General features: G+C 70.4%; 98 protein-coding genes and 5 pseudogenes (2 of these 103 cut by a window edge). 56 read left to right on the forward strand and 47 right to left on the reverse strand.

Translation table 11 applies throughout. The features are described 5' to 3' along the window. Window positions 1-208, reverse strand: the 5' portion of a protein-coding gene (locus ACTMTI_RS08555; RefSeq protein WP_441119334.1) for a hypothetical protein. Its footprint begins 77 nt before the window's first position; 208 of the gene's 285 nt are visible here — the first part of the coding sequence; the start codon lies at window positions 206-208; its stop codon lies off the left edge, out of view. Window positions 209-426: 218 nt separating this feature from the next. Between ACTMTI_RS08555 and ACTMTI_RS08560 the strand changes: the two genes are divergently transcribed. Beyond that, the gene (locus ACTMTI_RS08560) at window positions 427-1,077 is read left to right on the forward strand and encodes an NIPSNAP family protein (protein WP_441119336.1); all 651 of its coding nucleotides are present in this window, start codon (window positions 427-429) and stop codon (window positions 1,075-1,077) included. A gap of 39 nt (window positions 1,078-1,116) precedes the next feature. On the opposite strand, the gene ACTMTI_RS08565 is transcribed toward ACTMTI_RS08560, so the two are convergent. Beyond that, entirely contained in the window at window positions 1,117-1,923 is an 807-nt protein-coding gene (locus ACTMTI_RS08565) for an SDR family oxidoreductase (protein WP_441119338.1), read from the reverse strand. A 67-nt stretch (window positions 1,924-1,990) separates the two neighbouring features. On the opposite strand from ACTMTI_RS08565, the gene ACTMTI_RS08570 reads away from it, so the two are divergent. The 5 genes from ACTMTI_RS08570 to ACTMTI_RS08590 all read left to right on the forward strand — a co-directional run bounded on the left by ACTMTI_RS08570 (window position 1,991) and on the right by ACTMTI_RS08590 (window position 6,029). Continuing rightward, window positions 1,991-2,719 (forward strand): enoyl-CoA hydratase family protein, encoded by a 729-nt coding sequence (locus tag ACTMTI_RS08570; RefSeq protein ID WP_441119340.1) that lies wholly within the window; start codon window positions 1,991-1,993, stop codon window positions 2,717-2,719. 8 nt (window positions 2,720-2,727) lie between these two features. Then, a complete protein-coding gene (locus ACTMTI_RS08575) occupies window positions 2,728-3,504 on the forward strand; it encodes a CoA transferase subunit A (protein ID WP_441119543.1) in 777 nt (258 codons plus the stop codon). Next, entirely contained in the window at window positions 3,488-4,210 is a 723-nt protein-coding gene (locus ACTMTI_RS08580; protein WP_441119341.1) for a CoA-transferase subunit beta, read from the forward strand. The genes ACTMTI_RS08575 and ACTMTI_RS08580 overlap by 17 nt, the downstream gene beginning before the upstream one ends. Further along, window positions 4,207-5,241: an NAD(P)H-dependent flavin oxidoreductase gene (locus tag ACTMTI_RS08585; protein ID WP_441119343.1), complete on the forward strand. Its 1,035-nt coding sequence runs from the start codon at window positions 4,207-4,209 to the stop codon at window positions 5,239-5,241. The genes ACTMTI_RS08580 and ACTMTI_RS08585 overlap by 4 nt, the downstream gene beginning before the upstream one ends. Window positions 5,242-5,303: 62 nt before the next feature. Beyond that, on the forward strand, window positions 5,304-6,029 hold the full coding sequence (locus ACTMTI_RS08590) for a tyrosine-protein phosphatase (protein WP_441119344.1): 726 nt from the start codon (window positions 5,304-5,306) through the stop codon (window positions 6,027-6,029). A 30-nt stretch (window positions 6,030-6,059) separates the two neighbouring features. Here the strand turns inward: ACTMTI_RS08590 and ACTMTI_RS08595 are convergent, their stop codons facing one another. The 3 genes from ACTMTI_RS08595 to ACTMTI_RS08605 form a co-directional block, all read right to left on the reverse strand. Continuing rightward, window positions 6,060-6,731, reverse strand: a complete 672-nt coding sequence (locus ACTMTI_RS08595; protein WP_441119345.1) for a pentapeptide repeat-containing protein — start codon at window positions 6,729-6,731, stop codon at window positions 6,060-6,062. A gap of 49 nt (window positions 6,732-6,780) precedes the next feature. After that, window positions 6,781-8,259: a glycoside hydrolase family 3 protein gene (locus ACTMTI_RS08600; protein WP_441119346.1), complete on the reverse strand. Its 1,479-nt coding sequence runs from the start codon at window positions 8,257-8,259 to the stop codon at window positions 6,781-6,783. A 350-nt stretch (window positions 8,260-8,609) separates the two neighbouring features. Beyond that, window positions 8,610-9,773, reverse strand: coding sequence for an acetyl-CoA C-acetyltransferase (locus ACTMTI_RS08605; RefSeq protein WP_441119348.1), 1,164 nt, complete (start codon window positions 9,771-9,773; stop codon window positions 8,610-8,612). A 96-nt stretch (window positions 9,774-9,869) separates the two neighbouring features. Between ACTMTI_RS08605 and ACTMTI_RS08610 the strand changes: the two genes are divergently transcribed. Together ACTMTI_RS08610 and ACTMTI_RS08615 are read left to right on the forward strand one after the other, a co-directional pair. Next, on the forward strand, window positions 9,870-10,538 hold the full coding sequence (locus ACTMTI_RS08610) for a TetR/AcrR family transcriptional regulator (RefSeq protein ID WP_441119349.1): 669 nt from the start codon (window positions 9,870-9,872) through the stop codon (window positions 10,536-10,538). Continuing rightward, window positions 10,535-11,215: a DNA alkylation repair protein gene (locus ACTMTI_RS08615; protein ID WP_441119350.1), complete on the forward strand. Its 681-nt coding sequence runs from the start codon at window positions 10,535-10,537 to the stop codon at window positions 11,213-11,215. The genes ACTMTI_RS08610 and ACTMTI_RS08615 overlap by 4 nt, the downstream gene beginning before the upstream one ends. Before the next feature lie 43 nt (window positions 11,216-11,258). Here the strand turns inward: ACTMTI_RS08615 and ACTMTI_RS08620 are convergent, their stop codons facing one another. Next, window positions 11,259-12,098 (reverse strand): LysR family transcriptional regulator, encoded by an 840-nt coding sequence (locus tag ACTMTI_RS08620; RefSeq protein ID WP_441119545.1) that lies wholly within the window; start codon window positions 12,096-12,098, stop codon window positions 11,259-11,261. An 85-nt stretch (window positions 12,099-12,183) separates the two neighbouring features. On the opposite strand from ACTMTI_RS08620, the gene metE reads away from it, so the two are divergent. After that, window positions 12,184-14,325 (forward strand): 5-methyltetrahydropteroyltriglutamate--homocysteine S-methyltransferase, encoded by a 2,142-nt coding sequence (metE, locus tag ACTMTI_RS08625; RefSeq protein WP_441119352.1) that lies wholly within the window; start codon window positions 12,184-12,186, stop codon window positions 14,323-14,325. Between the two features lie 3 nt (window positions 14,326-14,328). Here the strand turns inward: metE and ACTMTI_RS08630 are convergent, their stop codons facing one another. Together ACTMTI_RS08630 and ACTMTI_RS08635 are read right to left on the reverse strand one after the other, a co-directional pair. Continuing rightward, complete coding sequence (locus tag ACTMTI_RS08630; protein ID WP_441119354.1) at window positions 14,329-14,904, reverse strand: GNAT family N-acetyltransferase; 576 nt, start codon at window positions 14,902-14,904, stop codon at window positions 14,329-14,331. A gap of 102 nt (window positions 14,905-15,006) precedes the next feature. After that, window positions 15,007-15,993 (reverse strand): quinone oxidoreductase family protein, encoded by a 987-nt coding sequence (locus ACTMTI_RS08635; protein ID WP_441119355.1) that lies wholly within the window; start codon window positions 15,991-15,993, stop codon window positions 15,007-15,009. 84 nt (window positions 15,994-16,077) lie between these two features. Here ACTMTI_RS08635 and ACTMTI_RS08640 point away from each other — a divergent pair, with 84 nt between their 5' ends. Next, window positions 16,078-16,689 (forward strand): CGNR zinc finger domain-containing protein, encoded by a 612-nt coding sequence (locus ACTMTI_RS08640; protein ID WP_441119357.1) that lies wholly within the window; start codon window positions 16,078-16,080, stop codon window positions 16,687-16,689. A 96-nt stretch (window positions 16,690-16,785) separates the two neighbouring features. Here ACTMTI_RS08640 and ACTMTI_RS08645 read toward each other — a convergent pair whose 3' ends face one another. From ACTMTI_RS08645 to ACTMTI_RS08670, 6 genes are read right to left on the reverse strand one after another with little or no spacing between them, the layout of a single operon-like run. Then, window positions 16,786-17,628 carry a phosphotransferase family protein gene (locus tag ACTMTI_RS08645; protein ID WP_441119358.1) on the reverse strand — a complete coding sequence of 281 codons (843 nt, stop codon included), beginning with the start codon at window positions 17,626-17,628 and terminating at the stop codon, window positions 16,786-16,788. Between the two features lie 58 nt (window positions 17,629-17,686). Beyond that, window positions 17,687-18,604 carry a carbohydrate ABC transporter permease gene (locus ACTMTI_RS08650; protein WP_441119359.1) on the reverse strand — a complete coding sequence of 306 codons (918 nt, stop codon included), beginning with the start codon at window positions 18,602-18,604 and terminating at the stop codon, window positions 17,687-17,689. Continuing rightward, entirely contained in the window at window positions 18,604-19,515 is a 912-nt protein-coding gene (locus ACTMTI_RS08655) for a carbohydrate ABC transporter permease (protein ID WP_441119361.1), read from the reverse strand. The genes ACTMTI_RS08650 and ACTMTI_RS08655 overlap by 1 nt, the downstream gene beginning before the upstream one ends. Continuing rightward, the gene (gene ngcE / locus ACTMTI_RS08660) at window positions 19,512-20,927 is read right to left on the reverse strand and encodes an N-acetylglucosamine/diacetylchitobiose ABC transporter substrate-binding protein (protein WP_441119362.1); all 1,416 of its coding nucleotides are present in this window, start codon (window positions 20,925-20,927) and stop codon (window positions 19,512-19,514) included. The genes ACTMTI_RS08655 and ngcE overlap by 4 nt, the downstream gene beginning before the upstream one ends. Before the next feature lie 19 nt (window positions 20,928-20,946). After that, the gene (locus tag ACTMTI_RS08665; RefSeq protein ID WP_441119364.1) at window positions 20,947-21,681 is read right to left on the reverse strand and encodes a sugar isomerase domain-containing protein; all 735 of its coding nucleotides are present in this window, start codon (window positions 21,679-21,681) and stop codon (window positions 20,947-20,949) included. Next, window positions 21,682-22,551, reverse strand: coding sequence for a MurR/RpiR family transcriptional regulator (locus ACTMTI_RS08670; RefSeq protein ID WP_441119365.1), 870 nt, complete (start codon window positions 22,549-22,551; stop codon window positions 21,682-21,684). Window positions 22,552-22,630: 79 nt separating this feature from the next. Between ACTMTI_RS08670 and ACTMTI_RS08675 the strand changes: the two genes are divergently transcribed. Continuing rightward, window positions 22,631-23,575, forward strand: coding sequence for an N-acetylglucosamine kinase (locus tag ACTMTI_RS08675; protein ID WP_441119366.1), 945 nt, complete (start codon window positions 22,631-22,633; stop codon window positions 23,573-23,575). Window positions 23,576-23,584: 9 nt separating this feature from the next. Here ACTMTI_RS08675 and ACTMTI_RS08680 read toward each other — a convergent pair whose 3' ends face one another. Continuing rightward, the gene (locus ACTMTI_RS08680; RefSeq protein WP_441119368.1) at window positions 23,585-24,001 is read right to left on the reverse strand and encodes a TIGR03668 family PPOX class F420-dependent oxidoreductase; all 417 of its coding nucleotides are present in this window, start codon (window positions 23,999-24,001) and stop codon (window positions 23,585-23,587) included. Window positions 24,002-24,061: 60 nt separating this feature from the next. On the opposite strand from ACTMTI_RS08680, the gene ACTMTI_RS08685 reads away from it, so the two are divergent. After that, complete coding sequence (locus tag ACTMTI_RS08685; protein WP_441119369.1) at window positions 24,062-24,949, forward strand: hypothetical protein; 888 nt, start codon at window positions 24,062-24,064, stop codon at window positions 24,947-24,949. Here the strand turns inward: ACTMTI_RS08685 and ACTMTI_RS08690 are convergent. Continuing rightward, window positions 24,942-25,559: a MerR family transcriptional regulator gene (locus ACTMTI_RS08690; protein WP_441119370.1), complete on the reverse strand. Its 618-nt coding sequence runs from the start codon at window positions 25,557-25,559 to the stop codon at window positions 24,942-24,944. The genes ACTMTI_RS08685 and ACTMTI_RS08690 overlap by 8 nt on opposite strands. A gap of 15 nt (window positions 25,560-25,574) precedes the next feature. Next, window positions 25,575-26,423, reverse strand: a complete 849-nt coding sequence (locus ACTMTI_RS08695; RefSeq protein ID WP_441119371.1) for a LysR family transcriptional regulator — start codon at window positions 26,421-26,423, stop codon at window positions 25,575-25,577. A gap of 181 nt (window positions 26,424-26,604) precedes the next feature. On the opposite strand from ACTMTI_RS08695, the gene ACTMTI_RS08700 reads away from it, so the two are divergent. The 3 genes from ACTMTI_RS08700 to ACTMTI_RS08710 all read left to right on the forward strand — a co-directional run bounded on the left by ACTMTI_RS08700 (window position 26,605) and on the right by ACTMTI_RS08710 (window position 29,191). Further along, window positions 26,605-27,675 carry a thiolase C-terminal domain-containing protein gene (locus tag ACTMTI_RS08700; protein WP_441119372.1) on the forward strand — a complete coding sequence of 357 codons (1,071 nt, stop codon included), beginning with the start codon at window positions 26,605-26,607 and terminating at the stop codon, window positions 27,673-27,675. 86 nt (window positions 27,676-27,761) lie between these two features. Beyond that, the gene (locus ACTMTI_RS08705; protein ID WP_441119373.1) at window positions 27,762-28,295 is read left to right on the forward strand and encodes an RNA polymerase sigma factor; all 534 of its coding nucleotides are present in this window, start codon (window positions 27,762-27,764) and stop codon (window positions 28,293-28,295) included. Then, window positions 28,292-29,191, forward strand: coding sequence for a hypothetical protein (locus ACTMTI_RS08710; RefSeq protein WP_441119374.1), 900 nt, complete (start codon window positions 28,292-28,294; stop codon window positions 29,189-29,191). The genes ACTMTI_RS08705 and ACTMTI_RS08710 overlap by 4 nt, the downstream gene beginning before the upstream one ends. A gap of 43 nt (window positions 29,192-29,234) precedes the next feature. Here the strand turns inward: ACTMTI_RS08710 and ACTMTI_RS08715 are convergent, their stop codons facing one another. Beyond that, window positions 29,235-29,909, reverse strand: coding sequence for a ThuA domain-containing protein (locus ACTMTI_RS08715; RefSeq protein ID WP_441119375.1), 675 nt, complete (start codon window positions 29,907-29,909; stop codon window positions 29,235-29,237). Between the two features lie 141 nt (window positions 29,910-30,050). Here ACTMTI_RS08715 and ACTMTI_RS08720 point away from each other — a divergent pair, with 141 nt between their 5' ends. After that, window positions 30,051-30,905 (forward strand): RNA polymerase sigma-70 factor, encoded by an 855-nt coding sequence (locus ACTMTI_RS08720; RefSeq protein ID WP_441119547.1) that lies wholly within the window; start codon window positions 30,051-30,053, stop codon window positions 30,903-30,905. Window positions 30,906-30,930: 25 nt separating this feature from the next. Continuing rightward, window positions 30,931-31,692: an SDR family oxidoreductase gene (locus ACTMTI_RS08725; protein WP_441119376.1), complete on the forward strand. Its 762-nt coding sequence runs from the start codon at window positions 30,931-30,933 to the stop codon at window positions 31,690-31,692. Here the strand turns inward: ACTMTI_RS08725 and ACTMTI_RS08730 are convergent. Next, window positions 31,682-32,254, reverse strand: coding sequence for a TetR/AcrR family transcriptional regulator (locus ACTMTI_RS08730; protein ID WP_441119377.1), 573 nt, complete (start codon window positions 32,252-32,254; stop codon window positions 31,682-31,684). The two genes, ACTMTI_RS08725 and ACTMTI_RS08730, sit on opposite strands and share 11 nt — an antisense overlap. A 216-nt stretch (window positions 32,255-32,470) precedes the next feature. Between ACTMTI_RS08730 and ACTMTI_RS08735 the strand changes: the two genes are divergently transcribed. From ACTMTI_RS08735 to ACTMTI_RS08755, 5 genes and pseudogenes are all read left to right on the forward strand, one after another. Then, a complete protein-coding gene (locus ACTMTI_RS08735) occupies window positions 32,471-34,120 on the forward strand; it encodes an FAD-dependent oxidoreductase (RefSeq protein WP_441119378.1) in 1,650 nt (549 codons plus the stop codon). After that, a complete protein-coding gene (locus ACTMTI_RS08740; protein ID WP_441119379.1) occupies window positions 34,117-35,562 on the forward strand; it encodes an ATP-binding protein in 1,446 nt (481 codons plus the stop codon). Before ACTMTI_RS08735 ends, ACTMTI_RS08740 begins: the two co-directional genes overlap by 4 nt. A 157-nt stretch (window positions 35,563-35,719) precedes the next feature. Further along, window positions 35,720-37,227 (forward strand): annotated as a pseudogene (locus ACTMTI_RS08745) (AbgT family transporter). A gap of 19 nt (window positions 37,228-37,246) precedes the next feature. Further along, the gene (locus ACTMTI_RS08750; RefSeq protein ID WP_441119380.1) at window positions 37,247-38,380 is read left to right on the forward strand and encodes a M20 family metallopeptidase; all 1,134 of its coding nucleotides are present in this window, start codon (window positions 37,247-37,249) and stop codon (window positions 38,378-38,380) included. Between the two features lie 184 nt (window positions 38,381-38,564). Next, the gene (locus ACTMTI_RS08755) at window positions 38,565-39,206 is read left to right on the forward strand and encodes a carboxymuconolactone decarboxylase family protein (protein WP_441119382.1); all 642 of its coding nucleotides are present in this window, start codon (window positions 38,565-38,567) and stop codon (window positions 39,204-39,206) included. Between the two features lie 26 nt (window positions 39,207-39,232). Here the strand turns inward: ACTMTI_RS08755 and ACTMTI_RS08760 are convergent, their stop codons facing one another. Beyond that, window positions 39,233-39,628, reverse strand: a complete 396-nt coding sequence (locus tag ACTMTI_RS08760; protein WP_441119383.1) for a nuclear transport factor 2 family protein — start codon at window positions 39,626-39,628, stop codon at window positions 39,233-39,235. Window positions 39,629-39,831: 203 nt separating this feature from the next. Here ACTMTI_RS08760 and ACTMTI_RS08765 point away from each other — a divergent pair, with 203 nt between their 5' ends. Together ACTMTI_RS08765 and ACTMTI_RS08770 are read left to right on the forward strand one after the other, a co-directional pair. Beyond that, a complete protein-coding gene (locus ACTMTI_RS08765; protein ID WP_441119385.1) occupies window positions 39,832-40,392 on the forward strand; it encodes a carboxymuconolactone decarboxylase family protein in 561 nt (186 codons plus the stop codon). Beyond that, on the forward strand, window positions 40,389-41,918 hold the full coding sequence (locus tag ACTMTI_RS08770) for an NAD(P)-binding domain-containing protein (RefSeq protein ID WP_441119386.1): 1,530 nt from the start codon (window positions 40,389-40,391) through the stop codon (window positions 41,916-41,918). The genes ACTMTI_RS08765 and ACTMTI_RS08770 overlap by 4 nt, the downstream gene beginning before the upstream one ends. Here the strand turns inward: ACTMTI_RS08770 and ACTMTI_RS08775 are convergent. Together ACTMTI_RS08775 and ACTMTI_RS08780 are read right to left on the reverse strand one after the other, a co-directional pair. Then, window positions 41,915-43,051, reverse strand: coding sequence for a carboxylate-amine ligase (locus tag ACTMTI_RS08775; RefSeq protein ID WP_441119388.1), 1,137 nt, complete (start codon window positions 43,049-43,051; stop codon window positions 41,915-41,917). The two genes, ACTMTI_RS08770 and ACTMTI_RS08775, sit on opposite strands and share 4 nt — an antisense overlap. A gap of 206 nt (window positions 43,052-43,257) precedes the next feature. Then, on the reverse strand, window positions 43,258-44,721 hold the full coding sequence (locus tag ACTMTI_RS08780) for an alpha/beta hydrolase (RefSeq protein WP_441119390.1): 1,464 nt from the start codon (window positions 44,719-44,721) through the stop codon (window positions 43,258-43,260). A gap of 261 nt (window positions 44,722-44,982) precedes the next feature. On the opposite strand from ACTMTI_RS08780, the gene ACTMTI_RS08785 reads away from it, so the two are divergent. Together ACTMTI_RS08785 and ACTMTI_RS08790 are read left to right on the forward strand one after the other, a co-directional pair. Further along, entirely contained in the window at window positions 44,983-46,041 is a 1,059-nt protein-coding gene (locus ACTMTI_RS08785) for an LLM class flavin-dependent oxidoreductase (protein ID WP_441119391.1), read from the forward strand. Window position 46,042: 1 nt separating this feature from the next. Then, window positions 46,043-47,536, forward strand: a complete 1,494-nt coding sequence (locus tag ACTMTI_RS08790) for an AMP-binding protein (RefSeq protein WP_441119392.1) — start codon at window positions 46,043-46,045, stop codon at window positions 47,534-47,536. On the opposite strand, the gene ACTMTI_RS08795 is transcribed toward ACTMTI_RS08790, so the two are convergent. Then, window positions 47,537-48,130, reverse strand: coding sequence for a TetR/AcrR family transcriptional regulator (locus ACTMTI_RS08795; RefSeq protein ID WP_441119393.1), 594 nt, complete (start codon window positions 48,128-48,130; stop codon window positions 47,537-47,539). 91 nt (window positions 48,131-48,221) lie between these two features. On the opposite strand from ACTMTI_RS08795, the gene ACTMTI_RS08800 reads away from it, so the two are divergent. Continuing rightward, the gene (locus ACTMTI_RS08800; protein WP_441119394.1) at window positions 48,222-49,361 is read left to right on the forward strand and encodes a cytochrome P450; all 1,140 of its coding nucleotides are present in this window, start codon (window positions 48,222-48,224) and stop codon (window positions 49,359-49,361) included. Here the strand turns inward: ACTMTI_RS08800 and ACTMTI_RS08805 are convergent. Beyond that, window positions 49,348-49,515, reverse strand: a complete 168-nt coding sequence (locus ACTMTI_RS08805) for a hypothetical protein (protein ID WP_441119396.1) — start codon at window positions 49,513-49,515, stop codon at window positions 49,348-49,350. The two genes, ACTMTI_RS08800 and ACTMTI_RS08805, sit on opposite strands and share 14 nt — an antisense overlap. 135 nt (window positions 49,516-49,650) lie before the next feature. Next, window positions 49,651-50,559: a cyclase family protein gene (locus tag ACTMTI_RS08810; RefSeq protein ID WP_441119398.1), complete on the reverse strand. Its 909-nt coding sequence runs from the start codon at window positions 50,557-50,559 to the stop codon at window positions 49,651-49,653. Between the two features lie 30 nt (window positions 50,560-50,589). Between ACTMTI_RS08810 and ACTMTI_RS08815 the strand changes: the two genes are divergently transcribed. Beyond that, a complete protein-coding gene (locus tag ACTMTI_RS08815) occupies window positions 50,590-51,756 on the forward strand; it encodes a serine hydrolase domain-containing protein (RefSeq protein ID WP_441119400.1) in 1,167 nt (388 codons plus the stop codon). A 5-nt stretch (window positions 51,757-51,761) separates the two neighbouring features. On the opposite strand, the gene ACTMTI_RS08820 is transcribed toward ACTMTI_RS08815, so the two are convergent. Together ACTMTI_RS08820 and ACTMTI_RS08825 are read right to left on the reverse strand one after the other, a co-directional pair. Further along, complete coding sequence (locus ACTMTI_RS08820) at window positions 51,762-52,499, reverse strand: SDR family NAD(P)-dependent oxidoreductase (protein ID WP_441119549.1); 738 nt, start codon at window positions 52,497-52,499, stop codon at window positions 51,762-51,764. Next, a complete protein-coding gene (locus tag ACTMTI_RS08825) occupies window positions 52,499-53,089 on the reverse strand; it encodes an isochorismatase family protein (RefSeq protein ID WP_441119401.1) in 591 nt (196 codons plus the stop codon). Before ACTMTI_RS08825 ends, ACTMTI_RS08820 begins: the two co-directional genes overlap by 1 nt. A gap of 161 nt (window positions 53,090-53,250) precedes the next feature. Between ACTMTI_RS08825 and ACTMTI_RS08830 the strand changes: the two genes are divergently transcribed. The 7 genes from ACTMTI_RS08830 (at window position 53,251) to ACTMTI_RS08860 (ending at window position 62,246) form a co-directional block, all read left to right on the forward strand. Further along, a complete protein-coding gene (locus ACTMTI_RS08830; protein ID WP_441119403.1) occupies window positions 53,251-54,999 on the forward strand; it encodes a protein kinase domain-containing protein in 1,749 nt (582 codons plus the stop codon). 57 nt (window positions 55,000-55,056) lie between these two features. Then, window positions 55,057-55,416, forward strand: coding sequence for a Zn-ribbon domain-containing OB-fold protein (locus tag ACTMTI_RS08835; RefSeq protein WP_441119405.1), 360 nt, complete (start codon window positions 55,057-55,059; stop codon window positions 55,414-55,416). Beyond that, a complete protein-coding gene (locus ACTMTI_RS08840; protein WP_441119406.1) occupies window positions 55,413-55,736 on the forward strand; it encodes a VOC family protein in 324 nt (107 codons plus the stop codon). Before ACTMTI_RS08835 ends, ACTMTI_RS08840 begins: the two co-directional genes overlap by 4 nt. Before the next feature lie 15 nt (window positions 55,737-55,751). After that, the gene (locus tag ACTMTI_RS08845; RefSeq protein WP_441119408.1) at window positions 55,752-57,269 is read left to right on the forward strand and encodes a class I adenylate-forming enzyme family protein; all 1,518 of its coding nucleotides are present in this window, start codon (window positions 55,752-55,754) and stop codon (window positions 57,267-57,269) included. After that, the gene (locus ACTMTI_RS08850) at window positions 57,266-59,281 is read left to right on the forward strand and encodes an acetate--CoA ligase family protein (RefSeq protein ID WP_441119409.1); all 2,016 of its coding nucleotides are present in this window, start codon (window positions 57,266-57,268) and stop codon (window positions 59,279-59,281) included. Before ACTMTI_RS08845 ends, ACTMTI_RS08850 begins: the two co-directional genes overlap by 4 nt. Then, the gene (locus tag ACTMTI_RS08855; RefSeq protein ID WP_441119410.1) at window positions 59,268-60,017 is read left to right on the forward strand and encodes a glucose 1-dehydrogenase; all 750 of its coding nucleotides are present in this window, start codon (window positions 59,268-59,270) and stop codon (window positions 60,015-60,017) included. The genes ACTMTI_RS08850 and ACTMTI_RS08855 overlap by 14 nt, the downstream gene beginning before the upstream one ends. A 276-nt stretch (window positions 60,018-60,293) precedes the next feature. Further along, window positions 60,294-62,246: a CHAP domain-containing protein gene (locus tag ACTMTI_RS08860; RefSeq protein ID WP_441119411.1), complete on the forward strand. Its 1,953-nt coding sequence runs from the start codon at window positions 60,294-60,296 to the stop codon at window positions 62,244-62,246. 53 nt (window positions 62,247-62,299) lie between these two features. On the opposite strand, the gene ACTMTI_RS08865 is transcribed toward ACTMTI_RS08860, so the two are convergent. The 3 genes from ACTMTI_RS08865 to ACTMTI_RS08875 are packed head-to-tail and all read right to left on the reverse strand — an operon-like array spanning window position 62,300 to window position 65,186. Then, entirely contained in the window at window positions 62,300-63,127 is an 828-nt protein-coding gene (locus ACTMTI_RS08865) for a TIGR03619 family F420-dependent LLM class oxidoreductase (RefSeq protein WP_441119413.1), read from the reverse strand. Next, window positions 63,124-64,086, reverse strand: coding sequence for an acyl-CoA dehydrogenase family protein (locus ACTMTI_RS08870; RefSeq protein ID WP_441119414.1), 963 nt, complete (start codon window positions 64,084-64,086; stop codon window positions 63,124-63,126). The genes ACTMTI_RS08865 and ACTMTI_RS08870 overlap by 4 nt, the downstream gene beginning before the upstream one ends. Continuing rightward, window positions 64,083-65,186, reverse strand: a complete 1,104-nt coding sequence (locus ACTMTI_RS08875) for an acyl-CoA dehydrogenase family protein (protein WP_441119416.1) — start codon at window positions 65,184-65,186, stop codon at window positions 64,083-64,085. The genes ACTMTI_RS08870 and ACTMTI_RS08875 overlap by 4 nt, the downstream gene beginning before the upstream one ends. A gap of 65 nt (window positions 65,187-65,251) precedes the next feature. Here ACTMTI_RS08875 and ACTMTI_RS08880 point away from each other — a divergent pair, with 65 nt between their 5' ends. Beyond that, window positions 65,252-66,298, forward strand: coding sequence for a helix-turn-helix domain-containing protein (locus ACTMTI_RS08880; RefSeq protein WP_441119417.1), 1,047 nt, complete (start codon window positions 65,252-65,254; stop codon window positions 66,296-66,298). On the opposite strand, the gene ACTMTI_RS08885 is transcribed toward ACTMTI_RS08880, so the two are convergent. Together ACTMTI_RS08885 and ACTMTI_RS08890 are read right to left on the reverse strand one after the other, a co-directional pair. Further along, window positions 66,276-67,241 (reverse strand): alpha/beta hydrolase, encoded by a 966-nt coding sequence (locus ACTMTI_RS08885; RefSeq protein ID WP_441119419.1) that lies wholly within the window; start codon window positions 67,239-67,241, stop codon window positions 66,276-66,278. The two genes, ACTMTI_RS08880 and ACTMTI_RS08885, sit on opposite strands and share 23 nt — an antisense overlap. A gap of 139 nt (window positions 67,242-67,380) precedes the next feature. Continuing rightward, a complete protein-coding gene (locus tag ACTMTI_RS08890; protein WP_441119420.1) occupies window positions 67,381-68,037 on the reverse strand; it encodes a type 1 glutamine amidotransferase domain-containing protein in 657 nt (218 codons plus the stop codon). A gap of 73 nt (window positions 68,038-68,110) precedes the next feature. On the opposite strand from ACTMTI_RS08890, the pseudogene ACTMTI_RS08895 reads away from it, so the two are divergent. The 3 genes and pseudogenes from ACTMTI_RS08895 to ACTMTI_RS08905 all read left to right on the forward strand — a co-directional run. Further along, window positions 68,111-69,082 (forward strand): annotated as a pseudogene (locus ACTMTI_RS08895) (LysR family transcriptional regulator); the annotation flags it as partial. 17 nt (window positions 69,083-69,099) lie between these two features. Beyond that, window positions 69,100-69,197 (forward strand): annotated as a pseudogene (locus tag ACTMTI_RS08900). A gap of 187 nt (window positions 69,198-69,384) precedes the next feature. Beyond that, window positions 69,385-69,582, forward strand: a complete 198-nt coding sequence (locus ACTMTI_RS08905) for a hypothetical protein (protein ID WP_441119422.1) — start codon at window positions 69,385-69,387, stop codon at window positions 69,580-69,582. 323 nt (window positions 69,583-69,905) lie between these two features. On the opposite strand, the gene ACTMTI_RS08910 is transcribed toward ACTMTI_RS08905, so the two are convergent. Next, window positions 69,906-70,439, reverse strand: a complete 534-nt coding sequence (locus ACTMTI_RS08910; RefSeq protein ID WP_441119424.1) for a DUF2690 domain-containing protein — start codon at window positions 70,437-70,439, stop codon at window positions 69,906-69,908. Window positions 70,440-70,949: 510 nt separating this feature from the next. Here ACTMTI_RS08910 and ACTMTI_RS08915 point away from each other — a divergent pair. The 3 genes from ACTMTI_RS08915 to ACTMTI_RS08925 all read left to right on the forward strand — a co-directional run bounded on the left by ACTMTI_RS08915 (window position 70,950) and on the right by ACTMTI_RS08925 (window position 79,786). Beyond that, a complete protein-coding gene (locus tag ACTMTI_RS08915; protein ID WP_441119426.1) occupies window positions 70,950-75,032 on the forward strand; it encodes a BTAD domain-containing putative transcriptional regulator in 4,083 nt (1,360 codons plus the stop codon). A gap of 433 nt (window positions 75,033-75,465) precedes the next feature. Then, window positions 75,466-79,209 carry an SGNH/GDSL hydrolase family protein gene (locus tag ACTMTI_RS08920; RefSeq protein WP_441119427.1) on the forward strand — a complete coding sequence of 1,248 codons (3,744 nt, stop codon included), beginning with the start codon at window positions 75,466-75,468 and terminating at the stop codon, window positions 79,207-79,209. Between the two features lie 37 nt (window positions 79,210-79,246). Continuing rightward, window positions 79,247-79,786 (forward strand): hypothetical protein, encoded by a 540-nt coding sequence (locus ACTMTI_RS08925; protein WP_441119429.1) that lies wholly within the window; start codon window positions 79,247-79,249, stop codon window positions 79,784-79,786. A 242-nt stretch (window positions 79,787-80,028) separates the two neighbouring features. On the opposite strand, the gene ACTMTI_RS08930 is transcribed toward ACTMTI_RS08925, so the two are convergent. Next, on the reverse strand, window positions 80,029-81,033 hold the full coding sequence (locus tag ACTMTI_RS08930) for an ArsR/SmtB family transcription factor (RefSeq protein WP_441119431.1): 1,005 nt from the start codon (window positions 81,031-81,033) through the stop codon (window positions 80,029-80,031). A gap of 1,484 nt (window positions 81,034-82,517) precedes the next feature. Here ACTMTI_RS08930 and ACTMTI_RS08935 point away from each other — a divergent pair. The 3 genes and pseudogenes from ACTMTI_RS08935 to ACTMTI_RS08945 all read left to right on the forward strand — a co-directional run bounded on the left by ACTMTI_RS08935 (window position 82,518) and on the right by ACTMTI_RS08945 (window position 85,472). Then, complete coding sequence (locus ACTMTI_RS08935; RefSeq protein ID WP_441119433.1) at window positions 82,518-83,732, forward strand: alpha/beta hydrolase family protein; 1,215 nt, start codon at window positions 82,518-82,520, stop codon at window positions 83,730-83,732. Window positions 83,733-84,212: 480 nt separating this feature from the next. After that, a pseudogene (locus tag ACTMTI_RS08940) lies at window positions 84,213-84,490 on the forward strand (LysR family transcriptional regulator). Window positions 84,491-84,539: 49 nt separating this feature from the next. Next, entirely contained in the window at window positions 84,540-85,472 is a 933-nt protein-coding gene (locus tag ACTMTI_RS08945) for a zinc-dependent alcohol dehydrogenase (protein ID WP_441119435.1), read from the forward strand. A gap of 62 nt (window positions 85,473-85,534) precedes the next feature. Here ACTMTI_RS08945 and ACTMTI_RS08950 read toward each other — a convergent pair whose 3' ends face one another. Further along, window positions 85,535-85,750, reverse strand: coding sequence for a hypothetical protein (locus ACTMTI_RS08950; protein ID WP_441119437.1), 216 nt, complete (start codon window positions 85,748-85,750; stop codon window positions 85,535-85,537). Window positions 85,751-85,876: 126 nt separating this feature from the next. Between ACTMTI_RS08950 and ACTMTI_RS08955 the strand changes: the two genes are divergently transcribed. Beyond that, window positions 85,877-87,580 (forward strand): serine/threonine-protein kinase, encoded by a 1,704-nt coding sequence (locus ACTMTI_RS08955; protein WP_441119439.1) that lies wholly within the window; start codon window positions 85,877-85,879, stop codon window positions 87,578-87,580. Between the two features lie 11 nt (window positions 87,581-87,591). Here the strand turns inward: ACTMTI_RS08955 and ACTMTI_RS08960 are convergent, their stop codons facing one another. The 3 genes and pseudogenes from ACTMTI_RS08960 to rph form a co-directional block, all read right to left on the reverse strand. Then, complete coding sequence (locus ACTMTI_RS08960) at window positions 87,592-88,002, reverse strand: sensor histidine kinase (protein ID WP_441119559.1); 411 nt, start codon at window positions 88,000-88,002, stop codon at window positions 87,592-87,594. A gap of 91 nt (window positions 88,003-88,093) precedes the next feature. After that, a pseudogene (locus ACTMTI_RS08965) lies at window positions 88,094-88,531 on the reverse strand (sensor domain-containing protein); the annotation flags it as partial. A 59-nt stretch (window positions 88,532-88,590) separates the two neighbouring features. Next, on the reverse strand, window positions 88,591-91,239 hold the full coding sequence (gene rph / locus ACTMTI_RS08970; protein ID WP_441119441.1) for a rifamycin-inactivating phosphotransferase: 2,649 nt from the start codon (window positions 91,237-91,239) through the stop codon (window positions 88,591-88,593). A gap of 282 nt (window positions 91,240-91,521) precedes the next feature. Here rph and ACTMTI_RS08975 point away from each other — a divergent pair, with 282 nt between their 5' ends. The 6 genes from ACTMTI_RS08975 (at window position 91,522) to ACTMTI_RS09000 (ending at window position 96,553) form a co-directional block, all read left to right on the forward strand. Beyond that, window positions 91,522-92,712, forward strand: coding sequence for a cytochrome P450 (locus ACTMTI_RS08975; protein ID WP_441119443.1), 1,191 nt, complete (start codon window positions 91,522-91,524; stop codon window positions 92,710-92,712). A gap of 214 nt (window positions 92,713-92,926) precedes the next feature. Beyond that, window positions 92,927-93,652: a cytochrome P450 gene (locus tag ACTMTI_RS08980; protein WP_441119551.1), complete on the forward strand. Its 726-nt coding sequence runs from the start codon at window positions 92,927-92,929 to the stop codon at window positions 93,650-93,652. A gap of 22 nt (window positions 93,653-93,674) precedes the next feature. Next, on the forward strand, window positions 93,675-94,484 hold the full coding sequence (locus tag ACTMTI_RS08985; RefSeq protein WP_441119445.1) for an oxidoreductase: 810 nt from the start codon (window positions 93,675-93,677) through the stop codon (window positions 94,482-94,484). Between the two features lie 25 nt (window positions 94,485-94,509). Further along, a complete protein-coding gene (locus ACTMTI_RS08990; protein WP_441119446.1) occupies window positions 94,510-94,707 on the forward strand; it encodes a ferredoxin in 198 nt (65 codons plus the stop codon). Next, window positions 94,704-95,897 (forward strand): NAD(P)/FAD-dependent oxidoreductase, encoded by a 1,194-nt coding sequence (locus ACTMTI_RS08995; RefSeq protein WP_441119447.1) that lies wholly within the window; start codon window positions 94,704-94,706, stop codon window positions 95,895-95,897. The genes ACTMTI_RS08990 and ACTMTI_RS08995 overlap by 4 nt, the downstream gene beginning before the upstream one ends. Further along, complete coding sequence (locus tag ACTMTI_RS09000) at window positions 95,894-96,553, forward strand: TetR/AcrR family transcriptional regulator (RefSeq protein WP_441119449.1); 660 nt, start codon at window positions 95,894-95,896, stop codon at window positions 96,551-96,553. Before ACTMTI_RS08995 ends, ACTMTI_RS09000 begins: the two co-directional genes overlap by 4 nt. Window positions 96,554-96,951: 398 nt before the next feature. Here ACTMTI_RS09000 and ACTMTI_RS09005 read toward each other — a convergent pair whose 3' ends face one another. Further along, window positions 96,952-97,758 (reverse strand): helix-turn-helix transcriptional regulator, encoded by an 807-nt coding sequence (locus ACTMTI_RS09005; RefSeq protein ID WP_441119450.1) that lies wholly within the window; start codon window positions 97,756-97,758, stop codon window positions 96,952-96,954. Between the two features lie 86 nt (window positions 97,759-97,844). Between ACTMTI_RS09005 and ACTMTI_RS09010 the strand changes: the two genes are divergently transcribed. After that, entirely contained in the window at window positions 97,845-98,573 is a 729-nt protein-coding gene (locus ACTMTI_RS09010; protein WP_441119452.1) for a dienelactone hydrolase family protein, read from the forward strand. Here ACTMTI_RS09010 and ACTMTI_RS09015 read toward each other — a convergent pair. The 3 genes from ACTMTI_RS09015 to ACTMTI_RS09025 are packed head-to-tail and all read right to left on the reverse strand — an operon-like array spanning window position 98,561 to window position 103,201. After that, entirely contained in the window at window positions 98,561-99,301 is a 741-nt protein-coding gene (locus ACTMTI_RS09015; protein ID WP_441119453.1) for an ABC transporter ATP-binding protein, read from the reverse strand. The two genes, ACTMTI_RS09010 and ACTMTI_RS09015, sit on opposite strands and share 13 nt — an antisense overlap. Before the next feature lies 1 nt (window position 99,302). Continuing rightward, the gene (locus ACTMTI_RS09020) at window positions 99,303-101,957 is read right to left on the reverse strand and encodes an ABC transporter permease subunit (RefSeq protein ID WP_441119454.1); all 2,655 of its coding nucleotides are present in this window, start codon (window positions 101,955-101,957) and stop codon (window positions 99,303-99,305) included. Next, window positions 101,954-103,201: an ABC transporter substrate-binding protein gene (locus ACTMTI_RS09025; RefSeq protein WP_441119455.1), complete on the reverse strand. Its 1,248-nt coding sequence runs from the start codon at window positions 103,199-103,201 to the stop codon at window positions 101,954-101,956. The genes ACTMTI_RS09020 and ACTMTI_RS09025 overlap by 4 nt, the downstream gene beginning before the upstream one ends. Window positions 103,202-103,330: 129 nt before the next feature. On the opposite strand from ACTMTI_RS09025, the gene ACTMTI_RS09030 reads away from it, so the two are divergent. Next, complete coding sequence (locus ACTMTI_RS09030) at window positions 103,331-104,419, forward strand: alcohol dehydrogenase catalytic domain-containing protein (RefSeq protein WP_441119456.1); 1,089 nt, start codon at window positions 103,331-103,333, stop codon at window positions 104,417-104,419. A gap of 7 nt (window positions 104,420-104,426) precedes the next feature. Here the strand turns inward: ACTMTI_RS09030 and ACTMTI_RS09035 are convergent, their stop codons facing one another. Next, complete coding sequence (locus ACTMTI_RS09035; protein WP_441119458.1) at window positions 104,427-105,656, reverse strand: Gfo/Idh/MocA family protein; 1,230 nt, start codon at window positions 105,654-105,656, stop codon at window positions 104,427-104,429. A gap of 99 nt (window positions 105,657-105,755) precedes the next feature. Here ACTMTI_RS09035 and ACTMTI_RS09040 point away from each other — a divergent pair, with 99 nt between their 5' ends. Next, a complete protein-coding gene (locus ACTMTI_RS09040) occupies window positions 105,756-106,853 on the forward strand; it encodes an ROK family transcriptional regulator (protein WP_441119460.1) in 1,098 nt (365 codons plus the stop codon). Here the strand turns inward: ACTMTI_RS09040 and ACTMTI_RS09045 are convergent. After that, window positions 106,850-107,368 (reverse strand): TetR/AcrR family transcriptional regulator, encoded by a 519-nt coding sequence (locus ACTMTI_RS09045; protein ID WP_441119461.1) that lies wholly within the window; start codon window positions 107,366-107,368, stop codon window positions 106,850-106,852. The genes ACTMTI_RS09040 and ACTMTI_RS09045 overlap by 4 nt on opposite strands. Before the next feature lie 100 nt (window positions 107,369-107,468). Here ACTMTI_RS09045 and ACTMTI_RS09050 point away from each other — a divergent pair, with 100 nt between their 5' ends. Then, the gene (locus tag ACTMTI_RS09050; protein ID WP_441119462.1) at window positions 107,469-109,682 is read left to right on the forward strand and encodes an MMPL family transporter; all 2,214 of its coding nucleotides are present in this window, start codon (window positions 107,469-107,471) and stop codon (window positions 109,680-109,682) included. A gap of 56 nt (window positions 109,683-109,738) precedes the next feature. On the opposite strand, the gene ACTMTI_RS09055 is transcribed toward ACTMTI_RS09050, so the two are convergent. The 3 genes from ACTMTI_RS09055 to ACTMTI_RS09065 form a co-directional block, all read right to left on the reverse strand. Beyond that, on the reverse strand, window positions 109,739-110,230 hold the full coding sequence (locus ACTMTI_RS09055; protein ID WP_441119464.1) for a cupin domain-containing protein: 492 nt from the start codon (window positions 110,228-110,230) through the stop codon (window positions 109,739-109,741). A gap of 77 nt (window positions 110,231-110,307) precedes the next feature. Next, window positions 110,308-112,281: a protein kinase domain-containing protein gene (locus ACTMTI_RS09060; protein ID WP_441119465.1), complete on the reverse strand. Its 1,974-nt coding sequence runs from the start codon at window positions 112,279-112,281 to the stop codon at window positions 110,308-110,310. Between the two features lie 107 nt (window positions 112,282-112,388). Then, window positions 112,389-112,475 carry the end of a serine/threonine-protein kinase gene (locus ACTMTI_RS09065; protein WP_441119467.1) on the reverse strand. 1,257 nt of this gene lie beyond the right edge of the window, so the window shows 87 of its 1,344 coding nt (coding positions 1,258-1,344); its start codon lies beyond the right edge, outside the window; its stop codon occupies window positions 112,389-112,391.

Below are 112,475 nucleotides of genomic sequence, written 5' to 3' on the forward strand. Positions count from 1 at the left end.
TCGAGTAACCCTCGCCGCGGTTGCCGCCGAAGACGTCGCCGATGTTGTTGCCGGACTGCGCCGAGCCGCTGTTGCTGCTCCAGTTGCCGGACCAGGTGCGGCCACGCCAGTCGTCGGACCAGTCGTCGGCATGAGCGGGGAGAGCAAGTAGTGCGCCGCCGACGGCCGCGGCAACGATGGCCGCGGCGGCGCACACTCTTTGGATCACTTCTGCTCCTTCGCCGGCAGGGGAAGCCCTTCAGGGCGGCGGGCACCATGGACCCGGGCACACCACCGCCCCCTTTGACCGTTCCTCGACCCCGGGGGATCAAGGCCGATGCGAGCCTATAACTCTGTGTTGTCGAAAAGTAGCATTGAGTAATCAGAATATTGTTCGACCCATATGCTGACACGGGATGTCAGTGACCCGGGAATAGCGTCCGCGGCATGATCTACGAACTGCGGCGGTACACGCTTCATCCGGGGCGGCGCGACACCTTGATCGAGCTGTTCGAGCGGGAGTTCATCGAGGCGCAGGAGGCGACCGGCATGCGGGTCGCCGGCTCCTTTCGCAATCCGGACGCGCCCGACATGTTCCCCTGGCTGCGCGCCTTTCCCGACATGTCCGCCCGCCGCGCGGCGCTGGAGGCCTTCTACTCCGGGCCCGTGTGGCTGGCCAACCGCGACGCCGCCAACGCCACGATGATCGACTCCGATGACGTGCTCCTCCTCCGCTCCCTGGCGGAGCCTCCCGCGTGGGAGCGGCCGCCGGTCGGCACGGCCGAGTCGCCCGCGGCGCTGTACGTCGCCACGATCTACCACGTCGAGGACGGCTTCGCCGAGTTCTTCGCCCGGGAGGCCGCTCCGGTGCTGGCCGAGGCCGGCGTGCCGGCGATCGCCTGCTTCGTGACCGAGCACGCGGAGAACACCTTTCCGCGCCTGCCCGTCCGCACCGGGGAGAAGGTCTTCGTGTGGTTCGCCCGCTTCGACACCCCGGGGGACGAGCGGGAGGTGGACCTGCCGCTGCTGAAGCCCCGGCTGACCGCCGCTCCTGAGCGGATCCGGCTGCGCCCCACCGCCCGTTCGGCCATGCGGTGACCCTGACCGCGCCACCGGCATGCGCGGCCCGGCCGTTGCCTACGCGTCCGGCGCGTCGCTGCTCCCGCGGCGGCTCGGCCCGGACGCGGGTGAGGGGGCCGCGGCCAGGTGGCGCCAGTGGGGCACCTCGCCGCCGCCGTCCACTCGTATCTCGGCGCCCGTCACGTAGCCCGGCGCGGCCAGCCACAGGCAGGCCTGCGCCACGTCGGCGGGCGTCGCCGGCCGGCCTGCGGGGATCGCCGCCCCAAGGCCCCCGTCCCCCTGATCGCCGTAGTGGTCACCGGCGCTCTCCGTGGCGGCCAGTCCGACGACGACCGTGTTGACCCGCACGTCGGGGGCCCATTCGGCGGCCAGGCAGCGGGCCAGATGGTGCAGCCCGGCCTTGGCGGCGCCGTACGCGGAGGTGCCGGGCGAGGGACGCGCGCCACTGGAGCTGCCGATCATTACGATCGCCCCGCGCGCGGCGGCCAGCAGGGGATAGGCGGACTGCGCGACCAGCAGCGGGGCCGTCAGGTTGAGCTCGATGACGCGGGCGTGCAGGCGCGGGGAGGTGCCGGCCAGCGGCGCGTACGGCGACCCGCCCGCGTTGTTGACCACCACGTCGAGCCGGTCGAACCCCGAGACGAGCCGCTCGACGTCCTCCGGGACCCGCACGTCGGCCCGCACGAACCGGATCCGTCCCACGCCCGGCCCGCGTTCGGTCCCCGGAACCGCCTGCTCGTGCCTGGCGCAGATCGTCACGTCGGCGCCCGCCTCGCGGAAGGCCCGGGCGATGCCCACGCCGATGCCCTTGGTGCCGCCCGTCACCAGGACGGACTTGCCCGTGTAGTCGTAAGTCACGGTCACGGGTGCTACCGTACCAAGCAAGCGTTAGGTGCAACCAGGCTGCGGGACAGGGAGATGGGGCGGGGGCATGGGAATCACGCTGCGGGCCGGGCCGATCGCCGAGGTCGTGGTCGACGCGCCACCGGTGAACGCGTTGACCGTGCGGGGCTGGGAGGAGCTGGCGCAGGCCGTACGGGCCGCCGGGGACGACCCCGATACCAGGGTCGTCGTGCTGAGGGCCGAAGGGCGCGGGTTCAACGCAGGGGTCGACATCAAGGAATTGCGGGACGCGGAGGGGCATGAGGCGCTGGTCGGGGCCAACCGGGCGTGTTATGCGGCGTTCGCGGCGGTCTACGAGTGCACGGTGCCCGTCGTCGCGGCCGTGCACGGGCACTGCCTGGGCGGCGGCGTCGGACTGGCCGGCAACGCCGACATCATCGTGGCCGCCGAAGACGCCTACTTCGGGCTGCCCGAAGTCGACAGGGGCGCCCTGGGGGCGGCCACGCATCTGGCCCGGCTGGTGCCGCAGCACCTGATGCGCGCCATGGTCTACACGTGCAGAAACGTGACGGCCGCCGAGTTGCGCGCGTTCGGGTCGGTGCTGGAGGTCGTGCCGCGCGACAAGCTGCGCGACGCGGCGATGGAGGTGGCGGCCCAGATCGCCGACAAGGACCCGTACGTGATCCGCCGCGCCAAGGAGTCGCTCAACGGCATCGACCCGGTGGACGTCAAGCGCAGCTACCGCTTCGAGCAGGGCTTCACCTTCGAGCTCAACCTCATGGGCGCCGGTGACCGGCACAGGGAGCGATTCAGGTGACCAAGGTGATGTCGGCCGAGGAGGTCGCGGGCGAGCTGGAGAGCGGGATGACGGTCGGGATCGGCGGCTGGGGCTCGCGGCGCAAGCCCATGGCATTGGTGCGCGCCATCCTCCGCTCCCCCGTCCGCGACCTGACGATCATCTCGTACGGGGGCCCGGACGTCGGCATGCTCTGCGCGGCGAAGAAGGTACGCAAGGTCGTGGCCCCGTTCGTCACGCTCGATTCGATCCCCTTGGAGCCGCACTTCCGGCGGGCCAGGCAGGCGGGGCAGATCGAGTTCACCGAGTACGACGAGGGGATGTTCATGTTCGGGCTGCTCGCGGCGGCGCACCGGCTGCCGTTCCTGCCGACGCGCGCGGGGCTGGGCTCTGACGTGCTGCGGGTCAATCCGGGGCTGAGGACGGTGCGGTCGCCGTACGAGGACGGGGAGGAGCTGGTCGCGGTGCCCGCGCTGACCATGGACGTGGCGCTGGTGCATGTCAACCGGGCGGACTCGCGGGGGAACGCGCAGTATCTGGGGCCGGATCCGTACTTCGACGATCTCTACGCCAAGGCGGCGGATCGGTGCTTCGTGTCGTGCGAGCGGGTGGTCGACACGGCGGACCTGCTGAAGGAAGGGCCTGTGCAGTCGCTGCTGATCAGCCGGTCGATGGTGGCGGGCGTGGTGGAGGCGCCCGGCGGCGCTGGGTTCACCTCCTGCGAGCCGGACTACGGGCGGGACGAGGCGCTGCAGCGGCGGTACGTGGAGACGCCGTGGGAGGAGTTCGATGGCCAGCAGGGCTGACGTGTGCGTGGTGGCGTGCGCGGAGGCGTTCAGGGGCGACGGGGAGATCCTGGCGGCCGGCATCGGCGGGGCGGTCACGGTGCTGGCCGCGCGGCTGGCGCGGCTGACGTTCGAGCCGGAGCTGCTCACGCACGACGGGGTCTGCCTGCTCACCGGCGACGTGCCCGCACTGGGGCAGGCGCCCGAGGTGGTCGAGGGGTGGCTGCCCTTCCGCGAGCATCTGTGGCTGGTGCTGAACGGGCGCCGGCACGTCATGCTCGGCGCGAGCCAGATCGACCGGTACGGGAACACGAACATCTCCTGCATCGGCGACTGGGCGCGGCCCAAGGCCCAGTTGCTGGGCGTACGGGGCGCGCCGGGGAACACGCGCTGCGACCCGACGAGCTACTGGATTCCCCGGCACTCCCCCAAGGTGTTCGTGCCGCAGGTGGACCTGGTCAGCGGCATCGGAACCGACCGGGGCGCCTTCGAGCTGCGTCGCGTGGTGACGAACCTGGCCGTGCTGGACTTCCGTACCCCTGATGGCGCGATGCGGCTGGTGTCGGTGCATCCCGGAGTGAGCGCGGACGACGTGGTGGCGGCGACCGGCTTCGACCTCCACGTTTCCGAAAATGTCGCCACGACTCGGGAGCCGACCACCGAGGAGCTACGCGTCCTCGACCGGCTCGACCCGGAACGCGCGCGCGACCGCGAGGTGCCGGCGTGAAGACCGCGCTGACCTCCCTGGTCGGATGCCGGCATCCGATCGTGCAGACCGGGATGGGGTACGTCGCGGGCGCCCGGCTGGCGGCGGCCACCTCGCAGGCGGGCGGGCTGGGCGTGATCGGCGCCGCCACCATGCCGGTCCCCGAGATGACCGCGGCGATCCGGCGGGTGAAGGAGCGGACGGACGCGCCGTTCGGCGTGAACATCCGGGCCGACGCCGACGACGCGGCCGAGCGGGTCGAGGTCATGATCAGGGAGGGCGTGCGGGTGGCGTCGTTCGCGCTGGCGCCCAAGAGGGAGCTGATCGCCCGGCTCAAGGACGCCGGGGTGGTGACGATCCCGTCGGTGGGGGCGCGGCGGCACGCGGAGAAGGTGGCGTCATGGGGCGTGGACGCGGTCATCGTGCAGGGCGGAGAGGGCGGCGGCCACACCGGGCCCGTCGCCACGACGCTGCTGCTGCCGCAGGTCGTGGACGCGGTGGACATCCCGGTGATCGCGGCCGGCGGGTTCTTCGACGGACGGGGGCTGGTGGCGGCGCTGGCGTACGGGGCGTGCGGGATCGCCATGGGGACCCGGTTCCTGCTGACCAGCGACTCGCCGGTGCCCGACGAGGTGAAGAAGGTCTATCTGGCGGCGCGGGAGACCGTCGTGACCACCAAGGTGGACGGGGTGCCGCACCGGGTGCTGAGCACGCCGTTCGTGGCCTCGCTCGAACGGTCGCGGCTGGTCAGGGCCGTGGTGAACGGGGCCAGGTTCAAGCGGCTGTCGGGACTGTCGTGGGCGGCGCTGATCCGCGAGGGACGCCGGATGCGGCACGGGCGGGAGCTGAGCTGGGCGCAGGTGCTGCAGGCGGCCAACACGCCGGTGCTGCTGCGGGCCGCCATGGTCGACGGGCGGGCGGATCTCGGGGTGATGGCCTCGGGGCAGGTCGTGGGCGTGATCGACGACCTGCCGTCGTGCCAGGAACTCATCGACCGCATCGTGGCCGAGGCCGAGGCGACCCTCGCACACATGGCCAGAACATCCTCCTAGGGTGCCGGTGCTCCGCCATCGAGGCACCACGATGGTGATCACCACGAATTAGAGTGATCCGCGTGAGGAGACATATCACGTTCGATCGCCTGCACAACTTCCGCGACCTCGGCGGCTACTGCGCAACCGACGGCCGCACGGTGCGGTGGGGCCGGTTGTTCCGGTCGGACTCCCTGGCCAAGCTGGAGGGTGCGGACTGGGACCGTTTTCGCGGTCTCGGCATCCGTACGGTGATCGACCTTCGGTATCCCTGGGAAATCGAGGCAAGGGGCCGGGTGCCGCGGCACGAGCAGCTGACGTGGTTCAACTTGAGCATCGAGCACCGGCCCTATGATCAGGCCGAGATCGACCCGGACGTCGATCCCTGGCGTTTCCTCGCCGACAGGTACGCGGAAGTCGCTCATGACGGGGTCGAGGAGCTGCGGCAGACCCTCGAGGTGATCGCCGCCGACAGCGGGCCGCTCGTCTTCCACTGCGCGTCGGGCAAGGACCGGACCGGCCTGGTGGCCGCCCTCGTCCTCGCCCTGCTGGGCGTCTCGGAGGACGACATCGTCGAAGACTTCGCGTTGACCGAGCTGGCCACGGACCGGCTGATCGCCGACTGGCGGGCCGCCAACCCGGGGCGCGAACTGCGGTGGCCCGGCTATGGCCGAGCCCCCGCCGAAATCATGCGGATGTTCCTGTCCGACCTCACCACGGCGCACGGCTCGATCCAGGCGTACGCCACCGAGCGGCTGGGGATCGACAAGGAATTGCTCGCGGAGCTCCGCAGTCGTCTCCTGACCTGACGTCGCCGGTCGTGCCAGGCCGGGCAGGCGTCAGACCACGGTGATGCCCCGGGCGGCGAGGATGGCGTTGGCCTGGGTCTGGTTGATGATCGCGCCCGCGAACGCCCGCAGCTTGGCGTCGTCCGGCTGACCCAGATCGGCTCCGCGCAGGTCCGCCTTCGCGAACTTCGTGTTCAGCAGCCGGGTGCCGATGAGCCGGCAGTCGCTCAACGTGGCCTCGGTGAAGTCGCACCCCGACAGGTCCGCGTCGTCGAAGCGCACCCCCTCGATGAGCTCCCCGCGCAGCGAGCACCCGCCCAGGTTGGCCAGGGTCAGGTTGGAGCGGGCGAGCTTGAAGCCGGTGCCGCGCGAGGCGGTGAGCGCGGCGCCGATCATGCGGCACCCCGTGAAGCTCACGTCCGTCAGCAACGCCCCGCCGAACTGGGCCGACGACAGGTCCACGTCCGTGAACGACACGTCGATGAGGTCGGCGTCGTTGAAGCGGGTGCGCATCCCGCCCCCGCCCGTGAACACCGCCCCGTCGAGGTCGGCCTTGCGGAAGTCGGTCTGCTCCAGCACGCAGGACTCGAAGCGGGCCCCCGCCAGCGAGGCTCCCCACAGATCGGTCTCCGTGAGATCGCAGCCGCGGAACACGTGCGTCTCCCCGGACGGGAGCCGGTCGGTCAGCGCTTTGCGTGAGAGGTCCTCGCCGTCGAAGTTCACGGTGTCAGAGACTAACGGTGCCGGAGACCCGCCGTCGAAGATCGTGCCGTCAGGCGCCGCCGGTCAGCGCCTCCGCCGCGGCCTGACCGCAGACCCTGGCGGAGCCGTACGTGGCGATGTGGACGGCGCCCAGGTCCGAGCGGACGGGCAGCCCCATCTCGACCACCACCGCGTCCGGGCGAGCGCTGAGCAGGTGCCGCAGCGCCTCCTCCTGCCAGGCATGGCGGTGCGCGTCGCGGACCACGATGACCAGCGGCCGGCCGGCGGCCGCCCCGATCAGGCGTTCCAGCGCGGCTCCGGTCGCCTCCCCCACCGCCAGCCGGGTGACCGCGGTGCCCGGCAGCAGCCGGGTGAGCGGCTCGCCGACGCCCCACGGGGTGTTCTTGTCGATGGCCAGGTTCATCTCCGGGGCCAGCTCCACCACGTACGCGGCCGAGGTGAGCGGCAGCACCGGAGCGGTGGACCTGCGGGTGATCCTGATGGCGCGGCGGGCCGCGGTGAGGCCGAGGTCTCCGTCTTCCGGCAGGTGGCTGCCCGAGGAGGTGGCCCAGGCGGCCAGCTCGCGGACCCGGCGAGCGGCGTCGGCCAGTCGCTCCTCGGGCAGCAGTCCTTGGGTCACCGCCGTGGCGATGGCGTCGCGGACCTCGACGGCCACCGCCTCGTCGGCCCGTTCGCCGCCGATGCAGATCGCGTCCGCTCCGGCGGCTATGGCGCGGGCCGCGGCGCCCCCGATCCCGTACACCCCCGACACGGCGGCCATCTCGATGCCGTCAGTGATGATCATTCCTTGGAAGCCCAGCTCCTCGCGCAGCAGCCCGGTGAGGACCTTGGGGCTGAGCGTGGCGGGCAGCTCGGCGTCGTACGAGGGCACCAGGAGGTGGCCGGTCATGACGGCCTTGACGCCTTCCTTGATCGCCTCCCGGAAAGGGAACAGCGCGTCCTCGATCCCGTCGTCGGCCACCACGGGCACGCCATGGTGGGAGTCGATCGAGGTGTCGCCGTGCCCTGGGAAGTGCTTGGCGCAGGCGGCCACGCCGGCCGACTGCAGGCCGCGGACGAACGCCCGGGTATGCCGGGCGACCAGCTCCGGCTCGGCCCCGAACGCCCGCAGGCCGATGACCGGGTTGTCCGGGTTGGAGTTCACGTCGGCCGACGGGGCGAAGTCGATCGTGATGCCGGCCGCGGCCAGGTCCCCGCCGAGGTCCCTGGCCACGGCCTCGGTCAGGGCCTCGTCGTCCACGACGCCGAGCGCGTACCCGCCGGGGCGGCTGCTGCCGGTCGCCACCTCCAACCTGGTCACCTCGCCGGACTCCTCGTCGGTGCCGACGAGCACCGCGGGGTTCTCCGCACGCAGCGCGGCGGTCAGCCGGGCCACTTGGGCGGGGTCGGCGATGTTGCGCGAGAACAGCACCACGCCCGCCAGTCCGTCGCCGAGCCTGCGACGGATCCAGTCGGGAGCGGTCTGTCCCGCGAAACCAGGAAAGAGGACGGCGTCGGCAAGGCGACGCAGGTCACCACTCAGGGGCATGCCATGAATCTAATAGGAAAGTTTCCTATTTGCTAGAGGTATTTTCTGACGTCAGTCCATTCCCTTCGGTGAGGAGACTCCGCCACTGTGCGGACGGGCGCGCCCCGCCGGTCTACAGGGTCCACCGCCCGGCACGTCGCCGCTGAACACCACCAACCCCGGCGCGTTCGGCGCCAGGATGCGGGCGCACTCCTGATGACGGCGGCGCAGGAACGCCGGCGCGCGCCATGCCGCCCGGGCGCCTGGGGTCGGCGCTGAGGGGATTGACGGCTGACCGCGTCCAGAGGACCACGTCGTCGGGCATCGGCTCGCCTGAGGCGACACCCCGGGTGAACGGGCCGGCTATGCCCTCATCGTGCCGGGTCCAGCCGCTCGATGATGGTGACGTTCGCCTGACCGCCGCCCTCGCACATGGTCTGCAGGCCGTACCTGCCGCCGGTTCGCTCCAGCTCGTGCAGCAGCTTGACGGCCAGCACGGCGCCGGTCGCGCCGAGCGGGTGGCCGAGCGCGATGGCGCCGCCGTTGGGGTTGACCCTGGCCGGGTCGGCGCCGGTCTCCTTGATCCAGGCCAGCGCGACGGAGGCGAACGCCTCGTTGATCTCGATGACGTCGAAGTCGTCGATCGACATGCCGGTCATGCCCAGCGCGTGGACGGTGGCGGGGATCGGGGCGTCGAGCATCGTGATCGGGTCAGCGCCGCGCGCCGAGAGGTGGTGTACGCGGGCGCGCGGGGTCAGCCCGTGGTCGCGTACCGCCCGGGGTGAGGCGACGAGCAGGGCGGCGGCGCCGTCGGAGATCTGCGAGGCCAGCGCGGCGGTCAGCCGGCCTCCTTCGGCCAGGGGCTTGAGCGCGGCCATCTTGGCGAGCGTGGTGTCCCTGCGCGGGCCCTCATCCGCGGCCACGCCGTCGAAGGGCACGATCTCCCGCCGGAAATATCCGGCATCGATGGCGTGCAGGGCGCGCCGGTGCGACTCGTACGCGTACCGCTCCATCTCCTCGCGCGAGATGTCCCATGTGGCGGCGATCCGCTCCGCGCCGGTGAACTGGGAGACCTCCTGCGTGCCGTACCGCGCCGTCCAGCCCTTGGAGCCCGCGAAGGGGGTCTCGTGCCCGAGTGGGCGCCCGGCCAGCATCGCGGACGAGATGGGGATCATGCTCATGTTCTGCACGCCGCCCGCCACCACCAGGTCGTTCGTGCCGGACAGCACGGCCTGGGCGGCGAAGTGCAGCGCCTGCTGCGAGGAGCCGCACTGGCGGTCGATCGTGACGCCGGGCACCTCCTCGGGCAGCCCGGCGGCCAGCCAGCAGGTGCGCGCGATGTCCCCGGCCTGCGGCCCGATCGTGTCCACGCAGCCGAAGATCACGTCCTCCACGGCCGACGGGGCGGCGTCCGAGCCGTCCATCAACCCCTTGAGCACGTGCGCCCCGAGGTCGGCGGGATGGGTCCGGCCCAGGCCACCGTTCCTGCGCCCCACGGGGGTGCGGACGGCGCCGACGATGTACGCCTCACTCACCCCAGCATCGTAGCAAGCGCTTGGTCGAGCGGGGAATGCCTGATGAGCTGGAGCTGTTGGGTGAACAAGCGATTGCCTGGGGGCCATAATGGTGTCGTGACCACGCGAAAGAACTCCGGCACCACCACACCGGCGAAGCGCCAGCGCGCGACCTCATCGGGGTCGGCGTCAGAGCGCCGTGACCACCTCGTCAAGCTCGCCGCGGAGCTCTTCGCGCGCAAGGGCTTCCAGGCCACGACAGTACGCGAGATCGCCGACGAGGCGGGCATCCTCTCAGGAAGTCTCTACCACCACTTCGACTCCAAGGAGTCGATCGTCGACGAGGTCCTGTCCACCTTCCTCGACGACCTCATCGCCCGCTACCGCGCCGCCATCGACTCCAGCGCCGACCCCCGCTCGGTGTTGTCGGAGATGGTCCGCATCGGCTTCAGCACCCTGGAGCCGCACCGGGCCGCGATCACCGTGATGCAGAACGACTGGAACTACCTGCGGCAGTTCGAGAAGTTCAACTACCTCGTCAAGGCCGAGGACGAGGTCGAGCAGATCTGGGTGACGCAGATCAAGGCGGGCCAGGCGGCCGGGCAGTTCCGGTCCGACGTGGACCCCAAGCTGACCTACCGCATGATCCGCGACACCATCTGGGTGGCGGTGCGCTGGTTCCGCCCTGGCGGCAGGCTCAACACGGCCGGCCTGGCCGAGCACTACATCACCGTGCTGTTCGACGGCATCGCGACGGGCGAGCGCACGACCCAGCCCAAGGGATGAGCCTCGGCAAGGCGGTGCGGCTGGCACTGCAGCAGGTGGCCGAGCCGGACAAGGCGGAGGTCATGCGGGCCTACATGAAGTCCGCGATGCCGTTCCTGGGCGTACAGTCGACGCCCAGGAAGGCGGCACTCAAACGGGTGTTCGCCGAGCACCGCCTCGAGAGCGCGCCGGAGTGGCGGCGGGCCGTGCTGTCGCTGTGGCGCGAGGCCGAGTTCCGCGAGGAGCGGTACGCCGCCATCGAACTGTCCGGATACCACTACTACCGGCCGTACCAGACGCTCTACACGGTGCCGATGTACGAGGAGATGATCGTCAGCGGCGCCTGGTGGGACGTGGTGGACGAGCTGGCCACGCACCGGATCGGGGGGCTCCTGGCCGCCTACCCCGACCCGATGCGGCCGCTCATGCTGGAGTGGGCGCACGACGACGACCTGTGGAAGCGGCGCACCGCGATCCTGTGCCAAAACCGGTTCAAGCAACGCACGGACACGGCCCTGCTGTACGCGTGCATCGAGCCGAGTCTGTCGGACAACGACTTCTTCGCGCGCAAGGCCATCGGGTGGGCGTTACGCGAATACGCCAAGACCAATCCCAGCGAGGTGATCCGCTACGTGAAGGCCAAGGGCATCTCCGGCCTGAGCCGGCGCGAAGCGCTGAAGAATCTGCCGCTCGCCTGAACCCTCGGCATGAGGACGTCGAGTCCGCGGTGGCCCTGTCCGGTCACCTCGTCCACAGCGCGTCCTGGACCGCCTGGACCAGGGCCATCAGCTCCGGCGTGACGCGCTCCTTCGACCAGGCCAGGGCGTAGGTGATGCGCAGGTCGCCCGCGTCGAGCGGCACGAACCGTACGTCGTCCCGCCTGATGGCCCTGACCAGCAGCTGCGGGATCGGCAGCAGTCCGGCGCCCGCGGCAACCAGGTCCAGCGCGGCGGCGAAGTCGTCGTCGGCCACCATGCGCGAGCGGCCCGGCAGGCCCGCCCACGGGCGGCTGCCCGGCGTGAGCAGCACCTGACCGTGCAACTCGTCCGCGGCGACCTTGGTCCTGGGCGCCAGCCGGTGCCCGGCGGGCACGGCGAGGTGGTCGACGGTCACGTGGAAGCGGGCGGCCGTGACGAACTGCGCCGGCGCCGGGGTGGACAGGATCGCGGCCGAGACCTCGCCGTCCGCCAGCGCCTGCGCCGCCGCTCCCCGGCCCGCCACCGTGAGCTCCACGCCGATCGACGGGGTGCGGCCCGCGAGCCGCCTGACGATCCGCGCCGCCAGCGTGCCGACAAGTGGTGGATAAGCAAGGTGAATAGTCGGCCTGGCCAATCGGGCCGCCTCGGCGGTGAACGCCTGGGCCGACTCCAGCACCTGCTCCGCGTACGGCAGCAGCGCCTTGCCCGCGGCCGTGAGCCGCACCTCGCGGGCGGTCCGCTCGAAGAGCCTGACCCCGGCGGCGCGTTCGAGCCTGGTGATGGCCTGGCTCATGGCGGGCTGCGACATGCCCAGGTCGGCGGCGGCCCGCGAAAAGCTCATCCGTTCCGCGACCCGCGCGAAGCAGTGGATCTCCCTGAGCATAAGCAGCACCAATACATGGTGCACGACTCGCCGGGTACTCGGCACGATCACAGCCATCTGTCCGACGTCACAGGGAGTTGAGAAGATGTCGCCGTTCCCCAAGTCCACCGTGCTGGGGTACCCGCGGATCGGGCCGCGGCGGGAGCTGAAGCGGGCGCTGGAGTCGTACTGGGACGGGCGCTCGACCAGGGCCGAGCTCGACCGGGTGGGCGCCGAGATCAGGGAGCGGACCTGGCGCAGGCTGGCCGAGCTCGGGCTGGAGGGGCTGCCGTCCAACACGTTCTCGCTCTATGACCAGGTGCTGGACACGGCGGTGCTGCTCGGCGCGGTCCCCGCGAGGTATCAGGAGGCGGACGACCCCTACTTCGCGATGGCCAGGGGCACCGCGGGGCTGGCGCCGCTGCGGATGACGAAGTGGTTCGACACGAACTACCACTACATCGTGCCGGAGATCGGCCCCGGCACCGTGTTCAGGCTGGACGCGAGCAAGCCGCTCGGCGAGGTGCGGGAGGCGCGGGCGCTCGGGTACGAGACGCGGCCGGTGGTGGTGGGACCGGTGACGTTCCTGCTGCTGGCCTCGGCGCTGGACCGGCTGGAGGAGGTGCTGGACTGCTACGCCGAGCTGCTGGCCGCGCTGGCGGCCGAAGGGGTCGAATGGGTGCAGCTGGACGAGCCCGCGCTGGTGGGCGACCGGACACCGGAGGAGCTGGCCGCGGTCAGGACCGCTTATGAGCGGCTGGGAAGTGTGAGCGCGCGGCCCGGGCTGTTCGTGGCCTCGTACTTCGGCGATCTCGGCGAGGCGCTGCCGGTGCTGGCCGGCACGCCGGTGGAGGCCATCGGCATCGACCTGGTGCGCGGCGGCGTCCCCGTCGCCGACCTGACCGGCAAGACCGTGGTCGCGGGCGTGGTGTCCGGGCGCGACGTGTGGCGGACCGCGCCGGAGCGGGCGCTGGCCGCGCTGGCCGCCGTACGGGCCTCGCGGGTGGTGGTGAGCACGTCGTCCTCGCTGCTGCACGTGCCCTACTCCGTGGAGGCCGAGCCGGAGCTGGACCCGGCGCTGAGGGCGCGGCTGGCCTTCGCGGAGCAGAAGGTGGCCGAGGTGGTGGCGCTCGCCGCCACCGGCTTCCACGGCTCCGCGCCCGCCGGGCCCTCCGTGCCGCTGCCCGGCCCCGTGGTGGCGGAGGAGCGCAGCCCGTACGCGGTGCGCGCCGCGGCGCAGGCCGAGCACCTGCGGCTGCCAGCGCTGCCGATCACCACGATCGGGTCGTTCCCGCAGACCGGCGAGCTCCGCGCCGCCCGCGCGGCGGTGGCGGCCGGCACGCTGTCGCAGGAGGACTACGAGCGCCAGGTCGAGGCCGAGATCGAGCGGGTCATCCGGGTGCAGGAGCGGCTCGGGCTCGACGTCCTCGTCCACGGCGAGCCGGAGCGCAACGACATGGTCCAGTATTTCGCCGAGCACCTCGACGGCTTCGCGGTCACCAGGAACGGCTGGGTCCAGTCGTACGGCTCGCGCTGCACCCGGCCGCCGATCCTGCACGGCGACGTCGGCCGCCCGGAGCCGATCACGGTGCGGTGGGCCACGTACGCGCAGTCGCTCACGGACAAGCCGGTCAAGGGCATGCTCACCGGGCCTGTCACGATCGTGGCCTGGTCGTTCGTCCGCGACGACCTGCCGCTGCGCGACGTGGTGTTCCAGGTGGCGGACGCCATCGGGGAGGAAGTGCGCGACCTGGAGGCCGCCGGGGTGTCGATCATCCAGGTGGACGAGCCCGCGCTGCGCGAGCTGCTGCCGCTGCGCCGGGCGGCGCAGGCCGACTACCTGGAGTGGGCGGTGGCAGCGTACCGGCGGGCCACTTCGGGGGCGAGCGATCGCACGCAGATCCACACGCACCTGTGCTACTCCGACGCCGACCAGATCCTGGCCGCCATCGACGGGCTGGACGCGGACGTGACCACGATCGAGTCCGCCCGCTCCGGGGCGCGGATCCTGGGTGCTGTGGGGTCGTTCGGGCGGGGGCTCGGACCGGGCGTCTACGACATCCACTCGCCGCGCGTGCCCGGCGCGGAGGAGGTCGAGGACCTGCTGCGCAGGACGCTGAAGGCGCTGCCGGCGGAGCGGGTCTGGGTCAACCCGGACTGCGGGCTGAAGACGCGGACGTACGAGCAGGTGGAGGCGGCGCTGGCCAACGTGGTCACCGCCACCCGCCGGCTGCGGGACGAGCTGTAGAGCTCAGGCGGGACGTTCGGCGAAGCGCGCACCGTAACGCTCGGTGAACTCCTCGATCGTCATGCCGAACAGCACCTCGTCGTCGTAACGGCCGTTGGCGTAGCGGCTCCTGCGCCGGCGGCCTTCCTCGACGAAGCCCAGCCGCCGGTGCAGGGCCAGCGACGGCTCGTTGGAGCTGTAGACCCAGGCCTCGGCCTTCTGGAAGCGACGCTCGAAGAACATGTAGCGCAGTAGGAGCACGATGGCGTCGCTGGCGTAGCCCTTGCGGTGGTGCGGGGTGCCGATGGCGATCCCGTACAAGAAGGTGCCGTGGTCGCGATCGACCTGGTGGGTGTTGATCGACCCGACCGGGACGTCGCCGTCCCTGGTGGCGATCACCAGGGAGAACTCGTCGAGGTCGAGCTGCTCCTCGGCCTGCTCGGTGGACTGCTTCTTCGCGTAGGCGGCGGAGGTGGGTGGATGGAGGCGCCAGCCGTTCCTGACCGCGTCGGAGTCCTCCTCGAAGGCGTGGAACGCCTCCCAGTCCTCGGGCTCTCTGGCCCGCAGGCGTACGCGCTCGCCCACCCATGCCGACGTCATGTCCGGCAGCAAAGCATGCCGCTACGGCGGATCGCCAACGATTTTCCGCCGGGGACACCTCGTCTGCAGCGGTGAAACGCCGGGGCCCGGTCCCGGGCGTGCTCAGTCCTGGTGCACAGCGAGCACGATCTTGCCTCGGTTGTCGCGTCGTTCCAGGCGCTCGTGGGCCTCGCTCGCCCGTTCCAGCGGGAAGACCGCCTCCACAGGGATCCGATAGGCGCCCGCGGCGACCCGTCCTGCGATCTCCCGCAGGTCCCCGCGGGGATCGTAGCCGTACTCCAGCAGGTTGGTGAGCTGGAAGCCGAGGATGGTGGCGTTCTTCGGATAGAAGTCGCGGGTGTCGATGGTGCTGGGCGCCAACGCGACGTTGGCCAGGGCGACCACGCGGCCGCCGTAGGCGACCTGCCGGAGGCTGTGCGCGAAGACCTCGCCGCCCACGGCGTCCACCACGACGTCCGCGCCGCGCCCGCCGGTGAGGCGCATGACCTCCGTGACCGCCTGCTCGCCCTGGTGGGTGGAGGTGTCGACAGTCTCGTGGGCGCCGAGTCCGGACGCCCAGGCGGTCTTGGCGGGCGAGCCCGCCACGGCGATGACCCTGGCGCCCGACTCCGCGGCGATCTGCACCGCCGCGCTGCCGACCCCGCTCGCCGCGGCGTGCACCACCACCGTCTCGCCTTCGGCGAGCCTGGCCAGGTGGCGCAGGCAGTACCAGGCGGTGAGCCAGGCCGTGGGCAGGGCGGCGGCCTCGGTGACGTCGACCCCGTCGGGCAGCACGCTCACCCTGGCCGCGGGCACGGCCGCGAGTTCGGCGTAGAGTCCCGCCCCTATCGCCATGACGCGCTGCCCGACCTCAATACCGCCCACTCCCGCTCCCACCGCGGCCACGGTCCCCGCGCCCTCCAGGCCCGGGATCAGTGGCGGGCGTCCCGCACGGTGGTAGGCGCCCGTACGAATGAGCGCGTCCGCCCTGTTGACGCCCGCTGCTTCGACTCGCACCAGTACCTCGCCCGGCCGGACCACGGGATCCGGCACCTCTACGGGGATCAGGACCTCGGGGCCGCCGAACTCGTCGATCCGCACCGCGCGCATACCGTCCTCATTTCCTTGACACCTATTGAACAGGTGTCATCATGTGACACCGCCTGAACAGGTGTCAAGCAGTACGATCAGGACATGACCCGTACGCCTGTCCCAGACGATGCCCTGCTGGCGTTCCCGTTCATCGGCGGGCGCCCCTGCCTCGACTTCGTCGCCACGCTTGGCAAGCGCCACTCGGTCGCCGTAGAGCGGCTTCCCGACGCGGCTTCGTTCGACCGCTGGATCGCCGAGTCCGGCCTGCGTCCCGAGGCGCGTCCGCGCGCAGAGGAGCCGACGACCTCGAAGGAGGATCTGGCCGAGGCCCGGGTACTGCGCGAGGCGCTCTATCGGCTGCTGACCGCCGCCATGCACGGCCGGGCCCCGGATCCAGCCGACGTCGCCGAGGTCAACGCGGCCGCTGCGCGCCCGGATCTCGCACCCCAGCTCGCCTGCACCGACGCGGGGCTGACCGTGTGCAGGGCGGCGAACGACGGCGCGTCCGCCGTCCTGGCGACCGTGGCTCGCGATGCGGTGCTGTTGGCCGGTGGGCCGCTCATGGGCCGCGTCAAGGAATGCGAGAACCCCGACTGCTCGCTGCTGTTCCTGGACGACTCCCAGGCACGGCGGCGCCGCTGGTGCTCCATGGATCGCTGCGGGAACCTGGCGAAGATCGCCGGCTATCGTTCGCGCCACCGGGGCACCCGCTGAGCGCGCCGCAGACACTCACGAGCCCGGCACGGCCGCCGATCACCCCATGAGAGTCCCGTACCGTCCGCCGGCCGGTGTACGGATCGGTGCGGCGACCTACGAGAACGTCCAGGCCAAGTGGCTCAGGGCGGCGTCGGCGTAGTGGCGCGGGCCGGAGCTCAGACCGTACGCGAGGTCTTCGATCAGTTTGCACCGGGCGTGGAAGAGCACCCTGGCGCGGTCCTCCTCGTCCAGGTCGAAGGCGTAGTGCGACACCGTGAGGTCGAAGACTTCCGGGCCCAGGTCGCGGTAGATCAGGGCGAAGTCGTGGGCCGGGTCGGTGATGGCCGCATCCGTCCAGTCGATGATCCCGGTGATGGTGCTCGTTTCCGCGTCCACCAGGACGTGCTCGCTGCCCAGGTCGTTGTGGCAGAACCGGAGCGCGGGCGGCTCGGCCGGCGGCGGGGTGCGGAGGAAGCGCTCCACCAGGGGTCGCTCGGACCGGGGCACGTGGTCCTCGATGTCGCGGTAGTCGAGTTCGGCGTCATGCAGTTGCGTCGGCGCCGGGTAGACGTCCCGGGGCGCCAGTTCGCGCAGCTCCTCGGAGGCCGTGTGCAGGGCGGTCAGGAATCTGCCGAGCTGCTCGGCCAGGCGCTTGGGGTCGCGGACCGGGTGCTGGCCGAGGGGGTCGCCGGGCAGCTTGCGGTACGCGATCACGCCGGACTCCTCGTCGGCGAAGACCATGTCGGGGACCGGCAGCGGGGACAGCTCCCTGACGGCCGCCAGGCGGGCGACCTCCTGGCGGGTCGTCTGGGGGTCGGCCGCCTTGCTCCGCCGTACCACGAGCTCGTCGTTGACTTCGTACACGAGGTTGTCGAGGCCATGGCCCAGCCGGCTGATGGTACGGATCTGGTAGCCGGGAAGGTGGCGGGCCAGCAACGTGCGGATGTCGCTAGTCACATCCCGCAGCTTAAGCCCGGCATGTCCGGCATGGCGGCTATATAGCCGTCCCCGTCTCCTACTTCAGCGCTCCCGAGGTCAGGCCGGACTGGATCTGGCGCTGGAAGACCGTGTAGATGATCAACATGGGGAGGATGGCCAGGGTCAGGGCCGCGAACATGGCCGACCAGTCCTGGTCATATCCCGCGGCAGCCGAAATGTCGGCGATGCCTTGAGGGAGCACCCACATCTCCCGGTCCTGGAGCAGCACCAGCGGCAGCTGGTACTGGTTCCACTGGCCCAGGATGTTGAAGATCGTGATGCTGACGATGCCGGGCCTGGCCATCGGCAGCATGATCTGGAAGAACACCCGGGTGTGGGACGCCCCGTCCACCATGGCCGCCTCCGCCACCGCCGTCGGCAGCGTACGGAAGAACGCCGACAGGAAGAACACGGTGAACGGCATCGAATAGGCGATGTAGACCAGCACCAGCCCGGCATGCGTGTTCAACCCGATGAACGGCCCGACCAGCGGCACGTTCCCCATGTTCTGCACCACGAAGAACAGCGGCGTCAGGGCCAGGTAGACGGGGAAGGCCAGCCCGGAGACGAACAACAGATAGAACGCCCGGTTGCCCCGGAACGGATAGCGAGCCAGCACGTACGCCGCCATCGACCCGATGAGCATCGTGCCGAACGTGCTGAACGACACCACGATGACGCTGTTGAGCAGGTACTGACCGATGTGGAAGTTGTTCCAGGCCCGCTCGAAGTTGTCCCAGCGCAACGCGGCCGGCAGTGACCAGGCGTCACCGAAGATCTCTTCCTCGCTCTTGACCGACGCCAGGAACGTCCACAGGATCGGCACCACCACGAGGACGGTCCACACCACGAGCGCGAGGTGCGACAGCAGCCCGAGCGGGCCCAGCCGGCGCCGGCGTTCCTGGCGGGCGAGTTTGCGGGAGTTCGCCACGGTCCACGAGGTCATCGATGTCATCAGTACTCAATCCGTTCGCGCCGGGACAGGCGAAGCGAGATGATCGCGAATCCGACGGTGAAGAAGAACATCACGACGCCGAGCGCCGAGGCGTAGCCGAACCTGAAGTGTTCGAAAGCACTGCGGTAGATCTCGGTGGCCATGACCGTGGTCGCCCTGTCCGGGCCGCCGTGCTGGAGGGTCATCACCCACACGATCGCGAACACGTCCAGCGCGAGAATGCCCAGATAGACCCAGGCCACCTGGACGGTGTCCCACAGCAGCGGCAGCGTGACGCGGAAGAACAGGGTGACCCGGCCCGCACCGTCGATCTGCGCCGCCTCGAACATGTCCTTGGGGATGGAGGCCAGACCGGCGGAGAACAGCACCACGTAGAAGCCGACCGCCTGCCAGACCATCACCCCCAGCACCGACCAGAACGCCACGTCCCGGTCGGACAGGAACCCGACCGGATCGAACCCGAGCGCCATCAGCGGCGCGTTCAGCATGCCGCTGCCGTCCGGGCGGAACACCTGCTGGAACAGCACGGCCACCACGGCGACCGCCAGGACCTGCGGAAAGAAGAACACCACCCGGTAGAACTTCGACCCACCGATCCCGGCGTTGCTCTGCGCTCCGCCCACGTTGAGCAGGAAGGCGAAGAACAGGGCGATGACGATCGTGATCAGCGGCAGCAGGACGAGCAGCGCGCCGTTGTGCGTGACCGCCTGCCAGAAGACGCTGTCGTTGAACAGCCGCTTGAAGTTGTCCAGGCCGATGAACGCAGGCGTGGCCGTCACGCCGCGCCAGTCCGTCATCGCGATGTAGAACGCCTGGAGGTACGGCGAGATCACATAAACCAGGTAGAGAATCACCGGGGCTGCCAGGAACGAGGTGATGAACAGCCCACGGCGATACCTGTTGAACATCATGTGCGCTTGTACTTCTTGATCGAGGAGTCGTTCTTGATCTCGTCGGCCTTCTTCTGGATGCGCTCCAGGTACGCGTCCGGCTTGAGCCCGCCGGACATGAGCTCGCCGGTGGCGGCGATGGCCTCGTCCTTGAGCTGGGCGTACCAGTTGAACCAGCGGTAGTAGACGGTGTTCGTGCCCGCGTCGGCGACGGCCTTGGAGGCGCTCGTCACGCCCGGTGAGATCTCACGGCCCTCGGTCGCGCCCTTCACCACGGTCATGGTGCGCACCAGCTCGCTGAAGTCCCCGGCCGCCTTCTTCGACACCATGGCCCGCAGGTATTCCATGCCCGCCTGGGGATGGGCGCTCTTGGCCGAGACGATGAAGTTCTCGCCCGGCTGGGTGTGCAGGGTGCCGTAGGGCATCTTGTCCGAGCTGGTGAAGTCGGGGATCGGGAACATCCCATACTCGAAGTCGGGCGGGGTGGTGGTCTTCTGCTCGTTCTCCAGCCAGGAGCCGGAGGGCAGCATGGCGACCTTGTACTTGTTCTGGGCGGTCTGGGTCTGCACGTGGTCGAGGCCGGTGGTGCCCTCCATGAGGTATTTGGCGCCGACCTCGGCCCAGGCCGTGGCGGCGGTCTTCATGGCCTCGGTGGTCCAGGCGCCGTCTTCGAGGTTGTCGATGTTGACGAGCACCTCGTTGCCGCCGATCTTCGCGGCCATCGTCAGCAGCGGCTCGTAGAGATACTGCGGGAACTTTCCGGCATAGGTGAAGGGCGCCATCTTCCCGGACTTCTTGATCGTTTCGCAGAGCTTGAGGAACTCGTCCCAGGTCTTCGGGATCTGCCAGCCGTTGTCCCTGAACACCTTCTGCGAATACCAGATGCCGTGGATGTAGTTGACGTAGCCGAGCACGCTGAACTTGCCGTCATAGGTGCCGATGTCGATGACGGACTGGTCGATGGTGTCTCTGACCTTGACGTTCGGGTCGTCCCAGCTCGGCGCGTCCAGCAGCGGGGTCAGGTCCTGGAGCTGCCCGTCCTGGGACAGAGCGCCGAAGTCCATGAAGTTGGCACCGGAGTTGTCGATCACTTCCGGCGGGTTGCCACCGGCGAAGCGCGGCTGGAGGACCTTGGTGATCTCCTTGGTCGCGTTGTGCTTGATCTCGACGTTGGCGTATTTGGTCTTGAACAGCGGCTGGTGGATGTTCTTGGCATAATCCTGGCCGAAGCCGCCGTCGAAGATCCACACCTCCAGCGGCTTGTCGGCCGCCACCCCGAACGGGTTGGCGGCGCTGGTCGCGACCGGCGCCGACGAGGCGGTGGCGGCGGGCTTGGAGGCGGGTGTGGCACACGCGGCCAGCGCCCCTGCCACGGGCACGAGCGCGGCGCCGCGAAGGAGCTCACGCCTGCTGAGGTGGGGGGTATTCGGCATTACGACTGCTCCTGACTATTCATGATCCACGTCGGATACGCCCTGCGTATCGGCTCTCCAGGGCTTTGTTGTGCTCGTCACCGCCGGTCACGTTCACCGACAGGTAGATGGGAGGCGTCTCGCCCAGCGCCACGAGTTCGTCCACCGCCTCGGTGACCACCATCTGCGCGAGCAACGCGGAGGTGATCGTGGACACCGCGCCGTAACGGCCGCCGCCGGGCAGGTCGAGGATGGCGTCCCCGTACGGAGCGCCGTTGTCCAGCACGACGTCGGCCAGGTCGAGCAGCTTGGCGCCCGACGGGTGGCGCGAGGTCATCCGGGTGCTGTGCTGGACCGAGGTGATCGCGATCAGCGGATGGCCGCGGTCCTTGACGATCGTGGCCAGTTCGACGACGGTGCCGTTCACGCCCGAGCTGGAGATCAGCACGAACACGTCCTGCGGCGCGACCGGCGCCAGGTCGTAGATCTCGTGCGCGATGGCCGGGTCCCGTTCCAGCTCCGGGGTCAGCACGCCGGCCGGGTGGCCCCCGTACAGGACGAGGTCCCTGGGCGAGAGGCGGTTGCTGGGCACGAGGCCGCCGGCCCGTCCGGCGATCTCCATGGCGATGGCCTCGGAATGCCCCGAGCCGAACGCGTTGACCACGCCGTCCGCCCGGATGGAGGCCACCACCAGCGCGGCCGCCTTCTTGACCGGCTCCGCCTGGTTCTCGGCGACCTGGTGGGCCAGGTCGAGGACCTTGGATGCGAATGTCATTCAGCCTCTCTCCACCCGATGGCCCTCGACGGCCCTGATCGTCCGCTCGAACGCCTCGTTCGTACGTTCGTAGGTGCGTTGGGCGACCGCCACGTAGACGGCGTCCAGCACGAACAGCTGCGAGTGCACGGCGGCCAGCCCGCCGAGCCGGAACGTCGTCTCCCTGCTGGCCGTGGTCAGCACCAGATCGGCCAGATCGGCCAGCGGGGAGCGGGCGAAGGAGGTGACCGCGACCGTCGTGGCGCCATGGCTGCCCGCCTCGGCCAGCGCCTCCATGACCTCACGGGTGCGGCCCCGGTGGCTGATGCCGATGGCCACGTCCCCCTGCTTGAGCAGCGCCGCGTCCGACAGGGCCACGTGCGCGTCGCCCGCGCTCCAGCCGGGGATGCCGATGCGGCGCAGCCGGCCTTCCAGCATGGTGGCGACGTTCCCGCTGGTGGAGACCCCGACCAGGAGCACTCGCGGAGCGGCCACGATGGCGTCGGCCACCTTGGCGACCACGTCGAGGTCGAGCTGCGCGGCGGTGTCCTGGATGAGCCTGGTGTCGGCGGCGGCCATCACCTCGATGGCGGCGTCGAGCGGGTCGTCGGGACCGATCTCATGGCCGACGCCCGCGCCCCAGCCCGCCTGCGCGGCCCGGCCGGTCTCGGTGGCGAGCGCGACGCGCAGCTCGGCGTAGCCCGAGAAGCCGAACGCCCGGCAGAACCTGGTCACGGTCGCCGGTGAGCTGCCGGCCCGCTCGGCCAGCGCGATGATGGTCGACCGCGCGGCCTCGGCAGGATCGCCGAGTATCACCTCGCCGACTCTGCGCAACGCCTCCGGCAAACCGGGTAGTTCTGTTTCGACGCGCCCAAGCGCTCCTGAAGTCACGAATATTCCTTCCGAATACCCGGTCTTCTGGCGAAAATTATTCTTGCTTCCCGGTCGCGTCAACCCCCAGACTCGGACCGTGACGAAATCGCTAGTCGTCGGCGTCGACGCCGGCGCCACCTCGACGCGGGTCGCCGTGCACGCGCTCGACGGCACGCGGGTGGGCTATGCGCGCGCGGGGGCGGGCAATCCGAGCGCTCACGGGCTGGTCAAGGCGGTGGCGGCGGTCGACGAGGCGCTCAGCCGGGCGCTCGGGCCGTACGACGGCGCCCGGGTGGTGGCCTCGCTGGCCGGGGTCGCGGGGCAGGTCGCGGAGATGGTGCCCGCGCTGGCGAAGGTCTGGGCCGATCATGGCATCGCCGAAGGGCCGCGTTACATGGGCGACGTGCCGATCGCCTATGCCGCCGGGTCAGCAGAGCCCGACGGGTCGCTGCTGCTGTCCGGCACGGGCGCGGTGGCGGCCAGGATCGTGGACTACGGGCTCGACGTGATCGCGGACGGGCTGGGGTGGCTGCTGGGCGACAAGGGATCGGGGTTCTGGATCGGGCGGGCGGCGGCCAGGGCGGTGGTCGAGGCGTTCGACCGGGGCCCCGCCGAGGGCCTGCTGGTCGAGCTCGTGGCGCGGGACTTCCTCGGCGACGAGCGGCCGGCCACGCCGCGTGCCATCGCCGACCGCATCGTACGGCTGGCGCAGGCCGGCCACATGCGGCTGGCCGCCCTGTCCTCACTGGTCAGCCGGGCCGCCGAAGCAGGCGACCCGATGGCCGTCCAGATCGTGCACGAAGCCGCCGGCCACCTGGTCACCACGCTCAGGCGGGTGCACGTGTCCGGCCCGGTGGTGCTCGCCGGGAGCGTGCTGACGAGCGAAGGGCCGGTACGGCGGGCCGTGACGGAGCTGCTGGCGGGCGAGACCGTCACGACGGCGGGCGACGCGGCGGGCGCGGCGGCCTGGCTGGCGGCCCGCGCCCTGCTCCCCGCGGCCGACGCGAAAGCCCTGCACGCCGCCTTCACGGCCGCCCCGTAACCGCCCGCTTCATCCGGGGGTGAAGGCCCAGCCGCTCCAGCGGGTCACCTCCACGACGATCACCGGCCCGGCGGGGCGGCGCTCGCGGTATTGGTCGTATTTGGCCACCAGCGCGTCGAGCGCGGCCTCGGCTTCAGGGCCGTCCTCGACGACGTGGGCCAGGCCGTCGGCGCGTACCCACCACAGCCGCGTCCAGTCCTCGTCGTAGTGGTCGGCCAGTAAGCTGACCCGCGGATTCCCCTGGATGTTGCGCAGCCGCCGGAGCGCGGTGGTCGTCTTGGGCTTGTGGTCGATCGCCGTCACCACCCGGCCACCGGCGACGGCGAAGACGACCGGCACCAGGTGGGGCGCCCCGGCGCCGCTCACGGTGCCGAGACGCGCCACTCGCTCCCCGCCGAACTTCGCGCGGGCCGTGTCGCCGTCCATCCCCCCATTGTGTCCGGAACTTACAAGACTGCAGGCCGGCGCCATGGGCACGATGGCCTCATGAAAGTGAACCTTTCCGCGATCCCCGGTTTCATGGCGACCCACGCGCGCGTGCTGGACCGCCGCCGCTACGACCTGATCATGGGTGACGGCGACGCGGCCGGCGTGCTGGCGTCGCTGGAGGCGTACCGCAACCCGGACGGCGGCTACGGCTGGGGCCTGGAGCCCGACCTGCGCTCTCCGGAGAGCCAGCCCGGGGCGGCGCTGCACGCCTTCGAGGCGCTCACGGACGTGGCCCCGCAGACCTCCCCGCAGGCCGCGATGCTGTGCGACTGGCTGGAGTCGGTCACGCTGCCCGATGGCGGGCTGCCGTTCGCGTTGCCGGTCACCCTCTCCGACGGCACCGCCCCTTGGTGGGCGGGCGGCGACCCGAAGGACTCGTCCCTGCAGATCACCTCCATTTCCGCGGCGGCCGCCCACCGCGTCGCCGCCCACGACCCGGCCGTGGCCGCGCATCCGTGGCTGGAGCGGGCCACGCGCTACTGCCTCGACGCGATCCAGGAGCTGGACGAGCGGCCGCACGCCTACGTGCTGGTCTTCGCCGTGCGCTTCCTCGACGCGGTGTACGACTCCCAGCCCCGGGCCGCCGACCTGCTCAAGCGGCTCGGCGCGCTCATTCCGGCGGACGGCAGGGTACCCGTCGAGGGCGGCACCGCGGACGAGGCGCTGCGGCCCCTGGACTTCGCGCCGTACCCCGGCCGGCCCGCGCGCGACCTCTTCGACCCCGAGGTGATCGCCACCGACCTGGTACGGCTGGCCGGCGAGCAGCGGGACGACGGCGGCTGGACCGTGGACTACGTGCGGATCTCGCCCGCCGGCGCGATGGACTGGCGCGGGGCCGCAACCGTCCACGCCGTCCAGGTCCTGCGCGCGAACAGCCTCATTTGAGGCGGCGGGCGGACTCCGACTCCTGGGCCATGCGGCGCAGCGCGTCGAACGCCTTCCCGTACAGCACCGAGCCCAGCACCATGGCCTCCACGGCGGCCTCGGGCGGCCCGTGGAACGGGATGGAGTCCATCTCGACCTCGGACACCAGCTTCTGGGCGGCCTCGACGTACGGGGTCAGGTCGACGGGCACGCCGAGCTGACGCATCCGGACCACGGTCTGGGCGAGCTCGTCGCGGGTGGGGGCCGAGGGGTGGACGTTCCAGCCCAGGTCGGCGATGAGGCGGTCCACCTGGTCGCGGGCGGCCTGCCAGTCCTCGCCGGGCTCGGGCTCGACGGTGGGCCCCAGGGCGTAGTGGGCTGTCCCGAGCACCTCGTGGACGGGCAGCGACTCGTCCTCGACGGCTTCGATGACCTGCTTGATCGAGGCCACGGGGAGCTTGCCGACCTCGAGCAGGGCCCGGATCAGGCGAAGCCTGCGCAGGTGGGAGTCGTCGTATTCCGCCCGGGTCGCGGCCGTCTGCTCACCCTGGCGCAGCAGGCCTTCGCGCAGGTAGTACTTGATCGTCGGGATGGCCACCCCGGACTTGGCGCTGAGCTCGGAGATGCGCATCGCTAGATATTAGCGCTATCCAGAGCGGGCGACGTGCCGGGCGGCGCTGACCAGCTCGGGCACCTCGGCCTGGCGGTTCCAGAGGAAGACGACTTCGAGCGGGGGGACGTCCTCCTTGATCGGGATGAAGGTCAAGGCTTCCGGCACCGACGTGCCCTCGTGGACGCAGAGCGTGTACCCGGTGCCACGCTCCACCATGGTGATCGCCAGGTCGTGAGTGGCCGCGGCCGGGCCGAGGCGAGGGTGGAGGCGGTGGCGTACGAAACCCTCCAGGAAACGGCGGGCGCCCGCCACCGCGTCGGATTCGGGCATGATCAGCGGCTCCGCCGCCAGGTCCGACAGCGACAGCGTCTCGGACGCGGCCAAATGATGGTCGCGGTGGAGCAGCGCGCGCACGGGGAAACGATGGAGCAGCATCCGGGCCACGCCCCTCGGCAGTGAGCCGGGCGCGTAGCCGAGCCCGGCCTGCAGGGTGCCGTCGACGATCGAGACGATCTGCTCGGCCGTGCCCATCGGCGCCACGCGCAGGCGCATGCTCTGGAGCTGCGTCAGCAGCCGGGCGACCACGTCGGCCAGCCCGTCGGCCACGCCAAGGCGCGCGGTGTGGCCCTTGCTCCTGGCCGCGGCCACGGCCCGCTCGAAGGCGTCCACCGCGACGGTGGCCTGGGCGAGGAACGCCTCACCCGCCTCGGTGAGCTGCACGCCGCTGGACGAGCGGCTGAACAGCTCGACGCCGATCTCCTTCTCCAGTGCCTTGAGCTGCTCCGACAGCGTGGGCTGGGCGATATGCAGTGCGGCGGCGGCCCGGCGGAGGCTGCCTGCCCGTGCGATCGCCATCGCGTACCTGACATAGCGCAGATCCATCGCTCACCTCGGGGTGATGGTGATGGGCTATCGGTTGATCGCACTTCCGTATTACAAGACGTGACAGCTTCCGTGAAGATGCGAGTCACCCCATTGGTAGTGATACTTCCGGTCCACACCGGCTAACCTAGCAAGCGCTTGCCCATGTTAGCGTGAGCGGCGGATGACCAGAGGAGGGGGCATGCAGCCCTTCGCCGGGCGGGCGGCCGTGGCCGGGGTCGGGATGACGGCGCTGAGCAGGGAATCCGGGCGCACCGAGCTGGAGCTCGCGGCCGAGGCGTGCCGGGCGGCCTGCGCGGACGCGGGGATCGGCCCGCGCGAGGTGGACGCGCTGCTCAGCTACCACATGAACGACTCCGCGCCCGTCGTGCAGGTCGCCCGCGCCCTGGGGATCGAGCGGCTCGGGTGGCACAACGACATCGCCGGAGGGGGCACGCAGGCGGCGTCGATCCTGGGCGACGCAGCGATGCTCATAGACGCCGGTTTAGCCCGAAATATTTTGATATTTAGGGCGCTCAACGGTCGCTCCGGCAAGCGCATGAACACCGTCTCCACCGGCCCCCAGGAGCGCTTCACGTACGGCCTCGCGGGCCCCATCCCCCTGTTCGCCCTGGCCGCGACCCGCTACCTGCACGACACGGGGCTGACGGAAGAGCACCTGCACGCGGTCGTCGCCCAATCCAGGGACAACGCCAAGGCCAACCCCCGGGCGATGCGCCGCGAGCCGCTCGAACTCGGCGACTACCTCGCCAGGCCGTACGTCTGCACCCCCTTGCGCACCGTCGACTGCTGCCAGGAGACCGACGGGGCATGCGCGCTCGTGGTCAGCGGCGCGCTCGACGGGCCGCGCGTCCGGGCGGTGGTGCGCGGTGGAGGGCCCGGCTGCTCGTCGATGGACCGCGCGCCCGACGTGAGCGCGGTCTTCTCGGCGTACGTGGCGCCCATGCTGTGGGAGGCGTCCGGTATGCGGCCGTCCGACGTGGACGTGGCGCTGCCGTACGACGCGTATTCGTGGCTGGTGCCCCGGCAACTGGAGGACTTCGGCCTGGTCGCGCGCGCGGATCTGGGGGCGTATTTGCTGGAGCGGCGGCACGCCTGGGTCAACCCGCACGGCGGCCTGCTCTCCGAGGGCTACGTGCACGGGCTGAACAACGTGGCGCAGGCCGTACGGGAGCTGCGGGCCGGGCGCGAGGTGGCGCTGGTGACAGGGTTCGGCGGCAGTTACGGGAGCGCCGCGCTGCTCGTACGGTGAAAAATCGGCTGAAATGCCGACAGGGCCGCCGACATGTATCGGGTGTCCCAATCCCGATACGAGGAGGCCGACCATGGGGATCGCCCGTGGATGACGACCGGAAGAACCGGTTCGAGGCCGTTTACACACAGACATACGAGCACATACTCGGATACGCCATGCGCCGGTGCGACTCCCCCGAGGACGCCGCCGACGTGGTCGCCGAGACGTTCGCCATCGCCTGGCGCCGCGCCGACAGGATGCCGGCGGGCGACGGCGCCAGACTGTGGCTCTACGGGGTGGCCAGGAACGTGCTGGCCAACCACCGGCGCGGCCAGGACCGGCGGCGTTCCCGCCACGTGGCGCTCGACACCGACATCGCCGACCTGTACGCCCGCTCCCCCGAGGGCAGCGTCGAGCTCGGCGCGATCGCGCGGGCCTTCCGCGAGCTTTCCGAGAGCGACCGGGAGCTGATCTCGCTGGTCGCCTGGGAGGGCCTGGACCACGGCCAGATCGCCACGGTCCTGGACTGCTCGCGCAACGCCGTGCGCATCCGGCTCTACCGCGCCCGCAAGCGCTTGTCCAAGGCACTGGCCGTCGCCGGCGTCTCCGTCAGCCACCTGCTCATGGAGTCCACATGAACGAGCTGAAGCACCTCGCCAGGGTCCGCGACGAGGACCTGTCGGGGCAGGCGTCCGGCGCGGGGGCGCGGGCGCTCCTCGCCTCGATCACCGCCGAGGAGCCCGTACTGGAGCGTGCCAGGCGCCTGCCTTCGGGGGCACGCCGCCTGACCTTCGGCGCTGTGATCGCCGCGGGTCTCGCGGCGGCGGCCGTGATCGGACCTGCCGTCCTCGGCGAGCAGGGCCCCGCCACCTCCTACGCCAACGCGGCGATCGACATCGAACTACGCGGTGACACGTACGTCGCGACCATCAAGGACCCGCTCGCCGACCATGCGAAGTACACGGAGGGCTTCAAGGCCGTCGGCCTGAACGTGAACCTCGAGGTGGTGCCCGCTGCCCCGAGCGAGGCAGGCAAGCTCATGAGCATGAGCGTGAGCGGGCCGCTGGCGAGCAACGGCGAGTCCATCACCAGCAGCACGATGCCCGAGGGCTGCGTGGTCGGCCAGGACGGCTGCGCGATCACCGTCAAGGTGCCCCGCGACTGGGCCGGCTGGGCCGCCGTCCGGGTCGGCCGGGCGGCAGAGCCTGGGGAGAAGTACCGGAGCAGCCGCGTGGCCACGAGGAAGGACGGAATGCTCGAGGGCTTCCGCGTCGACGAGAGGACCGTGGGCGAGGTCCTCGCCGAGGTCCGCCGGCGCGGCCTGAAGGCGGTCTTCCAGGTCATCACCCCGGGTCCGGACTCTGAGGGCTACGGGGTGGAGCAGGACAAGCAGCAGGCCGAGGTCGGCGAAGGCTGGATCGTCTGGGAGGCGTATCCCGCGGAGGCGGGTGTCGTCCTCCTGATGGTGACCGAGGAACGCCTGCCGAAGAATCCCATCTACGGCGGCCCGAAGCCGTCGGACCTGAACGAGTAAGCGGCCATGAAGCGATCCCCGGGCTCCGAGCCCGGGGATCGCGTCATTCCCGGATCGTGACCGGCCGTTTCAGCAGCCAGAGCGCCGCCCGCTGGAGCAGCGTCCGGTGCACCTCGTTGTCGTACGACCTGGTGTCGTGGCCCAGCGCGTCGTAGAACACCCGCCCCCGCCGCACCGGCCGCGCCCAGATCAGCGGCTGGCCGTTCGACGAGGCCAGCGGCTCGACGTCGGGCAGGATGTCGAGGTCGCTGTAGACCTCGTCCACCACGTCGAAGTCGCGCAGTCCCTCCACCACCGGATGCGTCCCGTGGACGCGCACGCCCGTCCAGCCCAGCGGCGGGTGGTGGGACTTGGGCCAGGTCCAGCAGCCGCCCAGGACGCGCGGCCAGCCCTGCCAGTCGTCGAAGCAGATCGACGCGGAGTGCATGCACAGCAGCCCGCCGCCCCGGTCCAGATGGTCGAGGATCGTCGTGCGGGCCTCGGCCGGTAAGGCGAAGCGCCACTCGGCGCGCAGGTCGGCGAAGCGGTCCTGGGCCATCTGCCAGCGCAGCGCGTTGACGGTGATGAGCTGGACCTCCGGCGGTTCGCGCAATGCGCCCGCGATGTCCTCGGTGATCTCGGACTCGATCCCGACCTCGGCGAGCACGTCCGCGAGCGCGGCCGACGTGGCGGCGAAGTCGTGGAACAGGCCTCCTGACAGGATCAGATTTCTCGCCACTCGCCCAGCTCATCATGGTTGTCGTGGCTTTTCTACCCATAAGCCGTCACATCCGGCTCTCCTGTCCCGTCCTGTCGGCGTTCATCGCCAGGATGGCCGTGGGCGCGTTCGGCGTGGCGTACATGACCAGGTTCAGCAATGATGCCTGCCGTGGATTTCGAGGACTACCGTCCGCTGCTGCTCGGGCTGGCCTACCGGATGCTCGGCAGCATGTGGGACGCGGAGGACGTCGTGCAGGAGGCCTGGCTGCGGTGGCAGGGCACCGACCAGAGCGAGATCAGGGAGCCGCGGGCCTTCCTGGTGACCGTGGTCTCGCGGCTGGCGCTCGACCAGCTCCGCTCGGCGCGGGTGAAGCGGGAGGCGTACACCGGGCCCTGGCTGCCCGAGCCGGTGCTGACCACGGAGGCGGGGCCGCTGGACACGGCCGAGCTGCGCGACACCGTCTCATACGCGACGCTGCACATGATGGAGCGGCTCTCGCCGCCGGAGCGGGCGGTGTTCGTGCTGCGGGAGGCGTTCGAGCTGCCGTACGACGAGATCGCGGAGATCGTCGGCTCCTCGGTGGCCAACGCCCGGCAGATGCACCACCGCGCCTCGGCGCGGGTGGCCGAGGGGCGCGACAAGTTCCGGCCGTCCTCGGAGGATCACGTCAGGCTGCTGGTGACGTTCATGGAAGCGGCGGCCGGCGGCGATCTGGGCGCGCTCACCGAGCTGTTCCACGAGGACGTCGTGGCCTGGAACGACGGGGGCGGCAAGGTACGGGCGGCGCTGCGGCCGATCGCCGGCAGGGACAAGGTGGCGCGGTTCCTGGCCGGGCTCGCGGCCCGCTACGACTTCACCGGGGCGCGGCTGGTCGACGTCAACGGCGCGCCGGCGATCTGGACGCGGGTCGGCAGGATGAACCAGCTCGTTGTGATCGACATCCGCGACGGCCTCATCAAGGGCATCTACGGCATGCTCAACCCGGACAAGCTGGCCCGCGTGCAGCCGGAATGACCGTATCCGATCTATAGTCGCCCCTATGGATCTCGGCATCTCGGGCAAGGTCGCCCTCGTCACCGGAGGCAGCGCCGGCATCGGACTCGCCGCGGCCAAGAGCCTGGCGCGGGAGGGCTGCGACGTGTGCGTCACCGCCCGCAACCCGGAACGGCTCGCGGACGCGGTGGTGGAGCTGCAGGAGTTCGGCAAGGTCGTGCACGCCGTGCTGGCCGACGTGGAGGATCCGGCCGCCGCCCGGCGCATCGTCGAGGAGACGCGCGGCGTGCTCGGCCCGATCGACATCCTCGTGGCCAACGCGGGCGGGCCGCCGGCCGGGCGCTTCGACGAGATGTCCCTGGCCGACTGGGATGTCGCCGTCCAGCGCAACCTGCTCGGCACCGTACGCCTGATCCATGCGGTCCTGCCGGAGATGCGCTCGCGCGGGTGGGGCCGGATCGTCACGATCACCAGCAGGTCGGCCCGCGAGGCGCTGGACGGGCTGGCGTTGTCCAACGCCACCCGCTCGGCCGTGGCCGGGGTCGTGCGCACGGTGGCCCGCGAGGCGGGCGGCGACGGCGTGCTGATCAACAACGTGATGCCGGGGCCCATCGACACCGATCGGCTGCGGGAGCTGGCGGGCGGGGAGGAAGTGCTGGCCGAACGGGGCAAGGCGGTGCCGGTCGGCCGCATCGGACGGCCCGAGGAGGTCGGGGACGTGGTGGCGTTCCTGGCCAGCGAGCGGGCCTCGTTCGTGACCGGGGTGTCGATGCTAGTGGACGGCGGCGAGAGCCGCGTCATCGCCTGATCAGCGTCTCCACGAGCGTGGCCGCCCAGGTGGCGGTGTCGTCGGGCAGGTCGATGAAGTACGACAGGTTCGCCCGGTGGAAGCAGGCGCCCATCAGCATGGCTGCGGCGGCCTGCGGGTCCATGCCCGCGTCCAGCCGACCGGCCTGCTGCTCGCCCCCGATGATCTCGGCCAGTGCCAGGATCGGCAGGTGCGGGCCGCCGCCCGTCTTGGCGAGCATGGTCCTGAACCCCGTCATGAGCGAGGGATCGGCCAGCACGCCCGAGGCGATGGCCGACGCCTTGATGTAGAACTCGACCGCCGCCACCGCGAACTCGGTCAGGTTCGCGGCCACGTCGCCCTGCCCCTCGCTCAGCCGCAACCGGGCCAGGGCGGGGCCGAGTGCGGGCAGCCGTTCCAGCAGGACCGCCAGGAACAGCGCCTCCTTGCCGGGGAAATGCTTGTAGAGCAGCGCCTCGGAGCAGCCCGCCTGCCGGGCGATCCGCTTGGTCGTCGCCCCCGCGATGCCGAACTCGTGAATGGCCTGCTCAGCAGCGTCGATGATGCGGTCGCGGGTGCCCATCCGGACATGATATGAGCGGGTGCCCGCCTACTCCGCCGCACGTGGCATCCTTCGTGGGTACTGGTGAGAAGTCTGCGAAGCGGGCTGCTGCGTTCAGCGGTCCACCACAGGTAGCGGTGTCTCCACCGACGGTCTTCGACCGGGCATAGGACAATAGGGCGGCAGTCCGTTTTGAGTAGGTTTCTTATTGGTGGGACCCAGGGGAGAAGGTAGGGCATGGACAAGCCGGTCATCGTGACGGTGGACGACGACCCAGGCGTCTCGCGGGCGGTCGCCCGCGACTTGAGACGCCGCTATGGCCAGGAATACCGGATTGTCCGTGCCGAGACGGCCGGCGACGGCATCGACGCGGTCAGGGAGATGCGGCTGCGCGGCGACGAGGTGGCGGCGATCCTGGCCGACTACCGCATGCCGCAGATGAACGGTGTGCAGTTCCTCGAGGCCGCCATGGACATGTACCCGTACGCGCGCCGCGTGCTGCTGACCGCCTACGCCGACACCGACGCGGCGATCCAGGCGATCAACGTGGTGGACCTGGACCATTACCTGCTCAAGCCGTGGGATCCGCCGGAGGAGAAGTTCTACCCGGTGATCGACGGCCAGCTTGACGCGTGGCTGCGTACCGAGCGGGTGGAGCGGTCCGAGCTGCGGGTGGTGGGCGACCGGTGGTCGGCGCCGTCGTACCAGGTGCGGGACTTCCTGGCCCGCAACCACGTGCCCTACCAGTGGCTGCTGGCGGAGGATCCGGAGGGCGCGCAACTGGTGAAGGCGGCCGGCGAGGGCTGCCATCTGCCGCTGGTGGTGACCGCCGACGGCACCACGCTGGAGTCGCCCGACCAGGCCACGCTGGCCACGGCGGTGGGGCTGTCGAGGACCCCGGCCACCGACTTCTACGACCTGATCGTGGTGGGCGGCGGCCCGGCCGGGCTCGGCGCGGCCGTCTACGGCGCCTCAGAGGGGCTCAACACGGTGCTGGTCGAGGCGCACTCCTCGGGCGGGCAGGCGGGCCAGAGCTCCAGGATCGAGAACTACCTGGGCTTCCCCGACGGCGTCTCCGGTCAGCAGCTCGCGGACCGGGCACGCAGGCAGGCGCTGAAGTTCGGGGCCGAGCTGCTGACGGCGCGCAAGGTGACCATGCTGGAGCCACGCGGGCAGGCGCGCGTGATCGGGTTCAAGGACGGCGGGGAGATCGCGGCGCACGCGGTGATCCTGGCGACCGGCGTCACCTACCGCCGCCTGCAGGCGCCGGGGCTCGACGAGTTCGTCGGGCGGGGCGTCTTCTACGGCGCGGCGCTGACCGAGGCGCCCGCGTGCACGGACGCCGAGGTCCACGTCGTGGGCGCGGCCAACTCGGCCGGGCAGGCGGCCGTCTACCTGGCGGGATTCGCGAGCAAGGTCCACTTGTTGGTGAGGGGTGACGGCTTGGAGAAGTCCATGTCCCATTACCTCATCGAGCAGATCGCCGCGATGCCCAACATCGACGTGCACCTCCAGACGGAGGTCGTCGGTGGTGGCGGTGACGGCCATCTGGAGCGGCTGACGCTGTCGACCAAGGGCGAGGAGCGTACGGTCGACGCCCAGTGGATGTTCGTGTTCATCGGCGCGGAGCCGTACACGTCGTGGCTGGGCGAGACGATCGAACGGGACGCGAAGGGGTTCGTCCTGACGGGTCCCGACCTGGTCCAGGGCGGGCGGCGGCCGCGTAACTGGCCGCTGCGGCGTGAGCCGTACTTCCTGGAGACCAACGTGCCCGGGGTGCTGGCCGCGGGCGACGTGCGGGCGGACTCGATCAAGAGGGTGGCCTCCGCCGTCGGGGAGGGCGCGATGGCCGTCGCGCTCGTGCACCGCTATCTGGAGAAGCAATGAGCGACATCATGACCGGGACCACCATTGACATCGACGAGCTGCGCAAGCTTTTCCTGTTCGAGCGGCTGACCGACGAGCAGCTCACCAAGCTGGCGGGCAGCGGCAGGGTGCGGTCCTACGAGGCGGACGAGGTCATCCTGCGGCAGGGCGACCCGGCCGAGTGCTTCGCGGTGCTGATCGAGGGCGAGATCCAGATGAGCAGCGAGACGGTCAGCGCCGGCACCGTCGCGATGCCCCGCACCTCCCAGCCCGGCGTGTACGGCGGCGCGACCTCGGCCTACCTCGGAGAACGGGCACCGGACACCTACCAGCACACGCTGCGCGCCACCGCGCCCTCGCGGATGTTCCTGCTGCCGGCCAAGAAGTTCGCCTACATCGTGGTCGAGTGGTTCCCGATGGCGATGCACCTGCTCGACGGCCTGCTGTCCGGCGGCCGCATGCAGCGGGAGATCATCGACAGGCGCCAGCGGCTGACCGCGCTCGGCACGATCACCGCCGGGCTCACCCACGAGCTGAACAACCCGGCCGCGGCGGCCGTGCGGGCGGTGAGCGAGCTGCGCTCGCTGATCAAGAGCTCGCGCATCCAGCTCGCCCAGCTCGCCCAGGACGGCATCCCGCCGGAGAAGCTGCGCACGCTGATCGAGGCGCAGGAGGCGTGCACGAGCAACCTGGGCAAGCTGCCGCAGCGCTCCCCGCTGGAGATCTCCGACGCCGAGGACGAGCTGGGCGAGGCGCTGGAGGAGCTGGGCGTCGAGGACGCGTGGGACATGGCTCCCGCGCTGGTCAACGCCGGGTTCTCGGGCAAGGATCTGGAGAAGATCCGCACCAAGGTGGGCGAGCAGCACGCCCCGGCGGCGCTGCACTGGCTGGCCGAGGCCATCGAGATCTCGCAGATGCTCGGCGAGGTGACGGAGGCGACCGAGCGCATCACCTCGCTGATCCGCTCGGCCAAGCAGTATTCGCAGATGGACCGAGCGCCCTTCCAGCAGATCGACGTGCACGACCTGCTCGACAGCACGGTCGCGATCTTCCGCGGCAAGATCCCGCCCGGCATCACCGTGGTCACCGACTATGACCGCACGCTGCCGCTCATCCCCTGCTACGCGGGCGAGCTCAACCAGGTGTGGACGAACCTGATCCACAACGCGCTCGACGCGATGGGCGAGTCGGGCACGCTGACCATCCGCACCGCGCACGACGAGGACGAGGCGATCGTCGAGATCGGCGACACGGGACCCGGCGTGCCCGAGGCGATCAAGGAGCGCATCTTCGAGCCGTTCTTCACCACCAAGAGCGTGGGCCAGGGCACAGGACTCGGGCTGGACATCTCCTACCGGATCGTGGCGGGCCGGCACGGCGGCGAGATCAAGGTGCGCTCGGTGCCCGGCGACACCTGGTTCGAGGTACGCCTGCCGCTACGCGAACCCAACCCCACCGCATGACCTTTGTAACGCCGCGGTAAAACGTCCCCTTTCGCGAGTTCATGACAGACGATGACTTGTCAAGAGATGTCATGTGCCCGTGTAATGGATGACCGTAATACGGTAAAGGGAGGCGGGCACCGTGGGGACGACCGCGTCCGCGACGGGATCGCGTTCGCTGAACGCGGTGCTGCGCGCGCTGAGCGGCATCGAGCGACTCGGCAACAAGCTGCCTCATCCGTTCTGGCTCTTCGTCATCCTCAGCGCGCTGCTGGCCCTGGTGAGCTGGGGCCTGGCGGCCGCCGGGGTGGCCGCGGCCAACCCGGCGACCGGCAAGACCGTCGTGGCCAAGAACCTGCTGTCCGACGACGGCGTGCGGATGATGGTCGGCGACGCGATCGAGAACTTCACGTCGTTCCCGCCGCTCGGCACGATCCTGGTCGTGATGCTCGGCGTCGCGGTGGCCGAGCGCTCCGGGCTGCTGGCGGCCGTGCTGCGGTCCGGGGTGTCGAAGGTGTCGCCGAAGTGGGTGACGTTCGCGCTGTCGTTCACCGGCATGGTGGCGCATGTGGCCTCCGACGCGCGTACGTCGTGCTCATCCCGCTCGGGGCGCTGGCCTTCCGCGCGGTGGGCCGCAGCCCGATCCTGGGCATCGTGGTGGCGTTCGTGTCGATCTCGGCCGGCTACGACGCCAGCCCGCTGATCACGCCGGTCGACGCGATCCTGTCGGGGCTGACCACGGCCGCCGCGCACACCATCGACCCCGCCTACGTGGTCACGCCGCTGGCCAACTACTTCTTCTCGCTCACCTCGTCCCTGGTGCTGGCCGGGGTCATCACGCTGGTGACCGAGCGGGTGCTGGCGCGCCGGGTCGAGTCGATCCCGGTCGATCCGGACGCCGACGAGTCCGATCTCGGGTCGCTGGAGCTCAGCGCCGAGGAGCGCCGCGGGCTGCGGGCTGCGCTGATCGCGCTCGTGGTGTTCGTGGTCGCGGTGGTAGCCGCCGTACTGCCCTCGGGCTCGCCGCTGCGCGGCGAGAACGGCAGCATCGTGCAGTCGCCGTTGCTCTCCTCAATCGCGATCTTCCTCGGGCTGGCGTTCCTGGCCGTCGGATGGGCGTACGGCAGGGCGGCCAGCACGGTCACGAGCAGCAGGGACATCCCCGGCTTCATGGCCCACGGGCTCCGCGAGATGACGCCGATCCTGGTGCTGTTCTTCGCGATCTCGCAGTTCCTGGCGTACTTCAAGTGGACCGGCATCGGCGAGATCATCGCGATCAACGGGGCGGGGCTGCTCAAGTCGGCCGGGGTGAGCGGTCCCGTGGTGTTCCTCGGCATCCTGCTCGTCGTCACCCTGATCAACCTCGTGGTGACCAGCGGGTCGGCGCAGTGGGCACTGGTGGGTCCGGTGTTCGTGCCGATGCTGATGCTGCTCAACATCCCGCCCGAATACACCCAGGCCCTCTATCGCATCGCCGACTCCTGCACCAACGCGATCACGCCGATGAGCCCGTACTTCGTGATGGCGCTGGGCTTCCTGCAGCGTTACCGCCGGGCGGCCGGGATCGGCACACTGGCCTCGATGACCATCCCGCTGGCGCTCACCCTGCTCGTCGTGTGGACGCTGCTCTTCTTCGCGTTCTGGTGGCTCGGCATCCCGCTCGGGCCTGGGGCGCCCGTACGTTAGTACCTCTGGAAGGATTCCCGTGTTGATCACCGACTGGACCCGGCAGGCCCTCCCGGCCATGCTCGCCGACCTCAAGGCCGTGGTGGAGCTGGAAACCCACAGCTACGACAAGGCCATGCTGGTCAAGGGGCTGCGGATGATCCGCGCCCGGGCCGTCGAACTCCTCGGGACGCCGGACGAGGAGGTCCTGCACGACTGCGGCCAGTACGGTGACGTCCTGGAGATCACCTACCAGGGCACCGCACCGGGGACCGTGCTCATGCTCGCCCACTACGACACGGTCTGGCCGACGGGGACGCTGGCCGGCTGGCCGTTCGCGGTGGTGGAGGGCAAGGCCACGGGGCCCGGCGTGTTCGACATGAAGTCCGGCCTGGTGCAGGCCATCTGGGCGCTGCGGGGGCTGCGCGAGCTGGGGCTGCCGCATCCCAGCGTGCGGTTCCTGTTCAACGGGGACGAGGAGATCGGCAGCCCGGCCTCGCGCGAGCACATCGAGGCGGCCAGCGAGGACGCGCTGGCCAGCCTGGTCTTCGAGGCGTCTCTCGACGGCGCTTTGAAGACGGCGCGCAAGGGCGTGGGGCTGTTCAACGTGCGGGTGACCGGCGTCGAGGCGCACGCGGGGCTCGACCCGTACGCGGGCGCGAGCGCCATCCACGCGCTGGCCGAGATCGTCACCACGCTGGCGGGCTCCGCCTCGCACGAGCGCGGCACGACCGTGAACGTAGGGCTGATCAGCGGCGGGACGGGGCGCAACGTCGCGGCCGGGCACGCGAGCTGCGGCGTCGATGTGCGGGTGACCGATCCGTCCGAGATGGGGCGCATCGACGACGTGTTCGCCGACCTGCGGGCCTCCGATCCGCGGGTGACGGTTTCCGTGACCGGCGAGTGGAACCGGCCGCCCATGACGCCGAACCCCTCCTCGCAGCGGCTGTTCAAGGAGGCGCAGGTGGTGGCGGCCGGGTTCGGGTGGCTGCTGGACGAGGCGTCGGTCGGGGGCGCCAGCGATGGGAACTTCGTCTCGGCGCTGGGGCGTCCCGTGCTGGACGGCATGGGCGCGGTGGGCGATGGGGCGCACGCCCGCCACGAGCACGTCCTGATCGAGCACATCCCGGAGCGCACCGCCCTGACGATCGGCCTCCTCACGGCGCTCGCATAGCCCGTGGTCGGCCGAAACGCGGAGCCTTCGCATATGCGATAGCCAGGCGGCGGCAAAACGCCAGCCGGCGGCATGACAGCAAGCGGTCGGCGGCGAACAGCTAAATGCTACCGGCGGGCCGGATTCGGCAGGCTCACGCCCCGCACACTGAAGTCTGTAACGATCAGACTATGGAAGGGGCGAAATGACGGATGCGTTTTCACCTGCCGTCGCACGCGAGACGCGATGGCCGCTCCGCCAGCGGGAATTCGTCAATCACGCCGGCGGGACGAGGCCGCACATCACGTTGGTATCCGACGAGCCGGGCATCCGAGGGCTGTTCCGCTATCGGCCGGAGACGGCACAGCCGCTGGTTCAGCTCTCGGAGGTGCTCCTGTGCGGTGACAGCACGCTGAGCCGCGGCGAACGCGAGGTGATCGCGGCGTACGTGTCGTCGCTCAACCGGTGCCGGTTCTGCTACCACACGCACGCGGCCTTCGCCGCCATCCGGATGCCGGAGGGGATGGCGCTGATCGACCAGATCCGCGCCGACCCTGACACCGCCCCGATCAGCCCTCAGCTCAAGGCTCTGCTGGCCATCGCGGGCGCGGTGCAGCGCGGCGGGCAGGAGGTCACCGGCGAGCACGTGAACGCGGCCAGGGCGGCGGGCGCCACAGACCTGGAGATCCACGACACCGTGCTGATCGCGGCGGCGTTCTGCATGTACAACCGCTACGTGGACGGCCTGGCCACGCTCGCCTGCGATGACCCCGAGCACTACGCCGACCGGGCCCGGTTGAGCGGCTACGTGAAGGTGTGGGAGGACGAGCTGGACGAGGCCTGCTGACCCGCCTCGTCCGGCGCGTTGGAGAGTCAGGCGAAGAACTCGTCCACGGCATAGGGGTTGTGCGGGTAACTCGACCGTTCGCTGATCTTGCCATCGGCGATCCGGAGGAGTTGCATGCCGTGGTCGTCAAGCGTGCGGCCGTCGCGCTCGGCGTGGATGCGCAGGACCGCGGCGACGTGGTCCTCGCCGGCAAGGAACCTCTCCGGCTCAAGCCGCAACGTGCCGGAGGTGGCCTGGGCGAGCCCCGCCAGGTAGCCGAGCACCGCTTCCTTGCCGGTGTAGTCGCGGGCCAGTGGGCCGCGGCCCGGCACGTGGAAGACCACGTCGTCGGCGAGGAGCTGGTCGCGCAGGTGGTCCAGGTCGCCCTTGGCGAGAGCGTCGTAGAAACCGCTGGCGATGGCGAGGTGGGGATGTTCGGCCATGGAAACCATCCACTCATAAAAGGGGTTTATGGTGCCGTGGGTGACATTACGCGCGGAGGATGCGGGAGACAAGGGAGGTGCCATCGCCGTACAAGAACTATGCCTGAATGGCGAAAATTAACAGACCGAAAATAAGGCGTTGACAGCGCACTCGCGGCGAGCCGATCATGCAAGTGGCTTGTTTTCTTCCGCAAGGAGCTCGTGTGCCCCATATCGCCATCGAATCCGGCGAGCCCGGAATTCGCGGGTTGTTCGCCTTTCGCCATGAGACCGCCGGTCCGCTGAACGCGCTGGCCGAGGTGTTGCTGCGCGGCGACAACACGCTGGCCCGCGGCGAGCGCGAGCTGATCGCGGCCTATGTGTCCGGGCTCAACGAGTGCCGGTTCTGCGCGTCCTCCCACTCCGCGTTCGCCGCCGCGCAGCTCTCGGAAGGGATGGCGCTGGTCGACCAGGTCCGCACCGACCCGGGCTCCGCTCCGATCACGCCGAAGCTCAGGGCCCTGCTGGCGATCGCCGCGGCCGTGCAGAAGAGCGGACGCGACGTCACCGGCAAGCTGGTGGACGCGGCCAAGGCGGAGGGCGCCACCGATGTGGAGATCCACGACACCGTGCTGATCGCGGCGGCGTTCTGCATGTTCAACCGGTACGTGGACGGCCTAGCCACGGACGCGCCCGACGATCCGGCACTCTACGCGAAGTCGGCCGAGCGGATCCTGCGGCACGGCTACACGAGCACCACGCCGGCGGCGGGACAGCACGGGTGACACACGACCACCGCTATCTGATCGTCGGCGCCGGGCCCGGCGGGCTACAGCTCAGCTACTTCCTGCAGCGTGCCGGGGCCGACTACGTCACGTTGGAGCGGGAGGCCGCGCCCGGCGCGTTCTTCCGCCGCTATCCCCGCCACCGGCGGTTGATCTCGCTGAACAAGGTCCACACCGGCACGAAGGACCGGGAGATCCAGCTTCGCTGGGACTGGAACTCCCTGCTCAATGACTATCCCGATCTGATGTTCCCGAGCTACTCCCAGGAGTACTTCCCGCACGCCGACGAACTGGTGCGTTACCTGGAGGACTTCCAGCGGATCCACGAGCTCAACGTGCGTTACTCCACTCCGGTCGAACGCGTGGAGAAGTCGGAGGGCAGGTTCCTGGCCCACGCCGGCGGCGAGGTCTTCCGCGCTGACTGCCTGATCGTCGCCACGGGCTGGAGCGGGCCGCACATTCCCGACATTCCGGGGATCGAGCTGGCGACAGGCTACGAGGACGCCCCGGTCACCGGGGAGGACTTCGCCGACCAGCGGGTACTCATCATCGGCAAGGGCAACTCGGCGTTCGAGACCGCCCAGGCGCTGCTGCCCTACGCCTCGGTCATCCACCTGGCCAGCCCCAGCCCGGTACGGCTGGCATGGACCAGCAAGCACCCGGGACACGTGCGCGGCCAGTACGGTGCGCTGCTGGACAGCTACTGGTTCAAGACCCTGCACGGGGTGCTGGAGTGCACCGTCGACCGGATCTGGCGCGAGGGCCCGGGCTTCCGCGCCGCCATCACGTACACGCTGGCAGACGGCGAGAAGGCGGTCCTCGACTACGACGCGGTGCTGCGCTGCACCGGCTTCACCATGGACACCGGCCTGTTCGACGACTCCTGCCGTCCCGAGCCGGCCCCGGGTGGCCGCATCCCGGCCATCCGCCCCGACTTCCAGTCGGCCGACGTCGACGGCCTCTACTTCGCGGGCACCCTCATGCAGGCACGCGACTTCAAGCGCGCCTCGTCGGCGTTCATCGACGGCTTCCGCTATAACCTGCGCACCCTGGCGGCCCTGCTGCTGGAACGCTACGACGGCGTGCCGCTGCGGCCGCGCGAACTGCCCGCCGACGCCGTCCGGCTTACCGAGGCCGTGCTCCAGCGGGTCAACTACAGCTCGGCGCTGTGGACCCAGTTCGAGTACCTGGCGGACGCGTACGTGATCGGCCGCACCGTCCAGCACTACGAGGACCTGCCGGAGGACTACGCGGTGGCCCGCTTCGGAGACTCGGACCTGTGCCTCACCGTCACCCTGCGCTGGGGCCGCCGCGACTATCCCGACGTCTTCGCCATTCAGCGCCATCCCACGCCAGCCCGCGCCCACGAGTGCGCCTTCCTGCACCCGGTGGTGCGGGTATGGCGGCGCGGCGAGCTGATCGCCGAGCAGCACCTCCTGGAGGACGTCCAGGCCCGCTGGCAGGACCCGGTACGGCACGCCGAGCCGCTGTGCGCCTTCCTGACCGCCCAGTTGGAGAACCGTTAGGCGGGAAAGCGCTCGACGAGGTCGTCGACCACGCCTTCGATGGACCCGCGCCGCGCGTGGGCGGCACGCTGCCTGGCCGCCCCGTCTCCGGCGGCCCGCAGCCGCTCCCACCCCCGGGTGACCACCTCCAGGTCGCCGCTGTCGGCCAACGCCGGTTGGATGTGCTCCAGCAGCCCGTCGACCACCTCCGCGGCCGGGCGCGGCCGGCCTGTGCGCGGATCGACGCCGTGCCCGGAGAGCCCGTCCCTGGCGGCCCGCCAATAGGCGACCCGCAGCAGCTCGCCCGGCACGCGGGGTCCTGGATCCCCCTCTTCCACCCGCCGCAGCGACACCGTCACCAGCGCCCGGACCACGAGCGCCAGGAACACCGACTCCCCCACCGAAGCGGGCACGTCGGTCACGCGCACCTCCACGGTGGGCAACCGCAGCGACGGCCGCGCGTCCCAGAAGACCGTGGCGGGATCGACGAGCGCGCCGCTCGCGTTCAGCGCCGCCAAGAGGCGCTCGAAGTGGTCCAGGCCCTCAAGGTATGGCGGCGGCCCGGCCACCGGCCACTTGCCCCAGGCCAGGATGCGCCAGCCCGCGTAGCCGGTGTCGCGGCCCGCCCAGAAGGGGGAGTTGGCCATGAGCGCGATCAGCGCGGGCAGCCAGGGCCGCAGGTGGTTGCAGACAAGCACGGCCCGCTCCCGGTCGGGCAGGTGGACGTGCACGTGCCCGGCGCAGATGGCCTGCTCGTCGTGGAGCGCCCGGTAGTTCTCGATGCCGAGGTCGTAGCGAGGATGCTCGGTAATGAGCGGCGGTACCACGTCGCCGAGCACCGGGGTGCCGGACGCGATCACGGCCAGCCCTTCGGCCCGGGCGGCGGCGGAGACCACCCCGCGCATCCGGCGCAGCTCCCGCTCCAGCTCGGCTGGGCCTGCGCACGGCGGCGTCTTGGCCTCCACCTGGAACTGCGTGATTTCGGTGCTGACCCGCTCGCCGAGCTCGGCCGCGGCGCGCTCGATGACTCTCGGCGCCCCCGGCGTCACGGCCCCGGTTCCGGGATCGACGACGAAGTACTCTTCCTCGACCCCCATCAGGGGGCAGACCGCGTCGAACGGCGCGCTTTGCAGCGACTCGGCGGTGGCGGTCATTCCGGCTCCTCTCCCGTCGGACGGGCTACCCCCCCGATCTTGCCCTGTGACGGTGTCCGCAGACACGGCTTCTCGGAAACTGCGCAATCCACAGGCGGTCGACGCGAGAAACGCGTTCATCTCCTGCACCGCCGCACAGCCCGCGGCGCCTGCGCGGGCGGCGACCACAGTTCAAGACACCCACTACAACTATGCCGACTGCGGCACTAGCAGTTCTTGTCCCGGTGGGGCAGGTGTCCGGTGGTCAGGAAGGCGGTGACGGCCTGGTCGCCGCAGGCGTTGCCGTTGGCGAGGTAGACGCCGTGGCCGCCGGAGTCGACGCTGACCATGCGGGCCCGTTGCCCGAACGCCTGGCGCATCTTCAGCGCTCCGCTGTGGGGCGTGGCCGGGTCACGCAGGTTCTGGATGAGCAGCACGTTGGCGGGGCCGCGCGAGGTGACCCGCACGGGCGGCTCGGCGGGCTTGAACGGCCAGAACGCGCACGGCCCCATGTTGACGGGCATGCCCGCGGTCAGCGGGTGGGCGGCCCGGTCACGCGTCACCTGCCGCTGGTGCAGGCTGATCGAGGCCGGCCATGCGACGTCGTTGCACATGGTCGCGCCGGCGGTGGCGGCGGTGTTCTGCAGGGCGGCCGCCGGGGGTGTGTTCGCCGGGGGCAACTCGCCCGAGGTGCGGGCGGCCCGCATGAGGGCGGCGAGCATGGGGAAGTTCGCGTCGGAGTACAGGGCGTTGAGCATGGTCTCGCGCAGCAGGTTGCCGTTCAGTTCCGCGGGGTTGGCGCCCGGCCAGGGCAGCGGCTTGCGGTCCAGTTCGGCCGCGAGGTCGAGGAAGGTGCGGCGGACCGCCGCGGCGTCGGCGCCGAGGCCGTACTCGCCGTCACGGGCCGCGGCCCAGGCGGCGAAGTCGGGGAAGCGGTCTTCCACGCCGACGGCGTAGTTGGCCAGCCACTGCCGCGCCACCCGGCGCGGATCGGGGTCGTCGTTGCTGTCCAGGACGACCCGGTCGGTGCGCTGGGGGAACATGGTGGCGTAGACGGCACCCGCGTAGGTGCCGTAGGAGACGCCCCAGTAGGAGATCTTCTCCTCGCCCAGCGCCTGGCGGATCCGGTCGATGTCCCGGGCCTCGTTGCGGGTGCTGATGTGCCGGATGAGCGGCCCGCCGTTGCGGGCGCAGGCCTCGGCGATCCTCCGCGACCAGGCGGCGTTCTCGGCGATGCCGCCGTCGGCGTCGGGGTAGGGCTTCAGCTTGGTGAGTGAGAGATCACCGGCCTCCAAGCCGCATGAGACAGGCGAGCTCTGGCCCACACCGCGCGGGTCGAACCCGATGATGTCGTAGCGGTCGAGCACGTCCTGCGGCAGCTTCTTGACCAGGGTGCTGGGCCGGTTCAGGCCCGGGCTGCCCGGCCCGCCGGGGATGATCAGCAGCACGCCACGGCGCAACGCGGGCTTGGCGGTCTTGATCCGCGACACCGCCAGCGAGATCGTCGGCCCGCCGGACGCCTGGTAGTCCAGGGGAACCTGCAGGGTGGCGCATTCCTGCCGCACGTCCACGCCGGTCCCCGCGGGGCAGGCGCCCCACGCGGTGGCCGCCGCCTGGGCGGGGGTCACGAGGCCTGCGGCAAGGATGGCGGTGGACGCGCCGACGGCGGACAGTCTCACAAGGTTTCGCATCAAGGGGTCCTCTTCAGTGATCGTCTGGCTTGTGTCACCGACTCTGCCGAACCGCGGATCTCCGAACCAGGGACCGCGTCATCGAAGACCTATGACGTGATCACGAACCGGACAGGACGCCCAGTCAGCGCCATCGCGCGCCCTCCTCCGCACCGCGGCGCGGGCAAGTTTCGCGAGGCCTTGCTTTTGGCCTGGGGCTTCCACGGGCGGCCGTGGTACGCTCCCAAGCGAGCGCTTGGTTCAGACCCGAAGGGCCGCCGCATGAAGTTCTCGACCTTCCACCTCTTCCACCGTTTCGACGGCCAGAGCTTCAAGGACGTCTACGACTATCACCTGGAGCTCATCGAGCTGGCCGAGGAGCTGGGGTTCGACGGGGTACGGCTGGCCGAGCACCACTTCCGCGACTACGGCGTCGTCCCGAACCTGTTCACCATGCTCGCCCACGCCGCCGCCCGCACCTCCCGCCTCAGGCTGGGCACCGGCATCGTGGTGCTGCCCCTGCACAACCCGATCCACGTGGCCGAGGAGGCGGCGCAGGTTGACGTGCTGTCGGGCGGGCGGCTGGATCTGGGGATCGGGCGGGGATACCAGAGCTTCGAGTTCGAGGGGTTCGGGATCGACCTGGCGGAGGCGCGTGACCGGTTCAACGAGGCGCTCGAGGTCATCGTCGGGCTCTGGACGCAGGAGTCGTACCAGCACGAGGGGAAGTTCTACAAGACCGGCGCCGAGGTCTCGCTCGTGCCCAGGCCGCAGCAGGCCCCGCACCCGCCGCTGCACGTGGCCGCCGTCTCCCCCGAGACCGTGACCATGTACGCCGAGCGCGGGCTGCCCATCCTGGCCGATCCCGCGGCGACGTTCCGCAAGGTCGTCAAGGCCGCCGAGACCTGGCGGGAGACGGCCGCGCAGGCGGGGCATCCGGCGGGGGCCGACCTGGTGGTGGCGCGCAGCGTGTACGTGGCGCCGACGCTGGAGCAGGCGCGCGAGGACCAGGCGCGCTTCGAGGCGTCGTTCGACCGCTCGCGCATCTTCAACGAGAAGAGCGCCCCCATCGACCCCAAGACCGGCAAGGCCGCCCAGGGCTTCGAGTACTACCAGGACCGCTACCTCAAGGGCGGCTCGGTGTCGGCCGACTTCCGGTGGGAGCAACTGGAGGTCATCGGCGACCCGGCCCGGGTGATCGAGCAGATCGCGCTGCTCGAGGACGCCGGCTTCACGAACCTCCTGTGTGACTTCGGCAGCACCCGGCCGATGCCGCTGGAGGAGATGAAGCGGGTCATGCGCTTCTTCGCGACCGAAGTCATGCCGGCCTTTGGAGGCTGAAATGATCCACAGCCTGTCCCTGTCCGACGTCCTCGCCGACCACGCCCGCAGCCGCCCCCAGGTGACGGCGGTGGTGGACGGGGAGGTGCGGCTCACGTACCCGGCGCTGGACGACCGGGTGACCCGGCTGGCCTCGGCCCTGGCCGGGCTGGGGATCTCCGGCGGTGACCGGGTGCTGTGGCTGGGACAGAACTCGCATGCCGTGCTGGAGCTGCTGCTGGCCTGCTCCCGGCTGGGCGCGATCTTCTGCCCCGCCAACTGGCGGCAGTCGGAGGACGAGCTGCGCTTCGTGCTCACCGACCTCACCCCGGCGGCCGTCGTCTGGGAGCCGTCGGACGCCACCACTTCCCTGCGCGCCTCCGGAGCGGGGACGTGGGTGCAGGCCGGCGACGAGTACGAGGAGCTGGTCGCGAGCGGCACCTCACGCGAGTTCGCGCAGGTCGCCGACACCGAGCCGGTCCTGGCGCTCTACACCGCCGCCTTCGACGGCCGGCCCAGCGCCGCGCTGCTCAGCAGCGCCGCCCTCGTCGCGCACGCCACGTCCCTCCTCGTGGTCCGCCAGATGGAGCCGGACTTCACCTTCCTCAACAACGGCCCGCTCTTCCACGTCGGCACGATGATGTTCTGCCTGGCCACCCTCCAGATCGGCGGCACCAACGTCTTCACTCCGGCCTTCGACGCGGAGGAGGTCTGCCGGCTGATCGACGCCGAGAAGGTGACGCAGGCGTTCCTGTTCGGCCAGATGATCGACGCGCTGGTGCAGGCGAACGTGGGCGGCAAGTACGACCTGTCGTCGCTCAGGTTCGTCGCCCACTCGGCCGAATGGGACGACATGATCACGGTGGACGACTCGCCGTGGTGCCGGTCGAGGATGGGCGGGTACGGGCAGACCGAGGTCGGCGGCATGCTCACGTTCCTCGGGCTCGCCGAGGGCGGCGCGGGGTTCGCGGGCCGCCCGTCCCCGCTGGTCCAGGTACGCATCCTGGCCCCGGACGGCACCGAGTTGCCGGCGGGCGAGGTCGGGGAGATCTGCGCCAGGGGCAAGACCCTCTTTTCCGGATATTTCGCCCGTCCCGACTTAAATGAGGCTAAGTCGAGGAACGGCTGGCATCACACCGGCGACCTCGGCCGCCGCGAGCCCGACGGCACGATCACGTTCATCGGCCCCAAACTCCGCATGATCAAGTCCGGTGCCGAGAACATCTACCCGGCCGAGGTCGAACGCGCCCTCAAGTCCCACCCCGCCGTGGCCGACGCCGCGGTGATCGGCATCCCGGACCAGACCTGGCACCAGGCGGTCAAGGCCGTGGTGGCGCTCAAGCCGGACGCCACCGCCACGCAGGACGAGCTGGTCGAGCACGTCAAGGCGCAGCTGGCGTCGTACAAGAAGCCCAAGGAGGTGGCGTTCGTGGACACGATCCCCAAGCGCGGTTTCACTCCGGACTACGACGCACTGGACGCCGCCCACGGCGGCGGCAACTACCCGGGCCTGTGATCATTCCCTGCTGATCGGCAGGCCCGCGTCCAGGTGGGCAAGGGCCTGATCGAACTCGCCGACAGCGTCCAGCGCCGGATCCTTCACCCAGTCGAACCAGAGCGCGACCATCACGCCCGCGATGGCCCCGGTGACGTTGCGGATCTGCGGATCGCCGGGGTCGCGGCCCTCGCGTGCCGCCAGCTCGTCCCGCATCGTGGTGATGACGCTGCGGATGTTCTCCAGGCTCGCCGCCCACAGCTCGGGGACCGTGAGCATGAGCTTCTCCCGCTCCACGCTGTCGACGCGCTCCTCGGCCGTCTGGGCGGCCATCACCTCGAGCATGGCGGCGCGTACGGCCTGCACGGGGTTGAGCTCGGCCGGCACCGCCCGGAGCGCCTCGACGAAGGGCGGGAACTGGTCGACCAGCACCAGGTCCTCCTTCGTCGGGAAATAGCGGAAGACGGTGCTGGGCGCCACCTCCGCCGCCTCCGCGATCTGCTCGACCGTCGTCGCGGTGTACCCCTGATCGCGGAACAGCCGCAGCGCCTCCTTCTGGATCAGCGCCCTGGTCTTGGCCTTCTTCCGTTCCCGCAGGCCCGGTCGCTCGCTCATGACACCGCATTCTCCGGCTTCCACGGTCCGCTCACAAGAGATCACAATTTTTCGCTATACAACTCCGACTTGAGAGTCTACTCTCAAAATCATGCGACTTCCCATCGAGCGAGACCCGAAGTGTCCCTTCGACCCGCCGCCCGCCCTCCGAGGCCTGCCGCCGATGAGCCGCCTGGAGTTCGCGGACGGCCATCTGGGCTGGCTGGCCACCACGCTGGAGGCGGCCCGCGCGGTGCTCGGCGATCCGCGGTTCAGCGCCAGGCAGGAGCTCAAGCACGCCGCAGTGCGGTCCACGGTGCCTGGCGGGGCCGGGCGGCCCGCGCCGCCGGGCTTCTTCGCGGCCACCGATCCGCCCGAGCACACGCGCTACCGCCGCCTGCTCACCGGCCAGTTCACGGTGCGCAGGATGCGCGTGCTGGAACCGCGCATCGAGCGGATCGCCGCCGACCACCTCGACGCCATGGCCGCGGCCGGCCCCCCGGCCGATCTCGTGACCGCCTACGCGCTGCCGATTCCCTCGATGGTCATCTGCGAGTTGCTCGGCGTGCCGTACGAGGACCACGAGTTCTTCCAGGACCGCAGCCTCCAACTCCTCACACGGGGCGGCGATGTGGACAGGGCGACCGCCGACCTGGCCGCTTACCTGGGCGAGCTGGTGCGCCGCAAGCGGGCGGCGCCCGGCGACGACCTGATCAGCGGTCTGACCGGCGAGCTCACCGACGAGGAGCTGACCAACGTCGCGATGATCCTGCTCGTCGCCGGCCACGAGACCACCGCCAACATGCTGGCGCTCGGCGTGTTCGCAGTGCTGGAGGACGGGCGTCCGTACCAGGACGACGCGGTCGAGGAGTTGCTGCGCTGGCTGTCGATCCTGCATCTCGGCGCGCCCAGCAGGGCCGCGCTGGAGGACACGGAGGTGGCGGGTGTGCTGGTCAGGAAGGGCGAGACGGTGGCGCTGTCGCTACCGATGATCAACCGGGACCCGAACGTGTTCGAGGACCCGGACGCGCTCCGCCTCGACCGCCCGGAGGCGCGCAAGCATTTGAGCTTCGGGCACGGCGTCCACCAGTGCCTCGGGCAGCAGCTGGCCAGGATCGAGATGCAGATCGGCTACCGCATGCTGTTCGAGCGCTTCCCCCGCCTGCGGCTGGCCGTCCCCGCCACCGAGGTGCCGCTGAAGCACGACTCCGCGGCCTACGGGGTCACGAGCCTGCCGGTCACTTGGTCCTGATCCGCTCCAGGGCGTTGCCGCGGCATCCGGACGGCGTGTTCACCGGGTTGCGGCGGACCGTCGCGCCGCCCGGCAGCTCGGCCGTGTAGTCGCTGCCGCGCCTGGCCGACAACCCGATCACGGGGAAGCCGGGTGCTGACCATCTGCGCGCCACTGTCCAGCGCCGCCTGCAGCCTGCCCGTGTCGCCCGACCTGGCCTCGGCGAACGGCACGTCGGACCGGCTGCGTACGAGACGCGGCCGGCTCCGGCCAGCCGTGCTTGCGCACTGTCGCGAAATATGCGCGAATCTCACAGGATGGCCAGCGGCGTGACCGGGCTCCCCGTGCCACCCTCGATCCTGAGCGGCGCCACCACGAACACGAACTCCGCCCTCGCGGCCGCCGCCAGTTCCTCCAGCCACAGCATCTCGATCAGGTGGATGCCGTGCCGGTGCAGCAGGATGAGATGCAGGTCGTCGGCGAGCGTCTCGTCGGCGAGTCCCCGGACGTTCAGACCGCCGATCGCGGCGTTGTCGGAGGCCACGACTGACACGTCATGCGCCGCCAGCCAGCGCCCCGCCTCCGCCGACAACCCGGGCTGGCCCGACCAGTACTCCTCCTTCGACCGCTCCCACACCAGCGGCCACCCGGTACGGATCACCGCCACGTCCCCCGGCCGCGGTGTGGCGATCTCCTCCAGGAGCCCGGCCGCGATGCGGTGGCCGGCGGGCAGGTGGTCGAGGCCGAGATGCCGGGGCACGTCGAACAGAACCCCTCTGGCCACCACACCGCCCACGTGCTCGATGCCGCACCGGGTGGCGCCGTACGAGCGGACCCGGGCGGCCGGGTGGCCGTTGTAGAGCCGGTCGCCGGACCACATATGGCACAGCGCGTCCATGTGGGTGGTGGTGCCGTGCGCGGTGACGACCAGGGCGTCGTCGGCCACGCACAGGCCCTCGCCGATGGGCCGGGCGCCGGCCGCGTAGTCGCCGCCGTCGACGGACATGAAGTGCTGCGGCAGCGGGCGGCCGCGCAGGTGCGGGACCGTCGTGGGGGCGGGCGAGGACGTGGCGCCCCTGATCGGCATGGCCAGGCTGAGCACCTCGCCGGTGGTGGCGGCGCGCAGCGCGTCGAGGACCACGGCGGGGGTCAGCAGGTTCAGGGTGCCCCGCTGATCGTCTGGGCCGAATCGTCCCCAGTTGTTAGGCTCGTTAACCAAGTAAGCGCTTCCTTTCACTGCGGAGGTCTGATGCACTGCGATCCTCGGTTCTCCCGCGTGCGCGAGGTGTTCGAGCGGCATTTCGCCGACGGCGAGGAACTGGGTGCGGCCTTCGCCGTCTACCTGGACGGCGAGCTGGTGGTGGACCTGTGGGACGGGGTCGCCGACCGGCACACGGGGCGGCGCTGGGAGCACGACACCCCCGCCTTCGCCTACTCCTGCACCAAGGCGATCACCGCCACCGTGCTGCTGCAGCTCGTGGAGCGGGGGCTCGTGGAGGTGTCCGCGCCGGTGGCGGACGTGTGGCCGGAGTTCGCGGCCCGCGGCAAGGGCGCGATCACCATCGAGCAACTGCTCACCCACCAGTGCGGGCTGCCGGTGATCGAGGAGCCGGTGCCGGTCGAGGAGTTCGAGGACCACGCGGCGATCGCGGCCAGGCTCGCCGATCAGGCGCCGATCTGGGAGCCGGGGTCTGCGCACGGCTATCACGCCCTGACGTACGGGTTCCTGGTCGGCGAGGTGATCAGACGGGTGACCGGGAAATCGGTGGGTGACCTGGTGGCCGCGGAGATCGCCGGGCCGCTGGGGCTGGAGCTGTGGGTGGGCGCGCCGGACGACGCGATCGCCCGGGCCGCCCGGCTCAAGGCAGGCGAACGCCCCCAGGCCCTCACCGTCACGGAGAGCAGCCTGCCCACAGGCGGACGAGTGGAGGACGTGCTCGGCGCGATGACGAGGGCGGCGGTGGATCCGCAGAGCCTGATGAACCGGGGGCTCGGCAACCCCGGCATGCACCTCCTCAAAGGCGGCGCCAACAACCCGGTCATCCTGCGCGCCGGCTGGCCCGCGGCCGGACTGGTCACCACGGCCAGGGGCCTGGCCGGGTTCTACCGGGCGCTGATCGCCGGTGACCTGCTCCGCCCGGAGACTCTGGAAGACGCCGTACGCACCCGCGTGCACGGCCCCGACCGCGTGCTGTTCCTGGACACCGCGTTCGGGCTCGGCTACATGCGGCCGTCGGTCACGTTCCTGATGCCGTCGGAGACCGCTTTCGGCCACTCGGGCCTGGGCGGCTCCATCGGCATGGGCGACCCGGCGCGGGGCCTCGCCATCGCGTACGTCATGAACAAGATGGCCAACGCGATCTCCGGCAACCTGCGCGGCATCCGCCTGGTGGAGGCCGTCTACAGCGCGCTCTGAAGAGTTCACTGCATCGTCACGCCGCCGCTCACCGACAGCGTCTGGCCGGTGATGTAGGCGGCGCGGTCCGTACACAGGAAGGCGACCAGCCCCGCCACGTCGGCGGGCGTGCCGAGGCGGCGCAGCGGGATGCCGCGCGCGATCTTGTCGACCAGCCCCGGCTCGCCCGCCGACACCCGGCGCAGCATGGGCGTGTCGGTGGGGCCGGGGCAGACCACGTTGGCGGTGACCTGCGCCTTGGCCGCCTCGCGGGCGAGCGTCTTGGCGAGGCCGAACAGCCCGGCCTTGGTGGCCGCGTACGCGCCCTCGCCACCGGACCCGGCCCTGGCGCCGTCGGAGGAGATGAACACCAGCCGTCCCCATCCCCTGGCCATCATGCCCGGCAGCAGCAGCTTGGTCAGCAGCATCGGTCCCCGCAGGTTGACCTGCCACATGAGGTCCCAGTCCGCCGGGTCACTCTCGGCGAAGGGCGCCACGATCGCCACCCCGGCGTTGTGCACCAGCACGTCCACGGCTCCCACGGCGCCGCAGAACTCCTCGACGGACGCGGGCGAGGTCAGGTCCAGGGCCGCGGCCCGCGCTCCCGGCAGGCCCGCGGCCGCCTTCTCCGCGTTCGGCAGGTCCACGTCCGCGAGCACCACCCGCGCCCCGAGCGCGGCCAGGTCGGTCGCGATGGCCGCGCCGATCGCGCCCGCTCCCCCGGTGACCACCGCCACGCGGCCGTCCAGCCGCAACCCGTCCATCATTTCCATGCCTCGACCAGGTCCGCGGTGGTGGCGCGGGTGGCGAGGAGCGCGATCGTGTTCCTCAGCACGGCCTGCGCGTAGTCCTCAGGGATGCCCGCCACCGCGTCCGTGACCACCGTCACCCGATAACCCAGGTTGACCGCTTCCAGCGCCAGCCCCGGGATGCCCAGGTTGAGCGAGACGCCCACGGCGACCACTGCCGAGACGCCCAGCGAGCGCAGCGTCATGTCGAGGGAGGTGCCGGTGAACGGGGAGAAGCCGTGGTGGCGCCGGCTCTCCAAGTCGGTGGGATCGCGCAGCTCGGGCAGGACCTCGACGGCGGCCGTGCCCTCCAGCATGTGCTCCGGGTCCTTGAGCAGGGAGACGATGAAGGGGCAGTTGGCGGTGTGCGAGCCGGCCCGGTCGGGGCGGAAGGCGGCGGTGCAGTGGATCACCGGGATCCCGGCCGTCCGGGCCGTATGGAGCAGCCGGGCGGAGTTCGCCACGACGTCGTGGCGGTCGCAGGCGGCCACCAGGTCCGGAAATTTCGTGAGATCGCCGATGACGCCCCGCTGCATCTCCATCACCAGCACGGCCACGCGCTCCACAGGCGACCTCCACAGATTTAGCCGAGCGCTTGCTTGGGCACCTGATCGTATCACCCACCACACAACGTCATTCAGTCCTAACCCAGGGCGAAATATGTTCACTCGTGACAACCCGCACCCCGGGTGAGACCGTCAAATCGAAGACGGCTGCCACTTGGGGGTTGGACTTGGTCCCTGGTTACCGCGAAGTTCGCCAGCTCGGCGCCGGCCACACCGGCCGCGTGTTCCTCGCCACCTACCAGTCGACCGGCGCCTACGTGGCGATCAAATACCTGAACGCCACCCTGCGCAGGGACGCCGAGTTCATGGACCGCTTCCGGTCGGACACCCACCAGCTCGTCGAGATCGACGACCCGAACGTGGTCCGGCTCTACGAGTACGTCGAGACGCCGACCCGGGCCGCCGTCGTCATGGAGCTGGTGGACGGCGTGTCGCTGCGCACATTGCTGGCCGAGCACGGCGGGACCAGCCCCGAGGCCGCCCTGGCCGTGCTGAAGAGCACGCTGCTGGCCCTGGCCGCGGCGCATGAGAAGGGCGTGCCGCACCGCGACGTCAAGCCGGAGAACGTGCTGGTCCAGGCGGACGGCACCACCAAGCTGGCGGACTTCGGCGTGGTCGTGCACGCTGAGGAGCCGGGCGTGCCCGCGGGCAGCCCTGAGTACATGTCGCCCGAGCTGTGGACCCAGCACCGCGCCGGGCCGCCCGCCGACCTGTACGCGGCCGCGTGCGTGCTGTTCGAGGCGGTCAAGGCCCGGCCGCCGTTCCGCGCGTACAAGGAGGGCGCGGACGGCGAGCTCGACGTCCCCGCGACGCGGGACCGGCACCTGGTGGAGCCGGTGCCGCTGGAGGTGGTTCCGGACGCCCTGCGCGACCTGCTCAGGCAGGGGCTGGCCAAGGACCCGGCGGCCAGATACGCCTCCGCCCGGCAGTTCGCCGCGGAGCTGGAGGAGGACGCGGCCGCCGGATACGGCCCCGACTGGGAGAAGCGCGGGCGGCGCCATTTAGCCGAGCTGGCCACGCTGCTCGCCCTCCGCTTCCCCCTGGCCAGGACGGACGACGCGACCTCAGCCCCGATCAGGCTGCGCGAGCGGGTCATGAGCCTGCCCAGGCTGCCGCCGCACCTGTGGGTAGCGGGCGCGACGGTCGTCGCCGTGGCGATCGCGCTCGTACTGTCGGGCGGCCGGCTGCCGCCGGGTCCCGGCGCGATCCTGATGCCGCCGCCGGAGGCGAAGAGCGAGCCCGAGCCCTCCCAGACCGGCGCCACCACCCCCAGCCCGACCAGGACGACCGCCGCCCCCAAGCGCACCGCCGCCGCCGTCACTCCCACGCCACCGCCGCCCGCCGGGACACCGCCATCGCCGCCCGCCGGGACACCGCCATCGCCGCCCACCGGGCGCGGGGCCGGGACCCCTGTGCCGGCTCCCGCCGTGCACGCGGCCGGCATCGTCCAGTGGAGCGGCACGAACGGCTCGATCACGGTCTCGGCGAGCGGCCCGGGACCGGTGCGGCTGCGGATCTCGTACACGCGCCGTGACGGCGACGACGCCCCGGCCAGGACGGTACGGCGGGAGACCCGCACGCTACGCGGCGACACGCTCTACACCAGCGGGGTTACGCATGACCCCGGGGACGTCGCATGCGGCAGGACGGCGTATGTCGGGATCCTGGTCATGACGGAGCCCGCGTCGGGCAACGGGCCGCAGGTCAGCGAGGCGGCCGTGCACGGACCCGCGTGCGCCGCCCCCACGCCCAGCCCTACGACCACGCCGACCGTGGAGCGCAGCACGCCGACCGTCGGTACGCCCACGCCATCGGGCTCGGCACCCTCGGACGGCTCGCTCGCGCGGCAGCCCGGCGGTCCGGCGACCTCGGCCCCTGAGCCTGATGGCGGGGCGCCGCCGGCTCCATGACGGTGCGAGGTCGCGGACCCTTGCCGGGTAACCAAGCGTGCGCTAGCTTGGCAAGCGATGAGCGCCGACATCTCTGCCTACCGGGCCGCCTGCGGGCGCGGCGAGCTGGTCATCCAGCGCTGTACGTCCTGCGACCGGCGCGTCCACCTCCCCGAGGCGGCCTGCCCCTGGTGCGGCGGCGACCTCGGCTTCGAGCCGGTCTCCGGCGAGGGCGTGGTGCACACGTTCACGGTCGTGCACCGCTCGTTCGCGCCCGGCTACCGAGGGCGGGAGCCGTACGTGATGGCCTGGGTGGACCTGCCGGAGGGCGCCCGTGCGTTCGGGCACGTGGTGGGGTGCGCGCCCGACGAGGTACGCATCGGGATGCCGGTGCGGGTGACGTTCGTGGACGGACTGCCCCATTGGAGGCCCGCATGAAGCTCGGCAATGTGCTGATTCCGGTCACCGACCTGGACGAGGCGATCGCCTTCTACGGATTGCCGGTGAAGTTCCGCGACGGCGACAGGTTCGCGGCGCTGGACGGCGGCGGGGTCACCGTGGCGCTGGCCGGGCCGGCCGAGCACGTCACCGCTTCGGCGGCGCCGTCGTACAAGGTGGACGACGTGGCGCTGGCCGTGCGGGAGATGACGGGGCGCGGTGCCGAGGTGGTGCGCGGGCCCGAGGAAGGGCCGCACGAGAGGCGGGCCGTGCTGCGCGATCCCTCAGGAAACGTCTTCGTGCTCTATTCGCCCCTTTGACCTGGAGGCACCCCCATGGCGCGATCACCTTACGGCAACTACGGCCACGCGATACTGACCGCCGGAGCGCAGCGCACGCCCGACCGGGTGGCGCTGACGTACTGCGGCGAGCAGAGCTTCACCTACGACGAGCTGAACCAGAACGTCAACCGCCGCGCGAACGCCCTGCTCGCGGCCGGGATCACGCCGGGGCGGCGGGTGGCGGCGCTGCTCAACGAGACGCTGCTGGTGGCCGAGGTCTACCTGGCGCAGGCCAAGATCGGGGCGGTGACGGCGGCGCTGAACCCGTACTGGCCGGCGGAGACGCTGCGGGACGTGGTAGCCGCCTCGGGGTGCACGGCGTTCATCTACGACGCGACGGTCGAGCAGGTGGTCGAGCAGATCAAGGGGTCGCTGCCGGACGTGACCACGTGGCTCGACGCGCGGGAGCTGACGGCCGGCCCGGAGGAGCCGCCCCTGGGCGGCTGGTACGACGACCCGCTCGCGCTCTACTACACCTCGGGCACGACCGGGCTGCCGAAGGCCGTCGTGCACACGCACGCGTCGTCGCTGGCGACCGCGCAGATCTGGCTCGACGTGCCGCGCGGCCCGGACTCGGTGTTCGGCACCGGCGCGATCATCTGGGGCATCGGCTTCCCCGCCATCGCCGGCCCGGCGCTGTACGCCGGGATGCGGCTGGTGCTGGAGCAGGACTGGGGCCCGGCGAACTTCCTGCGCGTGGTCCCGCGCCAACGCGTCACGCATGTGTCGCAGATCCCCTCGTTCTACGCGGCCCTGCTGGGCTCGCCGGAGCACGAGGGCGTGGATCTGTCCTCCATCCAGGTGATCATGCTGGGCGGGGAGCCGCTGACGGCGACCATGCTGGACCGGATCAAGGCCCGGCTGCCGCAGGCGGGCGTCTACTCGTACTACGGGCAGACCGAGGCTCCGTACACGTGCATGGGGCGGGTGGACGACGGCTCGACGCCGCTGGGGTCCTCGGGACGTGCCCGTACGGGGAACGCGGTGCGGATCACCGACCCGCGGGGGAACCGGGTGATCGGCGAGGTCGGCGAGATCAACCTGGCCGGGCCGCACCGGATGGCCGGCTACGACGGCCTGCCGGACAAGACCGCGGAGGTGCTGCGCGGCGAGTGGTACGTCGGCGGCGACCTCGGCACCCTCTCCGCCGACGGCGTGCTGCGCGTGCTGGGCCGGCGAGAGGACTCGATACTCAAGACCGGCGTGTGGACGCAGCCGGCCACGATCGAGGAGGCCGCGGCGGCGCTGGACGGGGTGGCCGAGGCCGGCGCGGTCGGCGTCCCCGAGGGGGCGGCCGACCAGCGGATCCTGCTGGCCGTCGTGCCGCGCGCCGGGCACACACTGGACGCGTCCAAGCTGGCGCTCGCCCTGGCCGACACGCTGCCCGCCCATCAGCGGCCCGACCACATCGTGGTGGCCGACGAGCTGCCGCACGCCCAGGACGCCTCGGGCGGTCCCGGCAAGCTGCTGCGCCGGGAGATCCGCGAGCAGCACGGGCATCTGCTCGGGTGAGCGTTCACGAGCACGAGGTCAAGGCGCTGCTGGCCGGCGCGGGGGTGGCGGTCCCGCGCGGGGTGGTGGTCGGGGACGACGGCTTCGACCGGGCGCGGGAGCTGGCCGAGCCGCTGGTGCTGAAGGCGTTCGGCCCCGGCCTGGTGCACAAGTCGGACGCCGGGGCGGTGCTGCTCGGCCTGCGCGCGGCGGACCTGCCGTCGGCGGCCGCGGACATGCGCTCCCGGCTGCCGGATCTCGCGGGCTTCCTCGTCGAGGAGCAGGCCGCCGCCGGGGTCGAGCTCATCGTGGGGCTGGTCGGAGACCCGGGGTTCGGGCCCGTGCTGCTCGCCGGTCTCGGCGGGGTGTGGACCGAGGCGCTGCGGGACACGGCGCTGCGGCTCTGCCCGGTGTCGGAGTCCGGCGCGCGCCGCATGCTGGCGTCGCTGCGCGGGGCTCCCCTTCTGTACGGGCACCGCGGCGCCCCGCCCGTGGACGTGGACGCCCTGGTCAAGCTGCTCATGACGGTCGGCGGACCCGGCGGCCTGTGGGAACGCCTGGAGCTGGGCGAGTTCGAGCTGAACCCGGTCATCGCCACGCCGTCGGGCGTGACGGCCGTCGACGCCCGCTACCTCCCCGCCGAGTCCCCTGCGCCGGTCGCGCACCGGGCGCCCGCGGACTTCCTGCCGCTCTTCGAGCCCAGGGCGGTGGCGGTCGTCGGGGCCTCCAGCAGCAGGCCGAACTTCGGGAACATGTTCCTCGACTTCTACAAGGCCGCGGGCGTCCCGCTGGTCGCCGTACATCCCGAGGCGGACGAGGTGGCCGGGGTGCCCGCGGTGCCCTCGCTGGCGTCGGCCGACGTGGACTACGCGCTGGTCGCCGTGCCCGCCGAGCGCTGCCCGGAGGTGGTCGGGCAGGCCGCCGGGGTGCCGTTCGTCCAGGTGATGAGCGGCGGTTTCGGGGAGGCGGGGCGACCGGAGCTGGAAGCCGAGCTGGTCGACGCCGCCAGAGCGGCGGGGACACGGCTGCTGGGGCCCAACTGCATGGGCGTCTACTGCCCCCGTGGCCGGCAGACCTTCGTCGGCGGTGGGCTGGGACCCGCGGGCTCGGTCGCGCTGATCTCGCAGAGCGGCGGGCTCGCCGGTGAGGTGATCAAGGTCGGCGAGCGGCGCGGGCTGGCGTTCAGCCGGGTCGCCACCGTGGGGAACGCCGCCGACGTGACCCCGGCCGAGCTGCTGCGCTGGCTCGCCCGCGACCCGGAGACGCAAGCCGTGGGCCTCTACCTGGAGGATCCGCGCGGCGGCCGGGAGCTGTACGAGGCGCTGAGCGCCGCCGAGCTGCCCGTGGTGCTGCTGGTCGGCGGGCGCAGCGGTCAAGGGCGGCGGGCGGCCGTCTCGCACACCGGCGGCATGGTGAGCGACCTGCGGATCTGGGAGGCGATGGCCGAGCAGGCGGGGGTCACGCTGGTGGCCGGGCAGGACGACCTGATCGGGGTGCTGGCCTACTTCCAGGCACACGGCTCACGGGCGGTGGACGGAGACCAGGTGCTGGTGGTCGGGCCGAGCGGCGGCGCCGGCGTGCTGGCCGCGGACGCGTTCGACCGGGCCGGGGTGCGCCTCGATCCCTTGCCCGAAGACGCGCTGGGCGGGCTCGGGGTGGCCGCGGCGGGCAATCCGCTCGAGGTGCCCGTCGGGCCTCGCGGGCGTCCAGGGCTCGTTCCCGAGGTGATCGGCGCGCTCGTCCGGCACCGGCCGTACGCGGACGTGGTGGTGCACGTGAACGTCCAGGCCTTCTTCACGTACGGCGACGCCGCCGAGCCGCTGTACGCCTACGCGCGGGCGCTCGGCGGCGCCCAGGAAGCGCTGCCGCGCACCAGGATCACGCTCGTCACCAGGAACGGCGAGTGCGCGCCCGCCGGGGTCGAGGACGAGGTGAGGCGGATCGCGGGGGCGGCGGGCATCCCCGTCTACCGGACCATGGAGGCGGCCGCGGTGGCCGTCGCGGCAGGAGGAAGACGACATGGGACTGCTTGACGGCAAGGTCGCGCTGATCACCGGCGGGGCGCGGGGCATGGGGGCGGCGCACGTGCGGCTGTTCCTGGAGGAGGGCGCGCGGGTGGTGTTCGGCGACGTGCTGGACGAGGAGGGCAAGGCGCTGGCGGAGGAGACCGGCGCCACGTACGTCCATCACGACGTACGGAGCCTGACCGAGTGGGAGCGCGCGGTGGCGACGGCCGTGGACTTACACGGCAAGCTGAATGTACTGGTCAACAACGCCGGGATCCTGAAATTTCGTCGTATCCAGGACATGTCGGCCGAGGACTTCGACCGGGTGATCGACATCAACCTCAAGGGCGCCTGGCTGGGGATCAAGTCGGTGATCGAGCCCATGAAGGCCGCCGGACGAGGCGCGATCGTGAACATCTCCTCGATCGAGGGCTTCATCGGCGCCGAGGGGCTGTCGGCGTACGCGGCCTCGAAGTTCGCGATCCGGGGCATCACCAAGTCTGCGGCACGGGAGCTGGCCAGGTTCAAGATCCGGGTGAACTCGGTGCACCCGGGAGCGATCAACACCTCGATGGCCCTGGACCCGGACATGATGGCCGAGGTCGACGCCGAGACCTTCATGAAGTCCATGGTCATCAAGCGCTTCGCCAAGCCGGTGGAGGTCTCGCACGTGGTGGCGTTCCTGGCCTCGGACCGGGCCAGTTACTGCACGGGGAGCGAGTTCACCGTGGACGGCGGGCTGACGACGGGGGCCGGATACTGAAAGTAGATCGAACTATAGCCATTAGGTAGATCTTTTTGGGTTAAACCGCCCTCGCTTGGACATTTCTGGCAGCATCTCTGACCTGGGATTACCATGCCAGCCGAAGGCTTGACCCTCCCTTGGGGCGTACATGACCTGGGGTTACGGCACGGTAGCCTCACTCCTCACGGAAGAAGACAAGCCTCCGGTTTTGTCACCCCAGTCCAGGGACTACCTCCCTACCCAGGGCTGCGTGGATAAACCCGGTCTTTGCCCGGAAGGTGCCCGCGTAGTTCCATGACGCCAGAGATGCAGAAGTTCATCGACCTGCTGGAGAGCCAGCTCGGCTACTCCGAGAAGGCCGGCGCGTACACCAAGTTCGGTGACTGGTACGGCAAGAACGTCGAGTTCGACGCCGACTACAGCTCCGCCCCTTGGTGCGAGATGTATCTCTCCTGGGCCGCGCACAAGCTCGGCTACGAGGAGTGGATCGGGCAGTTCGCCTGGACGGTGGCGCACGCCAAGTGGTTCAAGGAGCAGGGAGCCTGGGGGAAGACGCCCAAGCCCGGCGCGTTCGTCTACTACGACTGGAGCGGGTCGAACAACGTCGACCGCATCGACCACGTCGGCATCGTGACCAGGGTCGAGGGCGGCAAGATCTTCACCATCGAGGGCAACATCGACGGTGGCGTCGCCAAGCGCAAGGAACGCGACACGAGCAAGGTCGTCGGGTACGGCTATCCGGAGCGCATCAAGGCCCGCCTGAACGAGGAGGCGGAGCGGCAGGCCCAGGAGGCCAAGAAGAAGGCCGAGGAACAGGCCGCCCTGCCACCGGGGCCGGGCACCGACGTCGGCGTGCTGCAGATGCCGCAGGACTCGCTGACCTCCATGATCCCCCAGAGCAAGCGCGACGAGGCCGCCCGGCCCACCCCTGCTCCGGCCCCTGGCAAGAAACCCCAGGCGGTCACCGGCGCTCCCTCGCCCTCCGAGACCTCCGCGGCCGCCGGCCAGACCGCCAAGAAGGGCAAGCACGCCAAGCCGGCGACGGCCGACACGTTGTCGGCGACCGCCGAGCCGCTCCCGACGCACGCCGACGCCTCCGCCACCAACCCGCTGCCGGCCGTGTCCACGCCGACGCTCGTCGGGTCGACTCTGGTGGCCGCGCTCGCGCTGCTCGCCGTGGCCAAGACCCGCCAGTCCCGGGTACGCCTGGCCGCCGCCACGGCAGGCACGATCTCACGCCCGTCCAAGTCCAACTCGCATCGCCGGCGCCGTCGCAAGGGACGCGGAGCCGCCGAGCCCGTCGTCACGCCTCTGCGGACCAGGCCCCTCCTGGACGCCGGCGAACCGGCGGCCACGAGCGCCCAGCCTTTCGCAACCGCCGACCAGCCGCTCGGCGTCGTTCGCGCGGACCAGCGCATCGCGGCGCGCCACGTTGAGCAGTCCGATGCCGAGCGCCACGTCGCAGCCTCGGGTGCCGAGCAGGTGCGGCGGCTGCTCGACACCAGGCCCTTCGACCCGTTCGCGGACGCCGCGCCGCGCCGGCCGGCCGCCGATCGCGCGCCCCGCCGGACGGCCGCCGACCGTGGACCCGGCCGGGACGCCACCAACAGCGACCACCGCACCCCCGACACCAGCCCTTTCACGCCCGCTTTCGACACGAGCCGCATCGACGCGCCCTACGGCGGCGGTCCCTTCGACGCGCCGCTCGACACCGGCCCCTTCGAGCCCTGCTTCGACACCGGGCCGATGCAACGCATCCGCGACACCGAGCCATCGCAAGGCGCCCTCGACACGGGCCCGTTCGAGCCCTGCTTCGACACCGGGCCGATGCAACGCATCCGCGACACCGAGCCGCCGCAGGGCGTCCTGGACGCGGGCCCCTTCGAGCCCGCCGACAGCGCCGCTCCGCTCGGATCCGCCGCCGGCACGAGCTCTTGGGCGCCCGGCTCCGGCACCAGCCCGCTCGTCGTCGACACCGGCCCGTTCCAGCGCATCGTCATCCCGGGGGCCACCAGCAGGTTCGACGCCTTCGCCGCGGCCGGGCCCACCGTCCCCGGCGGGGACCTGCTCGACTCGCCCCCCGCCGACACGGCCGCCTACCGGGGCCGGCGCCGACGCCGAGAGGACCCCGTAGAGGAACGGTTCGCCGCTTTCCGAGCCGACCTCCCGCCGCGCGGCCGCCGCCACCGCGAGCTGGTCGGTGCAGGTAGCACGATCCGGGCAGGAAGAGGCCGCCACCGGGCCTGATAATCGGGTTTGGCCGCCGATGAAGCACCGCTCCACGACGAGGGCAGGGAAGATCACGACTCGCCGCTGCTCTTGACGCCGTATTCGGCGGCGAAGGAGGCCAGCCGCGATACGGCGTCGCGGCTGCGCGTCCAAGGCCGGACGATCAGCCGTTCCACGCCCAGCGCAGCCCAGGCCGGCACTTCGTCCGGCGAGGCCAGCGCGTACGCGTGCGCCGTCACGGGCACCCCCGCCCCCAGCCGGTCGAGCTGCGGCTTGATCGACTCGATCGTGTGCGGCATGCTGATCCACCCGTCGCAGAGCCGGGCCGCCCGGCGCAGCGCGGCGGCCGACTCCCCGCCCGCGAGCACCGGCAACGGCCGCTGCACCGGCTTGGGCTCGAAAGCGACCTCCGGGAAGGAGTAGAACCGCCCGGAATGGGCGACCACCGGCTCGCTCCAGAGCCGCCTGACCACCTCGATCGCCTCGTCCAGCCGCGCCCCCCGCGTGCCGAACGGGATCCCGGCCGCCTCCCACTCCCCCCGATACCAGCCCGCGCCGACCCCGCATATCGCCCGTCCCGACGAGACCACGTCCAGGGTCGCGAACGCGCGAGCCGACACGAAGGGATGGCGCAGGGCGAGCAGCTGCACGGCCGTGCCGAGCCGGACGCGGGAAGTGCAGGCCGCGAGCCAGCACAGGTACGCGGGCGCGTCGAACAGCGGCGTCGTCGGCTTGATCCCGGGATCGGACGTGCCCGGGTAGACGGCGAGCGACAGGTCGGTGGCGAAGACGAGGTGCTCGGGCAGCCACACCGACTCGAACCCCAGCTCGTCGGCCGCCACCGCCACGTCTTTCCACGCGTCCGGATGCAGCAGTCCGAGCGGCACACCGAACTTCACGGGTATCTCCCCAGGTCGCCGCCGAGCAGGGCGGTGCGCAGTCGTTCGCGGTGGGTGGCCGTGGTGCCGTACGCGGCCGACAGCGACCACGCCCGCGCCAGCCAGAACCGCAGATCCAGCTCCTCGGTGTAGCCGATCGCCCCGTGCACCTGCAGCGCCACCTGGGCCGCCAGCGTGGCGGCCGCTCCGGCGGCGGCCTTGGCGGCGCTCACGTCCCGCTCCACCGTGGGGGCCGGCCGATCGACCGCCAGCGCGGCCCGGTACACCAGCGGCGCGGCGAACTCGACGGCGACGGCCACATCGGCGAGCCGGTGTTTGACGGCCTGGAAGGACCCGATGGGAGCACCGAACTGCGTCCGCACGCGAGCGTAGGCGACCGAGACCGCGAGCAGCTCCTTCGCAACCCCGATGAGGTGCGCGGCGGTCGCCACCGTGGCCCGCCGCAGCGCCGGCGTGGCCGAGCAGCTCAACCGCTCCGACTCGGAGAAGGCCACCTCGAACAGCGGCCGCAGTGGGTCCACTCCGGGACGGGGCGTCAGGCGTACCGACTCCTTGGGGACCAGGCGCAGGTTGTCGGCGCCGGCCACCACCAGCAGGTCCGCGAGGTCGGCGTCCGGCGCGTACATCTGCCCGGGCAGCAGCACGCTGACGCACACCGCGCCGGAGGCCAGCTTGGGGGTGCCGGGCAGCAGGTACGGCGCCGCGACGGCGGTCTCCACGACCGGCCCGGGCAGGCACGCGCGCCCGGTCTCCTCCAGCGCGGGCAGGATGTCGGCCAGGCCGAGCCCCAGCCCATCGCTCTCGGGAGGCAGGAGCACCCCGAAGAACCCGAGCTCGGCCAGCTGCTTCCAGCCCGGGCGGCGCTCGGTGCGGAGCGCGGCCGGCGGGCAGTGCGCGCGCAACACGTCGCGTACGGTCGCGCCCAGCGCGAGCTGTTCGTCGGTGAAGGCGAAGTTCATCGGGGCAGCCCCAGGACGCGCTCGGCGATGATGTTGCGCTGGATCTCGTTCGTGCCCGCGTAAATGGGGCCGGCCAGCGAGAACAGGAACCCGTCCAGCCACGGCGTCTCCCCCGCCCGCTCCCCCAGCAGCTCCATGGCCAGGGCGTGCATGCGCAGGTCGAGCTCGGACCAGAAGACCTTGCCCATGCTGGCCGCCGCCCCGATCTCCTCCCCCGCCATGATCCGGCGCGCGGTCTGGAACGTGTGCAGCCGGTACGCCTCCGCCTCCACCCAGCACCTGGCGGCCCGGTCGGCGAGCGCCGGGTCGGCGGCGGAGCGAGCGAGGGCGACGAGCCGGTCGGCGGTGGCCAGGAAGCGCCCGGGGCTGCGCAGGGTCAGGCCGCGCTCGGAGGAGGTGGTGGCCATCGCGATCCGCCACCCGTCGCCGGCTTCGCCGAGCACCATCGACTCGTCGGCGAACACCCCGTCGAAGTGCAGCTCGGCGAAGCCCGGCAGCCCGTCGAGCTGCGCGATCGGCCGGACGGCGACGTCGTCCAGCGGGAACATGAAGTACGTCAGCCCCTTGTGCCGGGTCCCCGACGTGCGGAAGAGGCCGAACCCGTGGGTGGCGTAGGCGGCCCGGGAGCTCCACGTCTTGTGCCCGTGCAGCCGCCACCCGCCGGGGGCGGGCTCGGCGCGGGAGGTGAGGGCGGCCAGGTCGCTGCCCGCCTCCGGCTCGGACCAGGCCTGCGCCCAGACGTCGTCGCCCCTGGCCATCCGCGGCAGCCAGCGGGCGCGCTGCTCCGGCGTGCCGAACTTCATCAGGGACGGCGCCAGCAGGAAGATCCCGTTCTGGGTGACGCGGGCGGGGGCGCCGGCGGCCCAGTACTCCTCCTCGAAGATCAGCCACTCGATGAGGGAGGCGCCGCGCCCGCCGTACTCCTCGGGCCAGGAGACGACGGACAGCCGGGCCTCCGCCAGGCGCGCCTCCCAGGCGCGGTGCGCGGCGAAGCCCTCGGGAGTGTCCATGGACGGGAGCGGCCCCGGCGCGTGCCTGATCAGCCAGTCGCGAACCTCGGCGCGGAAGTCCCGGTCGGCCGGGGAGAAGTCGAGATCCACATCCGCCAACCTAGCGCACGCTTGGTTTTCTCGCCAGCGTCGCCGCATGGACGTACTCTGTGGCTGTGCAGGGACTGCTGCTGCGACTCTCCACGCTCGACGCCGACGCGGAGAGCGCGGTGCGGGTCATCGCCTACTTCGACTCGCTGCTCCGCGACCACGTGAGCGTGCCCGTGCTGCTCACGGCCACGGCCCGGCTGGCGCAATGCCCGATCGGGCTGTTCGACGCGGCCACGGGCCGGCGCACCCGCACCTCGCCCAGAGGTGTCGTGGATTCACCCGCTGATACCCCCGCCGCGGTCAGGCAGCTGAGCTCGGGGCTCGGCGCGGTCTGGATGGAACGCGAGGGCCCGGCGCACGGGCTCGACGAGATCGTCCTCGAACGGTACGCCGCCGCCGCGGAGGTCACGCTGGAGCGGGCCGCCGCCCTGGCGCAGGCCGGTCAGGACCCGGCGCTGGTCGAGCTGGCGCTGTCGGCCGAGACCGGCGAGGCGGAGCGCGCCCGTGCGCTGCGCCTGCTCGGCTTCGCCCCGTCCACCCCGCTCCAGGCCCTCGCGATCGCGCTGCCCGACCAGGGGCTGGCCGCCGGCCTGCGCGCGATGGGCCACCAGGTGCGCGAGGCCAGGATCGGCGACACCGAGGCCGTGCTGGTGGCGACCAATCTCGAACGCTCGGCGCTGCCCGACGGGGCGCGGGTGGGCATCGGCCCCGAGCTGCCCGGCGCGCGGGCGGCCGAGTCCTGGGCCGGGGCGCGCACGGCGCTCCGCTTCACCGGCCCCCACGACCGGGTGATGCGCTGGTCGGAGCTGGGCGCGCTGGCGCTGTTCGCCGACCTGCCGGAGGCGGCGGTCGCCGGACTGGCCGACGTCCAGGCCATGGAGCGGCTCGGCGAGGAGTCACTGGCCGCGGTCCGCGCGCTGTGCCTGGCGGGCTCGATCCGCGGCGCGGCCACCGCCATGCACCTGCACCACAGCTCGATGGCCGCGCGCGTGGCCCGCGCCGAATCCGTGCTCGGCTTCCTGCTAACCGACCCGTCCGGGCGCCTGCGCGCCCACCTGGCCCTGGCACTGGTACGGCTGCGCGCCAACCTCAGAGGCGATACGCCCGCTTGAGCGCGGCCACCCTGGCCGCCCTGGCCCGCTTGCTGAGCTCGGCGTCCGGCACCATGCCGTCGGACCCGTGGAAGGCTCCCGCGTAGAGGTGGAACTCGGTGGACACCCCGGCCCGCGACAGCCGCAGCGCGTAGTCCAGGTCCTCGTCCCTGAACACCTCCAGCTCGCCGACGTCGATGAACGCCGGCGGCAGCCCGGACAGGTCCGTAGCCCGCGCCGGAGCCGCGTAGGGGGGCACGTCGTCGGCGCCCATCCGGTCGCCGAGGAGTGCGGTCCAGCCGAAGAGGTTCGCGGCCCTGTCCCAGACGACGGCCTCGGCGAACTCGTGGCTGGACGGGGTGATGTTGCGGTCGTCCAGCATGGGGCAGATCAGCAGCTGGAAGGCCACGTCGGGGCCGCCCCTGTCGCGGGCCAGCAGCACGGTCGCCGCGGCCAGCCCGCCACCCGCGCTGGCGCCGCCGACGGCCAGCCTGGTCGGGTCGATGCCCAGTTCACCGGCCGCCTTGGCGGTCCACACCAGCCCCGCGTAGCAGTCCTCGACCGGCGCGGGATGCGGGTGCTCCGGCGCCAGCCGGTAGTCGACGGAGACCGCCACGCAGCCGAGCTGCTCGACATAGCCGATCATCAGGGCGTCGTCGATCTCCGGCGTGCCGATGACCATCCCGCCGCCGTGGATCCAGTAGAGGGCGGGCCGCCCCTGGACCTCACCCGCCGGGCGGTAGATCCGGACCCGGACGTCGGGCGCGCCATCTGGCCCCGGCACGTGCCGGTCCTCGATCATCACGTCGGTGTCCGCGGGCGGCGCGGCGGACAGGAACGCGTTGATCTGCGCGCGGATCCCGTCGAGCTCCTCATAGGTCATGCTCGGCAGGTCGAACACCGGCAGCGGTGACTGCTCGATCGCGGCGCGGAGCTCCGGGTCGAGGTTGGGGTGGTGGGCCATGGGCTGAACCTTTCCACAGGCGGCGGGGTGCTACACCTCGATGGTCGAGCCCGCAGTCCGTGGTTCACAACCGCCGTCCGGCGGTGTTCGGCCTCCTCACAACCGCCACCCGGCGATGTTGCCCTCCGCGGGCCGGGCGTCAGGTGAGGAGCTCGACGACGCGTTCGGCGAGCGGGGCGGCGCTGGCGGGGTTCTGGCCGGTGGCGAGACGGCCGTCCACGACGACCTGGGCCTGCCAGTCCGGGCCCGGCTCATGCTTGGCGCCCCGCCCGGTCAGCGCGTCCGCCAGCAGGAACGGCACCACGTGGGTCACGCCCCGGAGTTCCTCCTCGGCGTTGGTGAACGCCGCCACCCGCTTGCCCTCCACCAGGTACGTCCCATCGGACAGGCTCAGGTTGACCAGCGCGGACGGGCCGTGGCAGACGGCGGCCACCACGCCGCCCCGCTCGTACACCTCACGTCCGATCCGGATCACGTCGGGATCGTCGGGGAAGTCCCACATGGTGCCGTGTCCTCCGGCGTAGAAGACGGCGTCGTAGCCGGAGGCGTCCACGTCGGCCAGGCGGGCGGTGTCACTCGCCTCGGGCGCGGCGAGGAACGCCACCTGGGCCGGGTCGTCGGGGTCGAACCCGTCCTGCGGCGGCCGGCCACCGCGCACGCTGGCGACATCCACCTCGTACCCGGCGCGCAGGAAGATCTCCCAGGGGTGGGCCGCCTCAGGCACGTAGTATCCGGTCTTCTCCACGCCGCCGAGGTCGTCGTGGCTGGTCAGAACGATCAATATGCGCTTGCTCATGCCTCCCAGCATCGCTCCGGGCAGCCATCAGCGACAAATAACCAGACGGGCCACGTGTCATCAGAATATTGATATGTCGCCCATCTCTCTCGACCTGCTCCGGACCTTCCTCGCCGTACACAGGACCGGCTCCATCACCGCCGCCGCCCAAACGCTCGGCCTGTCGCAGCCGGCGGTGACCGCGCAGGTCAAGGCGCTGGAGTCGGCGCTGGACCGGCCGCTGTTCGACCGGCTGCCGCGCGGCGTCGCGCCCACGCCCGCCGCCGACGAGCTCGCCCGCCGGGTGGCGGCCTCGCTGGACGCGCTGGACGAGGTGGTGGAGTCCGAGCTGCCCACGGACTCGGCCGTCCATCTGGGCGGACCGGCCGAGTTCCTGTGCGAGGTGGTGATGCCGATGCTCGCGCCGCTCGTACGGAACGGACTCCGGCTGCGCACGACGCTCGGCCTGTCCGACGACCTCCTGGCGGACCTGGCCGCCGGACGCCTGGACCTGGTGGTGTCCACCATCCGCCCCCGTCTGCGCGGTGTCCAGGCGGACCCGATCTACGACGAGGAGTTCCTCCTGGTCGCCGCCCCGTCCCTCGCCACCACATTGACCGCCGCCGCCTCTCCAGCCCACACCATGCCCACCCCGCCCCCGTCCTTCGCCCCGGATGCACCGCGGACGGCGGGCACCGGTCGACAGACGGTCCCGCCGGAGGCCCGGGCACCACTGCCTGCGGACTCCGGAGCCAGGGCCAGCGTGCCTTCGGCGGCCGGCACGACAACCGGCGTGAATGCGGTGGCGGGGGTGCCGTTGGTGGCCTATGCCGAGGATCTGCCGATCGTGCGGCGCTACTGGCGGACCGTGTTCGGCAGGCGGCCCGCGATGACTGCGCAGGTCGTCATCCCCGACCTGCGCGGCGTGCTCGCCGCGGTCAGGGCGGGCATGGGCATCTCCGTCCTGCCCGCCTACCTGTGCCGCCGCGACCTGGCCGCAGGCACCCTGGTCACGCTGGCCGACCCGGAGGAACCGCCGATCAACACCGGATACCTCGCCGTCCGCTCCGGCGCCCAGGCCAGGCCCGCCGTGGCCAGGGTGCGGGCCCACCTGCTCGAAGCCTTCCGGGCGGACCCGCTGTACTAAGCGGGTGCCGCAGGTTCGAATCCCGCCGGGGGCGCGCATCGAATCTTCGGCACAGGCGCTTGCGATCGGCGGGCGAAGAGCTTGCGTTGGAGATCTTCGGGGAGCTCGGCGATTCGTGTCTGCCACATCGGGATCTTGTGGAGCAGGTATGGGCATGCCGAGACCTGGTGGGCGGCCGAGGCGAGTCTGGGGTTTGGGGACCTGATGGGACCACCCGGCTGGTGATCGCCACCCTCGACCCGGCCACCCTGCCGGACAAGGCCACCTGCTACCTGGCCACCAACCTGCCCCGCCCCGGCGGCCCACGCGTGGCTGAGTCTCCGCACCCGCCCGCCGATGAGGCCGAGCTGGTCCGCCTCTACGGTCTGCGGCACTGGGTCGAACAGGGCTACAAGCAGGTCAAGGACGAGTTTGGTTAGGCTGACTTCCAGGTCCGCTCCGGCCTGGCCATCCGCCGTCACCAAACCCTGGTCTTGTGCGCGTTCACCTTCTGCTGGGCGACCTGGTTCGCCGACCCGCCCGATCCCGCCTCCCCACCCGGACCACAACCTTGAGAGGAGCAGCCGCCCGACATCCCAGCCACCGCAAACCGCCCCATCGGCACCACACACACCCAGCCGGCCCCACAACGTCCGCAGTTGGCTGACCCCGCCATCGCGCTCACACGCTGGTGGAAAGCGCCCCCACCGCCTGAGTTACAAGCCCTTCTCGACGCCGTTCGCGCAGGCCAAGGCCTACACCTTTACCGCCCACCTTGATTCAACGGACTACTGCTAGTACCAGGTGGTGCAGGTCCACGAGCTTTCAGGGATCGCCGACGGTGACGTGGTGATTTGCCCGGAGTGGCATGCCCTGAAGTTGTCGTCGTTCGCGTCGCCACCATGTACGTGTATCCGACGCCACCGTTACACGGAATCTCCGACTGTATCCGGTAATACGTGTGCGTGGTGTACCAGCCGTAGGTGGTCCATTGCCGGCGCTGCACGCGTAGATGCGCGAATCCTTGGATGAGGTCGCAGTCGTCGCGCACGATACGCCCCCAAAACGAGCGGCAGGCGGAGGCGTATCGAAGCTGGACCGTGTATCTCCCCCCGTGCAGGAAGCTTTCGCGCGGGGTGGCGGTGGCCGAGCAGCCTTGCGTGCTGGGGTTCTTGCCATTGCACGAGGTGCCGGAGCAGGCGAGTGCCGTCGTCGTGCTGCTCGCCGCCGGCGAGACTCCTGCGACGGTCGCCGCGACGACTGCGGTGGCCATGAATAAGGGGAGACGTCTGAGCATGTTCGGCTCCTTCTTTGGTTGGGGTACGGGAATTACCGCACCCCGTCGCGGACGGGCACAAAGCTTTTACGCTGTGCCGAAAACCTGCTGGTCACGGCCCTCGATGCGACCGCGAACCGTTTCTGACCGCAGCTTTTACGCTGACGCGTAAAAGCTGGACGCGCCCCCCGGCGTGGACGAGGCTGCGTAGCGATCCGAGTCGGCCGGAACGAGGGACTCACGGAATGTCGGTGACCATCCATCCACGCAGCACGTGGGCCGTCCGCGTGACGGAAGCGGACCAGAATCTCGCGGCGGCCCCTCCGGGGCCCTCCGCCGGCCCCTGGGAGCCCTGGACCGGAGGCTTCTTCATCCACCACCAGGGCAGGTTCTCGTTCTCCCCCGATGCTGAGGAAACTGCAAGAAAGACGTGCCCGAGGTTATGAGCGGGGCGAGGAGGGCTCGCCGAGCGCGACGCTGATTGTGGCCTGGTTCCCGCGATGCGACATCTGTTTGCGCTGGGAGATACCAATGCTGATCTGCACCGATGACTTCCCCCCTTCCGAGCGCCTTGATCGTTATCAGGAGGCGGTCAAGGACGTGCCGGTTCCTGTCTTCGTCGACTGCGGCTCCGCCCCGTCGCGCGACTTTTGGGCCATGTGGCAGTCCGCGGAACTCGGCGATGTGTCAATGGCGTCCATCGCCTGCCGTGCCCCGTACCGATTCCGCAGGACGCAGCAGCTGATCCGCCAATCAGACCCCGAGGCGTACCGACTGGTACTTAATCTCCGCGGCCACAGCGGCGTTGTCCACGAACGTCAGCACGCCGAACTCACGCCCGGAGATCTGGCTCTGTATGACACATCCAGCCCGTTCGCCGGCTGGCGGGGATCCGGGGCCGTGACCAATGAGTGGATCATGGCGACCTTTCCTCGAAACCTGTTGCCGATCTCTCCGCGCATCGTCGCCCCGTTCATCGGCTGCCGCCTGCCTGGCCAGGACGGCATTGGCACACTGGTGACCGGGATGATGCGCCAATTAGCCAGGGACGTCCACGCTTACCATCCAGCCGACGGCCTACGTTTGTCGTACACATTCCTGGACCTGCTGACCACTTTGCTCCTTCACCAGGCTGAGTTCTCCGGCGTCGAAGGAACGGACGCACAGCACCGGACCTTGATGATCCAGATTCGCTCGTTCGTCCGGCATCACCTCGGCGATCCCGCTTTGTCACCCGAGACGATCGCGGCTGCGCACAATATCTCCCTCCGCGCTCTGCACCGGTTGTTCGCCAACCAGAACATGACCATCGCAGCCTGGATCCGCGCCCAACGACTGGAACGATGCCGGCACGACTTCATCGATCCAGCACTGCGTGACCACCCCGTCCACGCCATTGCCGGCCGCTGGGGCTTCCCCAGCCACGCGCACTTCACCCGAGCTTTTCGCGCTGCCTATGGCATCTCCCCTGCCGACTACCGACGCCAGGCGCTACCCTCACGGGCTTCCCTCGGCACACATCAGCAAGAAATCTGGCACGCATCACCAACGACACGGCAACCATCCCCGAGACAGCATGAAACCTCAAGCCCATCTGGAGGGGCATTGAATGCTGCTGGGCCGACTCTCGTCACCGGCCGGTTGCGGGCCGGTGACGGGGTGTCCGAGGTAGTGCAGTTTCGTGTGCTGGGACCGCTGGAGGTCGCGGTCGGGAACCGATTAGTGCACATCAATGGTCGCAGGCAACGGGAAGTGCTCGCCTTGCTGTTGGTACGCGCCAATCGGCTGGTCTCACTCGAAACGCTCGTCGAGATGATCTGGAAGTCCGATGCGCACGCCACGGCGCGAAGGCAGATGCAGAACAGCGTCGGTCGGCTGCGCCGTGTCCTCATCGAGAGCGGTGCCCCGGCCCAGGTGATCCAGACCCAGCCGGGTGGTTATCTCCTCTGCGCAGATGACGCCGAACTTGACGCGCTCACCTTCGCGGATCTCGTCGCCAAAGGGCGCCGCGCGGCCAGGGAGGGAAGTCTGGAACTCGCCTCGGCGAAGCTGCGCAGTGCGTTGTCCCTGTGGCGGGGAAAGGCCCTGGCGGAGTTCGACGGCGAGCACGTCTGGAGCGAAGCGGTCCGATTAGAGGAGCAGCGCGTCTCGGTGCTGGAGGAATGTCTCGAGCTGGAGCTGCGGCAGGGCAGGCATCACGAGCTGATCGCAGAGCTCACGACCCTGACACGGGAGCATCCGCTGCGCGAGCGGTTATGGACGCAGCTGGTGCTCGCGCTCTACCGGGACGGCCGCAGGGGGGATGCGCTGGCGGTCTGCCGGAGGGCCCGTGAGACGTTGGTGGCTGAGCTGGGCTTGGATCCAGGGCCCGAACTGCGCCAGCTCGAAGCGACGATCCTCACCAGCGACAAGGCACTGGAGCCATCGCGCGGCCGAGCCACGTCCAAGGCGTCACGGCCCTGCCAGTTGCCGCCGGACGTGCCGGAATTCACTGGCCGGGACGGGATCACGCGGGATCTCGAAGCGCTCTTCCGGCGCGGGCAGGCGGGCAACGCGCTGACGATCGTGACAATCTCCGGGACAGCCGGGGTGGGCAAGACCGCGCTCGCGGTGCACATGGCCCACCGGCTGCGGGATGTGTGCCCGGACGGCCAGCTCTACGTGAACCTCGGCGGGACGAGTGATCAGCGTGCCGATCCGGCCGAAGTGCTGGCTCGGTTCCTGCGCGCGCTGGGCGTGCCGAGCACAGAGATCCCCGAGGGCGCCGAGGAGCGAGCCGAGATCTTCCGAGAGCGCCTCGCAGACCGGCGCATGCTCGTGCTGCTGGACAACGCCGCTGACGAGGGCCAGGTCCGGCTGTTACTTCCAGGCAGCCCGGGTAATGCGGCGCTGGTGACCAGCAGGTCGAGGCTGACCGGCCTGTCCGGCGCGCGACAGGTCGGACTGGATGTGCTGGCCCCTGAGGACGCGGTCGGCATGGTGGCCCGGATCGTCGGAACGGACCGCGTGCCCGCCGGGGCGACCGCCGCTGGGGAGCTCGTCGGACTCTGCGGCCGGCTGCCGCTCGCGCTGCGCATCGCGGGGGCGCGGCTGGCTGCCCGGCCGCACTGGACGCTGGAGCGGATGGTGGGGCGGCTGGCGGACGAACGGCGCAGACTGGACGAGCTCGCTCACCGCGATCTGGAGGTCCGGGCCAGCCTCTCGCTCGGCTACCGACACCTTGACCACGGAGCACGGCGCCTGTTCCATCTGCTGGGGATGCTGAGAGCGCCGGACTTCACCAGCTGGGTCTGCGCAGCGCTGCTGGACACGGGCGTCCCGGCGGCGGAAGACCTCCTCGACCGGCTGGTCGATGCCCAGATGCTCGACGTGACAGGGCCCGATGCCGCCGGACAGGTGCGCTACCGGTTCCATGACCTGGTTCGGCTGTACGCTCGGGAGCGGGCGGAGGAGGAGACTCCCGCGGAGCGCACAGCCGCGGTCACCCGCGTGCTGGGAGCCTGGATGGTTCTGGTGGAACGCGCGCACCGGGCCCTGTACGGTGGCGACTTCGCGATCCTGCACAGCTCGGCGCCACGATGGCCTCAGGTCCTGGAGCGCCTGGCGAACACGGTCGACTCCGATCCGCTGACTTGGTATGAGACGGAGCGCCTGAACATAGTGGCGACTGTCCGGCAGGCCGCGGACATGGTGCTCGATGCGCCCGAATCCAACGCAGCTTTCGGCGAGCTGTGTTGGGACTTGTCGGCCACCGCGGTCTCGCTCTTCCTGATCCGGGGCCACTACGACGACTGGGAGAGTACCCTCACCCGTTCGCTGGCGGTCACGCGACTGATCGGCGACCAGCGGGGAACGGCCGCGATGCTCACCGGGCTGGGATGGCTGGACACATACCGGCACCGTTACGCGCACGCTGACGAGGTGCTGGCCGAGGCTCTTGGCATCTTCCAGGACCTCGGCGACGACCATGGCCTGGCGCTGACGCTCCCGATGGTCGCGCACATCGACGGCATGCGCGGCCGATACGACGCCGCTGTCGCACGGCACGCCGAGGCGCTCGAAACGCTTCGCAGGATCGGGGATCGCGGAGCCGAGGCGTTCGTTCTGCGTTCGCTCGGCCAGGTGCTGGCCGAGGCCGGCAGGTACAAGGAGGCGCTGCCCTATCTGGAGCGAGCCCTTAAGCAGAGCCACATGGGCAATCCGCGCGCACACGCAGAGGCACTGTGCTGGCTGGGCGAGTCGTACCTCGGATTGGACGACATCGAGCGCGCGGAGGGGATGTTCCTCAAGATGCACACGGTGGCCGTACGAGTCGGCGACCTGCGTGGTGAGGCCGGCGCACTGCACGGAATGGGCCTCATCAGACTCCGCGAAGAGGCTCTGGCAGCGGCCCTCGAACTGCTCGATCGTGCGCTCGTTCTGACCGAACGGGTGGGCAAGGGCCGGCTGGAGGCACGCATCCGGCTGGCCCTGGGCCAACTCCAGCGCCGCCGCCACGAGTACGACGAAGCCGTCCCGCATCTGGAGCAGGCGGCCCGGATTTTCGAGGCTCTCGGCTCGCCCGTCTGGCACGCGCGGGTTCTGGCCGTCCTCAGAGAGGTCCGCCAAGCATAGGCGACGGGGGGCAGTCATGACAGATCTATGAAGGGCTTATGACGGCTCCCCTCATTCTGGCATCGCGGTTTTCCACGAAGGAGCCACGATGTTTGGACCCAGCAGCAGAAAGTCTTTGTCATGCCTGATGGCCGTAGCGGCCATGAGCATGCTTGTCACAGGTGTCATGCGGACGGAGGCAGTATCGGCGGAGACGCCTCGGCGGCAGCAGCCATCGGCACCGCTTTTCGCCGAGCGTCCATCGGTGGCTCCGAAAGACCGGGATGCCTTGCTGTCGTCTGGCTGGCGCTCGTCAGGCGACATGTTATGGACGACTTCCGGTGATCCGACTGGGTTCCATCTGCTGGTCGCCGAGGCTCGGACCGGCTATACCTGGCGGACTCTGGCGACGCTCGCGGAGCCAGGGTTCGAGACGGACCGATGGATCGGAAACATGTGCTTGACCGGATCGGGCAAGCGCGCGGTGGTCGTGTACGCGCCGAGGCAGTTCACCAACCGGGAGAGGCTGTTCAGCAGGGGTGGGTTCGCCGCGACCGTCGATGTGGCGTCCGGCAAGGTGCGGAAGCTGAAGCGGACCGTTTCGCTGGCATATTACAACCCCGGTTGTGGCACAGGGGAAAGCGCGGTTCTGACCCAGTCGGGGCTCTCGGACTACGGCAAGACACGAGTGGTGGTGTATGACACCGCGCAGGGCCGGGAGGTTCGCAGCCATGAGCTGAAGGGTCAGGTGACCTCGGCGATTCCGGTGGGAGACCGGGTGGTCGCGGCGGGCGGGGCCGGGTTGGAAGAGGTCGACGCAAGTGGCGGTCGCCGCACCCTGGCCCGTACTCACGGTCCGGCCTTCTCCATCCGTCCTGACATCGATGGAGGGGTGTCTTTCCTGGAGGCGCACGGGGACACCACTACAGTGGCCAAGCACCTCGGTGGAGGCGAGGTCCGGGAACTGGCCCGTGGGCCGCTGGGCGAGGTGGGCTTGGCCGCGGGCACCGGCGGTCAGGTGTTCCTGACCGGTACGCCGTCCAGCACTGGTCAGCTGCCTGCCGCGGTACGGCAGCTGAGCGTTCCCGCACGAGCCGAGGTCTCCACCCATGGAGAGGCGTCGGTGACGCACACGATCGCGCGCGATGCCCAGGGGCGTACGATCTCGCCGACGTCCCCGGCGGAGCCCCGGACCGTCCAGCCGGTAAGCCTGAAGGCGACCGTCACCAAGACCGGCAAGCAGCTCGACTTCCAGGTTCTTCCCGGTACGCGGACGAGCAGGTCGATAGCTCAGGGCCGCATCCCGAGCCCGGCACGGGGCGCGAAGGCCACGTCCGGGATCGGGCCGCTGGCCGACTACGGGGGCGTCACCACCGATCCTGTCCGTGGCTGCGCGATCGCCCGTAACGATGTTGGCACGCAGGTCTACCAGCCGCATTGGCGGCAGGTGGAATGGGCGGCGAACCTGGCGGTGCAGGGCGCGTTGACGATCCAGCGCCCGGCGGACTGGAAAGAGTCCGGCCTGCCGGCCTGGTCACCACAGGGGATGTTCCCGCGGAGGAAGCTGGTCACCGGAACGGACCACCGGGTGCCCGCCCAGATCATGCTTGGAGTTCTGGCGCAGGAGTCCAACATGTGGCAGGCGTCCCCGCACGTCCTGGAGGGCGTGTACGGCAACCCGCTGATCGGCAACTTCTATGGCTTGGTCAACGAGGACAATTCTGCGACCTGGGCGATCAACTGGGACGAGTCCGACTGCGGGTACGGCGCGGCGCAGGTGACCGACAAGATGCGGCTGTCCGACACCAGCCGGACCTGGGCGGAGAAGCAGGCGATCGCGGTGGACTATGCGTCGAACATCGCCGCGGGCCTGCAGATTCTGGAGGAGAAGTACAACCAGACGTGGCAGGCGAACATCCGGATCAACAGCGGTAATCCGAAGTGGATCGAGAACTGGTTCGCCGCCTTGTGGGCCTACAACACCGGGATGCAGCCGCGGGACGCCGAATACGGCAACACGACCGGCTGCCAGCCGTCACCCACCTGCCATGACGGCCGCGGCAACTGGGGGCTGGGCTGGCTCAACAACCCCATCAACCCGGAGTATCCGGCGGACCGAACTCCCTTCCTGAACGGTCCCAGCGGTGGCGGCAGCCCGGAGGACGCAGCTCATCCGCAACGTTGGCCATACCCCGAGAAGGTCATGGGCTGGGCGGCATTTCCGATCATCAAGGAAAATCCGTTCGCCGGCACCTGGCACCAGGGCTACGCGCAGGCCTGGTGGACCCACGCCTACTTCAGGACACAGGTCAAGCCACCCCGGACCCTGTTCTGCGACCAGTCCAACCACTGCGACCCCGGCCAGACCAGCCCGTGCCTGGACGCCGACTCGCGCTGCTGGTGGAACAGAGCGGTCGTCTACAAGCCGAACTGCCTTGGGACGTTGCCGGGCGACACTACGAAACAGTACGTCTCGTGCGGCCAAGAGACCATGACCTTCAATTCCGGAGCCGCGGAACCGGCCGACTGGAACGAGTGGTACAAGCCGAACTGCTCGCTGGCCGGTCTGCCGGAGGGCTCCTACATCATCGATGACGTCCCCTACGGAATGGTGCAGCCGCGCGGATGCTACCCAGGGCCGGCCGACGCGGGCAGCTTCAGCTTCGACTTCGCCCCGGACTCGACCGGCCAGTACAGGTCGAAAATCGACTTCCACCAGATCGGCGGCGGGTTCAACGGGCACTTCTGGTTCACGCACACCCGGGCGGCCGCATTCTCTCAGGACTTCAGAGTCACGGGCACCTGGAAGCTCGACTTCGCGCTGACCAACAAATGGGCCCGGGTGCTGGTGCATGTGCCCGACCACGGCTCAGAGACCCAGCAGGCGACGTACTCGATCTATCGGGGAGCGAACGCGCCTGGGGACAAGACGGTGACCCGCACCATCAACGCCAAGTCGCATTGGGAACAGCAACGCCACAGGTGGGTGTCGCTCGGCGTCTTCGACTTCAACGGCATTCCCGAGATCAGCCTCAGCAACCTGACGCGGAGCGGGGAAGGCACGAAGGGCTGGTCCGGCCAGCACAACATCGCCTGGGACGCGGTGGCGATCCAGCCGCTCCCGCGCAAGCCGAAGAACTTCGTGGTCGCACTCGGCGACTCGTTCTCCACTGGCGAGGGAGCGGTCACCGAGTACGAAGACGGCACGGACTACGACCGTGAGACTGACATGAGCGGCCACAGCGAGGAGGGCAATCAGAACGCCTGCCACCGCTCCAAGTGGGCATGGTCGCGCAAGGCAACCCTCAATGACCAGCCCGAATGGCTGATCGGAGGCCGGGAGACAAACCTGGACAACGACCTCGACTACCACATGGTCGCCTGCTCCGGCGCGCAGACCGAGAACCTGCTTGCCTACGGCACCGAGAACGCATGGGGCGAGGGGTCCACCAGCCAGCGCGACACCAACACCGAGGTGCCGCAGATCGAATCAGGATTCCTCGACCAGAACACCACCCTGGTCACCCTGTCGATCGGCGGCAACGATGCCGAATGGATCGCGGTCGTGCTGCACTGCCTGAAAAACGGCAACTGCCCGTCCACCACGATGGAGGACACCAGCGGCCCGCTGAGCGAGGTCTTACCGAGGCGGATTGACGAACAGGTCATTCCGTCGGTCAAGACGGTGCTGGAACAGATTCACACCAGGGCACCCAACGCGAAGATCATCCTCATGGGCTATCCCCGGCTCATCTCCGACAACGGCGGCTGCCTGAATGTCGACGTGTGGATTCCCTTCCTGGACCGGACCCTGGCCCTCGGCGTCAGTGCCGACGAGACGGCATGGCTGAACGACATGGCCGACAACTTGGCCGAGCGGATGGACGCGCTGGCCGTCAGTATGCGCAACTTTGGCACGCCGGTCTGGTTCGCCGATCCCCGCACATACTTCGACGAAAAAGCACTGTGCGGCGACCCGTCCGGAATCAACTTCGTCATCAAGACCTTCACCCCGGGCGAGAACCCGGACGCCGAGTTGTGCGATTACGTCGAGCGCTTTTCCTGGATCGACGAGTGTCCGCACTCGCAGTGGCGCCTGGGGCTGTCCTCGCAATCGTTCCACCCGAACCTGAATGGCACCACGTTCTATGCCAACGCCCTCATGGACGTCCTGCGCCGACCAGAAATCGACCAATAGCGGCCTGGTCACCAGGCGAACGAAAGGAGATCAGTACATGAAACCAAGACGACGGTCCCGCTCGATCCTGCTCGGGCTCATACTGGCACTCGCCGGCGGCCTGATAGTGGTGCTGCCCGCCGCTCCCGCCTATGCCGCGTGCAATGGCGCCACCTGCAACGGCCTGGATCCGGTCGCCCAGGGCTGCTACGGCAGGTCGATGGTTCCCAACACCGATGAATGGGCCGAGGGGGTAGACCCACACTACGGAATGTACATGATCCATTCGAGCGGCTGCAGCACGCGCTGGACCAGGATGAACATCGACCGCTGCCCGACCGTCCAATGCGGCGATGGGCGCATAGCCATCACGCGCCAACGCTGGAGTCAGCAACAAGGCTGGTACAACGCACAGTTCTATCACAAGGCGTTCAGCTTCATGGGCACTATGGTCCAGATCAACACACCGATGGTTCCTGACCTTGTCGCTCAGGAACGTTACATAGCGTGCTACCGATTCGAGTCGGGGTCCCCTAGTTCCTGGATATGCGGGGACGGGGATTATGGGGATGGCTGGGTCTATGACCCTCCTTTGTAGGTCGTCAGTGAATTTCACGATCTCCGGCGTTCGGTGAGCCTGACACCATTCCCGAGTCACAGCAGGACCCCGCCAGTACGCTCTGCCGGGGCCCTGCTCGGCTCGGCGACAGCACTACGAGTTCGCTTCTGTGGACACCGGCGAAGGCGGGGACATCGCCGGTGTCGACACGGGCGAGGGCACGGTCCGCGGGGAGACGACCTCACGCCGGTGAAGGCGTCCCGGCGTGCCAAGCCGACTGATCATGGCGTGTTCAACAGCGGCCTGCCCTCGAGCAGTGCCACGCCGAGAGGAGTGATCGTGTGAAGGACGGAAGTGCCGTCCCGTACCGTAACGATCAGTCCTGCCTCGCGCAGGACAGTCGTCTGCCGGCTCGCGGATGCGGGGGAGATCTGCAGCGTCCTGGCCAGCTCGGTGGTGGTCGTCCCGGACATGGCGAGGCTGGACAGCACGGCCGCGCGGGTCCTGCCCAGCAGCGCCTCCACGGCGCGCCCCGCCGCTGTCGCCGTGGTCCACCGGTATCGCTGCTCGACGGGATAGATGAGCACGGGAGGAAGCTCCGGATCCGCCAGCGCCACAGGGGCGCGCTGGCAGAAGTACGACGGGACCAGCTTCAGCCCGCGCCCTTGCAGATGCAGCTCGGCGTCGAGGTCGTAGGACACTTCCAGCACCGGGGACTGCCACCGCATGAGCGTGCTCATACCGGTCAGCAGGCCTTCCGTACCGTGCTCCAGCAAGTCACGTGCCCGCTGGGCGTGGTCGGCGGCCACGGCCGAATGGATCAGGGAGTGGTGCGGCGCGATGGCGGCGCCGTAATAGGAGCGTATTGCCGCCCCCACGCGGGTCAGCATCTCCGCGTCGCCGGCGGCGATGCTGCCGACCCAGCCCGGCAGGCGGCGATGTTGTGCCAGCCGCTCCAACTCGTCACGTAATCGGGCGCGAGGCGTGGACATCAGCGCGTCCAGCCCGCTGTCCAGACCGTCCTTCGATTCATGTGGGGTGAGGAAATCGGGCCAGTAAGGGCCCATCGGCGCGAGCACATCAAGCAGGCGGGCGCCCGTTTTCAGCGGCGCCATCCGCTCGGGCCGGGAGCGGATGGCGTCCGTCCACGATCGGAAAACTGGGCGCCGGCTTCGCTCCCTGAGCCGAAAGTGGCTGAGCACCACCTCCCAGAGCGGATCGGAGGTCGCGGCCAGGGTGGTCCGCGCCAGATCGTCCGCCGTGAAATGGATGCGCAATGTCCCCATGTAGAGGCCCCCGTGGAGGTTCCTTAGTGTGCGCGGAAATCCATCCTATGCGGCGGCTTTTCCGCGTGTTCACTCTTGGGTCAATGCGCCGTGAAACGCCGCATAATTTCAGATACGGCGTGCAACCGATCACTTACCGCGGTAGACGCGGACGTAGTCGAACTCGGCGTTCACCTGCGGTTGCGCTGGGAAACGCCCGAAGCCCTGGGTTTTCCTGGCCTGAGAGTGGCCATCACCAGGGGCAGCGCCCTGGTCAGCCGGACCTTCACGTCGTTCAGGCTAGGCGGTCGCCCTCGCCCGATGAACCGGCCGAAGTGCGTTCGACCAGCGCGACCGCTACGACCTGACCCGCCCGGAGGCCAAGGTCTGGCTGTACGGCATCGCCACCAATCTCATTGGCCGTCATCGCCGCGGCGAGCTCCACCTCTACCGGGCCCTCAGCCGCTCGCCTGCCCGCGACGACGTGGAGGGCCACGCCGACCGGGTCACCGACCGGGTGACCGCCGAGCAGCTCAGCCCTCGGCTGGCACGCGGCCTGGAGAGCCTGTCCCGGGGCGACCGCGACGCGCTGATGCTCGCGGCCTGCGCCGACCTCAGCTACGCGGAGGTGGGAACTGCAGGAGCTGCGCCGCTATCACGACGCGCTGCCGGGGGCCGCTCCGGAGTCCATCGGCGCAGCCCGGTCCCGCCTGGCGGGTCACATGCGCGGGAGCAGGCGTCGGCGGGCCCGCCGCATCCGGCCGGTGCGGGGCTGAGCCTGGCCGGGGCGGCCGCCGCCGCGCTGCTCGCCGTGGCCACGACGGTCGTCCCGGACGTCACTCGGGAAGCTCCGAACGTCACTCGGGAAAGGGCGTCGAGGGTCCCCCAGGCGCGGCCTCCGCCGCCGTCACCGAGCTGCGGCTGCGCCCGGTGGCGAACGCCCAGGACCTGGCCGACAACGCGGCGGTGCTGGCCTCCGACGCCCTGATCAAGGCCGCTGTCGTCGACAAGGCCGGGCAACGCCCCGGCTGACGCCGGAACCCGTTCCACATCACTCCGGATCCTTCTGAGCGCCATGCGTCCCGCACTCGAGCCACCACACAAGATCAGTCCGGTTCCGGGGAGCCATGACGACTCCCCTGGCACCGCCGTTCACCGATCGGCCCTCGATGCAACCCCTGAACGGGCTCCACTGTCGGCTCGCGGACACATGCTGACCCGTGGGACGACACCTTGTTCCGGACGGTTTCGAGCGGAGTTGTTCAGGTCTACCTGTCGGTGAGACGGCCGGTGTCGTAGACATCAGCTGAGCTTCCCCCTCACCGCAGGCCGCCTGGCCCACTCCGCGCGCCGTTGGGTCATATGCGGGCCCACACGAAACCCCGCAAGCCAGCCATGATCACCTCCGTCCCCGCCTGGAATCAGTTGAAAGTACGGCTGGGAAACGGCGGCAACGGTCCCTTCGGCCGATGCCGCCGCCGATCCTGAGCCGCAAGATCAACTCCATGGCACATGACATCCCTTTCCCGGCGCGAAGAAAGCCGGTACTTCTGGCCGCCGTCGCAGGACTGCTCGCCCTCACGGCCTCCACCTTCTGGGCACCAGCCTCGGCCGCTGCCGCGGCACCCAGCACGCCGTATCTCCCCAAGCCGACCGGCCCTCACCGGGTCGGCACGACATCTCTGCACCTGACCGACACCTCCCGCCCCGACCCGTGGGTTCCCTCCGCCAAGACGCGGGAGCTCATGGTCTCCCTGTGGTACCCGACGGCCGCGCGCGACGGACAGCGCGCGCCGTACGTCACGCCCAAGGAGTCGGAGCTGCTCCTGAAGGGCGTGGCGAAGCCGGAACTGGAGAAGATACCGCCCACGGCGTTGAGCCGGACGCGGACGAACGCCTTCGCCGACGCCGAGCCGACCGGACGCCGGCGCAGCCTGCCGCTCGTGGTGCTGTCGCCCGGCTTCACCTGGCTGCGCAGTTCGCTCACGGCTCTGGCCGAGGACCTGGCCAGCAGAGGGTACGTGGTGGCGAGCATCGACCACACCTACGAGAACTTCGCCACCACCTTCCCCGACGGACGTGTCACCACCTGCGCCGCCTGCGAGATCGAACCCGACGACAACGCCCACCCCGACGACTTCGGCCGAAAGATGATCCGGAGCAGGGCGATCGACATCTCCTTCGTGCTCGACCAGCTGACCGGGCCACACCCCAAGTGGAAGGGTGCTTCCCTGATCAATCCGGCCCGGATCGCGATGGCGGGCCAGTCCCTCGGAGGGGCCGCCGCCCCCGAGACCATGCTGAAGGACTCCCGAGTGCGCGCCGGGATCAACATGGACGGCAGATTCTTCCTCCCGATCCCCTACAGCGGACTGGCACGACCGTTCATGCTCATGGGCGAGCCGAAGCTGCACACCCCCGAAGGCAAGGACGACACATGGAAACGTGACTGGCAGCACATGACCGGGTGGAAACGATGGCTGGTGGTGAAGGGGGCGTTGCACCCGTCCTTCACCGACTACGACATGCTGATCCAGCAGCTCGGCGCGGACCTCGGCGGCGGCCTGAAGGAAACCCGCTCGATGGACATCACCCGCAAGTACGTCGCAGCCTTCCTCGACCTGCACCTGCGCGGCAAGCCGCAACCCCTGCTCGACAAGCCCTCCCCGCGCTACCCCGAGGTCCAATTCTGCTCACCGCCGGCCAAGAACTGCCGATGAGAACACCTGCACCCCCAGGCCAATGATTCTCCACCACAGCAGCGGGGCACCGTGATCGAGACAGGTTCACTCCCCCATGGCGGCGAGGAGAAGCTGCGCGCCTTGGGCAGACCTGCCGGAAGCTGATTCCCCCGGGCAGTGTGTTCGCGTTCTTCGGGTGCCACCGGAATACGGAAGATTCAGGCCGCCGAGCCTCTGACACCAACTCCGGCGCAGCGCCGCCACCCACCTCGCGCCGCCCCGCCGTACCCACTGACCAGCTCTTTTCCAACGGCGGAACTGATGAATTCGGTCGCGCCGGTAACGAAGACACGCGCGAAAACTCCTGCGGATTTGGATTATCCCCGTCGTCGGAATGTCGGGTGCGCGAAGTCCAAAGCTTGTGCGGCATCCTCATACGTTTGAGGCATCACCCGAGGCCAACCGCGGAGCTATGCTGCAATCATGTCCGAGTTGGCGCCGGATCTGGGCCTACGGCTGATGCGCTATTTCACGGTCATCGCCGAGCACCGGCACTTCGGCCGCGCCGCCGAAGCTCTCCACGTCACCAGCCCTCCTTGAGCCGCCAGATTCGCGGCCTGGAGCGGCAACTTGGCGTCCGCCTGCTGGACCGCACCCCGCACGGCACCCGGTTGACCGAGGCGGGCGAGGTCTTCCTGCCCCGCGCCAAGGCGCTGCTGCGATCATCGGCCGGCTCGCCGCGATCGCTGGTCCGCCGGCCACCACGGACAGCTCGCACACGCCGGTTGAACGCATAGGACGGATACGGCAAGACCAAGATGCCGTACCGAAGTGGGAGGAAAATAAATGCGCGCTGTGATGAACACCGACGACGGCATCCGCACTGTCGAGGTCGATGAGCCTGGTGGAGCAGGGGTCCGGCTCTCTGTGACCGCTTCGGGAATCTGCGGCACCGATGTCATGTTCGTCGGTGCCGGCGTGACCGGATTCATCTATGGGCACGAGTTCGCCGGAGTCGACGACGCCGGCAACCGCTATTTCGTCGAACCAACCATCTACGGTGGGGAATGCGCGGAATGCCGCTCCGGTAACCCACAGCGGTGCACTGAAGCCGGCCACGGAAATCTCGGGATTTACCGTGATGGCGGCCTGGCCGAAGCGGTCGTGGTGCCGGAATACACGTTGTTGGCTCTGCCCCCGCAACTGGATGTGAAAGACGCATGCTTGATCGAACCCGGCGCCGTCGCCTGGCACGCGGTGCGCCGCGCACAGGCGCAGCCAGGAGAGCGCATTCTCGTGGTCGGTGGGGGGTCGATCGGGCTCCTGGCAGCCGCGGCGGCCCAGCACCAAGGATTAGACGTCGATGTGGACACCCGGCACAGCCATCAGCTGACCGCAGCCGAGCGACTGGGATTCGGCCGGCCGAGCGGGACTTACGACGTGGTGATAGACGCGGCCGGCAGTGAGCCGAGCCTGGCTCGATCGGCGGACGCCGCACGACCGGGAGGCCGGATCATCTCCTTAGGCGTGTACCGGACGACGATGCCGATCCCGGGGACCGTGAGCTTGGTCAAGGAACTGTCCTACATCAACAGCATCGCCTACGGCAGGCACGAGGGGATCCGCGAAGTCGAGGAAGTAGCCTCCATGTTGGCCAAGAAACCCGAAATCGTGCAGACGATCATCACCCACCGGTTCCCGCTCCACGAGGCTCGGGAAGCGTTCCGCGTCGCGGCCGACCGCGGAGCCGGTGCGATCAAGGTGGTCATGGAGCCCTGATCGCCCCCTGAGGTGTCTCAAGACATCGAAACCGGCCGTACACCGCGCCGCGGTCGTCCGGCTCAGGGTCTGATCACCTCCGTCAGGTGGACGAGGTCGGTGAGCAGCTCGGAGACGATCAGGGGGTCGAGGTGCGCCCGCGGCACTTCGGCGTCGATCAGGGTGTGCATCGTGCGGTCGAGCTGGAGGAACGGCTGGAGTATCTCGTAGTCGCGGCCGTTCCGTCGTCCCGTTCGGCGAGCCCGATCAGGCGGGCGACGGCCGGCCACGGCCCGCATGACCGCGACCGGCCGGACCGCGGGCCGAGAAGATCGCCTGGAGGTCCGCATTCGCAGCCGGTGGGCAGACCGTGCGGGATAGCCTGGGCGTGACGTGAGATCGTCGCGAGGTGGCGGGGGTGAGTCGTGACGGACTCTCAGGTGGGCTTAGGCGTCCCGGGACGTATCGGGGGGCATCGGGTCGTACGGCTGCTCGGCGAAGGCGGACAGGGTGCGGTCTACCTGGCGGAGTCGCCCGCCGGGGGGCGAGTGGCGATCAAGGTGCTGCACGGGCGGCTCGCCGACGATCCGGAGGCCCGGCGCCGGTTCATGCGTGAGGCGGAGGTCGCCGCCAGCGTCGCGCCGTTCTGCACGGCGCGGGTGATCGGCACTGGGATGCTGGGCGAGCAGCCGTACATCGTCAGCGAGTACGTCCCCGGCCCGTCGCTGGACGCCCTGGTGCGTGGCGACGGGCCGCGCACCGGAGGCGGGCTGGACCGGTTGGCGATCAGTACGCTGACCGCCCTCGCCTCGATCCACCGCGCCGGGATCGTACACCGCGACTTCAAGCCGGGTAACGTGATCCTCGGCCCCGAGGGCCCGGTCGTGATCGATTTCGGCATCGCCCGCACCCTCGACGCCATGACCACCACCAATCACCTTGCCGGCACCCCGGCCTACATGTCGCCGGAGCAGCTCGGCGACCAGCCGCTCACGCCCGCCTCGGACATGTTCTCCTGGGCAGTCACCATGGTGTTCGCGGCGACCGGGCGCAGGGCCTTCACCGGCGGCAACGTCCCGGCGATCCTGCATGCCATCCTGCACAGCCCGCCCGACCTGTCCGGGGTGCCCGAGCCGCTGCGCGCGATGGTGGCGGCCTGCCTGGCTAAGAGCCCCGCCGACCGGCCGCCCGCCGAGCAGCTGCTGCGCGAGCTCACCTCCGGCGACGGCGCCGCACGCCCAGGCGACGCTGCCGAGCCTATGCTCGCCGACAGGGCGCGGCCCGCCCGGTCGGCGGCGCCGCCCGTCGCGCCTGCGGCCCTGAACGGGACGATCGCGCGGCCCAGGCGCGAGCAGCGGCCCGGGCGTTCGCGTGGGCCGCTGCTCGTGGCCGGGGCCGCGCTGGTGGCGGTGGCCGCGGCCGCGGGCATCCTGCTCGTGCCCTCCTGGCTGGCCGGGGACAAGGGCGGCGGCAAGAAGGCCACGCCCACCGCGGCCACCTCGTCCGCCACGGCCGGGCCGGTGTTCGACATCGCGGCGTACCCGACGGTCGACGCGGCCGACGGCTTCGACGGCGCCGCAGGGGGCGGCTACGACGGCTACCAGCCCTTCGGCGACGAGGCGATGCCGGTGATCAAGGCCGGGGGCGGCAGGCTCACCGGCGAGGGCAAGGTCCCATTCTTCGGCTGGTTCGCCCTGCCCGGGGCGCCGTCCTCCGGCGACACGGTCAGCGTGATCACCCTGGGCGAGCTCGCGGCCACCGGTGAGCCAGAGGACAGCGTGTTCGTCGGCCGGGTCAAGGACGAGAACAACTACGTCGGCGCCTGGTACAACGACACCCGCAAGCAGATCGGCATCGACGTGCGGGTCAACGGCGAGTTCCGCCACGACCCCAACAACGCCAGCGTGTCGCTCGCTCCCGGAGACCGCCTCGCCCTGGTGCTGTCGGGCGGCACCACGATCACCTCGTACGCCGAGACCGGCGGCGTCTGGCGGCGCCTTACCACCGCCGACCTCGACCTGCTGGCCACGCCGCAGGAGCGGACGCGGTGGCGCCACGGGTTCGCCCTGCGCGCCACGACCGGCACGATCGCCCTGGACGCCGCCGAAGGGCACAGCGCCGCCGGGTGACTCTCAGACGTTCACCATGGCGATCGGCATGGGCCGGCAGGCCGAGGGCGCGCAGGATCTGCTTCGGCAGGAAATGCGCCCGCGCCAAGCAGGAACCGCCCCGCCCCGCCGCCCCCATCGTCCTCGACCTCCACGACCAGGAGCTCGGCTTCGGTACGCAGCCGCACCTGGGCGGACGCGGCGCAGCTGTGCTTGGCGAGGTTGGTCAGCGCCTCGGCGATGGCGAAGTACGCGGCCGTCTCCACGGCCGCGGGGAGCCGGCGGAACGATTCGATCGCGACGGTGCACGGGACCGGCGAGCTCGCGGCCAGCGCCGTGACCGCGCCGTCGAGGCCGCGTTCGGTCAGGACAGGCGGATGGATCGTCCGCACCACCCTCCGCAAGGTGGTCAGCGCGTCCGAGGCGGCCTCTTGAGCGCGCACGGCGAGGAGACGGGCGGGTTCGGGCGCCTCCGCCAGCGAGCGCTCCAGTCAACGCGGTGGGCCAGGAGTCGATCGCGTACCCGAGGACGGACGCGTCGGGCACCGCCTGCCACCACAGCGGAACGGTGACGGCGTTCACCGCGAACAGTGGCAGCGCCACGGCGAGGTATCCGGCCGCCGTACCGACGATGCCGTGTACCACCAGCCACATGAGGTCGCGCGGGGTCGCCGGATCTGTCAGCGCGACGCGTACCTGGTGCAGCAGCGAACCCTCCAGAGGTTGATAGCCGTCGCGCAGCGGCGTTCCGAGCACTTCGGCGATTCTGCGCCGCTGCCAGGAGGCCAACCTGCGGATCCAGGACGTGAGCGAGGGCAGGGCCACCAGCCCCACTCCCAGCGGAACGAGCGCCGCGACGACCACGGTCGCGGCGAACGTGATCAGCGTGAGCAGCCCGATCCCGAAGTCGGCGGCCAGGTGACGGATCGCCCGGCCGGGCCGTATAGAACACAGGACCAGCAGACAGCCCATCTGCTTGAGGGTCGCTGGTGCGCGCGCCCAGGCGGAAGAGACGTTCCCGGACCTCACGGTCAAGCGGGGTTCGGCAGGATCTCCACGTACCCCTCGCTGCCGTTCACCCGGATGCGTTGTCCGTCCTTGATGCGCTCAATGGCTCTCTCCACTCCGGCGACGGAGGGGAGGCCGTATTCGCGGGCCACCACGGCGCCGTGCGTCATCACGCCGCCGACCTCCATCACGACCCCCTTGACGGAGACGAACAGGGGGGACCAGCTCGGGTCGGTGAAGACCGTCACGAGGATGTCTCCTTCTTCCACGTCGGCCTCGGCCATGCTGCGGATGACCCGGGCGCGGCCCTCCACGACGCCCGCTGACACGGCGATGCCGGCCATCGCTCCCTCTGGGAGAGTTCCGGGGTCGTACTCGCCGGAAATGACCTCACCCTCGGACGTGATCACGCGTGGCGGGGTGAGATTCTGGTATGTCTCGTGCGCCTCCCTGCGCTGGATGATGATCGAGTAGTCGAGCTCGCCGGTGTTGACCGCCTGCCTGAACTCCTCGATGGACAGGAAGTACACGTCCTCGGGCTCCTTGATGACGCCCCGGCCGACGAGCTTGGCGGCCTCTGCCATGAGCGCCTGCTTGTAGAGCTCGTAGCGCAGGAGGAGGGAGTGCTTGGAGTATTCGCGGTAGCCGATGAAGTGGCGGATCAGGCTCATCTTCCTGGCCGCCTTCCTGGCCTTGCCGGCGCCGCCGGGGAGTTTTCTGAGGCGGTCGAGGAGGTCGTTCATGCTGCGTTCGGCCTCGGCGCGCCCCTGCTCCGCCTTGCGGCGGCGCTCGCCGGGCGGGAAGTTCTTGATGTTGCCGAGGATGAGCGGGACGAGCAGCGTCGGATCCTCGCTCCACCTGGTCCGGGTGATGTCGATGTCGCCGGCGCAGTGCATACCGTACTTGCGCAGGTAGTCCTGGATGGCGTCCCGGACGGCGGCCCCACCCTCGAGCTCGGCGAGGCCGGTGAAGAAGGTGTCGCGGTCGGCGGTCTCCAGGTAGCGCATGACATCTGGGTGCTCGCGGACCACGTCGGCGACGTCCAGCAGGTCGAGCCCCATGGCGGCCACGACGTTGTGGTCGGCGGACTGGGCGACGGCGTCGGCGGCGTTCTTGACGCCCAGCCAGGTCTCCATGTGCTTGTTGACCCAGTTGACCGCCTGGATGCCGACGAAGGCCGCTGCCACGCTACGGGGATCGAAGGTGAGCTCGGCCAGCACGGCGTGGTCGTCGATGATGTACTGGAACAGCTCGTCGCCGGACTTGCCCGCGAGGCCCTGCCTGCACCGCTCCACCGTCTTCTCGGTGTACGCGATCAGGTCGGGCACGACGCCGGGGTCGTCCTCGCGGGAGAGTTTGAGGTATTGGCGGGCGATCGGCAGAGGGCCGCCCTCGCCGAAGTCCAGCATCGAGGTCTTGCCGTGCGCCAGCGAGGCGACGAAGTCCTTGCGCTTCAGCACGGTACGCAGGGCATTCGCCATCAGGACGTCGACCTGGCCGAGGCTCTTGAGGGTGGCCGGCCTGGCCCAGGACGAGGTGAGCTCGGACGAGACGTCCTTGTAGAAGCGGTTGCCCGCCACGACGCCGGCCGTGCGGCCCAGCTTGTCGTGCAGCAGGGCGAAGAACGACAGGCCGAGCGGGGCGAAGGCGTCGGTCATCATCTGCCGGTGCCCGTAAGAGATGTACACGTGGTTCTTGCCGTCGTGCGAGGGCGGCACGGGATAGAGCGTGGTGATGGGGCGGCTCTGCAGCACGTGGAAGGTGCCGTCGTACAGAGCCCACTCGATGTCCTGGGGTTTGCCGAAATGCGCCTCGATTCGCCGTCCCAGGCTTTCGAGCTGCAGGATCTGGCTGTCGCTGAGCGTCTGGGCGTTCTGCCGGGCGGGCTCGATCGGTTGCTCCTGGGTGCCGCCGGACGGGGAGGCGCGCAGTTCCTTCGTCTGGGTGGCGATCTTCTTGTCGATGATCTCCCCGGCTTGGACCCGGTAGTTGTCGGCGTTGACGAGTCCGGAGACGAACGCCTCTCCCAGGCCGAAGCCGGCGTCGATCGAGACCACCGTGCGGTTGGCGGAGACCGGGTCGGCGGTGAACATGATGCCGGCCCCTTCCGGGAAGACCATCTGCTGGACGACGACCGATAGCCGGACGGCGCGGTGGTCGAAGCCGTTCTGGATGCGGTAGGACACCGCGCGGTCGGTGAACAGTGACGCCCAGCATCGCCGCACGCTGTCGATCATCGCCTCGGCGCCCTTGACGTTGAGGTAGGTGTCCTGCTGGCCGGCGAAGGAGCTGGACGGCAGGTCTTCGGCGGTGGCGCTGGAGCGCACCGCGCAGGGCACGTCCTCATCGCCCGCCTCCTGGAGATGCCGGATGATGTCGCGCCGGAGCTCTTCGGGCACGGTCAAGTCCTCGATGGTCGCACGCAGCCGCGCGCAGGCGGCGGCGATCCCCGGCCGGTCATCGGCCCGCAGCCCGGCCAGCCCGTCGATCAGCGCGCTGACCGCCGCATCCCGTTCCACGACCTCCCGGTAGGCGTCGGTGGTGACACAGAACCCGTACGGCACGCGGACCCCGCTGATCGCGGACAGCTCGCCGAGGTTGGCACCCTTGCCTCCGACCAGGGCTAGCTGCGTCTTGTCGATGTCATGGAACCCGAGTACGTAGGCACTCATGGCTGATTCCCGTCTACTCATTGGGTGGATGACCTGCCTGGAGCCCGGCAAGATCGTCTCCTCGGCGAATTACAATACAGTACACATCTGCATCGAAATAGGTGAGATAGGTCATAGTTCAAATACAGTGCAGTGCTGTATTGTAATTTCCGATTGGGTGGCACGTCCTGCTACCGATGCGCCCGCTGGACGGGGCACCGTGCTCAGCCGCTGTGTCAACGCCCGCCCTCTGTACGGCACCTCAGCCCACCACCCCGGCGGAATCAACCCAAGGAGCCTTCCATGACGGATTGTCCGAGCGTGGCCGCGTCGTTACCGCTCACACGCCCCACCCCCTTCGACCCGCCCGCCGAACTGGCGCGACACCGGCAGAACGGGGCTGTCAGCCGGCTGGCCTACCCGGACGGGCACGTCGGCTGGCTGGTGACCGGCTACGAGCTGGTCCGGGCCGTCTTGTCCGACCCGCGTTTCAGTTCCCGGGCGGAGCTGGCGCACGCCCCGCTCCCCAGTGCCACCATCGCGGCAGAGCCCCGGCCGGCGCCCCCGGGGTTCTTCCTCCAGACCGACGCTCCCGAGCACACGCGCTACCGGCATCTGCTCATCGGCCAGTTCACGGTCCGCCGCATGCGCGCGCTCAGCCCGCGGATCAGCGAGATCACCGACGACTACCTTGATGCCATGGCGCGGCAGGGACCGCCGGTGGATCTGGTGCAGGCGCTGGCTCTGCCGATCCCCTCGCTGGTGATCTGCGAGCTGCTCGGGGTGCCGTACGAGGACCGGGAGGAGTTCCAGCGCCATTCCGCGGCGCTGGCCCGCGTGGGCGCCTCCCACGAGGAGACCCTGGGCGCCTACCTGGCGCTCACCGGCTTCATGGGGAAGTTGGTGGCGGCCCGCCGCGCCATGCCGCGCGACGACCTGCTCAGCGGCCTGACCAGTAGTGATCTGACGGACGAGGAGCTGACGAACATAGGATTCATGCTGCTGGGCGCGGGGCATGAGACCACCGCCAACATGATCGCTCTGGGCACGATGGCGCTGATGGAGCACCGTGACCAGATCGCCGCCCTGCGCGAGGATCCCGAACGGGTCGTGGAGGAGCTGCTGCGCTATCTGAGCGTGGTGCCGTTCACGGTCCGCACCGCCCTGGCGGACGTGGAACTGGGCGGGCAGCTCATCAAGGCCGGCGAGTCGGTGACCGTCTCGATTTCGGCCGCCAATCGCGACCCCGGCCGGTTCGCCGATCCGGACACGCTGGACCTGCTCCGTTCCGCCGGCGCGCACGTCGCCTTCGGCCATGGCATCCACCAGTGCCTGGGCCAGCAGCTGGCGCGCATCGAGATGCAGATCGCCTACCCCGCCCTGTTCGCCAGATTCCCGACGTTGCGGCTGGCCGTACCGGAAGAGGAGGTGCCGTTGCGCACGGACATGCTGATCTACGGCGTCCACCAGCTTCCGGTGACCTGGGAGGCGTAGCAGATGACCGTCTTCCCGGAAGCGTGGGGTGCGCACGAGAGCCACTTCTGGCTGCGGGGCCGGACGCCGGACCGGCCCGAGCACGGCAAGCTCCGCAAGCTCGTCAGCCGCGCCTTCACCCAGAAAGTCGTCGCCGACCTGGAGCCCAGGATCGCCGAGCTGCGGGGCGTGCCCAGCAGCTCGGCGAGGCCTGTTCAAGCAGTGGGTGGACCGGATGTTCCAGGGCTCGCACCAGCCCTCCCTCAACCCCGACGCGGACCAGCAGCGGGCCACCGACATCGCGATGGAGAACGTTCGGCTCCTCACCGGCTATCTCCACCGGCACGCCGCAGAGCGCAGACGCCGGCCGGGGGACGACCTGCTCAGCAGGCTCGCCGAAGCGGAGGTGGACGGTGAGCGCCTCAGCGACGAGGAGATGGCGAACTTCGCCACCATCCTCCTGGTCGCCGGGCACGTCACCACCACGCTGCTGCTCGGCAACACGGTGTTGTGCCTGGACACGTATCCAGAAGCGCGGGCACAGGCCCGCGCCGACCGCTCGACGATTGCCGCGCTGATCGAGGAGTCACTGCGCTTCCTCACCCCATTCGCGGTGGTGGATCGGGTCACCAATACCGAGGTCGAGATCGGCGGGCAGCGTGTGCCCGCCGACCAGTTGCTCACGCTCTGGGTCGCTGCCGCCAACCGCGACCCGCGGCAGTTCCCCGATCCCCACGTGTTCGACCCCACGCGCGATCCCAACCCACACCTCGCCTTCGGCCGCGGCATCCACTTCTGCATCGGCGCGCCGCTGGCCCGGCTGGAGGGCCGTGTCGTGCTCGGCATCCTGCTGGACCGCTTCCCGCACCTGCGCCTCGACCCGGACGACGCGCCGCAATTCATGCCCAGCCCCACCCTGACAGGCGTGCGGAAACTCCCTCTCCTGCTCTACCCGGTCTGACAAAAAGCGAAGGAGGCCATTCATGGCAGCCAAGGTCTGCCTCGTGACCGGCGCCTCATCGGGCATCGGCCGCGCCACCGCGCTGGAGCTGCGCAAAGCTGACCACATCGTGTACGGCGCCGCGCGTCGCCTGCAGCGGATGGATGAGCTGCGTCAGGCCGGCGGCCACGCAGTCGCGATGGACGTCATCAGCGAGGAGGATCTCGGCCGCGTCGTGCGTACCGTTCTGGACGAACAGCACAGGATCGACGTGCTGATCAACAATGCCGGGATCGGACTGCACGGCGCGCTCGAGGACGTGCCCGTCGAGCGGGCCCGTCACCTGTTCGACGTCAACGTCTTCGGGCCGGCTCGGCTCACCCAGCTTGTCCTGCCGCACCTGCGTGAACAGCGTTCGGGGACGATCGTCAACGTCTCCTCGATCGCCGGTGAGATCGCCCTTCCCCTCGTCGGCTGGTACCACGCGTCGAAACACGCCCTTGAGGCGTACTCCGACTCACTCCGGCAGGAGTGCAAGCCGTTCGGCATCGACGTGGTGCTCATCCAGCCGGGGATCATCAGGACCGAATTCGAGGAGGACACGTCGCGAGAACTTCGCGCCGTCTCCGGCCGAGGACCGTACGGAAAGCTCGCCGAGGCCATGGCGAGCCGGGCCGAGAACGTGACGAAGGCCTCCGAACCCGCCGTGGTCGCCAAGACGATCAAAAGACTGCTCCAATCCCGGAAGCCGAAGCCGCGCTACCCCGTCGGCTACCTGGCCAGAACGATCCTGGCGCTGAACAAGCTTCTGCCTGACCGGACGTTCGACGCCATGGTCACGAAGATCGATTAACGCTCTCCCCGAAGAAAGGACCCCCATGGACGTGGTCGTCGACCAGGAAAGGTGCGTCGGAGCCGGCCAGTGCGTCATCGCCGCGCCCGAGGTGTTCGATCAGCGCGAGGACGGCATCGTGCTTCTGCAAGAGCCGTCACCCGGTGCGGACCTGCAGGAGGCGGTCCGTGAGGCCGCCATGCTCTGCCCGGCCGCGGCCATCCACATGACGGAGCAGACGTGAGCACACCCTCCGACGTGCTCGTCGTCGGCGCCTCCGCCGGCGGCCTCACCGTCACCGAAGCGCTGCGCCGCAAAGGTTATGAAGGCCGGATCCGGCTCATCGGCCAGGAACGGCACCTGCCCTACGACCGTCCGCCCCTGTCGAAAGAGATCCTGGCGGGATCCTGGCCGACCGGCCGCGCGTTTCTGCGCGCCCCCGCCGAACTGAACGCACTCCGCGCCGAGTTCATCCTCGGGCGTCGCGCGGACGGACTCGACGTCGAGGCCCGCACGGTAGACCTCGACGACGGGCGAACGCTCTCCTGCGACGTACTCGTCGTGGCCACCGGGTTGATCCCGCGCCGGTTCCCCTACCAACCCGACCTGGCCGGCGTACACACCCTGCACACCCTCGACGATGTCGACGACCTGCGCCGAGGGCTGGCGCTGGCACGGCACATCGCCGTCATCGGGGCGGGCGTGCTCGGGTGCGAGATCACCGCCACCGCGCGCGGCCTGGGATTGCCCGTCACCCTCATCGACCCTGCCCCCGTGACCATGGCCCGCCACCTCGGCGACGAACTGGGCGCCCATGTGGCCGCACTTCACCGGCGACACGGTGTTCACGTACGGACCGGCGTCGGGGTCGCCGGGCTGAGCGGTACGGCCGGTCACGTCAGTGCTGTCGAGTTAGCGGATGGCGAGCTTGTCGCGGCGGACCTGGTCGTCCTCGCCGTCGGAGCCATCCCCGCCACCGAGTGGCTGCACGACAGCGGCCTGTCCCTGTCCGATGGGGTCGAGTGCGATTCTCATTGCCGGGCGGCACCCGGGGTCTACGCACTGGGCGACGTGGCCCGCTGGTATCACGAGGGCCTCGGCACGAGCATCCGCCTGGAGAACCGCACCAATGTCACCCAGCAGGCGATAGCTGTCGCCGCCGCTATCATGGGTGCGAGCTCGCCGTACACCCCCGTTCCGTATTTTTGGAGTGACCAGTACGACGTGAAGATTCAGATCCACGGCATCATCGCGCCGGGTTCACGCATTCGCCCGCTCGACGGCCGGCCGGGCGTAGGGCGATTCGCCGCCTTGGCCGAAATCGACGGCACTGCGGTCGCGGCGATCGGCTGGAATCATCCGCGCGGGGTCATGGCGGCTCGCCGCCATGTCATCGACGCTCTAGGAGCACGCGTCATGAGCCACAGGGCATGACCGGCACCGCGCATACTCCGCGCCTGCCTGGACGCCCCCGCAGCCAGGAGGTCGACGCAGCCATTCTCAGCGCCGCGCTCGACCTCCTGATCGAGCGCGGCGCCAGCAATACCAGCATCGAGCAGGTGGCCCTGCGGGCCGGAGTGACACGGGCCACCGTCTACCGCAGATTCCCCGACAAGACGGCCCTGCTGATCCAGGCCATCGAATCGGTCCACCAGGACCACACTCCGGATGCCCTGGAATGGCCTGACATCGAGCAGATGCTCGAGCAATGGGCGGCCTACCTCAGCAATCCCCGCAACCGCCGCATGCTGCGCCGCCTCTACGGGGCGGTGGACGACTATCCTGAGCTGCTGCAGTCCTACCGCAACTCCCACGGGAGGCGGCGTGCGGCCGCCGAACACGCCGCCTTGCGACGATCTCGCGAGCACGGAGAACTCTCCCAGGATAAGGACCTGGATATTGTGCAGCAGCTGCTCAACGGCGCGGTCATGCATCATCTAGGCACGTATCCCGATACCGAAAGCGCCGACGCCATCAAGAGGTACTTCATGGCGATTCTCCGGCAAGTCGACTACCAACCTGCTGGCGCGACATCGGGCCAGACGGCTGACCAGGTGCACCGACCGGGTGACAGCGACAAACGTCGCTGAGCGTGGAGGCCGATGCCGTACGCGGCCCCGGGCGGCGGGATGTCCTCACTGGTCCGGCGACGTCACACGCAGGTCCGTTGTCATCTGCGGGACAAGATCCGGGCCCGGACCGGGGTAACCGTGTGGGCCGGGACATCCGCGAGGTGATCGCGGAGGTCAACCCGGTTCTGCGCAGAGCGCGGCACCATCCGTGACCGGAGGCGGCGTAACCATGTCAAGAAGATCATCGGTAAGCGGTATACGCCGGGACCGGCGCCGTCATCTTGTCCGCCACCTCGGCATCAGTCGATCGTTGCGGACTCTCGCTTGGGTGAGCAGGAGTACGAGCTGTACGACCTCACCACCGACCCATACCAGCTCGACAACCTGCTCGCCACGCAGACCGAAGACCCACCGTCCTAAAGGGACCACGAGGCGAGCAGCCGCAGCGACTCCTCGGTCGCGCTCCCCGGCTCGGGATGGAGCGTGTGGAGCCGCTGCCCTGACTCGCCCGGCAGCTCGAACGTCTCGTAACGCAGCACCAGCTCCCCCACCACCGGATGCGCCAACCGCTTGACGCCATGGCTGCGTTCCCTGACCACCCGCCCGGCCCACAGCGCGCGGAAGCGCTCGCTGCGCACGGACAGCTCACCGATCAGCGCCATGAGCGCCGGGTCATCAGGGTGGCGGCCGGTGGCGAGGCGGAGCTGCCCGACGGTGGCTCGCAGGACCTCCTCCCGTTCGGCATACAGCTCGCGCCCTGCCGAGTCGAGGAAGTTGTAGCGGGCCAGGTTCCCGCCGCGGCGGCACAGGCCCGGGAAGAGGGCGGCGGCCAGCCGGTTCCAGGCGAGCACCCCGAGCCGATGGTCGATGACGAGCGCCGGAATGTCGGTCATCCGGTCGAGCAGCTCCACCAGCTCGCGCCGCGCCCCGCGGGTGGGGCCGGCACGGCGGCGCCGCGGCCCGGCCAGGTCGAACAGATGGTCCCGTTCGGCGTCGGACAGGCCGAGCGTCCTGGCCAGGGAGTCGATCACGGATGCGGACGGCTGTGCGGCCCGGCCCTGTTCGAGGCGTACGAGGTATTCGACGCTGATCCCGGCCAGCTCGGCCAGCTCCTCGCGGCGCAGGCCGCGTACCCTCCTGCGTGGCCCGCTCGCCAGGCCGACGTCCTCGGGCGTGACCTCGTTCCTGCGGGCCTGGAGAAATGCGCCGAGTTCCCGGTTCATACGGTCAAGTGTGCCGGTTGCGAACACGTGTAACCTGCCCCTGCGAGTACCTGGATATGCGGAAACACCCTGGGCATGCTGGGCCCATGTGCCATTCCACTGACAGCAGACCGCCCGCCCCGCCGATCCAGGGCGAGGTGGCCTCTCATGAGCAGATCGAGTTGACCGCCGCCGACGGCAACCGTTTCCTCGCCTACCGGGCCGAGCCTGCCGAGCCCAACGGGCGCAGCGTGGTGATCCTGCCTGACGTGCGCGGGCTGCATCCGTTCTACCGGGATCTGGCGGTGCGGTTCGCCGAGGCGGGGTTCCGTACGATCGCGATCGACTACTTCGGCCGTACGGCGGGCCTCGGCGACCGCGGCGAGGACTTCGACTACATGGCCCACGTCAGGCAGGTGACCAGCGACCAGGTCAGGGCCGACGCGCGGGCGGCCACCGAGGCGCTGGAGGGACCCGTCTTCACCTTGGGGTTCTGCATGGGCGGCGCTCATTCGTGGCGGCAGGCCGCGGAGGGCAACGGCCTGGCCGGGGGCATCGGCTTCTACGGCGCGCTCCGGGCCATCGACGAGCCGAAGTCCGGCCCTGGCGCGCCGATCCTGCTGCTCAGGGGCGGGGCGGACACGGTGTCGACGCCGGAGGAGTTCGACGCGTACACGGCCGCGCTGGACCGGGTCGGCACCGAGCACGAGACCCACCTCTACGAGGGGGCCCCGCACTCGTTCTTCGACCGCTCGTACGGCGAGTGGGCGGAGGCGTGCCAGGACGCCTGGCGCCGCATCCTGTCCTTCACCGAGCGCCACGCTCAGCCCAAATAGGCGGCCCGCACGACCGGGTCCTCCCTGATCTCCGCCGGCGTGCCGGTGGCGATCACCCTGCCGAGGTCGAGCACGATGATCCGGTCGCAGGTGTCCATGACGAAGCCCATGTCGTGCTCCACCAGCAGCACGGTCGTGTCCAGCGCCCGCACGACCTCCCCGAGACGGCTGGTCTGGCCGGCGTCCAGCCCGGAGGTCGGCTCGTCGAGCAGCAGCAGCGTGGGCCGGTCGGCGAGGGCTCTGGCCAGCTCGACGAGCCGGCGCTGCCCGACGGGGAGCGCGGCGGCGTACGCGTCCCGCAAGGGGGTGAGCCCGCACAGCTCCAGGACCTCGGCCGCGCGCTCGCGCCGCTCGCCCTCGCGCCGTCGCCGGCCCGGCCAGCCGACCAGGTCGGCGGCGAGCCCGCCACCGCCGCCGTGCCAGTCGAGCGCGGCCAGCACGTTGTCGGCCACGGTGAGCCGGCCGAACACCTGGGTCCGCTGGAAGGTACGGCGCAGCCCGGCCCTGGCCCGTTCGACCGGCGACACCCCGGTCAGGTCCCGGCCCGCCACGCTGACCCGTCCCGCGCTCGGCCTGCGCAGCCCGGACACCACGTCGAACAGCGTGGTCTTGCCCGCCCCGTTCGGCCCGATCACGCCGCAGACCTGGCCCGCGCCGACCTCGAAGGACACCTGGTCCAGCGCCCTGACCCCGCCGAACGCCACCGACACGCTCTCGACGGCCAGCATGTCACCGCACCCCCAGATAGGCGGCGGTCAGCCGCTCGCTGTCCACCTCGGAGCGAGGCCCGAGCCAGGTGACACGGCCCAGCCGCATGAACGCCACCCGGTCGGCGATCGCCAGCGCCTCGGTGGCCTTCTCCTCGACCAGCAGCAGTGCCACCCCGCGCTCGCGCAGTTCGGCGAAGACCTCGAAGATCTGCCGCACCACCAGCGGCGCCAGGCCGAGCGACGGCTCGTCCGCGATGAGCACGCGCGGCGGGCGCACCAGCGCGGGCGCGAGAGTGAGGAGCTGCTGCTCGCCGCCGGACAGGGCGCCGGCGAGGACGGTACGGCGCGCGGCGAGCTGCGGCAGGCGCTCGTAGACGGGGGCGGGGTCGGGCAGCCAGGTCCGCAGGTTCTCCTCGACGGTCAGACCGGGGAACACGCCCCTGCCCTCGGGTGCGAGCAAGATACCGGCCCGCGCCCTGCGATGGGCGGGCCAGGCGGTGACGTCCTGGCCGTCCAGCAGGATCCGGCCACCTGTGACGGGCAGGTCTCCGGCGGCCGCCGCGCAGGTGGTGGACTTGCCCGCGCCGTTCGCGCCGAGCAGCGCGACGACCTCGCCGGGGTTGACGGCCAGGTCGACGCCGCGCAGCACGGTGCAGTCCGCGTAACCGGCGACAACGCCTTCCAGCGCGAACAGCGGCCGTACGGCGGCGCCGTCGAGCCGTCCGCTGCCCGCCGGGGCCGCCGGGACCGCCGGGACCGCCGGTTCCTCGTGGACTTTCTCGCCCGCGCGGCGGCGATGGCGCAGCTCGGCCATCTGGGTGAGCACCCCGTCCGGGTGCTTGGCGAGGATCATGCCGCCGAGCCCGAACAGGATCGCGCCGACGTGCGCGGACACGTCCCAGGTGGCCAGCAGCTCGGGCATGACGACCGCGATGAGCCCGCCGAGCACCGCGCCGCCGATGCGGCGCACTCCCTGCAGCACCACCACGGCCAGCCAGACGAACCCGGAGAACGCCGGCAGGTCGGTGGCGGTGATCGACCCCTTCGCCACCGCGAACAGCACCCCGCCGAGCCCGGCGATCGCGGACGCCAGCACGAACAGCATGATCTTGGTACGCGGCGCGGACAGCCCGGACGTCGTCGCGGCGGCCGGGGCCGACCGGACCGCCAGGATCGCCCGCCCGGACGCCGACCTCTCCAGGTTCCGCACCAGCGCCGCCACGGCCCCGATCAGCACGAGCAGCACCACCACCAGCACCCGCGGATCGGAGGTGTCGGCGAAGCCGAACCCGAGGGCGGGCAGCGGCCACCCGATGGTCCCGTTGCTGAACGCGTCCACCTGGAACAGCACCTGATCGGCCAGCAGCGCCAGGGCCAGCGTGGCCAGCGTGAGCACCCGCCCGCCCAGCCGCAGCGCGGGCAGCGCCACCAGCATCCCCACGGCTGCGGCCGCCAGCACGCCCAGCAGGATCGCCACGAAGAACGGCAGCCCGGACGAGAACGCCCACCCGCAGGTCAGCGCCGCCATCGCGGCGAAGGCCGCCTGCGCCAGGTTGACCATGCCGCCGATCCCGGTCACCACCACGAACGAGCAGAAGATCAGCGCGAGCACGAGCCCCTGCGCGGCGATGCCCACGTAGTACTCCGGCCCCGCGAACGTGAACCCCACCAGCGCGACCAGCCCCAGCGCCCACGGCAACCGCCGCCGCCACGGCGGCAGCCCGGCCAGGTGGTCGGGGGGTGGCGCGTCCTCGGCCGCGCTGCCCGCGATCCGCTCGCGTGAGCGGTTCAGCAGCACCAGTCCGGCGAACAGCAGCAGCACCGGCACGGCCGTGCGCAGCCCGGTGACCTGCTCCAGGAAGTCGGTGTAGCCGGCGACCAGGTTCTGGACCACGCCGAGCGCGAGCCCGGCGGCGAACGTCCAGGGGATCGACCGCAGCCGCCCGAACACCGCGGCCGTGGCCGAGGCGAACAGCAGCACCGTGTACGCCGTCGCGTCCAGCCCCAGCACCGACACCGCCAGCACCCCGGCCAGCCCGGCCAGCCCGGAGCCCAGCATCCAGGCCAGCGCCGAGGTGGCGTCGGCGTCGATGCCCCGGAGCGTGGCCAGGCGGCGGCGGTCGACGGAGGCCCGCATGCGCAGCCCGTAGGGGGTGTGCCGCATGAACGCCCAGAGCCCGGCCGCCGCCACGGCCGAGAAGGCGAAGGTGATGAGCTGGTCGGTGTCGAGGCGGACGCTCTGTACGCCAAAGGGCACGTCGAACGTCTGGGCCGGGTGCGGCCCGATCCCGCGCGGCAGCGCGGTCGCGTCCGCGGGCGGCAGTCCGGCCAGGTCCACGACCAGCAGGCCGAGCGCGGGCAGCGCGATCGTCAGCCCGATCGTGGCGACGATCTGCGCGGTCTCCCCCGCCTGCGCCAGCCCCCGGAACATGGCCTTGTGCAGCACGTACCCGAGCGCGGGCGCGAACAGCACCACCGACACCAGCGCCGACAACCACGCGGGCACCCCGGCGGCCACGTTGAGCTCGTAGAACAGCAGGGCGGACAGGAATCCGAGCGCGCCGTGGGCGAAGTTGAACACCCCGGTCGCCGCGTACGAGAGCGTCAGGCCCGCTCCCATGATCGCGAAGATGGCTCCGGTGACCAGGCCGCTGAGAACGTAGCCAAGGATCATTTGAGCGGCACGTTGTCGAAGCACTTCATGCTCTTGGCCACCTCGAAGGCGCCGTTCTCCAGCTTGACCAGGGCGCCGCAACCGTTCGGCTCGCTGTGGTCCTTGGGGTACTGGATCTTGCCGAAGCCGGCGTTCTCGTACACGTACGAGCCGTTGCCCGCGGCCAGGAACTTCTCCCTGGTCAGGTCCTTGCCGGTCTTGTTCAGCATGTCGAGGAAGATGTCGGCGGCCCAGTAGCCGATCGCCAGGTGCTGGGTCGGGACCATGCCGGGGGCGACCTTCTCGACGTCCTGCTTGAGCTGCGCGATCTCGGGAGCGGTGGACTCGAACGGCTCGAACATCGGCGCGGCGATCACGCCCTCCAGGGCCTGAGCGCTGGCCGGGTCCTTGAGTATGGCGGCGTCGTAGCTGGTCGCGTCCGTCAGCACGCCCTTGTAGCCGGCCCGCTTGAGCGCCGAGTACAGGCCGACGTTGAACTTGGTGCCCGCGATGACCGAGACGACGACGTCGGGCGCCTTGCCGCCGTTCGACGTCATGATCTTGTTGACGTACGGGAGCCAGTCGGGCGGTGGGGCGGCGGCCGGCAGGCCGGAGTTCACGCCGACGAGCTTGAAGCCGGCCGCGCTGAACGACTGGGAGATGGTGGTGCCGCCGTACTTGCTGCCGCTGGAGTCGGAGGTCTGCACGTAGACGGTCTTGCCCTCGGCGCCGCCGAGCAGGTCGGCCATCTGCCGGCCCCACCACGTCTGCGATCCCGCGCCCTGTTTGGGCGCCAGGCAGCCGTTGTAGCCGAAGCCGGTCTTCGTGCCGCACCACTGCGGCCCGGTCGCCCAGCCGAACCACGGCACGCCCTGCTGCTCCAGGAAGGCGGCGCCGCCGAAGTTGGGGGCGTGCACCGGGACCAGGGCGAACACCTGGTCCTTCTGCACGAGCTTCTTGGCCGCCGCGTCGCCCTTGGCCGCGTCCTGGCCGTCGTCCTCGGCCCCGATGAACTCGATCTTGCGCCCGTGCACGCCGCCCTCGGCGTTGGCCCGCTCGAACCTGGCCTTGGCGCCTATCTCGGCGTCCTTGGTCGAATATCCGCTGGCGCTGGTCTTGGTCAGCACGCCGCCGACCTTGATCGTCGTGCCGGTCACACCGGGCACGGCCGTTCCGCTCTGCTGGGCCGTGCCCCTTTGCTGGGCCGCGCACCCGGCGACGAGCAGCGTCACCGTGAGCGCCGCCGCCGCACCCCGCCGTACCATGGTCCACCCCTTGCGTTTTGGCCTAGCGCTCGCTTGGTTTGCGCCGAGCGTAAATTCGCCCGGGAGGGGTGTCAACGGTGCCCTAGCAACCGCTTGCTCGCAGGTTCGGGGCCGGTTACCGTGTGGCGCATGCTGATGCGCGCGGCCGTGCTGACCGATTTCCACGCCCCCATGGAGATCCGCGAGGTCGAGATCGACGATCCGGCTCCCGGCGAGGTCCGCGTGCAAATCAAGGCGTCGGGCGTGTGCGGCTCCGATCTCAAGGCGATCGACGGCAAGAGCCCCGTGGTGAGCAGGCTGCCGTTCATCCTGGGGCACGAGAGCGCGGGGGTGGTCGAGAGCGTCGGTACGGGCGTCACCACCGTCAAGCCGGGCGACCACGTCATCATCGCGATGAACGGCCCCTGCGGCCGGTGCCGCCACTGCGGCGCGGGCCGCTTCCACCTGTGCGCGGGCCCCGCCAGGCTACCGACGATCATGGGAGGGCTGCCCCGGATCACCCTGGACGGCCAGGAGACCCGCCGGTTCATCGGCATCGGCTCATTCGCCGAGTACGCCGTCGTCAGCGAGACCATGTGCGTGAAAATCGCGAAAAACGCGCCGTTCGCCGCGATGTGCCTGCTGGCCTGCGGCGTCGTGACCGGAGTCGGCGCGGTCATGAACGTCGCCCAGGTCCCGGCCGGCGCCACCGTCCTCGTCGTGGGCTGCGGCGGGGTGGGGCTCAACGTCATCCAGGGCGCGGTGCTCGCCGGAGCGACCACCATCGTCGCCGCCGACGTGGCCGAGCAGAAGCTCAAGCTGGCCGAGCGCTTCGGCGCCACCCACACGCTGCCGGCCGAGGACCTTCCCCGGCAGGTGGGTGAGCTGGTGCAGGGCGGCGTCGACTACGCCTTCGACGCGACAGGGGTGCCCGGCGTGCTGGCGCAGGCGTTCGCCGCGACCCGATCCGGTGGCGCGACGGTCATGGTCGGCAGCCCGCCGGCCGGCCACCCCGTGGAGCTGGACCCCGGCCTGCTGTTCGCCTCCCGCCGCCTCATGGGCACCCAGGGCGGCGACGCGGCGCCGCACCGCGACCTGCCCATGCTGGCCGAGCAGTATCTTCGCGGCCGCCTGGACCTCGACGGCCTGGTCTCGGAACGGCTGCCGCTCGAACGGATCAACGAGGCCGTCGCCCACGTACGGGAGGGCACGGTCGCCCGCACGGTCATCACTTTCTGAGCGATCCCTATGCGTGCAGGGTGACGGTCTCGCCGTGGAGCCGTGACCGCTCGGCGGCCCAGGCGACGAGGTGGCTGTGCAGGCTCTCGCCCGGCGAGGAGAGGACCGGCGCGCGGTCCCTCGTCTCCACCGCCGTCAGGAACGCCTCGACCAGCCCCGCGTCACCGCCCCCGTGGCCGCCGCCGGCCGTCGGGTCCCCGGTGGGGCTGGTGTCGACGGTCTCGGAGCGCCCGGTGACGAAGTCGTGGACGGTCAGGCGGTCGCCGTCGCCGTCGATGGAGCCGCGGGTCCCGAAGATCCGGGTCTGCCGGTGCAGCGCCGGGGTGAAGGCGGTCATGGTGAACGACGCGGTGGTGCCGCCCTCGAACTCCATGTTCACGACCTGGTGGTCGACGACGTCGTTGTCGCAGGCGTACACGCAGCGGCCGTACGGGCCGGTCCTGAGCGCCTCCAGCACCCCTTGCTCGGAGACGTCGTCGGTGAGCACCGACAGCGGCCACACCTCACGCCCGGCCAGCGGGAGGTAGATGCGCTTGGCCGAGTACGGGCAGTCCGGCTCGACCGCACAGTCCAGGCAGCGGTCGGCAGCGCCGGCCGGCCGGTTCTCGGGGCGGAAGTGCCTGAGCCCGCCGAACGAGGAGACGCGCACGACCCGCTTGCCGGTCAGGTGGACCAGCCAGTCGAGGTCGTGGCACGACTTGGCGAGCAGCATGAACGTGGACTCGTCGGTACGCCGCCAGTTCCCCCGCACGAACGAGTGCGCCTGGTGCCACCAGCCGACCGGCTCCAGGTGCTGGATGCTGACGATCTCGCCGATGCGGCCCGCGTCGAGCAGCGCCTTCAAAGCCCGTGTGTACGGCGTGTAGCGCAGCACGTGGCAGACGGCGAAGATCGCGTCCGTCGGAACTCGGCGTTCGGCGGCCGCCACGATGGCCTGGCAGTCATCCTCGGAGACCGCCATCGGCTTCTCCAGCAGGATGTCGTAGCCGAGCTCGGAGAAGCGCAACGCGGGCTCCACGTGGTCGCGGTCCTGGGTGGCGATGATGACCGCGTCCGCCTGGCGGGGCAGCGCGGCCAGTTCGCGCCAGTCCGCGTACTGCCCGGCCTCCGGGAACCTGGCGCGGCGGCTCTCCAGCGGATCGGCCACCGCGACCACCCGCGCCCGGCCGCTCTCGACGGCGTGCCGGGCATAGGCGACGCCCCGCGAGCCCGCACCGACGACGGCGAGCGTGACCATTGCGCCTCCACTTATGTAACCAGTTAACGTATCTCGGCCGATGCTAGGATCTGGGCTGGTAGTCGTCAACAGGGAACTTTTGAGAAAGGGTCTCATAAGTTGACCGAACTCCGCCCCGGCGACGCCTCACTGCTGCGCAAGGTGAACACGCAGGTCACGCTCAGGGCCCTGCGTCGCGAGGGCGTGGCCACGCTGACGCAGCTCGGCCGCATCACCGGGCTGTCCAGGCAGACGGTGGAGGCGGTGCTCGACGAGCTGGGCGAGCGCGGCTACGTCAGTGAGACGCCACCCGACGAGGGCGTGATGGGGCGGCCCGCACGGCGGTTCGCGTTCCGGGCGGACGCCGGCTACGTGGTGGGCGTGGAGGTGGGCGGCGAGGGCATCGTGGCCGCGCTGGCCGACCTCAACGGTGACGTGATCGCGTGGGAGCGGGCCGTCGTGCCCGGCGACGCGGCGGCGCACGAGCGGCTGGAGGCGGCCCGCCGCACCTCGCTGAGGTGCGTGGACGGCGCGGGCGTGGCGCGCAAGCGGGTGTGGGGCGTGGCGGCGGGGACCTCGGGCATCGTGGACCGCACCGGACGGGTGTCGCTGTCGATCACGCTGCCCGGCTGGACGGGGGTGGACCTGGCGGGGCTCGCCGGGCGCTGGTTCGGCGGCACCGCGCTGGCCGCCAACGACGCCAACCTGGCGGCGCTGGCCGAGCACTGGCGCGGCAGCGCGCAGCATGCCTCCGACGTCGTGCACATCCTGATCGGCCACCGCGCGGGCGCGGGCGTGCTGATCGGCGGGCGGCTGCATCCCGGGCGCAACGGGGCCGCGGGTGAGATCGGCACGCTGCGCCAGGTCGGCTGGGAGGACGCCGCCCGCGAGCTCGTCAAGGACGCCTCGGCGGCGCAGGTCTTCGAGGCGGCGCTGAGCGGGGACCGGGACGCGGCGCGCCGGGTCGACCGCTACGCCGAGAACCTCGCGATCGGCGCCGCGGCGCTCGTCCTCGCCATCGACCCCGACCTGGTGGTGCTCGGCGGCGGCCACGCGCGGGCCGGCGACGTGCTGCTCGAACCGCTCCGCCGCCATCTGGGCGAGCTGTGCGTGCGCGTGCCCGAGGTGGCCGCCTCCACGTTCGGGGACGAGGGGGTGGCGCTGGGCGCGGTACGCCTCGCACTCGATCACGTCGAGCGGGAGATGCTCGGCCTTTAAAGGGCCGGCGCGGCTTTCAGCAGGACGGCTCTGACCTGCTCCTCCGGCAGGTCCATGGTCTTGACCGCGCCCCACTGCAACGCCCCGAGCAGGGCCCAGCTTCTGAGCCGGATCTCGGGATCGGGGTCGTCGCCCACGAGTTTGGCGTAGATCTCGTCCCTGAACGTCCTGACGGTCGCGCGCTCGGAGCCCGGCGCGGCGTCGTCGGCGGCCAGGTCCTCCATGAACAGCCGGATCACGGACCGGTAGCGCACCGCGAACTCGACCAGCGCCGCCACGAAGTCTCCGCGTTCAGCGTAGTCGGCGTCGAGGAGCGCGAGCATGTCGCCGGCCGCCGGCGACAGCAGTTCGGCGGCCAGGCGGTCCTTCGGATGGAAGTGGTAGGCGACCGCGGTCTTGGTCAGGCCGACTGCGGCGGCGATGTCGGCCAGTGACGTGGCCCTGTAGCCGCGTTCGGCGAACAGCTCTCTGGCGGCGGCCAGGATCCGGGTGCGGGTGTCGTCGGCTGTGGTCATCGTCTCATTTTCTTTGAGGAGGCAGCCTTCCGGATATTTCCGTTTTATCGTATGTCCTGTACGTCCGTACAGGACGGTCGTCAAATTCGGGGGCTGAGCGATGACGCGGTTACTGGGACGGCTGGGCGGCTGGTGCGCCCGCCACGGGAAGATCGTGCTGCTGGTATGGGTGGTCGCGGCCGCCGGCCTGATGGGCTCCAGCCTCGTGTTCGCCAGCCCCACCAGCAACGACGCCAGCATCCCCGGGACCGACACCCAGCGCGCGCACGACCTCATGAAGCAGGGCTTCGGGGCCGGATACGACCAGGGCGGCAGCCTGCAACTCGTCCTCTACTCCGCCGACGCCCCGCTCATGGAGGACAAGCGCAAGAAGGCCGTGGAGGAGGCCGTCGCCCGGCTGCGTACGATGCCGCACGTCGTACAGGTGGACCCGCCGTACCGGGAGGGCGGCATCTCCGCCAACCTGCGGATCGGCCTCATCACCGTCCGCCTGCAGGGCCACGACACCACCGAACTGGCCGAGACCACCCAGGCGCTGTCGAAGGCCGCGGACCCGGCGCGGGCCGCCGGGGTGGAAGTGGTGCCCGCCGACAGCTCCACCCCCGCCGACAAGGAGATCAAGACCGGCCCCAGCGAGATCATCGGGGTGGCGTGCGCGCTGCTGGTGCTGGTGTTCGCGTTCGGGACGCTGGTGGCCGCCCTGATCCCGATCCTGGCCGCGCTCATCAGCGTCGCGACGGGGCTGGGCGTGATCGGCCTGCTCGGATGGGTGGTGGACATGCCCAAGCAGGCCGGGATCATGGCCACCATGATCGGGCTCGGTGTGGGCATCGACTACGCGCTGTTCCTGCTGTCCCGCCATCGCAAACTGCTGGCCGACGGGGTGCCGGTCGTGGAGTCCGTACGGCGTACCGTGGCGAGCTCGGGCGGCGCCGTCGTCTTCGCCGGCGGCACGGTGATCATCGCGTTGAGCGCGCTCCTGCTGGCCGGTTTCCCGCTGCTGGCCACGCTCGGCTGGGTCACCGGCATCTCGGTCGTCGCCGCCGTGCTGACCTCGATCACGCTCGTCCCCGCCATGCTCGGGCTGCTCGGGCACCGCGTCAACGCCCTCAAGGTCCCGCTCCTGCGCGGCGCGGGCTCGTCCGGCTCCGGCTGGGCGGGACTCGGGGCGTGGGTGGCGCGCCGCCCGTGGCGGGTGCTGCTCGGCAGCGTGGTCGTGCTGGGCGCGCTGGCCGCGCCCGCGCTCGCGCTGAAGCTGGGGCCGCTCGACGAGGGGTACGGCGCCCAGGGCTCGGAATCCCGGCGTGCGTACGAGCTGATGGACACCGGCTTCGGCCCCGGAGCCAACGGCCCGCTGATCGTGGTCGCCGAGCTGCCCGCGAAGGTCACCGGCGCGACGGACCCGATCGTGGCCGAGCTCAGCCGCGAGGTGGCCGCGGTGGACGGCGTCGCGCACGTCGGCGCCCCCAAGGTGAACGACTCCGGCCGCGCGGTGCTGCTGCAGACCGTCACCGACTACGCCCCCAGCGACCTGCGGGCCGCCGACGTGGTCAGGGACATCAGGGCGATCTCGGTGCCGGGCGTCGACGTGCACGTCGGCGGCAAGGTCGCGGGGATGGCCGACGCCGGGGACCGCATGGCCGAGCGCACCCCGCTCGTCATCGGCGTGGTGGTGCTGCTCAGTGCCCTGCTCCTGCTGTTCGCCTTCCGCGCGCCGGTCGTCGCGATCAAGGCCGCGGTGATGAATCTGGTCTCGCTGGGGGCCGCTTTCGGGGCGCTCGCGCTGGTGTTCTCGATCGGGCTGGGCAGCGGGCTGGTGGGCATGGACGCGCCGGCGAACTCCTCCACCCTGGAGGCGATCTTCTTCTCGGTGCCGATCGAGAGCTACGTGCCGCTGATGCTCTTCGCGGTGCTGTTCGGGCTGTCGATGGACTACGAGGTGTTCCTGCTGACGGCGGTGCGGCAGGCGTACGCGCGGCATGGGGACAACGCGCGGGCGGTGGCGGAGGGGCTCGGCTCGACGGGCCGGGTCATCACGTCCGCCGCGCTCATCATGGTGGCCGTCTTCGTGGCGTTCATCGCCTACCCGGACCCGATGGTGAAGACGTTCGGGGTGGGGCTGGCGGTGGCGATCGCGGTGGACGCCACGATCATCCGCGGCTTCCTCGTGCCCGCCACGATGGTGCTGCTCGGGCGGCTGAACTGGTGGTGCCCGCGCTGGCTGGACCGGCTGCTGCCGAACCTGTCGGTGGAGGGCCACGAGGAGGAGGATCCCGCTCCGCGGCGTCCCGAGCCCGTCAAGCTGGGCGTCTAGCGCACGGGCGCGGGCTCCTCAGCGTTCCCAGGGTTTCCGGCGTCGCCGGCCGAGCATCAGACCATGTACTGGTCGTGGCGCAGGTACACCTCGGTCCACTCCTCGGGGGTGAGCTGCCGGCCGGAGTTGGCGATGTCGGCGAGCTCCTCGAAGTAGCCCTCCCGGGGCGCGCCCGGGGTGAACAGGATGAGCATCGAGGCAGGCTCGCCGGACTCGTTGCGGAAGGCGTGCACGCCGCCCTCCGGCACGAACAGGAAGTCGCCCGGCTTGCCCTCGGCCCACTTCTCGCCGTTGTAGAGCCGGATGGTGCCGGACAGCACGTAGAACGACTCGGTCATGGTCCGGTGGAAGTGCGCGCCGGGGCCCGAGGGGCGCGGGCCCATTTCCCACCGGTACAGGCCGAACGCGCCGTTCGTCGAGCCACCCGTGCCGAGGTAGTGCACCTGTGTTCCGCTGGCTATCGACAGGTCGGGCGGCATGTCGGCGGTGCGCAGGACGCCGCTGTTCTCGCCGGTCTCGCCCAGATAGCGGGGCTCAGGGTAGGACATTCCGACTCCTCTGATTTATGACGAAAAGTTAGAATATCCACGGCCCCGCACGCCGAAGCTCGCAGCGCGCGGAGCGGCTACTCCCCCGAGATCGGGCCCGTCGGCGTTTCCGCGGGCTCGCCGGGGTCGGGGCTCGGCCGACCCTCCAGTCCGACGACGATCATGACCGCGGCGCCCGGCTGCGCGCAGGTGCCCGGCTGGAGGCTCTGGCTGAGGATCGTGCCCACTCGCGACTCGTCCTCCACGACCTGACCGCGGGACCGTACCGAGAACCCGGCGGCGGTCAGCGCCGCCCGACCCTCCGCCCGGGTCTGGCCGACGACGGACGGCACGGTGGCGCCCGTACGGGCCACCGTCAGCGCCACCGGGGTGCCGCCCGCGACCCGCCGGCCCGCCTGCGGCTGCGTGCTGAGCACCTGCCCGTCCGGCTGGTCGGAGCAGGACCGGGTGACCGTGCCGACGGCGAGTCCCGCACTGGCCAGTGCGGCCTCGGCGGCCTTGCGCTGGAGTCCGGCGACCGACGGGACGGCCAGCCCGGCGGAGACCTGCAGCGCGACCGTCGTGCCCTTGGACACGACGGCCCCGAAGGCGGGTTTGCTGCTCAGCACCTGCCCGATCTTCTGCGGCGAGTCGAGCTGAGCGACAGCTCCGGGCAGCAACCCGGCCCGCTTGAGTGCCTTGATCGCCGCAGCCCGATCCAGGCCGGCCACCTGCGGGATCGGGACCGTCACCGGCCGCACCACCGGAGGGTCGGCGGCAGGTTCGCGCGTTTCCTGCGTTTCCTTCGGCTTGGTCGAGGACGGCTTCTTCACAAAGGGCTTGGACGCCACCGGCTCCGACTGCTCGGGCGCGGGCGGCCCGGCCGCCTGGGACGCCTGGCCGGTCCTGTTGAGCGCGGGCACGAGCACGGTGACCAGCACGGCGGCGGTCACGAGCAGGGCCGCGCAGACCGCGATGGCCGCCCGGGGCCAGCCGGCACGTCCCGGATCGGACGTCTGCCCGCCGTCTCCAGGGCCGGACGCCAGGGCACGTCCCGCAGGCCCGGACGCCGGGGCACGTCCCGCAGGCCCGGACGCCTCGGTGGGTCGTCCCACCGGCAGCACGTACCCGCCGGGCGCTCCCGTGGCCTCGGGTGCGGCGACGGGGAGTGAGGGCTCGGGCTCGGCGACGGGGAGCCGGGGCTCGGGCGTCAGCGCCGGCGGGACCCGCAGGATGTGCGGCGGGGGCGTGCCGAGCACCTCGGCCGGCACCTCGTCGGACTCTCCCAGCAGCGCGAACAGCAGCTCCCTGCTGCTCGGCCGGTTCCGCGCGTCCTTGTCCAGGCAGGCCTCGACCAGCGTCCGCAGCCGCCCCTCCAGGCGGCCGAGCTCCGGCGGCGCGGTCAGGATGCGGTGCAGCACCGGCGCCACCGAGTCCTGCCCGAACGGCGCCGACGCGTTCGCCGCGAAGCACATCGTCGCGCCCCACGAGAACACGTCGGCCTTCCCCGTGACGGCTGACGCCGTGATCTGCTCGGGCGCCATGTACGCGGGCGTGCCCACCCCGCGCCCGCTGACCGTGGCCGCCGCGTCCAGCGCCCTGGCCAGGCCGAAGTCGATCACGCGTGGCCCGTCCGGCCCCAGTAGCACGTTCTGCGGCTTGAAGTCCCGGTGCACGATGCCCGCGCGGTGGATCGCCACGATCGCCGTCGCGGTGCTGACCGCCAGCCGCTCCAGCGCGCCGCCGCGCCGCGGCCCGGTGAGCGCGACCTCTCTCTGCAGCGAAGGGCCGTCGACGTACTCGCTCACGATGTACGGCCGCCCGTCGTCGAACCCGGCGTCGATCACCTGAGCCGTGCAGAACCTCGCGACATGCTTGGCCAGCTCGACTTCCCGCAGGAACGCGGCCCGCTCGTCCCCCACCGGCCCATGCAGCAGCTTGACCGCATAGGTCTCCCCGCCCCTCGAACCGAGGAACACCGTGCCTTGACCGCCCTCACCCAGGCGCCCGGAAAGGTGGTACTCGCCGAGTCGCTGCGGGTCCCCCGTTCTGAGCGGCTGCGCCGTTGGCACGTGGCGCCTCCCCTCGCCGCCACCCCATTCTTGTTCTCTACTGAAAGCAACGGGTCGCCATCAGTCAACGGTTCAGGGCAATCGCCGCCTGACCGTGACACAGCCGGTCAAGAAGTACGGGTTACCGTGCCGGAATACGTCACTTCTTCCTTACCGTCGCGCGTTACCTTGATGACCATCTGGTGCGTAAAGGA

This window comes from Nonomuraea sp. H19 (genome assembly GCF_052068215.1).
Taxonomy (GTDB): domain Bacteria; phylum Actinomycetota; class Actinomycetes; order Streptosporangiales; family Streptosporangiaceae; genus Nonomuraea.

Excerpts from the sequence above, each read along its gene's own strand:
- ACTMTI_RS08570 (WP_441119340.1), top strand. The coding sequence starts at position 1,991 with ATGGGAATCACGCTGCGGGCCGGGCCGATCGCCGAGGTCGTGGTCGAC.
- ACTMTI_RS08785 (WP_441119391.1), top strand. The coding sequence starts at position 44,983 with ATGAAGTTCTCGACCTTCCACCTCTTCCACCGTTTCGACGGCCAGAGC.
- ACTMTI_RS08615 (WP_441119350.1), top strand. The coding sequence starts at position 10,535 with ATGAGCCTCGGCAAGGCGGTGCGGCTGGCACTGCAGCAGGTGGCCGAG.
- ACTMTI_RS08870 (WP_441119414.1), bottom strand. The coding sequence starts at position 64,086 with ATGAACTTCGCCTTCACCGACGAACAGCTCGCGCTGGGCGCGACCGTA.
- ACTMTI_RS08980 (WP_441119551.1), top strand. The coding sequence starts at position 92,927 with ATGTTCCAGGGCTCGCACCAGCCCTCCCTCAACCCCGACGCGGACCAG.
- ACTMTI_RS08815 (WP_441119400.1), top strand. The coding sequence starts at position 50,590 with ATGCACTGCGATCCTCGGTTCTCCCGCGTGCGCGAGGTGTTCGAGCGG.
- ACTMTI_RS08680 (WP_441119368.1), bottom strand. The coding sequence starts at position 24,001 with ATGGACGGCGACACGGCCCGCGCGAAGTTCGGCGGGGAGCGAGTGGCG.
- ACTMTI_RS08890 (WP_441119420.1), bottom strand. The coding sequence starts at position 68,037 with ATGAGCAAGCGCATATTGATCGTTCTGACCAGCCACGACGACCTCGGC.
- ACTMTI_RS08560 (WP_441119336.1), top strand. The coding sequence starts at position 427 with ATGATCTACGAACTGCGGCGGTACACGCTTCATCCGGGGCGGCGCGAC.
- ACTMTI_RS08695 (WP_441119371.1), bottom strand. The coding sequence starts at position 26,423 with ATGGATCTGCGCTATGTCAGGTACGCGATGGCGATCGCACGGGCAGGC.
- ACTMTI_RS08855 (WP_441119410.1), top strand. The coding sequence starts at position 59,268 with ATGGGACTGCTTGACGGCAAGGTCGCGCTGATCACCGGCGGGGCGCGG.
- ACTMTI_RS09055 (WP_441119464.1), bottom strand. The coding sequence starts at position 110,230 with ATGTCCTACCCTGAGCCCCGCTATCTGGGCGAGACCGGCGAGAACAGC.
- ACTMTI_RS08975 (WP_441119443.1), top strand. The coding sequence starts at position 91,522 with ATGACGGATTGTCCGAGCGTGGCCGCGTCGTTACCGCTCACACGCCCC.
- ngcE (WP_441119362.1), bottom strand. The coding sequence starts at position 20,927 with ATGCCGAATACCCCCCACCTCAGCAGGCGTGAGCTCCTTCGCGGCGCC.
- ACTMTI_RS08795 (WP_441119393.1), bottom strand. The coding sequence starts at position 48,130 with ATGAGCGAGCGACCGGGCCTGCGGGAACGGAAGAAGGCCAAGACCAGG.
- ACTMTI_RS08580 (WP_441119341.1), top strand. The coding sequence starts at position 3,488 with ATGGCCAGCAGGGCTGACGTGTGCGTGGTGGCGTGCGCGGAGGCGTTC.
- ACTMTI_RS08840 (WP_441119406.1), top strand. The coding sequence starts at position 55,413 with ATGAAGCTCGGCAATGTGCTGATTCCGGTCACCGACCTGGACGAGGCG.
- ACTMTI_RS08640 (WP_441119357.1), top strand. The coding sequence starts at position 16,078 with ATGACCCGTACGCCTGTCCCAGACGATGCCCTGCTGGCGTTCCCGTTC.
- ACTMTI_RS08860 (WP_441119411.1), top strand. The coding sequence starts at position 60,294 with ATGACGCCAGAGATGCAGAAGTTCATCGACCTGCTGGAGAGCCAGCTC.
- ACTMTI_RS09015 (WP_441119453.1), bottom strand. The coding sequence starts at position 99,301 with ATGCTGGCCGTCGAGAGCGTGTCGGTGGCGTTCGGCGGGGTCAGGGCG.
- ACTMTI_RS09045 (WP_441119461.1), bottom strand. The coding sequence starts at position 107,368 with ATGACCACAGCCGACGACACCCGCACCCGGATCCTGGCCGCCGCCAGA.
- ACTMTI_RS08790 (WP_441119392.1), top strand. The coding sequence starts at position 46,043 with ATGATCCACAGCCTGTCCCTGTCCGACGTCCTCGCCGACCACGCCCGC.
- ACTMTI_RS08600 (WP_441119346.1), bottom strand. The coding sequence starts at position 8,259 with ATGCCCCTGAGTGGTGACCTGCGTCGCCTTGCCGACGCCGTCCTCTTT.
- ACTMTI_RS08950 (WP_441119437.1), bottom strand. The coding sequence starts at position 85,750 with ATGCGGGCCGTGGCCGGCCGTCGCCCGCCTGATCGGGCTCGCCGAACG.
- ACTMTI_RS08780 (WP_441119390.1), bottom strand. The coding sequence starts at position 44,721 with ATGCGAAACCTTGTGAGACTGTCCGCCGTCGGCGCGTCCACCGCCATC.
- ACTMTI_RS08690 (WP_441119370.1), bottom strand. The coding sequence starts at position 25,559 with ATGCGCATCTCCGAGCTCAGCGCCAAGTCCGGGGTGGCCATCCCGACG.
- ACTMTI_RS08575 (WP_441119543.1), top strand. The coding sequence starts at position 2,728 with ATGTCGGCCGAGGAGGTCGCGGGCGAGCTGGAGAGCGGGATGACGGTC.
- ACTMTI_RS09050 (WP_441119462.1), top strand. The coding sequence starts at position 107,469 with ATGACGCGGTTACTGGGACGGCTGGGCGGCTGGTGCGCCCGCCACGGG.
- ACTMTI_RS08985 (WP_441119445.1), top strand. The coding sequence starts at position 93,675 with ATGGCAGCCAAGGTCTGCCTCGTGACCGGCGCCTCATCGGGCATCGGC.
- ACTMTI_RS08665 (WP_441119364.1), bottom strand. The coding sequence starts at position 21,681 with ATGACATTCGCATCCAAGGTCCTCGACCTGGCCCACCAGGTCGCCGAG.
- ACTMTI_RS08845 (WP_441119408.1), top strand. The coding sequence starts at position 55,752 with ATGGCGCGATCACCTTACGGCAACTACGGCCACGCGATACTGACCGCC.
- ACTMTI_RS08650 (WP_441119359.1), bottom strand. The coding sequence starts at position 18,604 with ATGACATCGATGACCTCGTGGACCGTGGCGAACTCCCGCAAACTCGCC.
- ACTMTI_RS09005 (WP_441119450.1), bottom strand. The coding sequence starts at position 97,758 with ATGAACCGGGAACTCGGCGCATTTCTCCAGGCCCGCAGGAACGAGGTC.
- ACTMTI_RS09025 (WP_441119455.1), bottom strand. The coding sequence starts at position 103,201 with ATGGTACGGCGGGGTGCGGCGGCGGCGCTCACGGTGACGCTGCTCGTC.
- ACTMTI_RS08800 (WP_441119394.1), top strand. The coding sequence starts at position 48,222 with ATGCGACTTCCCATCGAGCGAGACCCGAAGTGTCCCTTCGACCCGCCG.
- ACTMTI_RS09020 (WP_441119454.1), bottom strand. The coding sequence starts at position 101,957 with ATGATCCTTGGCTACGTTCTCAGCGGCCTGGTCACCGGAGCCATCTTC.
- ACTMTI_RS08935 (WP_441119433.1), top strand. The coding sequence starts at position 82,518 with ATGGCACATGACATCCCTTTCCCGGCGCGAAGAAAGCCGGTACTTCTG.
- ACTMTI_RS08835 (WP_441119405.1), top strand. The coding sequence starts at position 55,057 with ATGAGCGCCGACATCTCTGCCTACCGGGCCGCCTGCGGGCGCGGCGAG.
- ACTMTI_RS08820 (WP_441119549.1), bottom strand. The coding sequence starts at position 52,499 with ATGGACGGGTTGCGGCTGGACGGCCGCGTGGCGGTGGTCACCGGGGGA.
- ACTMTI_RS08635 (WP_441119355.1), bottom strand. The coding sequence starts at position 15,993 with ATGCGCGCGGTGCGGATCGACGAGTTCGGCGGCCCCGAGGTCCTGATC.
- ACTMTI_RS08700 (WP_441119372.1), top strand. The coding sequence starts at position 26,605 with ATGCAGCCCTTCGCCGGGCGGGCGGCCGTGGCCGGGGTCGGGATGACG.
- ACTMTI_RS08990 (WP_441119446.1), top strand. The coding sequence starts at position 94,510 with ATGGACGTGGTCGTCGACCAGGAAAGGTGCGTCGGAGCCGGCCAGTGC.
- ACTMTI_RS08725 (WP_441119376.1), top strand. The coding sequence starts at position 30,931 with ATGGATCTCGGCATCTCGGGCAAGGTCGCCCTCGTCACCGGAGGCAGC.
- ACTMTI_RS08720 (WP_441119547.1), top strand. The coding sequence starts at position 30,051 with ATGCCTGCCGTGGATTTCGAGGACTACCGTCCGCTGCTGCTCGGGCTG.
- ACTMTI_RS08910 (WP_441119424.1), bottom strand. The coding sequence starts at position 70,439 with ATGCTCAGACGTCTCCCCTTATTCATGGCCACCGCAGTCGTCGCGGCG.
- ACTMTI_RS08885 (WP_441119419.1), bottom strand. The coding sequence starts at position 67,241 with ATGGCCCACCACCCCAACCTCGACCCGGAGCTCCGCGCCGCGATCGAG.
- ACTMTI_RS08925 (WP_441119429.1), top strand. The coding sequence starts at position 79,247 with ATGAAACCAAGACGACGGTCCCGCTCGATCCTGCTCGGGCTCATACTG.
- ACTMTI_RS09035 (WP_441119458.1), bottom strand. The coding sequence starts at position 105,656 with ATGGTCACGCTCGCCGTCGTCGGTGCGGGCTCGCGGGGCGTCGCCTAT.
- ACTMTI_RS08760 (WP_441119383.1), bottom strand. The coding sequence starts at position 39,628 with ATGGCCGAACATCCCCACCTCGCCATCGCCAGCGGTTTCTACGACGCT.
- ACTMTI_RS08620 (WP_441119545.1), bottom strand. The coding sequence starts at position 12,098 with ATGCTCAGGGAGATCCACTGCTTCGCGCGGGTCGCGGAACGGATGAGC.
- rph (WP_441119441.1), bottom strand. The coding sequence starts at position 91,239 with ATGAGTGCCTACGTACTCGGGTTCCATGACATCGACAAGACGCAGCTA.
- ACTMTI_RS08710 (WP_441119374.1), top strand. The coding sequence starts at position 28,292 with ATGAACGAGCTGAAGCACCTCGCCAGGGTCCGCGACGAGGACCTGTCG.
- ACTMTI_RS08655 (WP_441119361.1), bottom strand. The coding sequence starts at position 19,515 with ATGATGTTCAACAGGTATCGCCGTGGGCTGTTCATCACCTCGTTCCTG.
- ACTMTI_RS08915 (WP_441119426.1), top strand. The coding sequence starts at position 70,950 with ATGCTGATCTGCACCGATGACTTCCCCCCTTCCGAGCGCCTTGATCGT.
- ACTMTI_RS08730 (WP_441119377.1), bottom strand. The coding sequence starts at position 32,254 with ATGGGCACCCGCGACCGCATCATCGACGCTGCTGAGCAGGCCATTCAC.
- ACTMTI_RS09000 (WP_441119449.1), top strand. The coding sequence starts at position 95,894 with ATGACCGGCACCGCGCATACTCCGCGCCTGCCTGGACGCCCCCGCAGC.
- ACTMTI_RS08945 (WP_441119435.1), top strand. The coding sequence starts at position 84,540 with ATGCGCGCTGTGATGAACACCGACGACGGCATCCGCACTGTCGAGGTC.
- ACTMTI_RS09010 (WP_441119452.1), top strand. The coding sequence starts at position 97,845 with ATGTGCCATTCCACTGACAGCAGACCGCCCGCCCCGCCGATCCAGGGC.
- ACTMTI_RS09030 (WP_441119456.1), top strand. The coding sequence starts at position 103,331 with ATGCTGATGCGCGCGGCCGTGCTGACCGATTTCCACGCCCCCATGGAG.
- ACTMTI_RS08755 (WP_441119382.1), top strand. The coding sequence starts at position 38,565 with ATGACGGATGCGTTTTCACCTGCCGTCGCACGCGAGACGCGATGGCCG.
- ACTMTI_RS08930 (WP_441119431.1), bottom strand. The coding sequence starts at position 81,033 with ATGGGGACATTGCGCATCCATTTCACGGCGGACGATCTGGCGCGGACC.
- ACTMTI_RS08740 (WP_441119379.1), top strand. The coding sequence starts at position 34,117 with ATGAGCGACATCATGACCGGGACCACCATTGACATCGACGAGCTGCGC.
- ACTMTI_RS08630 (WP_441119354.1), bottom strand. The coding sequence starts at position 14,904 with ATGACGTCGGCATGGGTGGGCGAGCGCGTACGCCTGCGGGCCAGAGAG.
- ACTMTI_RS08735 (WP_441119378.1), top strand. The coding sequence starts at position 32,471 with ATGGACAAGCCGGTCATCGTGACGGTGGACGACGACCCAGGCGTCTCG.
- ACTMTI_RS08685 (WP_441119369.1), top strand. The coding sequence starts at position 24,062 with ATGAAAGTGAACCTTTCCGCGATCCCCGGTTTCATGGCGACCCACGCG.
- ACTMTI_RS08920 (WP_441119427.1), top strand. The coding sequence starts at position 75,466 with ATGTGCTTGACCGGATCGGGCAAGCGCGCGGTGGTCGTGTACGCGCCG.
- metE (WP_441119352.1), top strand. The coding sequence starts at position 12,184 with ATGTCGCCGTTCCCCAAGTCCACCGTGCTGGGGTACCCGCGGATCGGG.
- ACTMTI_RS08775 (WP_441119388.1), bottom strand. The coding sequence starts at position 43,051 with ATGACCGCCACCGCCGAGTCGCTGCAAAGCGCGCCGTTCGACGCGGTC.